The organism is Intrasporangium zincisolvens (genome assembly GCF_034724055.1).
Classification (GTDB): domain Bacteria; phylum Actinomycetota; class Actinomycetes; order Actinomycetales; family Dermatophilaceae; genus Monashia; species Monashia zincisolvens.
This window is the reverse complement of sequence record NZ_JAWIIL010000005.1, coordinates 228,375-342,792: the sequence shown is the minus strand read 5'-3', so window position 1 is coordinate 342,792 and position 114,418 is coordinate 228,375. Positions and strand designations below refer to the sequence as shown.

Genomic DNA, 114,418 nt, shown 5'->3' with positions numbered 1-114,418 from the left:
GAGCCCGGTCGTCACGACGCAGGTAGGCGACTCCATCACGGACGCTGGCCAGCCACGGCATCCCCACCGACCGCGGCAGGGCAAACCTCGGGCGCACGACGAGGCCGAGCGTCGCCGCGATCCCGAGGAAGGTCACCGCGTCGATGACCATGGCGCCGGCGGGGCCGGACCACGCGACGACCGCACCACCGGCCGGCGCACCGAGCAGCCGTGCCGTCCGGTTGCCGATCTGGTTCCAGCCGCTGACGGTGGCCAGGTCCTCGCTCTCCACGAGCTGGCGGGCCATCGTCGCGCCGGAGGGCATCGTCAGGCCGGTGACGACGCCGAGCGTGACCCCCAGCGCCGCGAGGAACCCGGCGCCCTGGATGCCGGACGCCCACGCGACGGCCGCGGCCAGCAGCACGACGCCTTGGGTGGCCCGCCCGACGACCAGCACCCGACGCGTGTCGTACCGGTCCGCGAGCACGCCGCCCACGACGACGAAGGCGGCCTGCGGCAACATCTCCGCGCCCAGCACGACCCCCGCCATCGCGGGTGACAGCGTGTGCGCGGCCGTCCACGCCAGGGCGACGGTCCACAGCGCGTCCCCGAACCAGGACAGGAACATCGCGGCGACCCAGGTGCGCACCATCCGGTCGCGCCGCAGCGGCGGCGGCGGAGCCCCGACGAGGGCCGGCGCCGTCATCGTGCTCACGGCTTCACCGGCGCGCTGGGGAAGACGCGGGTGCCGACGCGCACGGGATACCTCTCGGCCTCCGGACGGGCTCGGGCGTCCTCCCGACACTCCGCGCTCCAGGTGAGCACCACCTCGGTGAGCTGCGCACCGAGGTCGCGCATCTGCTCGAGCGTCGCCTGCTCGAGGGTGTCGGTGGCGGTAGCAGCGCGTCGCAGCTCCTCCGGCGCGGCAGCGGACATCGCGAGCCACTGCTGGACGGCGCGCACGTGGTGACGGAAGTTCTCTGCCTCCGCGGTCGCGGCGATGCGGCGCGCCACCGTGCCCGAGACGAAGTCGGAGGCGTCCCACGACAACCGGCGGGGTCGGCTGCGCCACCAGCTCTCCCGCGTGTCACGGGCCAGCTCGGGTGCCGGCTCGACGAACCCGTGCCGGTGCAGCACACCGAGGTGGTGGCTCACCGAGCCCACGGCGAGACCGGTGCGGCCGGCAAGCTGCCCGACGGTCGAGGGCCCCTCGACGGAGAGCAGCTCGCAGATCCACCGACGCGTCGGGTGGTGGAACGCGGACAGCACCTCGAGGAGGGCGTCTCCGGTCTCGGCGCCGAGGGCGTCGGCGTCGGTCGGCGTCGTGGTGGCGTGGCGCTCGGCCGCGGTGCGTCGGGGCATGGGCCCACGATGCTGGGCACCGACCAGACATACAAGATCCCTTGTATAACTCGCCCGGGATGCTCCGGAGACCAGCGGTCAGGGCGACACGCACACCCTCGACGTGCGTGACGGCCGGGACTTGTCGCAAGATCAAGGCGTGACAAAGCGGACACTCGACGAGGCGACCCCGGCCCTGCTCCCCTCGGACGAGCCGGCGCACCTGCGTGATGCCCTCCTCGGGCGCTACGGGGTGCTTGAGAGCGGGCCCAGCCGCGATCTGCAGGCCCTCGTCGACATGGCGGCGCAGATCTGTGCGGTGCCCAACGCGGCGATCAACCTCATCACCTCCACCCAGCAGCACCAGGTGGCCACCTTCGGCTTCGAAGCCTCGATCTGCATGCGCGAGGACTCGATGTGCGCCGTCGTGCTCGACCGGCCGGAGCCGGTCGTCGTGCGCAACGCCGCGATGGACGAGCGGTTCCGCGACAACCCGTTCGTGACCGGCCTCCTCGGCGACGTCCGCTTCTACGCGTCCGCTCCCCTGACGACGCCCGGGGACGTCATCATCGGCCGGCTGTGTGTCTTCGACGGCGAGCCGCGGACGCTGACACCCGAACAGGAGCACGCGCTCACCGTCCTCGCCGACCGGATCGTCGACGTGCTCGAGCTGCGGCTGCGCAGTCGCGAGCTCGAGGAGTCGCTGTCCGACCTGACCGCTGCCCGCGACGAGCTCCGCCGCTCGAACGACCTGCTGTCGGTCTTCGCCGGTCAGGTCAGCCACGACCTGCGCAGCCCGCTGTCGGCCATCATGGCCAGCGCGGAGATGCTCGGGCAGCGCGAGTCCGTCGTCGAGGACCCGCTGGCCACACGCCTGGTCGGCACGACTTTCCGGGCCTCGACGCGGATGGCGGGGCTCATCGAGGAGATCCTGACGCACGCCCGGGTCGGGGCCCGCCTCGAGCGCACCGAGACCGACCTCGACGCCGTGCTCTCCGACGTCCTGACCGACCTCGGGCCGAGCATCGAGCACGCAAACGCGACCGTCATGGCCGAGCCGCTGCCGACTCTGTGGGCCGACGGCGCCCAGCTCTACTCGGTGCTGCTCAACCTCGTGTCGAACGCCCTCAAGTACACCCGTCCGGACGTCGACCCCCTCGTCACGGTCACGGCGGTCGAGCACGCGGACCGATGGCGGATCACCGTTCAGGACAACGGGGCCGGCATCGACGAGGCCAGCCGCGAAAGCGTCTTCCAGCTTTTCACCCGGGCGTCCACCGCTGTCGAGGGCAGCGGGATCGGGCTTGCCACGTGCAAGCGCATCGTCGAGGTGCACGGGGGATCCATCGGTGTCGACCCGGCTCCCGAGGGTGGGTCCCGGTTCTGGTTCGAGCTGCCCACGACCCCTCCCGCCGTCGGCGGAGCCTGACGCGGCCTTCCGGCCCGTTCAACGCGACGCGAGGGCACCCGCCACCGACGTCGCCAGCCTGATCGCCACCTCCGCAGGCGGTGGCGGCATCGTCGGCATCGTGATGCACGACCGTTCGACCGGTGTCTGCTGGACCACGAGGTCGCGCCGGCCGACCGCCACCGCCACGAGGTTGTCTGTGCTCACGGTGCCCGCCCGCAGGTACTGGGTGTGGCCCGCTGACGTCCGTGACGGGTCGTCGGCGCCCGAGCCGATTCCGCGCCAGAGGTTGCAGGGCGCGGTCGGGTCCTTCAGCGCGGTGGTCGACAGCGAGACGGCTCCGCTGACGGTGTCGGGGTGGCGTCCGAACAGCGGCCACCCGGGGTGGGCGACGACGTCGTGGCCTCCCTCGAGGACGTTGAACGACCCGGCCTTCAGGCCGGTGCGCTCGATCCGGTCGAAGGGGACTCCCGGCGATCCGAACACGGCGACGTCGTCGATCGGGCTGTCCAGCAGCAGAGCGTTGCCCGCCAGGACCGACCCGTACGAGTGCGCCCACACGGTCTGGTGCACGGGCTCGTCGCGCGCTGCTCCCAGACCGGTGACGAAGGCGGCGAGCTCATCGGCGTTGTCGCGGGCGATCTTCGGGTTGAGGACGCTGCGGTCGCGGGACGTCACGATCTCGTAGGGCTGCGGAGCCTCGTACCCCATCCACGTCACGATGGCGGTGTCCGCGCCCTCTCCCTCGCGCAGAGCCTGCTGACGCAACGGCGTGAACCAGTCGTCGTACCGTTCGAGGTCGTCGCGGGCCTTCGTCGACAGCCCGCCGACGAACGTCACCACGTGCTCGGCCGTGTCGACGTCGCCCTGCGCGACGACGACCTTGACCTGGCTGCCCCTGGCGTCGAGGAAGAGGAGGCGGCGCAGGACGCCGTCCCGTCGCCCGAGGACTGCGCGCACGGCCCGCAGGTCCTCGACCCGGCGCCGCGCCGGTGCCAGCACGTCGACCCCGAGCACGTTCGCGGGCTGGTCCCGCTCGGCGGCCAGGGCAGCCGCTGCCGCTCGCTCGGCCTCGGCGAGGAGAGCGAGGTTGGCCTCGTGACGCGCCGTCGCCGGGATGCCGTCCCGCGGCCCCAGCCACTGGGGGTGGTCGCGGACCACGGACCTGCGCTCCGCGTCGGTGAGGCAGCGCCACCAGGCCGCCGACGCGTAGGCGCCACTGGCGTCGTGGAGCACCACCGGCGGCGCGGGGACGGGAAGAACGCCCCCGGCCGCGAGCACCGGCGCCGCAGCCGGACCACCACGCGCCGCAGCCAGCAGGTCGGCGGCCAGGCGGGCATCGACATCGGCGGCGAGACGGACGGCCTGTCGCAGGTAGGTGTGCACCTCCTCCCGCAGCAGCACGTCTCGGCGGGCCTGGTACGCCTCGAGCACCGGGTCGAGGCCGGCGGCACGGACCGGCAGGAAGAGGGTGCCCTCGTGGTCGACCCACGCGCCGTCGGCGGCCGCGCGCTCGTCGGCCCGGCTGAGCAGGTCCTGCGCGGTGCGGACGCGGTCGGCCGCCTGCCCCAGGCAGATCGACGACGCGGCGAGGCAGGCGCCGAGCCGGCCGAGACCGGCGACGAGCGCCGCTGCCTGGGCGGCCGCTGCTGCCGCGGCCGGACCGGACCAGCCACGAGCGCGACCACGCAGGAGCCTGATGACGACCGCCTCGACGTCGAGCCGGCACCTCTCGAGTCCCTGCGCCGCGGCCAGGAGAACCTCCGGCCTGCTCGACCGGATCCGACCGACGTCGAGCGTCGTCACGGGGCACCGCCGGCGGACCCATCGGAGAGGGACGCCGCCGCCGTCCGTTCGACGGCCTCGTACAGGCTGGAAGCCGCCCCCAGCGCGGAGCCGAGACCGAGCAGCTCGAGTCGAGCGTCCCGGAACCTGTCGCGCCACGCTTCGACGAGACGCGGTGTCGACGCCGCGGCCTCCCCGCTCGGAAGCCCTGACGACACCGCCGCCACCACGAGATCGGCACGGATCGACGCGAGCCGCGCCAGCGCAGCCTCGATCTCGGCCGCTGCGTCGCCGACGGTCGTGGGGTCCACCTCGTAGCGCATGCCTACTCCTTCCTGAGATCCCCACGGTAGGAAGGACTTTCGGATCGCAGACTTGGCTATCCACAGAGGTCGCGATCGGCCGGCCGTAGGCGTCAGGTCGTCCACAGGCGAGCCGAGCAGGCCGGTGACAGCAGGACGCCGCACCCGGAGAGGGGTGCGGCGTCCGGGCGGACCGGCGGGGTCGAAGCGCCGGGCACGCCAGCCGCTGGAGGTGGAGCCAACGCGGCTGTCGGAGATCCGCGCGACACGAACGCGCGCGGAGGTGACGTCAGGGAACCGGGATGACGAGGCGCTGGCCCGCGTGGATCATCGACGTGGAGAGTGAGTTGGCCAGCTGGATCTCGGCGACCCCATCCGAGACCGGAAGGCCGGGCAGCTCGCGGGCGGCGATGCCCGACAGCGTCTGGCCCGGCTCGACCGTGACGGAGCGTGGCGCATCGGCGGCCGAGGCGAGCTGACCGGCGAGGCCCAGGCCCAGCGCGACGAGCACCGCCGTGACGAGCAGCGTCACGACGAGGCGCCCGAACCGCGTCAGGCGCAGGGGCGGCTGCTCGGCGCGTGCAGCGCGCACGGCCTCACGGCCGGTGGGAACGAGAACGAGCTGCGGCCTCGGACGAGGAACGGAGTCCCCCGACTCCAGCTCACGCTGCTGACGAACGGCCTCAAGTGCGACGACGCTCATGCTGACCTCCCCTTCCTGCTGGCTTGCGAACATGTGTTCGATCGAACGTCTGTACGATTTGTAGCACGTATGTTCGAGGAAGTCGAGACACGCATCGAACACGTGTTTGGCAACTGTGTTCGAACCCCGTAGGCTTTCCTCACACCACCAACCACACCAGTCACCACTGACACTGGGTCCGCAGCGACCCGGATCACGGGCTCTGGGCCGGCGACGAAGGGGACACCATGGGCGTGACCGAGCTTCCCGACCGCGACAAGGGCGACGGCCTGACGATGCGGCAGCGACGCGTGCTCGAGGTGATCCGCAACTCCGTCGACCGGCGCGGCTACCCGCCGAGCATGCGCGAGATCGGCGAGGCCGTTGGCCTGGCGAGCCCGTCCAGCGTCAGCCACCAGCTCGCCGCGCTCGAGCGCAAGGGCTACCTGCGCCGCGACCCCAACCGCCCGCGTGCCCTCGAGGTCGTCTCCCCCGACGCCGCCGACGAGCCCACGCGTCGCGGCCGGTCCGCCGGCTCCGGGCGGCACGACGTCGAGACCGACGCCGGCGACACGCGTCCGGAGGCCTCGTACGTGCCCGTCCTCGGCAAGATCGCCGCGGGCGTCCCGATCACCGCGGAGCAGGTCGTCGAGGACGTCTTCCCGCTCCCCCGCCAGGTCGTCGGCGAGGGGCAGCTGTTCCTGCTCAAGGTCCAGGGCGACTCGATGGTCGACGCCGCCATCTGCGACGGTGACTGGGTCGTCGTGCGCCAGCAGCCGAACGCCGAGAACGGCGACATCGTGGCCGCGATGCTCGACAACGAGGCCACCGTCAAGACCTTCAAGCGCAAGGACGGCCACGTCTGGCTGCTGCCGCACAACGCCGCCTACGACCCCATCGACGGCGACGACGCGACGATCCTCGGCAAGGTCACCGCGGTGCTGCGCCGCATCTGACGCCCATTCCTCGCTCTGACGCCTCCCCTCTCGACGCGCCGCGGACGTTCCGCGGCGCGTCGCGGCGTATCCGGCGGCTGGGTTCGCCACTCTGAGAGACACACTCGCCTCAGGAGGACGCCATGTCAGACCGTCCGGACCGCGACGTCGTCTTCACCTACCGCTACCTGCGCGGCGGCATGGTCGCGATGCTGCTCATGCTGCTGCTGTCGGTCGTCCTGCAGTGGTGGTGGGGCACGAACGGGACGTGCTGGCTCGGCTCGATCAGCGCGTACTACTTCACGCCGTCCCGCACGGTCTTCGTCGGCAGCCTCTTCGCGCTCGGCGCCGCGCTCGTCGTCTACAAGGGTCACTCGCCGGCCGAGGACGTGCTGCTCAACTTCTCCGGGTTCATGGCCTTCGTGGTCGCCATGGTGCCGACGGTGCCTGACGAACGATGCAGCACGGCCGGGTCGACGAACCCGTTCGCGTTGTCGACGGCGGCGATCTCCGACGCGGTCAACAACAACGTGTGGGCGCTCATCGCCGTCGGGTTCGTCGCGCTCGTCGTGACGGTGTCGCTGCGACGCGACGAGCTGGCCGACCCCGCCCGGCGCCCACCTCTCCGGACGACGCTACTGACGGCCGCCTGCAGCGCCGTCATCATCTTCGAGCTCGTGCTCTTCCTCGCCCTGCCCGACCGGTTCATCGCGCTGAGCCACGGCCTGGCGGCCGCGACGATGGTGGCCGGGGTCATCGCGGTCATGGTGCTGAGCGCCTTCCGCGTCGAGGACCGGCACACCTCGACCGACGAAGCGCTGACCTACAAGCGCTGGTACCTCGCCATCGCCGGCACGCTCGCCGTGCTGCTGACCGTCACGGTCGTGGCGCACCTGACCCTGCACGGGTTCGACCACGTGATCCTCATCGGAGAGGTCATCATCATCGTGCTGTTCTGCACCTACTGGATCGCGCAGACCAAGGAGCTCTGGGACCTGCGTGACACCGCCGAGGTCGAGGCCCGCAAGGTCGACGCCGTCGCCGAGTGACCGGCCGCGGACGCGTCAGTTGCGCACGAGGACGCCTCGGGCCTCCTTGACGGTGATCGGCGTGCCGGGCTGCGGGACGGTCACGGTGTCGGGGATGGCGATCCACGCCCCGCCGTTGATCCGGAAGTCGGCGCCGAAGGTGACGTCGACGCGCGAGGTGTAGGTACCCGGCTCGCGGTAGGTATGGATGACGTCGCCGTCGGGATAGACACCGCCCGGTGAGGTGGTCGGGCCCTCCCTCGTGCCGTCGCCGAACCGGTAGACGTAGCTGACGAGCTTGGGCCGGATCTCGACGCGGTAGCCGAACATCGTCGCGGGGTCGACGAGGTCGATCTCGCCCGGCTCGAAACCGGCGCTCGCCCAGTCGACCTTGTAGAACGTCTTGAGGTTGACGAGGGTCGTGTTCCCCTTTGGCTGCGTCGAGATCGCACCCTTCGCCCACGGCGTCCGATGAAACGCCTCGGCAATCATGTCGATGGTGGGTATCGGGTCAGCATCCGGAACCAAGTTGGGCAGACAGGTGGAGCCGACGTAGGCCCAGATGTTCTTGCCCGGCGTGTAGGGGGCCGGCCACTTCGCGGCTGGGAGCGCCTTGCCCTTCTCGTCCACCCACATCCGATACACATCCGTCAGGGGCCCGCCCCCAATTTCCGGATTTGCACTGCTGCAAGCTGTGCGCGCCTGTTCATAGCACGCGCTACTCGAGTCTCGGCCGCCCGTGTCGCAGCCAGGCCGGGCTGAACGGTACTTCCAATGTGGTCCCGGTTTGGACATCAGCTGCTGATATTCGCGATTGAGGGCCATGAGCTTATGGCGGAGCAGGTTGACCTCACCGCCTTCCTGGGACACTCCCCCGCCCACGCCGCCGATGCCGAAGGCGACGTCAACGCTGATCAAAACCAGCATGAGGGCGAGCAGCACCGAGCGGCGTGCCCGGCGAGGCATCACAACCCCTTGACAGCGGAGACGGACCAGCCTGCGCTGCCCCAAGCCAAGTGGATCATCGTCTTCAGTGTCTTCGGCTCTTCGCGATAGACGACATTGTTCTTGGCATCTACGACCTTGGTGCCGAGCACGCCCAGCCATGTCTCTACGCGCTGGTCCTCGGGGTTGCTGCCGAGCGCGCTGACTTTGGCAGGTTGGATGGCTGGGCCGACGTAGTGCTGATTCTTGGTCCGCATTTCCTGCGCATCCGCAACGAATGAAGCGCACGCCTTCGAGGATTTCGAACAGAGCGCTTCGATGCGCTCGGGGTCGGGCCGAACCCAAGCGACGTTGACAGTGGCGACGAAATGCTTGACGAAGGCTTCGGCGCCGGCTTTGTCCTTGGTCTTGGCGGCGTCGGGGAGGCCGGCCGGGAAGGCGGGGCCGGCGCTTGTGGTGCTCGTGGTGCTCGGCGTCGACGTCGTCGTGCTCGCCGTCGTGGACGGCACCGTGGCACTCGCGGCGCTCGTCTGCGGCGGTGCCGGGTCTCCCCCGGAGCACGCCGCGAGCGCGGTCACGGCCAGCGCCAGCCCGGCGGCGGCCCACGTCATCCTCTGGTGTCTCAGCACGACTCTGGTCCCCTGTTCGGCGAATCTGTGCCCTGCCCACCGGGCGCAAACGGGCGAAAACGTCATCGAACGCTCCCACAGATCCTGCCCCAATTGCACCTCGGACGACCCTGGCCGTCCACAGCCTGCGTCAGGACAGCGGCGTCGCGTCCCCGACCGCCGCGAGCCACCAGGCCGCAGCGTCGCCGTGCTCGGCCAGCTCGGCCGGCGTCATGGTTGCCGTCACGCGCAGCCACGACTCGACGCGTCCGAGCCGTCCCAGCCGTTGGGCCGCCGGCAGCGCGGCCCGCATCGCCGCGGCCGGTGCGACGTCGCTCCACACCTCGAGCCCGGCATCGGCGACGCGGCGCAGGCGCGGGTCGTCGGCCGACGCCTCGAGCCGGTGCGCGAGCACGTTGAGCGGCACGAACACGGCCGTGAGCGGGTGGGCGAGGACGGCGTCGCCGAGGTCGAAGAACCGCATGCCCGACGCCGTCGCGAAGACGTTGTGGGCGTGCAGGTCGTTGTGCACGAGCGCCAGCGGCAGACCGAGCGCGTCGAGGCCCTCACCCCACTCGGCCACGCGCGGGGCCAGCGACAGCACGCGAAGGGACGCCTCGGCATCGAGTCGTCGCGGGTCTGCCTCGGGCAGCGTGGAGAGCTGCGACGCACGCGCGACGACGTAGTCGGCGGCGTCGAGCGGGAGCAGCGGCGTCAGGCCGGCGGCGACCAGCTCCGGTTCACACCCGGCGAGCTCGCGCTGCAGGTGCATCGCCTCGGCGACGACCTGGCACCACGTGTCGATGTCGTGGGGGTCGACCGACGCGCCGAGCACCTCGCCCTGGTCGGGCACGAGGTGCAGCCCGCGAGCCGTGTCCACCGCCGCCACGGGCACGACCCGGTCGGGAGCCCGTCGCGAGAGCACCTCGAGGAGGGCCGCCTCGAAGGCCTGGTGCGGACAGTTCTCCTTGACCCAGAAGATGTTGGCGTCGGTCGTCGTGGCCCGCCACACCGTTGACCACGGCCGCTGGTGCACCGGTTCGAGGTCGGCGAGCCCACCGGCCTCAAGCCCATCCAGGGCGTCGGTGACCCACGCGCCCAGCTGGGCAGCGAACGCGTCCGACGTCCACCGGACCGACGGTCCGTCCCCTGCGGCCGGCAGTGCCGCCCACCAGCGCTCGCCCGACGCTTCAGCAGCGCCCGACGTGTCGGGCAAGCCTTCCGTGGACGCCACCTCAGTGGCCCAGGGCCGAGCGCAGACGCGGCAGCGCCTCGCTGAGCGGGACGTGCAGCCGGATCGTCGCCTCGGCGTCGCCCCGGGTCGCCGACCGGGTCACGATCGCGACGGGCACCCCGCGCTGGTGCGCGCGCCGGACGAACCGGTACCCGCTCATGACGGCGAGCGACGAGCCCAGCACGAGCACCGCCCCGGCGGCCTCGACCAGCTCGAAGCACTTCTCCACCAACGGTTTCGGCACCGACTCGCCGAAGAAGACGACGTCGGGCTTGACGGTGTCGTGGTCGCAGACGAGGCAGCGCGGGGCGTGGAAGGACGCGACCAGCTCGTCGGCGAGGACGATGTCGCCGTCGGGCCGCACCTGCTCGCCCCACTGGGACCCCACGGCAGCGGCGGCTGCCGAGAAGCGGTCCATGAAGCCAGGGTTCGCCTCGGTCATCCGCTCGTGCAGACCGAGGCGCGAGGTCACCTCGCCGCACGTCAGGCACACGGCGCGGTCGAGCGAGCCGTGCAGCTCGACGACGTCGCGCGCCCCGGCGGCCTGGTGCAGGCCATCGACGTTCTGGGTGATGACGGGTCCGACGTAGCCGGCGTGCTGCAGCTCGGCGACGACGCGGTGGCCCTCGTTCGGCGACGCGGCGTTGAACCGCTGCCAGCCGATGTAGCTGCGCGCCCAGTACCGGCGCCGCGCGTCGCTCGAGCCGGCGAACTCCCCGTAGGTCATCGGCTCGACGCGGCGCGTGCCGTCGGGACCGCGGTAGTCCGGGATACCGCTGTCGGTCGACAGGCCTGCCCCGCTGAGCACGACGACGTCGCCGGCGCTGACGAGGTCGACGAGGTCGTCGAACGTGCCGAGGTCGCTCACTTCGAGCGGCAGACGCCGCGAGGTGGCCAGACGCGTCAGCACCCCACCGTCGCGAGAGGGCCCCGGCTCCTGGGGCGACTCCGGGGACGAATCGGGGGGCACGTGCACCGGGCCAGCGTACGCGGGGGCCGCCGACGTCCCATGCCCACCGTGCTGCCGATCGCCGCTTTCCATAATCGTCGGTTATGATACGCCCCATGATCGATGCTGCGGGACTGCGGGTCATGAAGGCCATCGCCGACGAGGGAAGCTTCACCAGCGCCGCCAACGCGCTCGGCTTCACCCAGCCGGCCATCTCGCAGATGGTCCGCCGCCTCGAGCAGCGCACCGGCACCGTCCTCGTCGAGCGCTACGGCCGTCAGGTCCGCCTCACCGAGGCCGGCCAGGTGCTGGCCCGCCACGCCGTCGGCGTCCTCGCCGCCCTCGACGCCGCCGAGGAGGAGATCACCGCCATCGCCGGGCTGCGCGCCGGACGCGTCCGCCTCCAGGCCTTCCCCAGCTCGTCGGCCACCCTCGTGCCCAAGACGCTCGCCATCCTCAAGGCCAAGCACCCCGACATCACCGTGACCTTCAGCGAGGCCGAGCCGCCCGAGTCGCTCGCCGCCCTGCGCAACGGCGACTGCGACGTCGCCGTGGCCTTCGCCTACGAGGGTGCCGACCTCGGCGAGCTCGAGGAGGACCTCTCCCTCCTCGTGACCCGCCGCCTCATGGACGACGAGGTGCGTCTCGTCGTCCCCGGCGGCCACGCCCACGCGGGCGACGCGTCGGCCACCCTCACCGACTTCTCCGGCGACGACTGGATCGCCGGCTGCCCCCGCTGCCGCGGTCACCTGCTCTCCCTCGCCGACCATGCCGGGTTCCGCCCCAACGTCGCCTTCGAGACCGAGGACTACGTGGCCCAGCTCGGCCTCGTCACCGCCGGGCTCGGCGTCGCCCTCGTGCCCGACCTCATCCTCAACGCCGCCAAGCACGACGAGGTCGCGACGCTGCCGCTCTCCCCCGCCTCGCGCCGCCAGATCCTCGCCGTCACGACGCCCGACCTCCAGCGGGTGCCCGCCGTCGCGGCCGCCCTCGACGCCCTGTGCGAGGCCGCCGGCGCCGACCCCCACCTCTCGACCGCCGAGCTCGTGGGCACCGCGCGCAGCTGACGCATCGCCCCGGGCGGCGTCGTCGCCCCGCGCGCGGGCCGGATCGTCGGCACAATAGCGTCATGACCCGGGTCGCGCTGGCCGCCACCGGACCGGCTGCGCTCCGCGCCGGCCTCGAGGTCGCTGCCGACGGCGGCACGGCGGTCGACGCGGCCCTGGCCGCCGCGCTCGCGGCGATGAGCACCGAGCCCGGCATCGTCAGCCTCATGGGCGGCGCGTACGTCAACGTGTGGCCGGCCGGCCAGGACCCGGTCGTCGTCGACGGCAACGTCGAGATGCCCGGACGCGGCCTCGACCCGTCCGCCTTCGGCCGCGGCATACGCACCATCCGCACCGACTACGGCGGTGGCGTGTCGATGGGGGCAGGCCACGGCTCGGTGGCCAGCTCCGGCGCGGTGCCGGCGATCGAGATGGCGAGCGAGCGCTGGGGCGCCCTGCCGTGGCGTCACCTCATCGAGCCCTCGATCCGGTCGTGCCGCGAGGGGTACCCCATCGGGGCGTCGGCCGCCCTCTACCTCGGCCTCGTCCGCGACACCCTCTTCGGGGAGGACGCCGAGGCCTACGCCCTCGTCACCGGCGCCGACGGCCGTGCGCTCCAGCCCGGCGAGACCTCCACCAACCCCGACCTCGCCGACATCCTGGAGCTGCTTGCCGCACAGGGAGGCTCGCTGCTCTCGACCGGTGCGGTCGGGCGCGTCCTCGTCGAGGAGATGGCAGCCCACGGCGGACTCATCACCGAGGCCGACCTCATCGCCTACAGGGCCGTCCCGCGCCGCCCGACGATGCGACGCGTCGGCGACTGGAGCGTGGCCCTCAACCCACCTCCGTCGGTGGGCGGCCCGATGCTCGCCGTCATGCTCGGCGAGCTGGCCCACCACGAGGCATGGACGTGGACCGAGGTCATCGAGATCCAGCGCCGCGTGCTCGCCTATCGGATCAGCGTCCACGACCACTCCGCGGACCTCGACGCCGACGGCCATGCGCTCCTCGCCGCCGTCGAGCGGCACGGGCTCGCGGGCCTGCCGACGTCCGCCTCGACCGCACACGTCTCGGCCGTCGACGAGTACGGCAACGCCTGTGCCGTCACGATGTCCGCGGGCTACGGCGCCGGGATGGTCGTGCCCGGCACCGGCATCCTGCTCAACAACGCCCTCGGCGAACCCGAGCTCAACCGGCTGGGCCTGCACGCCGTGGCGCCGGGCACCAGGCTCGCCTCGAACATGGCGCCGACGACGGCGCGTGGGGCGACCGGCGGGGCCCTCGCCGTCGGCTCCCCCGGCGCGGACCGCATCACCACGGCCCTGATGCAGGTGCTCGGCCAGACGCTGCTGCACCACGAGCCGATCCAGTCGGCCATCGACGAGCCACGCCTGCACGTCCGCTTCACCGACGACGGCACCCCACGCGTCGAGCACGAGCCGTCGGCGGCCATCGCGGCGGCGGTCCGTGAGTCCGGCCTGCCCTCGCACGCCTACCCGGGTGTGCACATGTACTTCGGCGGCGTGGGCGCGGCCCTGCTCGGGCCCGACGGGCTCGTCGCCGCGGGCGATGCGCGACGGGAGGCCGCCGTCGGGGTATCCCCTTGAGGCGGCTCCCATCCGGACGGGCCCCGGCACCGAACCGCACCCGACACCCGCGAACCGTGACCGGACGACCGCCGACGGCGGCGCACCGGACCGCCCCTGACGAGAGGCCGACCCGATGACGACGACCGACGACCGCCCCGCCGCGAGCCAGTCGACCCCCGAGGCGACGCCCGAGGCGACGTCCGGCCCGGTGGCCGGCCTCGGAGGTGTCGCCGCACGCCTGGCCGAGGTCGTGGCTCCGCTCTTCGGCGGCACCCTGCCCGTGCGGCTGCGCGCCTGGGACGGCAGCCTCGCCGGCCCCACCGACGCGCCCACCGTCGTGCTGCGCGACCCGGCCGCCCTGCGTCGGCTCGTGCGCCACCCCGGTGAGCTCGGGCTCGCCCAGGCGTACGTCACCGGCGAGCTCGACGTCGAGGGCGACCTGCTCGAGGGGTTCCGACGCGTCTGGGCCCGCGCCCGCGAGCTCGGCGCCGGCGCCCTCAGCCCGGCGACCCTCGCGACCGTGGCACCGCGCGCCATCCGCACGGCGCTCGACCTAGGCGTCGTGGGCCTGCCCCCGGAGCCGCCGGCGTCGCAGGCGCGGCTGCGCGGCCGGCTGCACACCAAGACGCGCGACCGCAGCGCCATCGAGCACCACTACAACCTGAGCAACGAGTTCTACTCGCTCATCCTCGACCCGCACATGGCCTACTCCTGCGGCTACTGGACCAGCACGGACGCGGGGTACACCGTCGAGGACGCGCAGCGCGACAAGCTCGACCTCGTGTGCCGCAAGCTCGGCATCGAGCCCGGCGGGCGCCACCTCGACATCGGCTGCGGATGGGGATCGCTGTCGCTGCACGCCGCCGAGCACTACGGCGCCCGGGTCGTCGGCGTGACGATCTCCAGCGAGCAGAAGGCGTTCATCGACGCGCGAATCCGCGAGCGCGGCCTCGGCGACCGCGTCGAGATCCGCCTGCAGGACTACCGCGAGGTGCCCGACGGGCCGTTCGACACCGTGTCCTCGATCGAGATGGGCGAGCACGTCGGCAAGGAGAACTACCCGACGTTCACGGCGCAGATCCACCGGCTGCTCCGGCCCGGCGGCCGCGCCCTCATCCAGCAGATGTCGCGCACCACCCGACCGGGCGGTGGCCCCTTCATCGAGGCCTTCATAGCCCCCGACATGCACATGCGCCCGGTCGGCGAGACCGTCGACCTCATCGAGCAGGCCGGTCTCGAGGTCCGCGACGTCCACGCCCTGCGCGAGCACTACGTGTGGACCGTCAACGCCTGGTACGACACGTTCGAGGCCAACTGGGACCGCGTGGTCGAGATGGTCGGCGAGGAGGTCGGACGCGTGTGGCGGCTCTACCTCGTCGGCGGGGCCCTCGCCTTCGAGGAGGGCCGCATGGGCGTCGACCAGATCCTCGCGGTCAGGCCGACGGCCGACGGCCGCAGCAGCCTCCCGCCGGTGCGGGCATGGTGACGATGCTCGGGCTCACGGCCCTGACGGTCGTCGTCGTCCTCGGCATCACCTTCGCCGTGGCGGTGCGCGTCGGCAAGCAGGCCGTCATCGACGTGACGTGGGGCCTCGGGTTCGTGGCCATCGCCCTGACGGCCTTCCTCGCGACCGGCGGCCACGGCGACGCGCTGCGCCGGTGGCTCGCCCTCGTGCTCACGGCGGCGTGGGGCGTGCGCCTCGCCGCCCACATCTACAGCCGGTCGCGGGGCAAGGGTGAGGACCCGCGCTACGAGGCGATGATGAAGCGCGCCGACGGCAACCCGAACACGTACGCGCTCCTGCACATCTACCTCCCGCAGGGCGTCATCATGTGGTTCGTCTCCCTGCCCGTGCAGGTCGCCATGGTCGTCGAGGGCGGGCTCGGCTGGGTGATGTGGCTCGGGGTCCTCGTCTGGGCCGTCGGGTTCTTCTTCGAGTCGGTGGGCGACCTGCAGCTGACGCGTTTCCGGTCCGACCCCGCGAACCGTGGCACGATCCTCGACACGGGCCTGTGGCGCTACACCCGACACCCCAACTACTTCGGCGACGCGTGTGTGTGGACGGGCCTCTTCCTCGTCGCGGCGAGCGCCTGGCCCGGAGCGCTGACGGTGCTCTCCCCCGCCGCCATGGTGTGGAACCTCTACGCCGGGACGGGAAAGAAGCTGCTGGAGAAGGACATCGGCGAGCGCCGCCCTCAGTACGCCGAGTACGTCCGGCGCACGAGCGGGTTCTTCCCGTGGCCGCCGAAGAAGAAGGAGAAGGCTGCGGGGTGACGGCACCCGGCAGGATGGAGCCATGCGCCCCGACCTCGCCACCGCCCTCGACCTGAGCCCCCACCCCGAGGGCGGCTGGTACCGGCAGACATGGGCCTCGCCGGAGGTGGTGACGCTCGGCGACGGCCGGGTGCGCCCGACGGCGACGCTCATCCACTTCCTGCTGCCGGCGGGTGAGTCGTCGGCGTGGCACCGGGTGGCCTCGGACGAGGTCTGGCTCGCGCACACCGGTCGCGTCGTCCTCGAGCTCGGCGGTACCGGGCCGGCGCCGGCGACCGAGGGCTCCGTCGTCGTCGGCACCGACGTGGTCGCGGGCGAGCTGGCGCAGGTCGTCGTGCCGGCCGGCGCCTGGCAGCGGACGCGGCCGGGCCCCGAGGACGCGCTCGTCAGCTGCCTCGTGTCGCCCGGCTTCGACTTCGCCGACTTCGAGCTCGCCGACGCGGGAGTCGACGCGGGAGTCGACGCGGGAGTCGACGCGGGGGTCTGCGTGGACTGACCGTTCACCGGTGGACCGCCCGGACGTCCCCGGCGCCGTCGGTGACGACGGCGACGTCGCCCTCGAGGTCGGTGCGGTGCACCTCGAAGCCGCGGGCGTCGAGGGCCCGTAGCGTTGCCGGCGCCGGGTGGCCGTAGTCGTTCCCGGCACCGACGCTGATGAGCGCGATCCGCCCGGTCACGGCGTCGACGAGCCGGTCGTCGCGGTTCGAGGACCCGTGGTGAGCCACCTTGAGGACGTCGACCCGGCCCCACCGGCCGGGGTCGAGCGCGATCTCGTGGACGACGGCGGCCGCCGCCTCGCGCTCGACGTCGCCAGCGAAGAGCACCGTCACGCCGCGCACGTGCAGGGTGAGCACCACCGACGCGTTGTTCGGCACCGAACCGGCGTCGATGCGGCGAGCCGGCCACCACACCTCCGCCGACACCGGACCGACGGCCAGACGGTCGCCCGCGCGGAGCGTGCCGAGCCGCGCCCCCGCGCCCCGGGCGAGCCGGCCGACCCGATCGGCCTCGCCGGCGGGATCGGCGACCCACGACGTGCGCACCTCGGCGACCGGGCGGTCCAGCACGCCGGCGAGCCCATCGACGTGGTCGGCATGGAAGTGCGTCAGCACGACGAGGTCGACGGCGCGCACGCCGAGACGGTCGAGGCAGCCGCGCATGAGGTCGGGATCGGGTCCGGTGTCCACGACGACCGCGTGCCCGTCCCCGGCGTCGACGACCAGCCCGTCGCCCTGGCCGACGTCGCACGCGACGACGACCCAGCCCGGGGGCGGCCACGACAGCACGCTCGTCGGGGTGGCGCCGCCGGCCACCACCACGACGACGGCCGCCGCCGCGAGCGGTCGGTGCCGGCCGCGGTGCCAGGCCCACGGCCCGACGACGAGCAGTGCCACCGACAGGACGGCGAGCAGCACGGCCGCCGGCCCGGAGTCGCTCCACGGCACCGACCCGCCGGGCAGCCCGTCGCACCACCGGGCCACGGCCGCGATGCCCTGCGCCGGCACGGCGGCGACCCATGCGAGTGCTGTCGCGGCCGGGACCCACGCGGTGGCGAGGACGGCGACGACGACCCCGACGATCGTCGTGGGAGCGACGAGTGGCGCGGCGAGGAGGTTGGCGAGCACGCCGACGACGGAGACGCTACCCTGCAGGGGCGCCACGAGCGGTGCGCACACGACCTGGGCGGCGACCGGCACGGCGACGACAGGTCCGAGTGGTGCCAGGCGTCGGGGCAGCACGGCCGCGATGCGTTCACCCCACGGGCGCGCGAGCACGAGCAGCCCGAGGGTGGCCGCGGCCGACAGGGCGAAGCCGAACGACCGCGAGAGCCAGGGGTCCCACACGAGGAGGGCGGCCACGGCACCGCCGAGCGCCGGGACGCCGGCCCGGCGCCGGGACGTGGACAGCGCGAGCAGACCGACGCAGCCCATGACGGCGGCACGCACGACACTCGGCTCCGGACGGGCGAGCGCCACGAAGCCGACGAGCAGCGCGAGCGCGACGAGCGGGCGCCCGCGTCGGGGCACACGCACCGCGCCGCAGAGCGCCAGGCCTGCCGCCAGCACCAGCGTGACGTTGGTGCCCGACACCGCGGACAGGTGGCTCAGGCCGGTGGCCTGCATGGCGTCGGTGAGCTCGGCCGGCGTGCGCGACGTGTCGCCGACGACGAGGGCCGGCACGAGGCCCCGCGCGTCGGGCCACACGCCCGCCGTGGCGTCACGGAAGCGTTCCCGCACGTGGTCGGTGGTCTCGACGAGAGCACCGGGGCCGTCCCGGACCCGCGGGTCTCCGTTGACGGACACGACCGCCACCACGTCGTCGCCGGGTTGGGCCGGGGACAGTCGGCCGACGACGACGAGCTCGTCACGCCAGCCGACGCCGGCCCACGCGGAGCCACCGCAGATGAGCAGGACGGGGGTCGACACCGCGGTGGTGCGACCCCGACCGGTGACCTGCTCGGCGTCGAGCCGCACGACCCAGAGGGGCGGGCCGGCGCGCTCGGGCGCGGAGAGGTCAGGACCGATGCGCCGGGGGTCGGCGGACGCCCGACCGACGAGGGTCACGACCGCCTGCTCGTCGGCCAGTCCTCCCACCGGACCTGCCGACCGGACCGCGCGGTGCCCGGCGGCGGCGCACAGCAGGAGCGCGAGGACGGCGAGGGTCGCCGCGGCCAAGCGCGCGACGGGCCCGGCCCGCCCACGCCGCTCACGCGTCGACCCGCGGGCGGCGACGACGAGCCCGACTGCGGCGACGAGGGCCGAGAGCGCCACGACGACGACCACGGCCTCCGGAGCGGTCAGCCCCCAGAAGGCGACGACCGGCCAGGCGACGACGACGGGCACGAGCAGTCGGACGTCGAGCAGCCCGGCTGTGCGAGGACCGCGATGGCGGGCCGCCGTACCGCGGGAGCCGCCCCGGGTCACAAGGTCACCTTGGGGCGCAGCTGCGACATGAGCTTGTCGCCGATCCCGCTCACCTCGCCGAGCTCGTCGACGGAGGTGAAACGGCCGTGCTCGGTGCGCCATTCGAGGATGCGCTGCGCGAGCACCGGGCCGACGCCGGGCAGCGTGTCGAGCCCCGCGACGTCGGCGGTGTTGAGGCTCACGAGAGCACCCGCGGCACCGGCTCCCCCACCGCCGGCCGCGCCGGACGGGCCGGCCGCGCCGGCCGCGCCGGCGCCAGCGGCTGGCACCACTTCACCGGGCTTGGGCACGTGCACCTGCTCGCCGTCGAGGACGAGCCGAGCGAGGTTGAGGGCCGACAGGTCGGCGCCGCGGCGGGCGCCTCCCGCGGCCTCGATCGCGTCGGCCACGCGGGACCCGGCGGGCAGCCGTACCAGCCCCGGACGGTTGACCTGACCGACGACGTGCACGACGAGCGCGGCCACGGACGACGCCGTCGACGCGGGCGACGCCGTCGGCGCGGTACCCGCAGCGGTGGGCAGCGAGGTGCCCGTGGCTGCAACGACGGACACCCCGCGCGCGGGAGCGTCCACCGGTCCGGCGGCGGACCGCTCCGCCCACAACACCCGCACGACGAAGGCGCACCCGACGGCGACGACGAGCGCCAGCAGCGACACGACAGCGGTCGTCGACACGCTCCGCCGGCCCGACCGCACGTCGTCGGGAACCGTGAGCAGCCCCGGCCGGCGCGCCCGGCGCAGGTCGGCGTCGAGGCGACGCGTCTGCTCGTCGGCCTCCGAGCCCTCCGACCCGTCCGGCCCCTCGGCGACACCGAGCAGGTCGCCGATGCCGCCCAGCCCCACCCGCTCGAGCCCGTCACGGACCCGGTTCCGGGCGTCGTCGTCGAGGTCCTCGGCCGGGTCGTCCGGCTCCCCGGGCGGCTGGGGCACCCAGCCGGCCGTGGCGCGTCCGTCGGCGAGGATCGCGGCCACGCGGCGCAGGTCGGTGGGACGGCGCGGTCGTCGAGGCATGCCGGCACGCTAGGAAGCGTGAGCCGTCGGCGTCCTGCCCCCGAGCGCGGGCTGGGGACGACGCGCCACCCTCACGAGGGGATGTGGACGACGCGCGCGAAGCGATCCACCACCCACGTGCCGAGACACCGGGCGCGCCGATTCCCGCGGCGGCGGCGGCGTGGTCCAGACTGCTCCAATGGCCCGGCACATCATGACCCTGACCTGTGAGGACCGGCCCGGCATCGTCGCGGCCGTCTCCGCGGCGCTGCTCGCCGTCGACGCGAACATCGTCGAGAACCAGCAGTTCTCCGACGAGGACACCAACCTCTTCTTCATGCGCACCGTCTTCGACGCCGACGCCTCCGACGTCGAGCGCGTCCTCGACACCATCCGCGAGAGCCCGGCCGTCGTGTCCCAGCACCTCGCGGTCCGCCCCGAGGACGAGCACTGCCGCACCGTCATCCTCGTCAGCAAGTTCGACCACTGCCTCCTCGACCTGCTGCACCGGTGGAAGTCCGGCGACCTGCCCATCGACATCGTCGGCGTCGTGTCAAACCACGAGGACTGCCGCGGGCTCGTCGAGTACTTCGGGCTGCCGTTCACCGTCATCCCGGTGACCCCCGACACCAAGGCCGACGCCGAGGCCGAGCTGCTGCGCCTCGTCGACACGAACGACGTCGGCCTCGTCGTCCTGGCCCGTTACATGCAGATCCTCAGCGACGGCCTGTGCCGCGCGCTCGAGGGCCGCGCCATCAACATCCACCACTCGTTCCTGCCCGGCTTCAAGGGCGCCAAGCCCTACCACCAGGCCCACGACCGCGGCGTCAAGCTCATCGGCGCCTCGGCGCACTACGTCACGGCCGACCTCGACGAGGGTCCGATCATCGAGCAGGACGTCGTCCGCGTGACGCACGCGGAGTCGCCCCAGCGGCTCGTCGCGATCGGTCGCGACGTCGAGCGACGCGTCCTGTCACGGGCCGTCCGCGACCACGCGGAGTCGCGCGTCTTCCTCTCCGGACGCCGCACCATCGTCTTCTGACGCGCCGCCGGACGCGTCCGCGTCCACCCACAGCGTCCTGACAGCCAGTCCATGCCGACCTTTGAGTCGGCGCTCCTACCGTCACGCCGAAAACACCTCTCAGACGGATGGATCGGACGGTGTGCGGTGGCCAGGTCTCGCCATGACGGCAGTCCTCGAACGTGGTACCGGAGCAGGGCCGTCGTGCTGCTCGCCGCGGTCCTCCTCCTCGCCGGCGGCGGCGGGGCCTGGGCGCTGACGCACCGCGCGAGCGACCCGACGGCGACGCGCACCCGCACCGTCACGGCGTCCCTGACGACGCTGCAGCAGACCGTCACGGCCTCCGGCACCATCGAGCCGGCGCAGCAGGCCGACCTCGCCTTCGGCAGCGCCGGCACCGTGACGACGCTGTCGGCCACGGTCGGGCAGAAAGTGACCACCGGCGAGCGGCTCGCGACGATCGACGACACGACGCTCCGCAGCCAGGTCGACCTCGCGTCGGCACAGGTGACGCAGGCCCAGACGCAGGTCGACGCCAGCTCCACCGGGACGGCCGCGCAGCTGGCCTCGGCCCGCGCCCAGCTCGCCTCGGCGCAGGCCCGGCTGACCCAGGCGCAGGACGCGCTGTCCGGGGCGACGCTGACCGCACCGTTCGACGGCGTCGTGGCCGCGGTGGACGTGCAGGTGGGTGCACGGGTCGGCGGATCCGGCTCCGGCAGTGGCAGTTCGGGCGGTTCGGGTGGGTCAGGGGGCTCGGGTGGCTCGGGTGCGGCGGGTGGCTCGGGGGCATCCGCCTCGTCCGGCGGCACCGGCACGACCGTCCTGACCGTCATCTCCACCTCGTCGTGGCTCGTGACGACCTCGGTGACCAACGCCGACCTGCCCAACGTCAAGGCCGGGCTGCAGGCCCAGGTGACGCCGACCGGCGCCACCCAGCCGCTCTTCGGCACCGTGAAGACGGTCGGCATCATCGCCTCGTCGGGCTCGAGCGGCGCGGCGGAGTTCCCCGTGACCATCGCGCTCACCGGGCACCCGACCGGCCTCTACGCCGGCACGACGGCCTCGGTGTCGATCGTCGTGCGCCAGCTGCAGGACGTCCTCGTGGTCCCGACGCTCGCCGTGCGCACCGAGAACGGGTCGACGGTCGTGTCCCTCGTCCGCGGCGGCACCACCGTGACGACCCCGGTGACGGTCGGGCAGGTGTTCGGTGCCCAGACCCAGGTGACCAAGGGTCTGGCCGACGGCGACCAGGTCGTCATCGACCTCAGCACCCTCCAGCGCGGCACGACCGGCGGCGGCACGTCGCAGACCGGCACCGGCGGCACCGGCGGCCTGGGTGGGCGTGGCGGTCTCGGCGGCTTCGGCGGCGGTGGGGGCGGGTTCGGCGGCGGTGGAGGCGGTTTCGGCGGCCAGGGTCGTGGGACCGGGCAGGGCGGGTGACGACATGACGTCCCCCATCCTCGACCTCGCCGATGTCCGCAAGACCTACGCCACCGGCAGTGTCGCCGTGGACGCGCTGCGCGGGGTGACGCTGTCGGTCGACGCCGGCGAGTACGTCGCCGTCATGGGCCCGTCCGGGTCCGGCAAGTCGACGCTCATGCACATCCTCGGCTGCCTCGACGTACCGACCTCCGGCACGTACCACCTCGCCGGGGAGGACGTCAGCGCCATGGGCGAGCGCCAGCTGGCCGACGTGCGCAACCGGCGGATCGGCTTCGTGTTCCAGCAGTTCAACCTCCTGCCCACGCTGAGCGCCTGGCGCAACGTCGAGCTGCCCCTCACCTACGCCGGGGTCGCGCGTGAGGAGCGTCGCCGCCGCGCGGTCGAGGCCCTGACGCGTGTCGGGCTCGGTGACCGCGTCGACCACCGACCCGGCGAGCTGAGCGGCGGCCAGCAGCAACGCGTCTCGGTGGCGCGCGCCCTCGTCACCGACCCCGACCTCGTCCTCGCCGACGAGCCCACGGGCAACCTCGACTCGACCTCGACGAACGAGGTGCTCGCCCTCTTCGAACGGCTGCACGCCCAAGGGCGCACCATCGTGCTCATCACCCACGAGTCGGACGTCGCGGCCCGCTCGGCGCGCGTCGTGCACGTCCTCGACGGCCGCCTCGTCGGCGACGGACCCACCCCCGACGCGGCCAGCGCCGTACCGGTCGGAGGCGCGCGATGACGTGGCTCGAGACGGTCCGCACCGCCGTCGACGCCATCCGCACCCGCCGGATGCGCTCGGCGCTCACCGTCCTGGGCATGCTCATCGGCATCGCCGCGGTCATCCTCACGGTCGGGCTCGGCCAGGGGGCGCAGGCCCAGGTGGCCAGCCAGATCGACGCGCTCGGCTCCAACCTGCTCATCGTCACCCCCGGCAGCGCCACCCAGACCGGTGGACTCCGCGGCGGGCGGGGCTCCGCGACGACGCTGACCGCCGCTGACGCAGCCGTGCTGGCCGACCGCTCCGTGGCTCCCGACGTCGCCGCCGTCTCACCGGTGTCGACCTCGACCCAGAGCGTCCTCGCCGACGGCACGAACTGGACGACGAGCATCGTCGGCACCACCCCGTCGTGGCTCGGGGTCAGGGCCCGGTCGGTGCAGATGGGCCGGTTCTTCACCCAGCCCGAGCTGGACGCCGCAGGTCGGGTGGCCGTCGTCGGCGCGACGACTGCCGAACAGCTATGGGGCGCAAGGTCGCCCGTCGGGCAGACGATGAGCGTCGGCGGCCTGCAGCTGACGGTCATCGGCGTCCTAAACACGGCCGGGTCGACCGTCGGTGGGGACCAGGACGACCAGGTGGTCATCCCGTCCACGACGTACGCGCAGGCGTTCGGCGGCCCGGCCGTGTCGACGATCTACGTCGAGGCCGCCGGACAGGACGCACTGTCCGCTGCCTACCAGGAGACGCAGAACGCCCTGCTCACCTCGCACGGCGTCACCGCCGACACCGCCGACGTCACAGTGAGCAGCCAGGCCTCGCTCGTGCAGACCGCGACGACGACCGCTCACGTGCTCACCGTCCTGCTCGGCGGCATCGCCGCGATCTCGCTGCTCGTCGGCGGTATCGGCGTCATGAACATCATGCTCGTGTCGGTCACCGAGCGGATCCGCGAGATCGGCCTGCGCAAGGCGCTCGGTGCCACTCCGCGCGCCATCCTGCGCCAGTTCCTCGTCGAGGCGAGCCTGCTCGGCCTCGTCGGCGGCGTCCTCGGGCTCGGCCTCGGACTCGTCGGCGCCGCGGTGCTGCCGCACGCGATCGGCCAGCCGGTCGCGGTGTCCGTCGAGGCGGCGGCCGCCGCGCTGCTCGTCTCCCTCGTCATCGGCGTCGCCGCCGGGGTGTACCCGGCCAACCGCGCGGCCCGCCTCGCCCCCATCGACGCGCTCCGCAGCGAGTGACGTCCCGTCCGAATCGAGTGATCCCGTGACCGACACCCAGCCTCTCCCCCGTCGACGCGTCGCCGTGCCGGCGCTCGTCCTGGCGGCAGCCCTCGGACTCGGGGCGTGCGGCCCCGGCGCCACGGCCGCCCCGCAGTCCGGGGGCGGTACGACGGCACCGGCAACCGGACGCGGAGGCGGCTTCGGTGGAGGCAGTGGCGGCGGATCCGGTTCGGGCCGTGGGTTCCCCGGCGTCGCGGGCCTCGTCGCCGACGTCACCGGCAGCACGGCCCAGGTGCAGAGCGCCACGGCGCAGACCGCGGTGAGCTGGACCCGCACGACGCGGTTCACGAGCCTGACGCCGACGACGGCGTCCGCCGTGCACGTCGGCGACTGCGTCACGGCCCGGCCCGCGTTCACCGGCCGGCCCACGGGCACGGCGACCGGAACACCGACGCCCACGGCGACCCCTGGCACGGCGCCGACCGTCGCCGCCGCCACGGTCGAGCTCTTCCCGGCGACCTCGGGGCAGTGCGTACCCACCGGCCTCGGGGGTGCCGGTGGCGGCGCTGGTGGCTTCGGAGGCGCAGGAGGCGGACGGGGCGGGGCGTCGGGGACCGGAACCCCGACCGGTGGACCCGGGGGCCAGAACGGCTTCCGAGGCGCCGGCAGGGGAACTGTCGGGACCGTCGCGAGCGTCGCGTCCGGCTCGTTCGTCGTGCGGCCCGTCGTGCTCCGTGGTCCGAACGGACCGGGCGGCACGTCCCTCGCGCCGGTGACGGTCACGTACGACGCGTCGACGACGTTCACGACGCTGCACGCGGCAGCCGCGACCGCCGTCAAGGTGGGCCTCTGCGTCACGGCCCTCGGCAAGGCTGACACGACCGGTGCGGTGACGGCGACGTCGCTGCAGGTCAGCCGGCCCGTCGGTGGATCGTGCACGACCGGACGCGGCTTCGGAGGTCGGGGCGGCTTCGGGGGCGGCAGCGGCACGGGCGCGCCTGCCGGAGATGGGGCGACCACCAGTGGCTGAGCGCGGAACCACCCGGCGCTGGACGGTCGTCGTCGTCGCGGCCGCCGTCGTGCTCGTGCTCGCGGGGGGATACGCGGTCGCCGTGACGCGCAGTACCGACCCGACCGGCACCTACCGCACCGCGACCGTCGGACGCGGCGCCGTGCAGCAGGTGCTGACGCTGACCGGAACCGTGAGCCGGCTCGACGAGGTCACGGCGACCTTCCCCACCTCGGGCACGGTGCACACGGTGCCCGTCCACGTCGGCCAGCGCGTCACCGAGGGCCAGACCCTCGCGACGATGGACCCGACCGACCTCCGGGCCGCCCTCCTCGCCGCCGGCGCCCAGCTCGCGCAGGCGCAGGCCTCCCTCGACGCGGACGAGACCGCCACGTCGAGCGCAGCGTCGACCTCGGCCAGCTCGAGCAGCACCGGAAGCACCGGTGGTTCCGGTGGTTCCGGTGGTTCCAGCGGCGCGTCCACGGGCGCCGGCACGTCCGCGGCGGGCACCGGTTCGGGCTCTGGTTCACGAACCGCGTCGTCCGCCTCGGGCGCCGGGACCGGGTCATCGTCCGGGTCATCGTCCGGCTCGACGAGGGCCACGGGGGCCGGCGGCGCCGGCGGCACTGGTGGAACCGGTGGGACCGGCGCGTCCGGCCGGTCGGGTGGCGGACAGGGCTCGACGTCACACGGATCGTCCTCCGGCTCCTCGGGCGTCTCGCCCCTCGACACGAAGGCCTTCGTGCACGCCGTGCAGCAGGCCCAGGCAGCCCTCGCCGCGCAGCAGACTGCCTGCGCCCCTGTTCTCGGCACCACGGGCTCCGGCGCCCCGACCGGACGTCCCGGTGGCCGCCCGAGCCGGTCGTCGACGCGGACGGCGCGCCTGGCCTCCGTCACCTCCACCGGCACCCCGACCCCGGGGGCCACGACCCAGCCTCCTGCGCCGGACCCGACCGCCACCGCCACGGACACGTCCACCGCTCCCGCGACGACCACGCCCACGCCGACCACGTCCACCCCGACGACCACGCCGACGACGCCCACCGGCCCGACGACGACCCCGTCGGGTCCCGCCTCGGGCCAGCTGGCCACGTGTGCCGCTGCCCTGCAGGCCACGGCGGCGGCCCAGGGATCTGCTGCCTCGCAGCTCACCACCCTCGCGAACCAGGTGTCGCGGGTCGTGCAGCAGATCGCTCAGGCCGCCGCGGCAGCCGGCAGCGCTTCGACCGGCGCCACGGGCGCGGGCGGCGCGTCCGGCTCGAGCAGCTCGAGCAGCTCTAGCGCGCAAGGCGGTTCGTCCACGAGCGGCTCGCGGTCCTCCGGCGGCAGCGGTTCGACGGGCACGTCGACACGCACCGGCGGCTCCGGGGCCTCCGGGGCGAGCAGCGGCTCGGGCGCCGGGACGCAGAGCACCGCGAGCCGCATCGCGTCGGACCGGGTCGCGGTGCTCCAGGCGCAGGCGTCGGTCGAGCAGGCGCAGGTCGACCTCGCCGACGCGACGCTCCAGGCTCCCGTGGCCGGCGTCGTCGCGCAGGTCGACCTCACGGCGGGGTCCCCGGCGTCGACGTCGACGGGCATCGTCGTCGTCGGCGACGGCGCCGCGCAGGTCTCGGTGGCCGTCCCGCTCGCCAGCGTCCACCTCGTCACCGCCGGCCTTCCGGCCACGGTCACGCCCGCCGGAGGCACCACCGGGGTCGCCGGCAGCGTCACGTCGGTCGGGCTCCTGCCGACGAGCGCCTCGAGTTCCGGCGGCGCCGGCACGACGGGTGGCGGCGCCGGCGGCGGCTCGTCGAGCGCGGCCGCCTCCAGCAGCGCGTCGCCGAGCTACCCGGCCCAGGTCCTCGTCGCCCATCCGCCGGCCGCCCTCGCCGCCGGCTCCACGGCGACCGTCTCGCTCGTCGTGGCCGCGACCCCCGACGCGGTGCGTGTGCCGGTGTCGGCCCTCGCCGGCCGCGACGGCGGCAGCGCGACGGTGCAGGTGCTCGCAGCGGGCGTGCCGACCGCCCAGCGCGTCGTGCTCGGCGCGGTCGGTGGCGGCTGGGCCCAGGTGCTGACGGGCCTGCGCGGCGGCGAGCAGGTCGTCGTCGCCGACCTGTCCGCAGCCCTTCCCACGACGACGACCGGGCTCCGCGGCCTCGGGGGCGGCGGTTTCGGAGGCGGTGGTTTCGGCGGTGCGGGCACCGGTCGTGGAGCAGGGGGCACGGGCGGCACCGGGGGCACCGGGGGCGCCGCGACGACCGGCCGCACCACGGGCCGGACCGGCTGAGCCGGCGACGAGCCGGACCGGTCAGCCCTGCTCCCGCTCCCGGTCCGGCTCGCCGCCCTGCTCCTCCTGCTCCGACTGCTCCTCGGTGTCCTCGGTGTCCTCGGTGTCGTCCAGGTGCTCGATCCGGCGTTGGCGCCACCAGCCGATGACGTTGTTCTGGTGGCGCCACAGCACGAGCAGCCCGATCGCCGTGAGCCACCAGCCCGTCCACGCGTCGCCGGGTGCGTGCCCGGTCCACACGAGCACGGCGACGACGAGCATCGACAGGGCCCCGAAGATCGAGCCGGCTGCCACCCATCGGGTCAGCGCCACGGCGACGACGAAGACGACCACGACGACGAGCGCCACCCACGGGTGCACGCCCAGAATCGCCCCGAGCGTCGTCGCGACGCCCTTGCCTCCGCGTCCGCGCAGGAACGGCGACCAGATGTGCCCGAGTACGGCGGCGATGCCGACCGCGTACGCGGCGTGGGCGCCCAAGAGGTGGCCGGCGACGAGCGTCGGCACGAGGCCCTTGAGCACGTCGAGGATCCCGACGAGCACGCCCCACTTGCGTCCCAGCACCCGTCCGGCGTTCGTGGCGCCGGGGTTGCCCGACCCCGATGTCGAGAGGTCCTTGCCGAGCAGCCTTGCGACGCCGGTCGCGGGGTTGAGCGAGCCGATGAGGAACGCCGCGAGGACCAGACCGGCCCAGGCGAGCACGGAGCCCACGGTCACGGCCGGGTGCCCTCCCCTGCCTCGGCGAGCGGCTCCCCCGGTCGTGGTGCGACGGCGATGGCGACGGTCCCGGGCCCGACGTGGGCCCCGACGACCGCCCCGAGCTCGACGACGAGCACCTTCGGCGAGCCCGGCACCTGCGAGCGCAGGTGCTCGGCGATCTGGTCGGCGCGTTCGGCGGCGTCGAGGTGGTGCACGGCGAGGTCGACGGCGAGGCCGCCTGCGCGGACGTGCTCGAGCACCATCGCCTCGATCCGGGCGACGGCGCGCGCCGACGTGCGCACCTTCTCGACGGGCACGATGCGCCCACCCCGCACCGCGAGGATCGGCTTGATCGCGAGCGCCGAGCCGAGCAGCGCCGACGCGGCGCCGATGCGTCCACCGCGGCGCAGGTGCTCGAGCGTGTCGACGTAGAAGAGGACGCCGGAAGGCTTCAGGCGGTCCCGGACCGCGGCCGCCACCTCGGACGCGTCGGCGCCGGCGCGCGCCCGCTCGGCCCCGGTGACGACGGCGAAGCCCAAGGCCATGCCGATGGTCTCGCTGTCGACGACCTCGACCGGCACGGGCGCTTCGGCCGCGGCGATCCGGGCGGCCTCGAGGGTGCCGGACATCTGCGAGGACAGGTGCACCGACACGATGGCGTCGGCGCCCTCGGCGGCCAGGCGCTCGTAGGTGTCGGCGAAGACCTGCGGCGTCGGGCGCGACGTCGTGACGATCGTGTACTCGCGCAGCGCGGCGGCGACCTCCTGGGAGGTGATGTCCTGGCCCTCGACGTGGTCGCGCCCGCCGACGACGACGTGCAGGGGCACGACCTCGATGCCGTGCCGCTCGACGTCGGCGGCCGGCAGGTACGCCGTCGAGTCGGTGACGATGCGGGTGGTCACAGCTCGCTCCTTCTGCCGGGTCGAGCGGCCTCGAGGTGGTCCCAACGTACCGGCACCGGACGCGTCCGTCGGGGACGCGTCCGGTGCCGTGGGTCGGGCGCTGCGCCCGGACGCGTCAGGCCGGGACGACGTTGACGAGCTTGGGCGCACGCACGATGACGGTGCGCACCCCGTTCTCGGTGGCCGCCTGGACCTTCGGGCGGGCCAGGACGAGCTCGCGCAGCGCGTCCTCGGTGATGTCGGGGCTCACCTCGACGCGGTCGCGCACCTTGCCCTTGATCTGCACCACGCAGGTGACCTGCTCCTGCACGATCTTGTTCGGGTCGCTCTCGGGGAACGCCGCGAAGGCGACGCCACCGGAGTGACCGAGGCGGGCCCACATCTCCTCGGCGATGTGCGGCGCGATCGGCGACACCATGAGCACGAGCGCCTCGACGACCTCGCGCGGCGCCACGTCGAGCTTGGTCACGGCGTTGTTGAGCTCGATGAGCTTGGCGATCGCGGTGTTGAAGCGCAGGCCCTCGAAGTCCTCGCGGACGCCGGCGATGGTCTGGTGCAGCTGGGTCGTCAGCGCCTGGTCGGGCTCGACGTCGCCGACGCGCACCTCACCGGTGGCCTCGTCGACGACGTTGCGCCACAGCCGCTGCAGGAAGCGCTGGCTGCCGACGACCGCGCGGATCTCCCACGGCTTGGACAGCTCGAGCGGGCCCATCGACATCTCGTAGACGCGGAAGGTGTCGGCGCCGTACGCGTCGTACATCTCGTCGGGGCTCACCGAGTTCTTCAGCGACTTGCCGATCTTGCCGTACTCGCGGTTGACCGGCTGGCCCTCCCACGTGAACGTCGGGTCCTCGCCGTGTCCGCCCGGGTGCTCCTCCACCTCGGAGGCGGTGACGTACTGGCCGCGGGCGTCGGTGTAGGCGTAGGCCTGGATGTAGCCCTGCGAGAAGTACTTCCGGAACGGCTCCTCGCTGCGCACGTGGCCGAGGTCGAAGAGCACCTTGTGCCAGAACCGCGCGTAGAGCAGGTGGAGCACCGCGTGCTCGACGCCGCCGACGTAGAGGTCGACGCCGCCCGGGTCGCGGGTGCCGGCAGGCGCGCCGTCGACGGTCTCGTCGTGGCGGGCCAGCCAGTAGGCCTCGTTCTCGGGGTCGACGAACGCGTCGTGGTTGGCCGGGTCGAGGTAGCGCAGGTAGTACCAGCACGAGCCGGCCCAGTTCGGCATCGTGTTCGTCTCGCGCCGGAACGGGCGGGTGCCGCGACCGTCACCGAGGTCGACCTCGACCTCGACCCACTCGGGCACGCGCGACAGCGGCGGCTCGGGGCTGCTCGTCGCGTCGTCGGGGTCGAACGTCTTCGGCGAGTAGTCGGGTACGTCGGGCAGCGTCAGCGGCAGCTCGGCGTCGGGCACCGGGTGGGCGACGCCGTCGGCGTCGTACATGATCGGGAACGGCTCGCCCCAGTAGCGCTGGCGGCTGAAGAGCCAGTCGCGCAGGCGGTAGTTGACGGTGCCGTGGCCGATGCCCTCCTGCTCGAGGAAGGCGATGATGCGCTCCTTGGCCTCGGCGACGTGCAGGCCGTCGAGGGAGATGCGCCCGGTGCTCGAGTTGATCGCGACGCCGTCGCCGAGGAACGGCTCGTCGTCGGGGTGGCCCTCGGTCGGCTGCACGGTCCGCACGATCGAGATGCCGAACTTCGCGGCGAACTCCCAGTCACGGGTGTCCTGCCCGGGCACGGCCATGATGGCGCCGGTGCCGTAGCCCATCAGCACGTAGTCGGCGACGAACACCGGGATCGCCTGTCCCGTCAGCGGGTTCGTGGCCCACGAGCCGGTGAACACACCGGTCTTGTCGCGGCCCTCGGTCTGCCGCTCGACGTCGCCCTTGCGCGACGCGGCGAGGCGGTAGGCGGCCACCGCGGCGGCCGGGGTGCCGGACGCGTCGGCGTCGTCACCGCGCCAGCCGTCCTGGGTGCCTTCCGGCCAGCTGCCCTGCGGCACCAGCGAGTCCACCAGCGGGTGCTCGGGCGCGACGACCATGAAGGTCGCGCCGAAGATCGTGTCGGGACGCGTCGTGAAGACCTCGATGCCGGCCTCATCGCCCGCCGTCGTGACGACCGGGAAGGTGACGCGGGCGCCCTGCGAGCGGCCGATCCAGTTGCGCTGCAGGCGCTTGACGTTCTCGGGCCAGTCGACGCCGTCGAGGTCGTCGGCCAGGCGGTCGGCGTAGGAGGTGATGCGCATCATCCACTGCGAGAGGTTGCGCTTGAACACCGGGAAGTTGCCGCGCTCGGAGCGCCCCTCGTTCGTGACCTCCTCGTTCGACAGCACCGTGCCGAGGCCCGGGCACCAGTTGACCGGCGCCTCGGACTGGTAGGCCAGACGGTGGCCCTCCAGGACCTTCGCCTTCTCGGTGGCGGTCAGCTCGGCCCAGGCGCGTCCGTCCGGGGTCGGGACGGTGCGCTCACCGGACTCGAGCTGCTCGACGAGCTCGCTGATCGGGCGCGCCCGGCCCATGCCGCCGTCCTCGCGCACCGCGTCGCGGTCGTACCAGGCGTCCCAGATCTGCAGGAAGATCCACTGGGTCCACTTGTAGTAGTCCTCGTCGATCGTCGCGAAGGTGCGCCGGTTGTCGAAGCCCAGCCCGAGACGGCGCAGCTGGCGCTTCATGTTCGTCATGTTCTCCTCGGTGGTCTTCCGAGGGTGCTGGCCGGTCTGCACCGCGTACTGCTCCGCGGGCAGGCCGAAGGCGTCGTAGCCGAGCGCGTGCAGGACGTTGCGGCCCTGCATGCGGTGGTAGCGGCTGTAGACGTCCGTCGCGATGTAGCCGAGGGGGTGGCCGACATGCAGGCCCACGCCGCTCGGGTAGGGGAACATGTCGAGGACGATGAGCTTGCGCCCGAGGGCGGCCACCTTCTCAGGCTCGGCCCACGGGCCGGCAGGGTTCGGGGCCGCGAAGGTGCCCGCCTCCTCCCAGCGGTCCTGCCACGCGACCTCGATGTCACGGGCCATGGCCGCGGTGTAGCGATGCGGCGTGTCGTCGGTCTGCGGGCGCTCGGACGTCTGGTTCTCGCTGGCCTGGCTCATGTCTTCTCTCTCGTCGCTGGTCGCCGGGGCAAAAGAAAACCCCTCGCACAGGAGGGGGAGCCGCGCTGATGTCGGGTGATCCCGACGTTGCTCAACGCGGCTGCGGAAGGAGGAGCAGACCAGCCATGCTCGCAAGGTTAGCGCAGCACGCCCCACTCCCGCCGACCCGCCGGAGCCGGGTTGCCGCGCGCCCACCCCGCCCGAGTCCCCCTCTCTCATCGAGTGAGCACTCAGCCCCACGAGCCCCATACCGACCCACTCCCCTTCCCATCGAGTGAGCACTCAGCCTCACCAGCCCCACTCCCGCGGCCTCCCCTTCCGTCGAGTGAGCACTCAGCCTCACCAGCCCCAACGGCGGTCCCACGCATCCCGTTCGGCATGTCTCTCCTCGGCGGCCATGGAGCGCTGGATCGCCTCCTCGATCACGTGGCTCGCGAAGAACCGAGGCCCGACGGCCGACAGTGTGAGGGCGCTTCGCGGAAGGCCGAGACGGGAGGCGAACCGCAGGACCGTCTGGACCCTCGCCGCTTCGGTGGCCAGGTCCGCCTTCCACATCTCCTCGACCGGCCATCCCTCGTCGGCGAAACCACGCGCTCGTACGTCGTCCCGGCCGCGTTGGTCTGCCAAGGAGTGAAAGGCCTCGCCCTGGTACTCGCCCACCAGCCGCTGGACGGTGCCGTCGGGGGCCCGGACTCTCCAGAGCAGGTCGGCGAACCCGAGGATGCGGTCGGGATCATCGGCCGAGCGGACCGGCTCGTTCAGCTTCGGTTCCGGCAGCCCCGCCCTGACGAACATGAGTCTGGCGATCGTCTCCCGCGGGGAGGCCGCACCCACCCTGACGAGCTGCAGTGCTTCGACAAGTGTTCGCTTGCCCCGTGGCCGGACCCGCGCGTCGATGGCCCGCCGCAGCGGGACGACACTCTCCAGCATCGTGGCGCACGCATCCCCGGCCACGACCGCATCATCGAGGCCCAGGGGCTTCCCGCGACCGATCAGCTCACCCAGGTCGGCGAACGTGTCGGCAAGGCCGGTGACCGGGAGGCCCCGGATCGTCGTCACCTCCCGGGGGTGCAGCGCCCGGTGGCCACGCACCCCCGGCACCCGCGCCTGCGTCGCGGGCAGTGGACGCACCACGTGCGTCCGCGAGTCCAACAGTGCCGAGGCGGGCAGCGGTATCCCGTGCAGCTGCGCCGCGGTGACGTGCGACAGCACCGAGCCCGGCGGGACGCAATCGAGGACGAGGCGCGCGTGTTCCACAACCGCCGAGTACTCCTCGTCCGGCAGCAGCTTCATGTACGGGACGTGGGCGACGCCGATGGCGGCGAACGATGAGGGCACCGGCCAACGCTGCGGCGTGCCGCGATGCGCGCGAAAGGCGTCGGTTTGCGGGTGTGGACAGCGACGGACGTCGGTTCAGGGGTGTGGACGGACGGTCACTTGTGATGCTGGTGGGACTCGGTGCTCACTCGATGAGAAAGGGCGCCGCGAGAAGGGGGCTCGCCGCAGTGGGGCCGGTGGGACGGGCGGGGTTTCGTGCTCACTCGATGAGGGGGGTGGGGCCTGCGCTGCTGCGGTGCGTCAGCGGAAGAGGCCGACGACGATCAGGGTCTGGGCCACGTGGTAGGTGACGATGACGACGATCGGGGCCCACCGACGCTCGTGGACGAACCGGTCGTGGCCGAGCACCGTGTCGCTGACGACGAAGGTGAAGCAGCCGAGGATCACGAGCCAGTCGCCCTTCCACGCGGCCACGAGCAGCAGGGTGATGAGGGCGAGCTGGTAGACGAAGACCGGTCCGCGCTGCTCCCCCGCGCCCCGGACGATGTCGCGGCCGAAGAACAGGAAGAGCAGCACGGCCACCGGGACGGCACCGAGGAGCCACCACGGAAAGCCCGGCTGCGTCGGCGTCTCGAGGACGGCCCAGATGTAGGCGACGTGCGCGGCGAAGAAGGCGCCGACCCCGATGAGGAACCGCGTCTCGGTCGCCGTGAGCAGGGCGACGTCGCCGACGAGGCTGAACCCGAGCGCGACGAGCACCGGCAGCAGCGTCGGTGAGCCGGGGGCCGCGCCCTCCCAGCTCAGCGACCACGCGAGCCCCCCGAGGAGCAGCACGAAGAGGGGCTTGGTCAGCCGCTCGAGCACGTACTCACCCCGCAGCACGGCACCCCAGTTGATGAGCGCCGTGACGCCGAGGGCCACCGAGAGGACCCAGAGGTGGGTGGTCACGCTGCCAAGACTCCCAGCCGCACCGCGCGAGGGGGCTCCGACACGCAGGATCGCCACGGACGCCCGCCCACCGGGCACGTGTCGAGGGCCCCACGGTTCTCTGTCAGACTCGTCCAATGCCCATGCGCAAGTTCCAGCACACGGTCACCCCGGACGACACGGCCGCCACGGTCGGCAGCGGTGACCTCGAGGTCCTCGCGACCCCGCGTCTCGCCACGTGGTGCGAGAACGCCGCCTTCCAGGTCTGCCAGCAGAGCATCGACGCCGACCACACCACCGTGGGCACGAAGATCGTCATCGAGCACGTCAAGGGCAGCGCCGTCGGCACCGACATCACCATCCTCTGCGCCGAGCCGATCAACGACGGCCGCCGGCTCGTGTGCCACGTCAGCGCCAAGGACGCCGACGGCGAGGAGATCGCCTTCGGCGAGGTGCACCGGGCGGTCGTCGACCCGGACCGCTTCATGGCCAAGTGCCAGCGCATCCTCTGACGCCCATCGGCTGACGCGCAGCCGCCTCCCAGTTGCGGTTGCCACGATCGACGCGTGACGCCCGGCCTCCTCGGTGCGCTCCTCGCAGCGCTCGCCTACGGCACCGCCACGGTGCTCCAGGCCCTCGGCGTGCGCCGACTCGCGGCGACGCCATCGGGCACCCCGCTGCCCCGACGCGTCCGGGCCGCGTGGCCCTACGGGCTCGGGCTCGCCCTCGACGGGCTCGGCTTCCTCGCCTCGGTGGCCGCGCTGCGCACCCTGCCGCTCTTCCTCGTGGAGTCGGCCGTGGCGTCGTCGGTCGCGGTGACGGCCGTGCTGTCGGTGGCCGTCCTGGGCCTTCGGCTCGGCGGCGGTGAGGTGGTCGCCCTCGTCGCGGTGTGCCTCGGCCTCACCGGCCTCGCCGTCGCCGCCGCTCCGGGGCCGGCGGTCCAGCCCGGGCCGGGCGCGACGTGGTGGCTGCTCGCCGCGGCTGCCCTCGTGGCGGGTCTCGCCGTCGTGGGCGCCATCGACCACGACCGCCGACGCGGCGCGGTGCTGCTCAGCGTCGCCGCCGGCCTCGGCTTCGGCGGGGTCGGCGTGGCGGCACGGCTGCTCGAGGTCCCGGATCCGGTCTGGGGACTGCTCACCGACGGGCTGGCCTGGATCCTCGCCGCGCACGCCGCCCTGGCGACCGTCGCCTACGCGCTGGCCCTGGCGCGCGGCCGCGTCACGACGGTGGCGGCCCTGACGTTCGCGACCGAGACCGTCGTCCCCGCCGCCGTGGGGCTGCTCGCCCTGGGCGACCAGGTGGTCCCCGGGCGCGACCCGCTGGCGGCCGCCGCCTTCGTCGCGACGCTCGCCGGATGCATCGCCCTGGCGGGCCGGGCCGACCCGGAGGTCCCCGCCAACACCGGACCGGACGTGGAGGACGGCGTGGACGAACCCACGGACAGCCCTCCAGGCGAGGACCTCGTGGTCAGCGGCGACGCAGCCGCTCCACCTCGGCGTCCACCTGGGCCTCCGTCGGCTCTTCCTTGACGTACACCTCGTAGGCGTTGGCCACGAGCCCGACGCCCCATCCGGCGATCGGGAAGATCGGCCAGAAGAAGCCGCTCGACGTCATCGCCCAGATGATGACGAACATGCCGTTGACGAGGCAGAAGATGAGCAGGTGGACGCGGAAGTCCGCCTTCTTGCGCAACCGCTGGAGCGCTCTGGTGCGCAGGTCGGGTTCCTCACGCGTCGGGTCGTCCGGCACGACGCGGTCCCTCGTGGGGTCGACGTCGGGTCGCGGATCGATCGGGGTGCCGTGCACGGTCATCGTTCTCACCGTTTCCTCCGCGGGCCGCCGGGCGGACCTCGCACCGGCTCCCACAGTTCCACCGTAGGTCGCCGTGTCGACGCCGGAGGCGCCTCGTGGCGGGCCTCACCCGGCCTGATGCGTCACAGCACGTAGGCGTCGCCGTCGCGCGTGAGACCGAGCGAGGCGTAGTACGGCTCGACCATGCCGGGCGGAGGCAGGAACCGCCGGTACCCGCGCCGGCGCAGCGGCCCGTCCGAGCCGAGGATGAACTCCCCCGGCGAGAGGTCGCGGTGCCGCGGCGTCACCCAGTCGAGGAGCAGCTGGGCCGTGCGGTCGCCCGCGTCGTGGCCGATGACGACGCCGACGGTCTCGTCGCCCTTGAGGACGAGGAAGCTGGGGTCGCCGGAGAACGGGTCGTAGACGAAGTCGGGGTTGAACCGTCGGATGTCGGCCTCGTACACGCGCAGCACGTGGCGCAGGTACGTGTCGTCGCCGGCGACCTCGAGCACCTCGTACGCGGCGGCGTCGTGCCGCTCCCGCGCCATCCGCGCCAGCTGCCAGATGTTGATCGCGGCGAGCACGACGTTGAGGCCCACCATCGGCCACACGTGGTTGGCGGTGTTGTAGCCGATGAGGATGACGCAGCCGACGAGGTTGATGATCCGGAGCCGTCGCAGCTGGGTCTGCAGGAGCGACCAGACGAGCACGGCCGAGCCGATCCAGCCGATCGCCTCGAGCCACCAGGAACCCATGGGCCGACCCTAGTGCCGTGGGAGCCGTCCGGGGCCCCGCCGACCGGAATCGGCGGGGCCCCGGATCGTGTCCGCGGCGGACGCGTCAGGCGTCGGGGGCGACGAACTCGGGGAGCTTGGCCTCGAACTGGGCGTCGAGGCTCAGCGAGGGCAGCACGTGACCCTGCTTCTGGGCGCCGTCGGCGACCGAGAAGCCCCACGTCGAGGCGCGCAGGCGCTGGTTCGGCGTGCCGTGGTGGCCCGCGCTGGTGAAGCTGCAGTCACCGACCTGGTAGAAGGACTGCTCGGCCTGCAGCACGCGTGCCGCGTTGAGGGCCAGACCCCGCTTGTGCGTGACGAAGTACGTGCCGAACGCGTCGGCCATCAGCTCGGTGCGGCGGGTGGCCTCGGGACCGGTGAGGGGCGAGGCGAACAGGCCCTTGTCGTACTGCACGTGGTGGGCGTACTCGTGGCCGAGGACCGCGCTCGGGCCGACGTCGCCGACGCCGATGGCCTGCAGGGCCGCGAGGATGCCGTCGCCGAAGACGAGCTTGTCGGGGATCGCCGCGATGACCGGGTCGGTCTCGCCCTCGGCGCTGAACGCGAAGGCGTTGAGGGTGAACAGCGGGTTGTCGCCGTCCTGCAGGCCCGGGTCGCCGGCGACGACCTGGCGGATCATGGCGGCCAGGCCCGACACGGCGGACTCCGGAGCGCCGTAGAGGAAGGCGAGCGTGCGGGTCATCCGGGCCTCGTCGCGCATGACGTCGCCGTGCATCGCCATGAGCTGGATGCCGGATCCGTCGGTGTCCCAGAAGGACTGGGCCGCGCGGAAGGAGCGGGTCAGCTCGTTGCGGTAGTCGCGCTGCAGGGCGTACCGCGCGTCGCCCGAGGACCCGAAGAGGATCGCGTCGTAGGTCGGCAGGTCGAGGGCGCCGGTCGTGGCGAGGAAGAAGAGGTTGGAGTAGTCGATGTTCGCGAGGAGCCCGTCGACGTAGGCGTCGAGACGCGTCGGGGCGCACTGGTACTGCGTCGGGTCGATGGCGCGCTCGAGCGCCTCGCGCGGCGCCGAGGCCTCGACGCCCAGTCGGGCCACGGCGGCCTGCCGGCGGGCCTGCCAGTCGGCCGGCAGGAACGCCTTGGCGCGGGCGAGGAGTGCCGCGGCACGCGGGTCGTCCGTGGCACCGGTGGCGAGGTCGTAGGTGTGGCCGTTCGGCGCGACGAACGCCGTCGGCGACGACGACACGGCGGCGCTCGCGGCCGACGCGGCTGACGTCGGCGCGGCCGACGCGGCACCGGCGCCGGCCGCGAGCCCGGCGCCACCGAGGGAGAGCGAGAGCGTCGCGACGAGCGCGACCGACCAGGGTGAGGGCTTGGTCAAGGTGAGGGCTCCTTGGTCAGCGTCCGCGGCCCGCTGCCGGGGACGTCGAGCCCATCATCGGCTCCGGACGCGTCGCTCCCCCGCCGGACGCGCCGGTGTGCCGACGACCTTGAGGCCGATGACGGCCGCCACGACCCCGCCCAGCAGCACGACCTTGGCCACCGAGAAGGCCTCGCCGCCGAAGAGCATCGCCCACGTCACGGTGAGGGCCGCGCCGACCCCGGTCCACACGGCGTAGGCCGTCCCGATGGGGATCGAGCGGGCCGCGCGCGCCAGGCCAACCATGCTCAGCGCGCCGGCGACGAGGAACAGGGCGGCCGGGAGCGGGCGCGAGAGCCCCTCGGACGCGGCGAGCGCCGAGGCCCAGACGGCCTCGAGGACGGCGCTGAGCAGCAGCACGACCCACGGCATCACGCCACCGCCTTGAGCCCGGCGATGCAGCCGACGAGCACGACGAGCAGCACCGCGCGTGCGGCGCCGAGCCGCTCGGTGCCACGGGCGACCGCGAACGCGATCGTGCCGACGGCGCCGATGCCGACCCACACGGCGTAGGCGGTGCCCGCGGGCAGGCCGGTCATGGCCCACGCGAGACCGACCATGCTCAGCACGAGCGACACGGCGAACAGCGTTGTGGCGCGGGGGCGCCGGAAGCCGTCGGACGCGGCGAGCGCGGTGGCCCAGACGGCCTCGAGGGCTCCGGAGACGACGAGGACGAGCCAGTACATGGCAGTTCCGATCCGGCCGTCTTGTCGCTGTGCGGGTACGGCTCCCTCGTCCGCAGCGCGCTCTCGCGCGCTCGCCCTCATGGTAGGTGACCGATGCACCCGGCCCAAGTCGGGCACAGAGACACCCAGCGAACCGTGGAAGAACCATGTATCAGGAGGGTGCCGCCGCACTACCGTGAGATGTCGGTTCGGTTCGACCACCCGGGACCAGCCATGAGCGGTGACTACCTCGACTTCGACATCGCCCTGACCCGCGAGGGCCAGGGATACGCAGCGCACGTGCTCGACTCCCCTGCGGGGCAGGCGTCCACACCCTTCACGCTGCCGTTCGGCGCCGCCGACCTGGCCCGGTTCATGGTGGCGGTGGGCCCACCCCGCGTCACCTCCCGCCGGCTCGTGCCGGCGGAGTCCCGTGTCGTCGACGTGCGCGAGTACGGACGCCGCCTGGCCGACGCGCTGCTCGCCGGAGACGTCGGACGCGCCTTCCGCGCCAGCCTCGCCACCGCGACGGCACAGGGCCGTGACCTGCGGCTGCGGCTCCGCCTCGAAGCCGTGCCCGACCTCGACCCCGTCCCGTGGGAGTACCTGTACGACAAGGGGCTCGAGCGTTTCGTCGCGCTGTCCCAGGAGACGCCCGTGGTGCGCCTGCTCGACGCCCTCGACCGACCACCGGTCGTCACCGTCGAACCGCCGCTGCGGGTGCTCGTCATGGTGAGCAGCCCCTCAGACCTCGAGCCGCTGGCCGTCGACCGCGAGAAGCAGCTGCTGCGGGCCACGACCGGGGACCTCGTCGCGGCAGGCCTGCTCGAGGTCGTCGTCGTCGAGGACGCGACGCTCATCTCCCTCCAGCGGGCCCTGCTCGACGACTACCACGTCTTCCACTTCATCGGCCACGGCGGCTTCGACGAGCAGGCGCAGGAGGGGGTGCTCGCCCTCGAGCATCCCGACGGCACGGCGCACCTGGTCAGCGGCGCCCGGCTCGGCACGCTGCTGCACGACGCGCGGAGCCTCCAGCTCGCCGTCCTCAACGCGTGCGAGGGCGCCCGGACGTCAGGGCGCGACGCGTTCTCCGGGGTGGGGCAGGCGCTCGTGCGCCAGGGGCTGCCGGCGGTCGTCGCGATGCAGACCGAGATCTCCGACCGGGCCGCCCTCGTCTTCAGCCACGAGTTCTACTGGTTCCTCACCCGCGGCCTCGGCATCGACGCCGCGATGTGCGAGGTGCGCAAGGCGATGGCGGTGTCGGACGAGGCCGCCGAGTGGGGCACGGCGGTGCTGCTCCGCTCGGGGTCGGAGCAGCCGTTCGCCTTCATCGGGCCCACCTCTGCCGCAGGACGGCCGGCCGGCTCGGACGCGTCGGGCGCCGACCCTCAGGCCCGCGAGGCCCGTCTCGCCTCGCTCTACACCGCCGCCCAGGGCGCCATCGCCGCCGCCGACACGACGACGGCGCTGCCGATGCTCGAGCAGATCGCGGCCGAGCGGCCCGACTACGCCGACGTCACCGCGCTCATCGAACGAGTCCGACCCGACGCCGGGCCCACGGGCGCGGACGCCCTGCGGCACCCGGTGCCGGTGGTCGGCGTCAACCCGCGCCCGCAGACGTTCCCGCATGAGCACGAGCAGCAGCCGGAGCCCGTGCAGCCCGAGCCCGTGCGCCCCGAACCGGTGCAGCCCGAGGCGCCCGAGCAGCCAGTGCCCGTCCGGCCGGAACCCCAACGGCCGGAACCCCAACGGCAGCAAGGGAACCGGGGCAGAGGAATCGGCCGATGGGTCCGCCTCGCCGTCCTGGGCGTCCTCGTCGCCCTCGGCCTCGTGGCCTGGCGTACGCTGCCCTCGCTGCTGCAGAAGGCCGACCCGCTCGTCGCGGCGGCGTGCGGCACCAGCACCGTCGACCCCGGCGCCACCGACTTCACGATCGGCTGCGCGCCGGTCGCACCGGTCGTCGACGGCTCGTTCGACGACTGGCGCTCGGTGACGACCCGCGTCATCGACACGCCAGTGCCGGACTTCGCACGTGTCCCGGTCAACGGGCTGTCGGCAACGTGGCAGGCCCTGTGGGACAAGGACGCCCTGTTCCTCCACGCCGTCGTCACCGACCCGACACACACCACCGTCGTGGCCGGGCAGCCGAGCCAGTGGTGGCGCGGTGACGCCGTGTCGTTCGAGGTCGGGCCCGACCCGCGCGCCCTGCCCCCGTCCGCCCCGCTCCGCAAGGGCAAGGACTTCCACGTCGTGCTCGGGCTCCTCGACGACGGCGACCGCGGGGCCGCGGCCGCGGTCAACGTCGTCGGCACCAGCTCGAAGGGGCAGGTCGTGTTCCCCACCGGGTCACGGCGTCCGAAGATCGCGGTCGTAGCGCGCCCGACCGACACCGGCTACGAGCTCGAGGCGCGGGTGCCGTGGTCGGAGATCGGGCGGTCGGTGCCTCCGGCGCGCGGCGAGGTCCTCGGGTTCAACGTCAACGTCAGCGACGCGCGCGGCTCGGGCGCCGACTGGGTGCTGCGCACCATGCTGAGCAGCAACCCGAGCCGCTCGGGCGCCAACCAGAACCACCCCGGCACCTGGCAGACCCTCGCCCTCGGCGACTCGGGGTGAGCGTGTCCGGCCGCCTGCACGCCCTGCTCGTCGGGGTCGACGCGTACCCGCCGCCGGTCCCGGCGCTGCAGGGCTGCGTCAACGACGTCACGGTCTTCGCCGAGGTCCTGCGACGCCGTGTCGGCGACGACGCCCTCGACCTCCTCGTCGTGACCGACGCCGCGGCGACCCGCGAGCGCGTCACGGCCGCCTTCACCGAGCACCTGGGCCGGGCCGGCCCCGAAGACACCGCCCTGTTCTACTTCAGCGGCCACGGGTCGCAGCAGGACACACCCCCGGAGCTGTGGTCGATCGAGCCGGACCACCGGAACGAGACGATCGTCTGCGTCGACAGCCGCTCGGACGGCGGGTGGGACCTCGCCGACAAGGAGGTGGCCACCCTCGCCGCGGACGTCGCCGCGTCCGGGTGCCACCTGCTCGTCGTCCTCGACTGCTGCCACTCCGGCGGCGGCACGCGCGACGTGGACGAGGTGGTGCGCCTGGCCCCGGAGGACCGTCGGGTGCGCCCGGCGAGCTCGTTCCTGCCGGGCGTGGTCGCGGCCTCGGACGCTGGGCCCCCGATGCGTGGGGTCCCTCGGTGGGCGACGCCGGCCGCTCGGCACGTGCTCCTGGCCGCCTGCCGGTCCTCGGAGAAGGCCCGCGAGGTCACGGTCCTCGGGCGCCAGCGTGGGGTGATGTCAGCGGCCCTCGAGGCGACGCTGCTCGCCTCGGACGGCCGCCCCTCCTACCGCGACGTGCTGCGCGCCGTCACCGCCGAGGTGCTCGGACGCGTCGAGGAGCAGCACCCGCAGCTCGAGAGCACCGACGCCTCCGACCTCGACCGTCCCTTCCTCGGCGGCGCCCTGCCGGCGACCCCACGGCCGCTGACACTGAGTCGCCTGCCGGACGGGTGGTCGATCGACTCCGGGGCGGTCCACGGCGTGCCCGAGCCGATCGGCGACGACACGACCGAGCTCGCGGTCTACCCGCTGACCGGCGAGACGTCGGGGGCACCACTCGCCGTGGCGACGGTGACGCGCGTGCTCCCCGACCGCAGCCTCGTCACGCTCGACCCGGAGCTCGACGCCTCCTTCGTCTACCGTGCCGTTGTCACATCGATCCCCTTGCGTCCGTTGACCGTTCGCGTCACCGGTGACGACGTGGGAACCGCCGCCCTGAGGCGCGCCGCCGAGGAGGCCGACCACACGCTCGTCGACCTCGTCGACGCGGGCGAGCCCGGCGCGGACTCCCCCGGGCTCGTCGTGGAGTCGACACCCGGCGGGTTCGTCATCACCCGGCCCGGCGTGCCGCGTCCGCTCGTTCCCGTCGTGGCGGGCGCGGGGGGCGAGGAGCGCACCGTCGCGGCACTCGAGCACGTCGCACGCTGGCTGCGCCTGTCCACCCTGACCAACCCGGCCACCCACCTGCCCGCCGACGCCGTCCGCCTCGAGGTGAGCACCCCCGACGCCGGGGCCACCGCCCCCACGGGCGCCGGCGGCACGCTCGGCGTCACCTACACGGCCCAGGGGGCGCCCCGGTTCACGGTGACGGTGACGAACACGACCGACGCCCCGCTCTGGGCGGCGCTGCTCGACCTCACCGAGACCTACGGCATCTTCACCGACGCGTTCCCGGCAGGATCGGTGGCCCTCGGTCCCGGCGAGTCGACGGCGGTCGACCTCGTGGGCCAGGTGTCGGACGCGCTGTGGGAAGCCGGGACGGTGTCGGTGACCGATGTGCTCATGCTCGTCACGAGCACCCTCGAGTTCGACCCGCGCACCCTCGAGCAGGACGAGCTCGACGTCACGGCGCCGCCCGCCCCCGCGGGACCCGTGCGTGGTGTCGACGCGTCGGTCGCGCTCGGCACGAGCGACCCCGCGACGTCGCTCGACGGAGTGCTGCGCAGCGTCCGGACGCGCCGGGCCACCCCGGTCGCCCGGGCCTGGTCGGTGGCCGACTGGCGCACCGACACCGTCCGCGTCGTCACGACGCGGCCGCGCGCCTGAGCGACGCGGCCCGGCGCGCGGGCCTCAGTCCTCGGGCTCCCACTCGACGAGCCCGTCGAGGGGCCGGCGGTCGCCGTCGATGTCGAGCACGTCGACGGGCAGGCGCCCGTACATGAGCAGGACGAGGTCGCTCGCCGTGGCCGAGCCCGTGACGTCCGGCTGCCCGGCTCTCACGGCCCCGGCGAGGCGCTCGGCCCGGGCTCCCTCGGCCGACAGCTGCAGGCGCCACGCCGCGCCCTCGGTGGCCCGGTAGACGACCGTCGCCGACTCGTACGGCCACGGGCTCGTCGTCGCGACGCACGTCGACAGGAACTCCTCGACGCCGTCCAGCGCCACCTCGCGCGGCAGCGGCACCGGCTCGCCGACAGCGGCCTGCGCGTCCCACGTGTGGACCGCGACCTCCTGCAGCTGGTGCCGGGCGACCGCCCCGCTCGACTGCGGCGACTGCGACCTGGTCCACCACGTCCAGCACGGCCGGTCCGGACCCGCCTCGCGGAGCGCGTCGAGCAGCTGCTGCGTCGACGTCGCGAGCCAGGCGTCCAGGGCCGCGCGCTCGCGGGGCGCGGTGGCCTCCTCGGGATCGGGCTGGACGCGTCCGGTCGCGGCGGCGCCGAGGGCGACCGTGGCGGCCCACGACCGGCGCCCCGCGCCGATGTGCTGGGCGAGGTCGGCGAGCGTCCACCCCGGGCAGGAGGGCACCGGGGCGTCGAGGTCGGGCGCGGACGCGATGACGGCGCGGAAGGCGGTCGCCCGCTCGTCGATGAGACGCAGCAGGTCGGGGAGTTCGAGGGTGGGGTGCACGAGGGATGTCTAGCAGTCCGGGCCGTACCGGCCCAGTGGTTTTCGCCTCTGCGCCGCAAGGCCGCACCTGCAGGACAGGCGCTGAGGGGAGCCGTCGGCTCCGCTGCGCTCCGCCGCCTCCCGAGTCCCCCCATACACATCCGGAAATGAGAGAAAGACCGGACGAAAAGCGTGTCCGGTCTTTCTCTCATTTGTGGAGCTGAGGGGACTCGAACCCCTGACCCCCTGCATGCCATGCAGGTGCGCTACCAGCTGCGCCACAGCCCCTTTCGGGTGTCGTCTCCGTGAGGCGACTGCGTAACCATAGCGGGTTCCGCGCCCCGATCCCAAATCCGGTGGTGGAGCGACCGATCCGGGCAGACCGGGTCACGCAGGACACTCCGCGGAGCCGCCCTCAGACGGTCCAGGGACCCAGGTTCCAGCCGCTGATGCGCCACCGGGTGAGCGCCGAGAAGCTCTTGGAGACCTCGACGAGCTCGATCCAGTGGCAGTTGTCGAGGCCCCGGAACACGGTGTCGGAGACGTCCTGGTCCAGGCCCACGAGGTCACTCGCGGCGACGCGGGCCGACACCCCGTGCGCGACGACGACGGCCGTCTGGCCGGGCTCTAGCGCGTCGGCCACCTCGCGCAGCGCCGCACCCGCGCGCACGGCGACGTCGGCGCGGGTCTCCCCCGTGACACCGCGCGGGGCGTCCTCACCGCGGTCGAGGGCCGCGACGACATCGGGGTACTGCTCACGCACGTCGTCGGCGTGCATGCCCTGCCACTGCCCGACGTGCACCTCCCGCAGCCGCTCGTCGAGGCGCACCGTCCGACCGGTCAGCTCCGCGATGGCCTCTGCCGTCGACGCGGCCCGCTGGAGGTCGCTGGAGATGACGAGAGCCGGCTCATACGCCGCCAGGTGCGGCGCCGCGGCCTGCACCTGGGCGCGTCCCCGGTCCGACAGGGGGGTGTCCTTGTGCCCCTGCCAGACGCGGGCCGCGTTGTCGACGGTCTCGGCGTGGCGGACCAGGACGATGCGCCGTGGCGCAGGACGGTCGGCGCTCACGCCTCGTCCGACGCGGGCCGGGCCGGCGCGTCGACGTGCGTGAGGTCGATCTCGGGGCAGTCCTTCCAGAGGCGCTCGAGGGCGTAGTACTCGCGCTCCTCCTCGTGCTGGACGTGCACGATGATGTCGCCGAAGTCGATGAGGACCCAGCGGCCCTCACGCTCGCCCTCGCGACGGATCGGCTTGCTGCCGAGCTCGCGGAGGCGGTCCTCCACCTCGTCGACGATGGCGCCCACCTGGCGCTCGGAAGCGGCCGAGGCGATGACGAAGACGTCGGTCAGCGGCATCTGCTCGCTGACGTCGATCGCGACGACCTTCTCGGCGATCTTCTCCTCTGCCGCGGCGGCGGCCGCCTTGGCGAGCTGGAGCGAACGGTCTGCTGCGGTCACTGGTCTCCTTGTGGTGCGCCGGCGAGCTCGGGCTGCGCGGGCAGTCCCGAGTAGAGCCGGTACTTGTTGATGTACTGGACGACGCCGTCCGGGACGAGGTACCAGACCGGCTCGCCCCCCGCCACGCGCGCGCGGCAGTCGGTGGAGCTGATGGCCATGGCCGGCACCTCCTGGAGCGTCACGCGGTGCTCGGGCAGGCCCTTGTCGGACAGCTCGTGCCCGGGGCGCGTGACGCCGATGAAGTGGGCGAGGTCGAAGAGGAGCTCGGAGTCCTTCCACGACAGGATCTCGGCGAGCGCGTCGGCGCCGGTGATGAAGAACAGCTCGGCGCCCGGGCGCTCGGCCCGGATGTCACGCAGGGTGTCGATCGTGTACGTCGGTCCGGGGCGGTCGATGTCGACGCGGCTCACGGTGAAGCGGGGGTTGCTGGCCGTCGCGATGACGGTCATGAGGTAGCGGTCCTCGGCGGGCGAGACGTCCTGGGCGGCCTTCTGCCAGGGCTGCCCGGTGGGGACGAAGACGACCTCGTCGAGGCCGAACAGCGACTGGACCTCGCTCGCGGCGACGAGGTGGCCGTGGTGGATCGGGTCGAACGTCCCACCCATGACGCCGAGGCGCATGCTCAGTGGTGCGGTCCGTTCGGGTCGACGCCGGCACCCGGGGCGCCGTGCTGCCGGCGGCGGTTCTGGGCCACCTTGTAGGCGGTGTTGCGGAAGCTCCACGTGATCCCGAGGAGGACGAGGAACACCGAGAAGGCGATGAGGAAGTAGGCGATCACCGGCATGGGAAGCTCGCGGGTGGCCTCCTGGGTCTCGGCGGCCAGGGCGAGGACACGATCAGACATGGGGTCAGCCTATCGTCCGCGCCCGGTGCAGCCACGCGTGCCCGACCGAGCCGAACGGCTCGTCCCCCCGGGCGACGGCCGCGAGGACGGTGTCGCGGGTGGCCTCGGCGAGCGCCACGACCTCGGGCGGGTAGCCGAGGCTGACCCGGTGCTCGTCGAACTCGTCCTCGTCGTCGACGTAGAGGTGCCCCTCGCGGGTGAGGACGACGTCGAGGTCGAGGTCGACCATCGTCACCTCCCACTCGGGCCCCTCGGTACCCCAGTGGTCCAGGGCCGGGTCGCGGCGCTGCCAGCGCGGCACGGTCGTCATGTCGACGTAGACGGAGATCTCCTTGTCGTCCGGGTAGAACCCGGCTGCCCAGCCGCCGTCGTGCGGGGCGAGCGACACCCAGTCGTGCTCCCCGAAGAAGTCCGCGCCCGGGCGGACGCAGCGGGTGCCGGGCGGTGCGTACCACCAGTGGCCGTGCTCGTCGGACCCTACGTACACGCCGGTCCACTGCCAGTGGGGACGCTCTCCCCACTTCGTGAAACGACCGGCGACGGGGGTGCCGGGGGCCAGGCCGCCCGGTGGCGGCTCGTCGGTGGGATGTCTCACCCGGGCACGCTAGCGCCGCCCGCGCGTGCGCGCGACAGCGCGGGCACAGCGAGCTGACAGGGGGCACCCATCGGCGGCCGTACCCTTGTTCGCATGGTTCCCGAGCTGTCCGTGGTCATCCCGATGTACAACGAGGAGGAGGTGCTCCCCCTCCTCGTGCAGCGGCTACGCCCGATCCTCGACGGGCTCGGCTCGCCGTACGAGGTCGTCGCGGTCGACGACGGCAGCAAGGACCTCACGGCGGCGCTCCTGCAGCGCTACCACCGCGAGTGGCCGCAGCTGCGGGTCCTGCGCCTGCGCGCGAACGCCGGGCACCAGGCCGCGATCTCGGCGGGGCTCGTCAGCGCCCTCGGCGACTACGTCGTGACGATCGACGCCGACCTTCAGGACCCGCCAGAGATCATCCCCCAGATGCTCGCGGCGGCGAAGGACGACGGCGTCGACGTCGTCTACGGCGTGCGCAACGACCGCTCCACCGACACGTGGTTCAAGCGGGTCTCGGCCCAGTCGTTCTACCGGCTCATCCAGCTCATGTCCCCGACGAGCGCGCACGCCGACGCGGGCGACTACCGCCTCATGTCGCGGGCCACGGTCGACGCGATCAACAGCCTCCCGGAGCACAACCGCGTGCTGCGCTTCATCGTGCCGGCGCTGAACTTCCCGTCCGACACCGTCGAGTACAAGCGCGAGGAACGCGCGGCGGGCGACTCGAAGTACCCCCTGATCAAGATGATCAAGCTCTCGCTCGACTCGCTCACCGGCTTCTCGACGGCGCCGCTGCGGGTGGCGACCTTCGCCGGGTTCGCCGGTGCGGTCCTCGCGGTGCTGCTCTTCCTCTACACGCTCGTCGCGCGCGCCCAGGGCCACACCGTGGCCGGCTGGACCTCCACCGTCGCGATCGTCTCGGGCGTCGGCGCGGTGCAGCTGGTCTGCGTCGGCATCCTCGGCGAGTACATCGGGCGGATGTACGCGCACATGCAGGGCCGGCCGACCTACTTCATCGCCTACGACTCGATGACGGCGGCCACCGCCGGGCACGGCCCGACCGACACGCCCCTGCCGGCGCAGCCCTCAGACGCCCACCTCGTGGCGCACCCGGCCGACGCGTCGGTGCACGTCTCGGCGGTCTCGGCGGACGCGGCTGATGCGTCGGTGCCGGTCACGCCCGACACTGCGGGCCACGTGGCGCCCGCCGGCGACGGGCACCCCTCGGCGCAGGCGGGTCAGCTGCGCGGCTGAGCCCGCACAAGGAGGCTGACGCCGGGCAGCCCGCCGACCGGCAGGTACCGCTCGGCGGTGATGATGGCGCGCAGTCCGAGGTTGACCACGGGGTTGAGGTCCTCGAGGTCCGAGCCCGAGCTCGTCCGGCGCCGCATCGCGACGACGGGGCGCAGCAGCACGTTCCACGACCGCACGTCGGCGACCTCGAAGCCGCCCCGGTCGAGCAGGTCGACCAGGCCCTCCCGGGTGTAGCGCCGCACGTGGTCGACGGCGACGTCGTGGCTCGACCACAGGCGCGGGTCGGCCGGGACCGCCACGAGGTAGGTGCCACCCGGGCGCAGGATGCGACGCACCTCGGCCACCGCCGCGTCGTCGTCCTGGAGGTGCTCGAGGACGTCGAAGGCGACGACGAGGTCGAGCGAGTCGGAGGCCAGCGGCAGGTTCGTCGCGTCGCCGCGCAGCGTGGCCAGCCCCCGCTCGTGGGCGACCGCCGCGCCGTCCGCGCCGTACTCGAGCGCCACTGCGTCCCAGCCGTGCTCACGCAGAACTCGGGTGTTGCCCCCTCCCGCGGCGCCGATGTCGATGGCGCGTCCGGGAGCGAGACCGGTGATGGCACGGGCGAGCAGGTGACGCCGCTCCCGGTACCACCAGTGCTCGTCCTCGAGCTGGGCGAGCTTGCGGACCTCGGTGCCTTCCATGACGGCACATCATGCCATCCGGGTCGCCGCGCGAGACCCCGGTGGTCGGGCGGTTGCGCTGATCCCACGAAGTCGGCAGCGGGCTCCCACCGCCGGCGCAGGAACCGCTCAGCGGACGTGCCCGTCGCCCTCCACGACCCACTTGGTCGTCGTCAGCTCGGGCAGGGCCATGGGGCCGCGGGCGTGCAGCTTCTGGGTCGAGATGCCGATCTCGGCGCCGAAGCCGAACTCCCCGCCGTCGGTGAACCGGGTGCTGGCGTTGACCATGACGGCGGCGGCGTCGACCTCGGCGGTGAACCGCCGTGCGGCGCCCCGGTCCTCGGTGACGATCGCCTCGGTGTGCCCGGTGCCGTACCGGCGGATCCGGTCCATCGCCTCGTCGAGGTCGTCGACGACGGCTACGCTCATCTCCAGGCCGTGCCACTCCGTGCCGAAGTCGGTCTCGGACGCGAGATCGTAGGCCGCGCCGGCGGCCTCGGCGTACTCGGACACCTCGGGCGCGACGTGCAGGCGCACGCCGGCGCCGGCGAGGTCGGTCAGCGTCTTGGGCAGGAAGTCGGCGGCGACGGCGCGGTGCACGAGGAGTGACTCGGCGGCGTTGCAGACGCTCGGGCGGTGCGTCTTGGCGTTGAGGGTGATGGCGCGCGCCTTGTCGAGGTCGGCCGCGCGGTCGACGTACACGTGGCAGACGCCGACGCCGGTCTCGATGACGGGCACGGTGGACTCGGTGACGACGGTCTGGATGAGGTCGGCGCCCCCACGCGGGATGACGAGGTCGACGCGCCCGCGAGCGGTCATGAGGGCCCGCGCGGCATCGCGGCCGCCCTCCTCGAGGAGGTTGACGGCGTCGGCCGGGAGCCCTTGCGCCGCGAGGGAGCCGCGGAGCGCCTCGACGAGCGCGTGGTTGGTGCTCGCGGCGGCCGACCCGCCGCGGAGGATGACCGCGTTGCCGGACTTCAGGGCGAGCCCGGCGGCGTCGACGGTGACGTTGGGGCGGGCCTCGTAGATCATCCCGATGACGCCCATCGGCACCCGTACCTGGCGGATCTGCAGGCCGTTGGCAAGCGTCGAGCCGCGGACGACCTCGCCGACCGGGTCGGGCAGCGCCGCCACGTCGCGCAGGGCCTGGGCCACTGCGGCGACGCGCTGCCCGTCGAGGCGCAGGCGGTCCTGCAGGCTCTCGGACATCCCGGCCTCGCGGCCGCGGGCGAGGTCCTCGGCGTTGGCCGCGACGATGGCCGTGGTGGCGGCGTCGACGGCGTCGGCGAGGGCGAGCAGGGCGGCGTCCTTCTCGGCCCGTGACATGAGGGCGAGCCGGCGGGAGGCGACGCGTGCGCCGTCGGCCACGTGTGCCACGTGCTCGACGACGGCGGGGTCGATCGTCCGTTCCATGGTCCAAGGGTAGGTCGGCGCCACGTCGGCCCTCGCCCCGTTTCCGCGGGCTGGACGACGGCCCGGCCCCGGGTGCTCAGTCGAAGACGCTGCTGTAGGCGTTGAGGGCCGGCTGGCCGCCGAGGTGGGCGTAGAGCACGGTGGAGTCCTTCGGGATCTCCCCCGACGTGACGAGGTCGACGAGCCCTGCCATCGACTTCCCCTCGTAGACGGGGTCGATGATCATCCCCTCGAGCCGGCCGGACAGCCGGATCGCCTCCACGGTCGAGGCGACCGGGACGCCGTAGAGGTCGCCGGCCCAGCCCGCAAGGACGGTCACCTCGTCGTCGCGCAGGTCGCGCTCGAGGCCGATGAGCGCAGCCGTGTGTGCGGCGATGCGCCCGACCTGGTCGCGGGTCTTCTCGAGGGTGGCCGACGCGTCGATGCCGATGACCCGCCGCGGGCGTCCACCGGCGTCCTCGAGGGCGGCGAAGCCGGCGATCATGCCGGCGTGGGTCGAGCCGGTGACGGTGCACACGACGATCGTGTCGAAGAAGACGCCGAGGTCCCGCTCCTGCCCGGCCACCTCGTACGCCCAGCTCGCGAAGCCGAGTCCACCGAGGCGGTGCTCCGACGCGCCGGCCGGGATCGCGTACGGGTGACCGCCTGCCTCCTCGACCTCGGCGATGGCCTCCTCCCACGAGGGGCGGATGCCGATGTCGAAGCCGTGCGGGTCGAGCCGGACGTCGGCGCCCATGATGCGCGAGAGCAGGATGTTGCCGACGCGGTCGTTGACCGGGTCGTCCCAGTCGACCCACCGCTCCTGCACGAGCCGGCAGCCGAGGCCGAGCTTCGCCGCGACGGCGGCGACCTGCCGCGTGTGGTTGCTCTGGTAGCCGCCGATCGAGACCAGGGTGTCGGCACCACTCGCGAGCACGTCGGGCACGATGTACTCGAGCTTGCGGGTCTTGTTGCCGCCGAAGGCCAGGCCGCTGTTGACGTCCTCCCGCTTGGCCCAGACGTCGGCGCCGCCAAGGTGGGCCGTGAGGCGGTCGAGCCGGTGCACCGGGCTGGGGCCGAAGGTCAGCGGGTAGCGCTCGAAGTCATGGATCGACACGATGGATCTCCTTGCAGGTCAGGCGTTCTCGGACTCGAGGGTCTCGATGAGGGGGCGGAGGGTCTCCCAGGTCTCGTGGGCCACGTCGGCGGCGGCCGCGGCGTCGCCGGCCGCACACCGGTCGATGATCCGCTCGTGGAGGGCGACGGACGCGCGGCCCGGGAGCGAGCCGAACCGGAGCCGCTCGAGGCGGCGCAGCACGGGCGTGAACTGGTCGAGGACGCTCTCGACGGCGGCGTTCGCCGCGGCCCGCACGGCGACGGTGTGGAAGGCGTCGTCGGCGGTCACGGCAGCCTCGGCGTCGCCCCGGCGCAGCGCATCGGCGAAGCGGTCGTTGGCCTCCCGCATGGCCTCGAGGTCGGCGGGCCCGAGCTGCGGCACCGCCTGTTCGACGGCGAGCCGGTGCATCGAGGCGACGACGGCCTGCGCGTCGCGGATGGCGCGTGCGTCGAGGGTGGCGACCGTCGTCGACCGGCCCGGGGCCGCGTGGACCAGCCCCGCCTGGCCGAGGCGCAGCAGCGCCTCGCGCACGGGCGTGCGGCTCACCCCGAGCCACGCGGCGAGGTCCTGGTCGCGCAGGCGCTCCCCCGGCGTCAGGGTGCCGTCGACGATGGCGTCGCGCAGGCGCTGGTGCACGTCGTCGCGCAGGAGCGGTCGCGGCGCGAGGGACTCGCTCGGGATCGGCATGCAATATATTGCACATCGCTCGGCTCGCGGTGTCAACGACGACCTGCCGGACGTGGACACCGCACCCGGGCGGGCACACGCGTCACTACAGTCGAGCCGTGTCTCCCCGATCCGTCATCGCCACCGCCCGGCGCCTCGTCGTCAAGGTCGGGTCGAGCTCGCTGACGGGTCCGGACGGCGGCATCGACCACGACCGGCTCGTCGCCCTGTCCGACGCCCTCGCCCGACGCCACGGCGACGGCACGCAGGTCGTGCTCGTCAGCTCCGGCGCCATCGCCGCCGGCATCCACCCGCTGCGCCTCGGCACGCGTCCGCGCGACCTCGCAACCCAGCAGGCCGCGGCGTCGGTCGGCCAGGGCGCCCTCCTCGCCGGCTACACGGCGGCCTTCGGCCGGCACGACATCACCGTCGGGCAGGTGCTGCTCACCGCCGACGACGTGACGCGTCGGACCCACTACGCCAACGCCCGCCGCACCCTGGAGCGCCTCCTCGACCTCGGCGTCCTGCCCATCGTCAACGAGAACGACACCGTGGCCACCTCGGAGATCCGCTTCGGCGACAACGACCGGCTCGCGGCCCTCGTGGCCCACCTCATCGACGCCGACGCCCTCGTGCTGCTCTCCGACGTCGACGCGCTCTACGACGGCCCGCCCACGCGCCCCGGCACCACCCGCATCCCGCTCGTCCGCGGCCCCGAGGACCTCGTCGGCGTCGAGATCGGCGGGAGCGGGTCGAAGGTCGGCACCGGCGGCATGACGACGAAGATCGAGGCGGCACGCATCGCCACCGCCGCGGGCGTCGTCACGACCGTCACCGCGGCCGACCGCGTCGTGCAGGTGCTCTCCGGCGACGACGTCGGCACCGTCTTCCTGCCCATCGGCGTGCGCGGTCGCTCGCGCCGCCTCTGGCTCGAGCACGCGACGACGGCACGCGGGCGGCTCGTCGTCGACGACGGCGCCGTCGCGGCCCTCGTGCACCGCAAGAAGTCGCTGCTGCCCGCCGGCATCGTCGCCGTGGAGGGCACCTTCCACGAGGGCGACCCCGTCGACGTCTGCGGGCCCGACGGCACGGCCGTGGCCCGCGGCCTCGTCAACTACGACTCCGCCGAGCTGCCCGCGCTCCTCGGCCGCTCGACGCGCGAGCTGGCCCGCGACCTCGGCCCCGAGTACGAGCGCGAGGTCATCCACCGCGACGACCTCGTCGTGCTCTAGGCGAACTCAAGAGGACACGACAGAAGCGGCCACGCGTCCGGGTGGGCGCGTGACCGCTTCTGCGACAGAGCTGCTCGAGCTGCTCGCCGTGCTCAGTGCTGCGTCGCGGTCTCCGCGCCGACACCGGTGAGCGAGCGGACCTCCATCTCCGCGTACTTCGCGGCGTTGAACTCCCGGCTCGTCACCGTCCCGATGTACCCGAGCAGGAAGCCGAGCGGGATCGAGATGATCCCCGGGTTGTCGAGCGGGAACCAGTGGAAGTCGACGCCCTGGAGCATCGAGGGGCTCTTGCCCGTCGCGGGGTCGATGGGCTTGCCCGACACCACCGGCGAGAACACGATGAGCGTGATCGCGCTGACGAGACCGCCGTAGATCGACCACAGCGCGCCCCGGGTGTTGAACCGCTTCCAGAACAGCGAGTAGAGGATCGTCGGCAGGTTCGCGCTCGCCGCGATGGCGAAGGCGAGGGCGACGAGGAACGCGATGTTCTGGCCCAGGGCGAAGATGCCGCCGACGATCGCGATGGCGCCGAGGACGAGCGCCGACATCCGCGCGACCTTGACCTCCTCCTCCGGCGTCGCCTTCCCGTGCTTGACGACGGTGTTGTAGATGTCGTGCGACAGCGACGCGCTCGCGGTGATGGTCAGGCCGGCGACGACCGCGAGGATCGTCGCGAAGGCCACCGCCGAGATGATCCCGAGGAGGATCTCGCCACCGAGGTGGAACGCGAGCAGCGGTGCTGCCGAGTTGACGGCCCCGGGCGCGGCCTTGATCTCCTTGGCCCCGACGAGCTCGGCGGCACCGAAGCCGAGGACGAGGGTGAACAGGTAGAAGATGCCGATGAGCCAGATCGCCCAGACCACCGAGCGGCGGGCCTCGCGCGAGGTCGGCACCGTGTAGAACCGCATGAGCACGTGCGGCAGGCCGGCCGTGCCGAGCACGAGGGCCATGGCCAGGGAGATGAAGTCGATCGGGTTCTTGTACTGCAGGCCCGGCGCGAGCAGGTCGCGCGTGCTGCCGTCGGCGGCCTTGGGGGCCGAGGCGGCGGCGTCACCGAGCAGCTGGCTGAGGTTGAAGCCGAACTGGCCGAGGACCCAGAGCGTCATGATGCCGGCGCCGATGATGAGCAGTACGGCCTTGATGATCTGCACCCACGTCGTGCCCTTCATGCCGCCGTAGATGACGTAGAAGATCATGATGAGGCCGACGACGGCGATGACGACACGCTGGCCGACCGCCCCCTCGACACCGAGCAGCAGTGCGACGAGGCCACCGGCGCCTGCCATCTGGGCGAGCAGGTAGAAGAACGACACGACGAGCGTCGAGATCGCCGCCGCGATGCGGACCGGGCGCTGGCGCAGCCGGAAGCTGAGCACGTCGGCCATCGTGTACTTGCCGACGTTGCGCAGCAGCTCGGCGACGAGCAGCAGCGCGACGAGCCAGGCGACGAGGAAGCCGATCGAGTAGAGGAAGCCGTCATAGCCGTTGAGGGCGATGGCTCCCGCGATGCCGAGGAAGCTCGCCGCCGACAGGTAGTCGCCCGCGATGGCGATGCCGTTCTGGCGGCCGGTGAAGGCGCGGCCGCCGGCGTAGTACTCCGCGGCGCTGCGGTTGTTGCGCGAGGCGCGGATGACGATGGCGAGGGTGACGACGACGAACAGGGCGAAGATGCCGATGTTGATCGCCGGGTTGCCGACCGTGGTGGCGGCGGGGGCGAAGGTCGCGACGGCGCTCACTGGTGGTGCCCTCCCATCTTCTGGGCGAGGGCCTCCGCGGCCGGGTCGAACTCCCGGTCGGCCCAGCGCGCGTAGTACATCGTGATGACGAAGGTGGAGACGAACTGGAGGAGGCCGAGGATGAGGCCCCACGTGATGTTGCCGAAGACGCGCGTGGCCATGAAGTCCTTGGCGAACACGGCGAGGAGGACGTAGAGGAAGTACCACGCGAGGAACAGCGCGGTCAGGGGGAACACGAAGCGGCGGAACTTGGTTCGCAGCTCGGCGAACTCGGCCGACTCCTGCATGGCGACGTTCGGGTCGACGTTCGGGTCGTCGGCCACGCGCTCTGGAGCTTCTTTGCTCACTGGCCACCTCCTGTGGTGGGTGATCGGGCGAGTGCCACCGTAGGAGCGTGGGCACCTGCCCGGAGGCCTCAGCGCGGCAGGCGTCGCCGAGCGGCCGAGGTCGTCGCCGTGCGCGGACTCAGCCGCGACGAGCGGTCGCGTTCGCGCGATGAGCGGTCGAGCCGACGGGGTGGAACGGCCCGCGGTCGAGGTGCAGGTGCTCGGGCGCGTGCAGCCGGACCATCGTGCGGGCGACGTGCTCGGGTCGGCGCGAGCGCGTCGCGAGCGAGGCGAGCACCATCGTCGCGAACGCCACCGGCACGGTGACGGCGGCCGGCTGGCTCATGAGGACGCCGAGCCGGCCGTCGGTCGCGATGCCGAAGGTCGTCGCGACGACCGACGCCATCGACAGCCCTCCCCCGACGACGAGCCCGCAGATCGCCCCCGGCGCGGTGAGCCCGCGCCACCAGATGCCGAGCACGAGCATCGGGCAGAACGTCGAGGCCGCGACGGCGAACGCCAGCTCGACCGCGTGCGCCACGGGCACACCTGCGGAGGCGACGGTGAGCAGGACTGCGAGGACGACGGCGAGCACGGTGGAGACGCGGAAGGAGGCGATGCCCTGGCGGTGACCGGAGCCCCACCGGACGAGGTCCTGGCTCAGCACGCCGGCCACCGACACCACGAGGCCCGTCGACGTCGACAGGAAGGCCGCGAAGGCGCCCGCGGCGAGCAGGGCCGTCAGCCCCTGGGCCGCGGCCCCGTCGAGCAGCCGGCTCGGCAGCTCGAGCACGACCGAGTCGGTGCGCCCGCTCGCGACGAGGTCTCCCGCGACGTGGCGGCCGAGCACGCCGTAGAGCACCGGCAGCAGGTAGAACCCGGACAGCAGCGTCAGGACGACGAGCGTCGTGCGGCGCGCGGCGCGCCCGTCACGGTTGGTGTAGAACCGCACGACGACGTGCGGCAGCCCCATGGTGCCGAGGAACGTCGCGAGCACGAGCGAGTACGTCAGGTAGAGGGCGTTCGGTCCACGCAGCGGCTCGACCCAGTCGGCGACGTCGACGGCCGCGACGACGGTCGCGGGGTCGCGCCGGGCGAACGCCCCGACGAGGAAGAAGAGCGGCGTCAGCAGCGCGACGAGCTTGAGCCAGTAGTGGAACGCCTGCACGAGCGTCACGCTGCGCATCCCGCCGGGCAGGACGCTGAGGCACACGACGAACGCGACGGCGAACTGCCCGACCCACGACGGCGCACCGGTCAGGGTGCGCAGCGTCAGGCCGGCCCCCTGGAACTGCGGGATGAGGTAGAGCATGCCGATGCCGACGACGAGCAGGCTCGACAGGCGCCGGGCCGGCAGCGACTCGAGGCGCAGCTGGGCGAAGTCGGGCAGCGTGTAGGCGCCCGACCGCCGCAGGGGCGCGGCGACGAAGACGAGCAGCAGCAGGTAGCCGGCGGTCCACCCGACCGGCAGCCAGAGCATGTCGACGCCGCGCGCGAGGATGAGCCCGGCGACACCGAGAAAGCTTGCGGCTGAGAGGTACTCACCGCTGATCGCCGACGCGTTGAGGATCGGGCTCACCCCGCGCGAGGCGACGTAGAAGTCGCTCATGGTGCGCGACAGGCGCAGCCCGAACGCCCCGACGGCCAGCGACGCGACCGACACGACGACCACGGCGACGACACCCACGACGCTGTTCACGGCCGGCCCTCAGCGCCCGTCGAGCAGGTCGCTGAAGCTCTCCTCGTTGCGCTCGGCCAGGCGCACGTAGACCCTGCCGAGCCCGATGATCTCGGCGAAGGCGACGAGCGTGAGCAGGACCCACGGCAGGGGGACGTCGAGCACGTCGGCGCGGCCGATCGCGGGCCACGCGTGCAGGACGAGCGGCAGCGCTCCGAGGGTCGCGGCGAGCACCGCGGCCACACCGAGCGCGAGCCGCAGCTGGCTGCGCATGAGCGAGGTGATGTACACCTCGCCGAGCGTGGTCTGTTCGTCGATCTCCGAGGCGATCGACGTCGTGCGCGTCCGGGCGGCCGCGGTGCGTGGGCTCGTGACGCGCACCCGCGCCGGTGGCGCCGACGCGGGTGCCGACGCGGGTGCCGACGCCGGTGCCGACGCCGGTGATGACGCCGGTGCCGACGCCGCGCCGGGGCCGTCCTGCGGTGCGTCGGGGGTCACGTCCGCCCCCGCGGCTGGGCCCGGCCGGCGAGCAGGTCGCGCAGCGCGCGGGTGTGCCGCCGGCTCACGACGAGCTCGTGCCCGCCGACGACGACGGTCGTGCGCCCGCCCTCGGTGCGCCACTCGCTGATGTGGGCGAGCGACACGAGCGAAGACCGGTGGATCCGCACGAACCCGGCGTCGCGCCACTGGTCGGCGAGCGTCGTCAGCGGCACACGCACGAGGTGGCTTCCCGATGCCGTGTGCAGCCGTGCGTAGTCGCCCTGCGCCTCGACGTAGAGCACCTCCGAGCGCGCGACGAGGCGGCTCACCCCGGCCAGCTCTACGACGATGCTCTCGTCCGGGGCCGGCGGCGCCGCCGCCTCGCCCTCCACGCGACGCACCACCTTGCGGACGGCCTGGTCGAGGCGGTCGTCGCGCACCGGCTTGAGCACGTAGTCGACGACGTTGAGCTCGAAGGCGTCGACGGCGTGCTGCTCGTGGGCCGTGACGAAGACGACCGGCGGCTGGGCCGTGAACCGGGACAGGACGCGCGCGAGGTCGAGGCCGCTGAGCCCCGGCATCTGCACGTCCATGAAGATCGCGTCGACGGTCTGCTCGTGCAGCACCCGCAGCGCCGCCTCCCCCGACTGCGCCGGCAGCACCTCGCCGACGCACTCGTGCCGGCCGAGCATCCAGACCAGCTCGTCGAGGGCCGGCGCTTCGTCGTCGACGGCCAGCACCCGCAGCGTCGTGGGGGTCATACGTGCACTCCGGGGCGGAACTTCGGCAGCCGGACGACGACCTTCGTGCCGGCGCCCTGGGCGGTCTCGACGACGAGACCGTACTCGTCGCCGTACGCGGCGCGCAGCCGCTCGTCGACGTTGGCCAGGCCCACCGAGTCGCTCGCCGGGTCGCCGGCGAGCACGCGGGCCACCCGCGCGGGGTCCTCCCCGACGCCGTTGTCCTCGATCGTCACGACGCACTCCTGGTCGACGTCCTGGGCCAGGATGCTGATCTCCCCCGGCCCGGCGCGGCCCTCGATGCCGTGGCGCACGGCGTTCTCCACGAGCGGCTGCAGGCACAGGAAGGGCACGACGACCGGCAGCACCTCGGGCGCGACGCGCAGCGTCACCGTGAGGCGGTCGCCGAAGCGGGCCTTCTCGATGACGAGGTAGGCCTCGATCGAGCGCAGCTCCTCGGCGAGCGTCGTGAACTCGCCGTGGCGACGGAAGGAGTACCGGGTGAACTCGGCGAGGTCGAGGAGCAGCTCGCGCGCTCGCTCAGGGTCGGTGCGCGTGAACGAGGCGATCGCGGTGAGCGAGTTGTACACGAAGTGTGGGCTGATCTGGGCCCGCAGCGCCCGCACCTCGGCCTCCATGAGGCGCGTCCGCGACGCGTCGAGCTCGGCGAGCTCGAGCTGGCCCGACACCCACCGGGCCACCTCGTTCGTCGCGCGGACCAGACCCGCCGAGGCCTGGTCGGTGAAGACCTGCAGCGTGCCGACGACCTTCTCCTCGACGTCGAGCGGGGCGACGACCGCCTGCCGCACGATGCACGACGGCTCGCCGCAGGCGACGTCGGGACCTCCGACCACGGCGGCCCGCCCGTGCTGCAGGGTTCCGGCAGCGATGACGACCGGCTGCTGGGCGTGGTGGGCCCGGCCGCCCTCCCACGCGAGCAGACGCGTCGTGTCGGTCATCGCGACGGCCGGCGCGCCGAGCAGCGAGCGCAGGTGCTTGAGCGAGCGCTCCGCCGCCTGCGGTGTCAGCCCGGCGCGCAGCGGCGGCGACGCGAGCAGGGCGGTGTGCAGCGTCCGGTACGCGGCCCGGTCGGCCTGCGTGCCGAGGTGACCGCGACGCAGCAGCGCGCCCCAGGTGCTCATGCGCACACCCTAGAGGCCGCGCGACCCCCGTGAGCGGGGCTCAGGCGTCGTCGGTGTCCTCGTCGCGCAGGTGCCACAGGCCCGAGCGGCGCTCGGCGTCGAGCTCCTCCTGCGTCGCGGCGCGCGCGGCGTAGCGGTCGCGCATCGCCTCGCGCTTCTCGTCGCGGGTCGGGCGGGAGGCGTCGTCGAGGCGAAGGTCGGTGCCGCGCACGCCGAGCAGCTCGGCGCCGGACTGCAGGGTCGGCTCCCAGTCGAAGACGACGGCGTCGTCGGTGGCGCCGATGACGACGGTGTCGCCCGCGACGGCGCCGACCTTGTACAGCCGGTCCTCGACGCCGAGGCGCGCGAGCCGGTCGGCGAGGTAGCCGACGGCCTCGTCGTTGCTGAAGTCGGTCTGGCGCACCCAGCGCACCGGGCGCTCACCGGTGACCCGGTAGAACGGGCCGTCGGGTCCGTTCTCCTTGGCCACGGTGAAGCCCTGGTCGTCGACCGAGCGCGGGCGCAGCACGACCCGCTTCGGGACGGCGGCCTCGGCCTCGATCTCCTTGCGGGCCTGCTCGACGTGGCGCGCCATGGCGAAGCCCAGCTCGTTCAGCCCCTGGTGGGCCACGGCCGAGACGATGAACACCTCGAGGCCGCGGGCCTCGAGGTCGGGCTTGACCATCTCGGCGAGCTCGCGCGCCTCGGGCACGTCGGCCTTGTTGAGCACGACGATGCGGGTGCGCTCGGCGATCGGGCGGCCGCCGAGGTCGGCGTCGGGCACGTAGAGCGACAGCTCGTTCTCGATGACGTCGAGGTCGGTCATCGGGTCGCGGCCGGGCTCGAGCGTCGCACAGTCGATGACGTGGACCAGCACGGAGCAGCGCTCGACGTGGCGCAGGAACTCCAGGCCCAGGCCCTTGCCCTCGTGGGCGCCTGGGATGAGGCCCGGGACGTCGGCGACGGTGAACCGGCTCGAGCCGGCTGTGACGACACCGAGGTTGGGCACGAGCGTCGTGAACGGGTAGTCGGCGATCTTCGGCCGCGCGGCGGACAGCACCGACACGAGCGAGGACTTGCCCGCGCTCGGGAAGCCGATCAGGGCGACATCGGCGAGCGTCTTCAACTCGAGGACGACGTCGATCTCCTCCCCCGGCTCACCCAGCAGCGCGAAGCCCGGCGCCTTGCGCCGCACCGACGACAGCGCCTTGTTGCCGAGGCCGCCGCGCCCGCCCCGCGCGATGACGTGCTCGGTACCCATCCCGACGAGGTCGGCGACGATCGCGCCCGACGCGTCCTTGACGACCGTGCCCTCCGGCACCGGCAGCACGAGGTCGGCGCCGTCGGCGCCGTTCTTCTCGTCGCCGGCGCCCGGGGCGCCGTTGCCGGCCTTGCGGTGCGGGTGGCGGTGGTAGTCGAGCAGCGTCGTGGACTGCGGGTCGACGCGCAGCACGACCGACCCGCCGTGACCACCGTTGCCGCCGTCCGGGCCGCCGAGCGGCTTGAACTTCTCACGGTGGACCGACGCGACGCCGTGCCCGCCGTTGCCGGCGGCCAGGTGCAGCACGACACGGTCGACGAAGGTCACTGCCATGGGAGGTCACTCTTCCAGTTCAGGGTGGGCCGGCGGCCTCCGCACGATCGGAGTGCCGGGTGGCCCGGGAAAGGCGGAAGGACGGGCCGCGCGGGCCCGCCCTTCCGGTACATCAGTGGTGATCGAGGCGATCACTCAGCGGCAGCGGTCTCCGGCTGCTCGATGTTGACGGTCTTGCGGCCGCGCTTGCTGCCGAACTTCACGGCGCCGGCGACGAGGGCGAACAGCGTGTCGTCGCCACCGCGACCGACGCCCTCACCCGGGTGGAAGTGCGTGCCGCGCTGACGGACGAGGATCTCGCCCGCGTTGACCTGCTGGCCGCCGAAGCGCTTGACGCCGAGTCGCTGTGCGTTCGAGTCGCGACCGTTGCGGGTCGAGGACGCACCCTTCTTGTGTGCCATGTCGTTGCTCCTTGTGAGGTCTGTGTGTCGGCCGGGTCAGGCGTCGATCGCGGTGATCTTGACCTGGGTCAGCGGCTGGCGGTGGCCCTGACGCTTCCGGTAGCCCGTCTTGTTCTTGTACTTCATGATCGTGATCTTCGGGCCCTTGGCGGCCTTCACGACCTCGGCCTTGACCGACGCCTTCGACAGCTTGGCGGCATCCGACGTGACGGTCGTGCCGTCGACGAGGAGCAGCGGCGCGAGCTCGACGGCGTCGCCGGGCTGACCCGTCACCTTGTCGATGAGCAGGACATCGCCCACCGAGACCTTCTCCTGGCGACCGCCAGCGCGAACAATCGCGTACACAGTGAAACTCACTCTCTTCGTTCAGGGGTGATCGCCGCTTTCGGAACCGGCCCGTCAACACGGGCCCGGTGGGCGCACCAAGGATCAAGGGTACCGGCAGGAGCGTGCTGCTCCAAACCGAGGTCAGGCGCCCTCGGCACCGCCGTCAGCGGTCGCCTTGGGCGGGCCGGCAGGAGCCACGACGCGGCCGCGGCGACGGCGTCCGCGCGCGGCGGGCGCCGGCTCCGGCGTCCGCTCGACAGCGGGCTCGGGCGTCGGCTCGGCAGCGGGCTCGGGCTGCTCGTCGACGGCACCGGGCACGTCGGACTCGAGCTCGACCGGGGTGCCCGCCTCGGCAGCCGCCGACGCGTCGGCGTCCTTCTCGGCGATCGGGGCGTCGTCGCCGCCCCACGGGCCGGAGTCCTCCGGGAAGGCATGCGGGTGGCCATCGGCGGACCGGCCCGACGTCGCCGCCCCGGCCGCCTGCCCGAGCTGCTCGAGCTGCTCGATCTGCTCGGCCGCGGTCGTCGCGCCCTTGATCGCGGCCGCGTGCGCGGCCGCGGCGATCTGGGCCGCGGTCGGCCCGGACGGCTTGTGGTCGGCGGCAGCGTCGTGGGCGGCCGGCGCCTGGGCGTTCGCGCCCTGGGATCCCTGGCCGGAGCCGCCCTGGTGGGCCGAGCCACCCTGACCACCCTGGTTGCCCTGGGTGCCCTGGGTGCCCTGACCGCCGGAGCCGCGCCCGCCACGCCGGCGGCTGTCGCCTGCCGGCTCGTGCTGGTGGGCACCCTTGTCGACGGGGTCGGTGGAGATGACGTAGCCGCGGCCGTTGCAGTGCTCGCACGTGTGCGAGAAGACCTCGATGAGGCCGGACCCGACGCGCTTGCGGGTCATCTGCACGAGCCCGAGCGAGGTGACCTCGGCGACCTGGTGCTTGGTCCGGTCGCGGCCCAGGCACTCGAGGAGGCGTCGCACGACGAGGTCGCGGTTGCTCTCCAGGACCATGTCGATGAAGTCGATGACGATGATGCCGCCGATGTCGCGCAGCCGCAGCTGACGAACGATCTCCTCGGCCGCCTCGAGGTTGTTCTTGGTGACGGTCTCCTCGAGGTTGCCGCCCGAACCGACGAACTTGCCGGTGTTGACGTCGACGACGGTCATCGCCTCGGTGCGGTCGATGACGAGCGAACCGCCTGAGGGCAGCCACACCTTGCGGTCCATGGCCTTGGACAGCTGCTCGTCGACGCGGTGGTGGGTGAAGAGGTCCTCCTCCGAGGTCCACTTCGTGACGCGGTCGGCGAGGTCGGGGGCCACAGCCGTGATGTACGGGTGGATCTCCTGCCAGGCCTGCTCGCCGGAGACGACCAGCTGCTTGAAGTCCTCGTTGAAGACGTCGCGGATGACGCGGACGGTGAGGTCGGGCTCGCCGTGCAGGAGCATCGGGGCCGATCCGCCGGTCGCGGAGCCGCTGCCGCCGTTCTTCTTCTTGCCCTTGCTCTTGCCGGCGCGCGGGGTGGAGCCGGCCTCGGCCTTGGCCTGGATGTCCTCCCACGTCGCGGTGAGGCGCTCGACGTCGGCGCGCAGCTCCTCCTCGCTCGCGCCCTCGGCGGCCGTGCGCACGATGACGCCCGCGGAGTCCGGCACGACCTCGCGCAGGATCTTCTTGAGGCGGGCGCGCTCGGTGTCGGGCAGCTTGCGGCTGATGCCGGTCATCGAGCTGTTCGGCACGTAGACGAGGTAGCGGCCGGGCAGGCTGATCTGCGAGGTGAGGCGCGCGCCCTTGTGGCCGATCGGGTCCTTGGTCACCTGGACGAGGACGGTCTGGCCCGAGCCGAGCGCGTTCTCGATGCGCTTGGGCTGGCCGGACTCGAGGCCAGCGGCGTCCCAGTTGACCTCGCCGGCGTAGAGCACGGCGTTGCGGCCCTTGCCGATGTCGACGAACGCCGCCTCCATCGAGGGCAGCACGTTCTGCACGCGGCCGAGGTAGATGTTGCCGGCCATCGACACGTTGGTGGCCTGGTCGATGTAGTGCTCGACGAGGACGTCGTCCTCGAGGACGCCCATCTGGGTGCGGCCGTCCTTGTTGCGCACGACCATGACGCGGTCGACGGCCTCGCGGCGGGCGAGGAACTCGGCCTCCGTGATGATGGTGCGGCGGCGACCGGCCTCGCGGCCCTCGCGGCGGCGCTGCTTCTTGGCCTCGAGGCGCGTCGAGCCCTTGACCGCGACCGGCTCGTCGCTGCGCGGCTGGCGCACGCGCGTCGAGACGCCGGGGCTGTCCTCAGCGGCGTCGCTGCCTGATCCGGCACGGCGACGCCGGCGACGGCGACGGCTCGAGCCGGTCTCCTCGTCACCCTCGGTGCCCTCGCCGGGCTCCTCAGCCGACGCGTCGGGCTCTCGGGCGTCCTGCGTGTCGCGGGCCGCACGGCTGCGGGTGCGCCGGCCCCGGCCGCTCTCCGGCTCGTTCGACGCGTCCTCGTCGGACTCGTCCTCGGCGTCCTGGTCGGACTCGGCGTCCGAGCCCCGACCCCGGCGGCCCTTGCCGCCACGGCGCCGGCGCGAGCGGCGCTGCGTCGTGTCGTCTCCGGTCTCCCGGTCCTCCTGCTCCTCGGCGGAGCCATCGGCGTCCTCCGCGGCAGCGGTGTCGGCGTCGGACTGTTCGAGGTCGGCCTGCTCGCCGGCGGCGTCATGGTCCTCGGGCTGCGGGCGGCGGCTGCGCGACCGGCGCGTCGGGACGCTGCTCGTGTCGGGGGCCTGGAAGAGGACGCTGAAGCTCGGGACGGCCGCGAGGGGGTCGACCTCCTCGGACTCCTCGTCGGCGTCCTCGGCGTCCTCGTCGTCCTCGAGCTCGTCGGCCTGCTCGTCGACGCTGGCGACGAGCTCCTCGAGCGCGGCGGCGGCACGGTCGCGCTTGGAGCTGCGGCGGCGTCGGCCGGGCGTCTCCTCGGCGGGGGCCTCGGCAGGCGTCTCGTCGGGTGCCTGCGTGGTGTCGGTCGCCTCCACGGACTCCGCGACCTCGGTGGGCTCGGTGGGCTCGGTGGGCTCGGTGGGCTCGGGGGGCTCGGGGGGCTGGGTGGGCTCGGTGGGCTCGGTGGGCTCGGTGGGCTCGGTGGGCTCGGTGGGCTCGGCCTTCTTGCGGCGCGTCCGCGTCGCCTTGGGCGCCTCGCCGGACGCCGCGGCCTTGGTCGTGCGGCTCGCACGCTTGCGCGGGGTGCGGGCCGGTGCGGCGTCGGTGGCCTCCGCGGCCTCGGGAGCCTCGCTAGCCTCTGCGGCGCTCTCCGAGGCGGGCCCGGTGGGCTCGGTGGGCTCGGGGGCCGGCGCGGGGGCGGCCGCCTTCTTGGTGACGCGCCGCGAGGCCCGCTTGCGCGGGGCCGGCGCGCTGGGCGCGTCGGCGGTGTGATCGCCGTCGAAGAGGTTCGGGGCCCCGGTCGCGGTGGTGGCCTCGGTGCCTTCGGTCGATCCGGTGGTGTCGTTGGGTGCCATTTGGCAGCCTCCCGTCAGGAGCGGTGTGACCCACACCGCGGCCTGGGCCGTCGCCACCGCTCGAAACGCGGTTTGAGTCGTCCCGGTGTGACCCGTGACGGAAGTCGATGCGTTACACCCGGTCCCGGTTCGCGCTGGGCGCGGCCCCGGTCCCTCGTGCCGTCGGCGCTCTCGTCGGCAGCCGGTTCGCCGTCATGGCCGGTTGGTCATGTCAGTGGGTCGGTCACCCTCGCGGTTGCGGTGTCGAGCGGTCCCTGCGCCAGACGCGTCACCAGTGGCGGACGCGGAGGCTGCAGGTCGGCGATCTCACGCAGCGCGGTCAGAATGTCGTCGGGGCGTACGGCAGGTGTGGTGTGTCGTACGACCATGCGCAGTATCGCACAGTCGGCCGGGATCGCGAGCGAGGCGGCCACGTCGCCGTTCACGACCGCCGTGTCGGCCGGGCGCCCGGTGCGGGCGGAGACGATCGCCCCGCGCACGTCGAAGGTCCGGGGGCCCGACTTCGTCACACGCGTCACCTCGGCGACCTCCCGTGCGAGGAGGGCCTCCACCGCGTCCGTGAGCACGTCGACGGGCAGCCCGTCGTAGACGAGGAGCCAGTCGCTGGCCTCGAGCCGGTCCGCGAGCGCGCCGGGGGCCGCCTCGACGACCTCGACGATGTCGATGCCGTCGGGCAGCGCCTCGTCGAGGGCGACCCGCACCGACTCCGGGTCGACGCGGGAGGTGACGGCGATCTCGACGTACTCCGCCTCGGACGCCGTTCCCGTCGCCGCGGCGTTCGCATAACTGATCTTCGGGTGCGGGTGGAAGCCGGCCGAGAAGGCCATCGGCACGTCGGCGCGACGCAGCGCCCGCTCCAGGGCGCGCTGGAAGTCGCGGCTCGAGGTGAAGCGGAGGCGTCCGCGCTTGGTGTAGCGGATGCGGAGCTTCTGGACGGCGGGGGCCGGGGGCGGACCCTCGGGGACGCGCTGACGAGCCTGACGAGCCATGCGCGGAAGGCTACCGGCGCAGCCGCCGTGGCCCCGAACCCGCGTCGCTGACGGGCGTCAGTCCTCCGTCGCGAAGCCGCGCCGCTCGTCGGCCAGGCGGCGACGCTCCTGCGCCTCCTGAGCATCGAGGCGGTCGGCCTCCTCGAGCGTCGGGGCGGTGCCGCCGAGGCTCGCCGGCAGGTAGCGCAGGTCGGCGCCACGCAGCGGCTCGTACGCGGCGCGGGCGACGTCGAGCAGCTCCTGCATGACGGCCTTGTAGCGGGCCGTCACCTCGTCGGGGTCGGCGTCGGGCGCCACCGGGATCGGCTCGCCGACGTTGATGAGGATCGGGACGTTGGTGCGGCCGAGGCGGCGCGGCAGGCCCTTGGACCACACCCGCTGCGACCCCCAGATGACGGTCGGCAGGATCGGCACCCCGGCCTCGGCGGCCATCCGCGCCGCGCCGTTCTTGAAGGCCTTGAGCTCGAAGGAGCGCGAGATCGTCGCCTCCGGGAAGACACCGACGATCTCGCCGTCGCGGAGGGCCTCGACGGCGGCCTCGTAGGAGGCGGCGCCGGCGGTGCGGTCGACGGGGATGTGGTGCATGCCCCGCATGAGCGGACCGCTGACCGGGTGGCTGAAGACGCCGTCCTTGGCCATGAACCGCACGAGCCGGTCCGAGCGCCGCGCCGCGAGGCCCGCGTAGGCGAAGTCGAAGTAGCCGGTGTGGTTCACCGTCATGACGGCACCACCCACGCGGGGCACGTTCTCGTCGCCGAGGATCGTGAAGTGCAGGCCCTGCAGGGCGAAGACGCCTCGGGCGAACCCGATGACCGACGAGTAGACCGGCTCCATGGGGGACATGCTGCCCTGTCGCCGCCGACCTCGGCACGTCCCACACCGGCGGATGGGCCCGACGCGCGCCGCGGTGAGCGTGCCCAACGGTGACCACGTGAGCGGTGTCACGGGCCGCGACCGGCCCCGCGGTAACGCGGTCGAGGGCATCCCGGGCCGCATGGAAGGATTGGGCGCATGACTGACGCACCTGCACCCACGACCTCGCGGATCCCCGAGCGCCCGACGCTCGACGGCCTCGAGGAGAAGTGGATGCAGGTATGGAAGGACGAGCAGACCTACGCCTTCGACCGGACACGGGCCCTGGAGCTGCCGCGCGAGCAGGTCTTCGCCATCGACACGCCCCCGCCCACCGCGTCTGGGAGCCTGCACGTCGGGCACGTGTTCTCCTACACCCACACCGACTGCATGGCGCGCTACAAGCGGATGCAGGGCCTCGAGGTGTTCTACCCGATCGGCTGGGACGACAACGGCCTGCCCACCGAGCGTCGCGTGCAGAACTACTACGGCGTGCGCGGTGACGCGACCCTCCCCTACGTCGAGGGCTACGAGCCGCCGTTCAGCGAGGGCGTCGACGCCAAGGGCAAGGCGATCAAGGCGGCCGACCAGCAGCCGATCAGCCGCAAGAACTTCATCGAGCTGTGCGACGTCCTCACCGTCAAGGACGAGGTGACCTTCGAGTCGCTGTTCCGCCGTCTCGGCTTCTCGCTGGACTGGGACATCTCCTACCGGACCATCGACGAGCGCTCGCGCGCCGTGGCCCAGCAGGCGTTCCTGCGCAACCTCGAGCGCGGCGAGGCCTACCAGAGCGAGGCGCCCGGCCTCTGGGACGTGACGTTCCAGACCGCCGTGGCCCAGGCAGAGCTCGAGGCCCGCGACTACCCGGGCGCCTACCACCGGGTCGCCTTCCACCGTGACGGCGGCGAGCCGGTCTTCATCGAGACGACGCGTCCCGAGCTCATCCCGTCGGTCGTGGCCCTCATCGCCCACCCCGACGACGAGCGATACCAGCCGCTCTTCGGCACGACGGTCACCTCGCCGCTCTTCGGCGTCGAGGTGCCGGTGGTCGCGCACCACGCAGCCGAGATGGACAAGGGCGCCGGCATCGCCATGTGCTGCACCTTCGGTGACCTCACCGACGTCATCTGGTGGCGCGAGCTGCGGCTGCCGATCCGCTCGCTCGTCACCCGCAACGGACGCCTCCAGGCCGACACGCCCGAGTGGCTCGCCGGCGGCCCCGGCGAGGCGCTCTACGCCGAGCACCTCGCGACGAAGACGACGTTCAGCGCGCGCGAGGCCGTCGTGGCCGCGCTGCGCGAGTCGGGCGACCTCGACGGCGAGCCGCAGAAGACCCAGCGCAAGGCGAACTTCTACGAGAAGGGCGACAAGCCGCTCGAGATCGTCACCTCGCGCCAGTGGTACATCCGCAACGGCGGCCGCGAGGCCGACCTGCGTGCGGCCCTCGTGGCCCGCGGCGACGAGGTCGACTTCCACCCGGCCTTCATGCGCTCGCGCTACAAGAACTGGGTCGAGGGCCTCAACGGCGACTGGCTCATCAGCCGTCAGCGGTTCTTCGGCGTGCCGTTCCCGGTCTGGTACCCGGTCACCGCCGAGGGCGAGACCGACCACGACCACCCGATCGTGGCCCCCGAGTCGGCGCTGCCCGTCGACCCGCAGATCGACGTGCCCGAGGGCTACGACGAGAGCCAGCGTGGTGTGCCGGGCGGCTTCGTCGCCGACCCCGACATCATGGACACGTGGGCCACGTCCTCGCTCTCCCCGCAGATCGCGGCCGGCTGGCCCGTGCGCGGCGGCGAGGGCCCGGGCTCGGACGCCGAGCTGTTCGAGGCGATCTTCCCGATGGACATGCGCCCGCAGGCCCATGACATCATCCGCACCTGGCTCTTCGCCACGGTGACACGCGCCCACTTCGAGCACGGCACCGTGCCGTGGCGCAACGCGGCCATCAGCGGCTGGATCCTCGACCCCGACCGCAAGAAGATGAGCAAGTCCAAGGGCAACGCCGAGACGCCCGAGGACGTCGTCGTGGCCCACGGCGCCGACGCCGTGCGCTACTGGGCGGCGTCGGGACGCCTCGGCACCGACGCGGCCTACGACACCGGCCAGATGAAGGTCGGTCGTCGCCTCGCGATCAAGGTGCTCAACGCGAGCAAGTTCGCCCTCGGCTTCGGTGACGTCTCCGGCGACCTGCGCGCCGCCGTGACCAACCCGCTCGACCTGTCGATGCTCGCGGCGCTCGGCGACGTCGTCGACAAGGCGACGCACGGGTTCGAGGCCTGGGACTACACCCGCTCCCTCGAGGTCACCGAGACGTTCTTCTGGACGTTCTGCGACGACTACCTCGAGCTCGTCAAGGACCGCGCCTACGGCGGCCAGGGCGACGCCGAGGCGGCCTCGGCCCGGGCGGCGCTGCGGCTCGCGCTCGACACCCTGCTGCGCCTGCTCGCTCCGTTCATCCCGTACGCCACCGAGGAGGTGTGGTCGTGGTTCGGTGAGGGCTCGCTGCACCGCCAGACCTGGCCCACCCGTGACGCGCTTCCCGCCGGTGGCGACGCCGCCGTGCTCGTGACCGTCGGACAGGCCCTGGCGTCGGTCCGCAAGGTCAAGTCCGAGGCCAAGCTCGGCATGCGCGCCGAGATCCGCACCATGACCCTGGTCGGCCTGCCCGAGGAGCTCGAGCGGGTCCGCGCCGCCGAGGCGGACCTGCGCGCCAGCGGGCGCATCACCGACCTCGCCTACGCCGAGGGCGACGGCATCGAGGTCCGCGACGCCGACCTCGTGCCCGTCGAGAAGGACCGCGCCCGGGCCTGACCACCCTGACCTGCTGCGTGGGCGGTCCCCGGCCGGGGGCCGCCCACGGTCGTCCCCGGCACCCGGTTGGACGGGCGACGTGTCAGGACGACAACGATCGGCGGGGTCGCACGGTCGAGTCGTCCCCCGCGGCATATCGTGACCCGCATGTCGAGACGGGGGACGGTCGCCGCTGCCGTGGCCGGGGTCGTCGTCGCCGTGGCGCTCGTCGTGGCCGCCACGGGCCCCTCGGTCCCGGTCCTCTCGCGGCCCGCCACGACCGTGTCGTTCTCGGAGGTGCCGACGACGACCATCCGGCCGTCGACACCGCCGCCCTCGCCCGTCACGTCGTGGAAGGACATCACCCCGAGCACCCCGTCACCCCTCTGGGGCCTGCTCGTCCAGGTCGTCATCGCGCTCGTCGCCATCGGCGTGCTCGCCGTGCTCGCCCAGGTCGTCATCGCCGTGCTGCGGCGCCCGAGGGTGCTCCGGCATGACGAGCCGGGGTTCGAGGCGCCCGCCGTGCCGGAGGAGCTGCTCGCCGGGGCCAGGGCCGGCATCGACCTGCTGCTGACCGGCGAGCCCCGCAACGCCATCGTCGCGGCCTGGCTGAGCCTCGAGACGGCCGCGGCGGCCACGGGCCTGCCGCGCGACCCGGCCGAGACGTCCACCGAGTACACCGCCCGCGTCATCGGCACGTGGGCCGTCGACCGCGACCGCCTCGCCGACCTCGCGGCGCTCTACCGCGAGGCCCGCTTCTCGGTCCACGACCTCGGCGAGGGCCACCGCGACCGCGCCGTGTCCGACCTCCAGGTGCTGCACGCCGACCTCGAGCGCGTCGCGGGCGCCGGGACCGGCCCCGCGCCAGAGGGGGCCGACGGTGGCCGCTGACCGAGGGCGTCGCGGACGCCACGCGCCCCCGCCGACCGGGCCGACGCGTCACGTGGCCGGGCTGCGGGAGCTGCTCGCCCCGTGGCGGCGACGCATCGTCGCGGTGCTGCTGACGTGGCTCGGGTTCGTCGCGGCCACCGCCCTGCTCGGCCTGACGCCCGACGCGCCACGGCTGCTGACGCTCCTCGTGGCCGGCTTCGTCATCGCGTGGCACGTCATCGACCACGTCGGCTCGCTCGGGCGCACCGTGTGGCCGCTCGTCGACGGCGACCTCGGCTCCGGTGGCCGCGGCAACGACTTCCGGGTCACCAACCTCGCCGCGCGCCTCCAGGCGGCCGACGTCGACGGCGAGGGGCGAGAGGCGCTCGTGCACGACCTGCACGTGCAGCTGCAGGAGCTCATCCGCGAACGCCTGTTCGTCCGCCACGGGCTCGTCGTCGAGGACGAGCCGCGCTGGTCCGAGGGCGTCACGCCGCCCGAGCTGTGGCAGCTGCTCGTCGCGCTGCCCCCGACCGACCTCTACCGTCCGGCCCGGCTGGACCCGATCCTCCGACGAATCGAGCAGTGGTAACCCATGACCGAGAGGGAGCCCGAGATGGACTCACAGCTGACGCCGACGACGTCCGGAGCGACGACCGGGGCGTCCGGGACGAGCGCGGGGACGACCCCGATGGGGCTGACCCGCGTCAGCGAGCTCAGCGGCGCCATCCTCGACGAGGTCGACCGCGCCGTCGTCGGCAAGCGCGAGGCGCTGACACTCGTGCTCGCGGGCATCCTCGCCGGTGGCCACGTGCTCATGGAGGACTTCCCCGGCCTCGGCAAGACGCTCGCGGCCCGCAGCTTCGCCCAGACGCTCGGCCTGGAGTTCAAGCGGGCCCAGTTCACCCCCGACCTGCTCCCGGGAGACATCACCGGCTCGTTCGTCTTCGACCAGCGCGAGCGCGAGTTCGTCTTCCGCCCGGGCCCCCTCTTCACCGGCCTGCTGCTCGCCGACGAGATCAACCGCACCCCGCCCAAGACCCAGGCCGCACTGCTCGAGGCGATGCAGGAGAAGCAGGTGACGGTCGAGGGCCGCACCTTCGGCCTCCCCCGGCCCTTCCACGTGCTCGCGACGGCCAACCCCGTCGAGTACGAGGGCACCTACCCGCTGCCCGAGGCCCAGCTGGACCGCTTCCTCATGCGCGTCTCGTTCGGCTACCCGAGCCTCGAGGAGGAGTGGCAGGTGCTCGCGAGCCGGATGGCGCGCCAGCAGGAGGAGCAGCAGCTGCCCGCCGTGGTCGGTGCCGACGAGCTGCTCGCGATGCAGGCCGCGGTCGAGGCGACGGTCGTCGACGAGTCGGTCGGCCGGTACTGCGTCGCGCTCGCGGCAGCGACGCGCACGCACGGTGACGTCCTCATGGGCGCCTCGCCCCGTGGCTCGCTCGGCCTGCTGCTGTGCTCGCGCGCCTACGCGGTCATCAACGGGCGCGACTACGTGACGCCGGAGGACGTCAAGGCGGTCGCCGTGCCGGTGCTCGCCCACCGCGTCACCGTCAAGCCGGAGCTGTGGATGAGCAACGTCAGCGGGGCGGCCGTCGTCAGCGGGTTGCTGCGCACCGTCCCGACGCCCTCGGCCCGTGAGGGCGTCCTCCCCCACGACGCGCACCGACGGCCATGACCGGCGAGACAGGGGCCGTGTCGGGCGATGTGGCGGGCGAGCTGGCCGTCGACGTGGCCCACGGGCGCCCCCTCGGGTCGTGGGCCCCGACGGCCGCGCACCAGCGCGCCATCGTCCTCGCGTCGGCGTTCGCCGTGGTCGGCGTCCTGAGCCGGCACGCCGACCTGCTCGTCCTCGCGACGCCGTTCGCGGTCGCCGCGGTGTGGGGCCACCTGGCGCGCCCGCGTGGGGAGGTCCGTGCCTCGGCCCACCTCCAGGCGTCGACGCTGCGCGAGGGCGAGGCGACCAACGTCCTCGTCAGCACAGAGCCGGCGCTGCACGACGCGCACGGCGTGGCGATGCTGGCCAGCGTGCCGTGGGTCGAGCGCAAGCCGTCGTCTGGCATCGTGCCGCTCGACGACGGCCGGGCCGTCGTCGCGATCCGGTCGACGCGGTGGGGGCGCCGACGCGTCGGCACCGTCAGCGTCGTGCTGTCGAGCTCGTGGGCCGCCTTCCGGATCGGCCCGACCGACCTGCCCGACCTCGAGATCGGCACCCTGCCGCTGCCCGCCCTCTTCGACGCGAGCGCCCCGACCCCGCACCCGCGCGGCGTCGTCGGGCTCAACCGCTCCAACCGGCCCGGCTCGGGCAGCGAGTTCAACACGATCCGCCGGTTCCACCCCGGCGACCGGCTGCGACGCATCCACTGGCCGGTGTCGATGCGCACCGGCACGCTCCACGTCACCTCGACCTACACCGACGAGGACGCGCACGTGTTCCTCCTCGTCGACGCCTTCAGCGACCTCGGTCCGCGCGAGGGCGTCGACGGGCGTCCGACGAGCCTCGACGTCACGGTCCGGGCCGCCGGCGCCATGAGCGAGCACTTCCTGTCCGGCAACGACCGCCTGACCCTGCGGACCGTCGGGGCGGCCAAGGTACCGACGCTGGGCGTGGGCTCGGGCATCAACCACCTGCGCCGCGTCCTCGAGACGCTCGCCTCGATCTCGCCGGCCACGGAGCGGCGCGACACCGGCGAGGCGGCCATCCGCGGCGTCGACGCGAACGCCCTGTGCCTCGTGCTGTCACCGCTCGTCGACCCGACGATGGTGATGCTCGCGCACACCCTGGCCTCGAGGGGGATGACGGTCGTCGTCGTCGACACCTTCCCGGAGCACCTGACCGACCCCTCGACCAACCCCTACGTATCGCTCGCCTGGCGGATCCGACTGCTGCAGAGGGAGGCCCAGGTTCAGGGTCTGCGGGGCCGCGGCGTGCCGGTCGTGGCCTGGCGCGGGCCGGGGTCCCTCGACCAGGTGCTGCGCGACATCGCCCGTCGCGCCCGTGCGCCGCGGCTGGCGAGGCGGTGACCGGGTGACCACCAGGACACGGCACTCGCGGTGGACGCTGCTGCTCGGCGGCCCGGAGTGGTCGACGAGCCAGCTCGGCCTCGCCGTCGCCCACGTCCTCGGCGCGCTCGTCTACCTCGTCTGCCTGTACCGCGCGTCGGGTGGCTTCGAGGGCCTCTACTGGGTGCTCGCCGTGGTCCCCCTGTTCACCCTGTCGTGGGCCGGGTCGGCGCTGCCGCTCGCCTACTGGGGGCTCATGCTCTTCGGCTGGTTCACGCTGACACCGGAGGGCTCGTTCTCGTGGTGGAGCCTGCCGGCCGCGGCCGGGGTCGCCGTCGGCCACGCCGCGGCGGCGCTCGGGGCCTCGGTGCCGCCGGCGACGCAGCTGGGCGGGCGTGAGCTGCTCCGCTGGGCGCGCTCGACCGGGCTCGCGGCTGCGGCAGCGCTGCCGGTGGGGGTGCTGGCCGGCCTGCTCGTCGGCCACGGGAGCGTCGTCGGCCCGGCCGCCCTCGTCATCGGGCTGGCCGGCCTCGCCGCGGCCGTCCTGATCCTGCGCACCGAGCCGCCGGCCGAGCGCGACTGACCCGTCGGGAAGGCGCCGGTCGGCGCGAGTTCAACACGCGTCGGTCAGGACGCGTCGGTCAGGACGCGTCGTGGACGGCGGCCCAGGGCACGTCCCAGCCGGCGAGGCGCAGCCGACGCGTCACGAACGCCTCGCGCGACAGCCCGACGACGCGTCCGACGGACGGCTCGTACACGTCGAGGCCGTCGCCGCCGGTGGGCGGCAGCGCCAGCACGACGTGCCGCGGCAGGGTGGGACTGCCGATGTAGAGGACGCCCGGGCGTCCGGGCCGCACCGACGCCACGAGGTCGTCGTAGGCCCGGCCGAGCCGCTCGCGAGAGCCGAGCCGGAACCACGCCACGTGCCACCGTGCCCCGGGGGCGCCGGCACCGAAGCGCAGCTCGTTGCGGGCTCCCCACGGCGAGGTGCCGAACGCGCGGGGCCAGGGCAGCTGCGGTCGCCCTCCCCCGCCGAACCAGCCGCCGGTGCGCCGGGCGACGACCTGCTCGTAGGCCGCGAACCGCGCGGTCTCCGAACCGGTGTCCATCGGGGCGGCCGGGTCGCGCGGGACACCGAGGCGGATCCACTGCGCGAAGGCCGGGTCGACGAGCATCCGGGCGACCGTGAGCGAGGCCGACCCGCACGTCGTCGAGGTCTGCTGCACCGGCACGGGATCGCCGGAGTGCAGGCGGAACGGTGCGACCACGGCTCAGCCTCCCGTCAGGACGGGTCGGATCCGGTGGAGGTGGGCACCGGCGTCAGGCGGACTCCTTGCGCGGACGCTTGGCCCGCGGCTCGGCCTCCCGCCGGACGATCGTCGGGTTGACGTTGTCGAGGACGACCTCGCGGCTCACGACGACGCGGGCGATGCCGTCGTCGCTCGGCACGTCGAACATCACGGGGAGGAGGACCTCCTCCATGATCGCGCGCAGGCCGCGGGCGCCGGTGCCGCGCAGCAGCGCCTGGTCCGCGACGGCCTCGAGGGCGTCGTCGCTGAACTCGAGCTCGACGCCGTCGATCTCGAACATCTTCTGGTACTGCTTGACGAGCGCGTTGCGCGGCGTCGTGAGGATGTTGACGAGGGCCTGCTGGTCGAGCGGCGCGAGCGTCGTCAGGACGGGCAGGCGGCCGATGAACTCGGGGATGAGGCCGAACTTGAGCAGGTCCTCGGGCATGACGTCCTGGAAGCTGTCGCCGAGGTCCTTCGGGTTGTGCAGCGGCTGGCCGAAGCCGAGGCCCTTGCGACCTGAGCGCGACTCGATGATCTTCTCGAGACCGGCGAACGCACCGCCGACGATGAACAGGACGTTCGTCGTGTCGATCTGGATGAACTCCTGGTGCGGGTGCTTGCGCCCGCCCTGCGGGGGCACCGACGCCGTCGTGCCCTCGAGGATCTTCAGGAGCGCCTGCTGCACGCCCTCGCCGGAGACGTCGCGCGTGATCGACGGGTTCTCGCTCTTGCGGGCGATCTTGTCGACCTCGTCGATGTAGATGATGCCCGTCTCGGCCTTCTTGACGTCGTAGTCGGCGGCCTGGATGAGCTTGAGGAGGATGTTCTCGACGTCCTCGCCGACGTAGCCGGCCTCGGTCAGCGCCGTGGCGTCGGCGATGGCGAAGGGCACGTTGAGCATCTTCGCGAGCGTCTGGGCCAGGTAGGTCTTGCCGGAGCCGGTCGGACCGATGAGCAGGATGTTGCTCTTGGCGATGTCGATGTGCTCGTCGTCGCGCTTGGGGCCCTCACCGGCCTGGATGCGCTTGTAGTGGTTGTAGACGGCGACGGCGAGGGCCTTCTTGGCGGTGTCCTGGCCGACGACGTAGTTCTGCAGGAAGTCGAAGATCTCACGCGGCTTGGGCAGGTGGTCGAGGCCCAGCTCGCTGTTCTCGGCGAGCTCCTCCTCGATGATCTCGTTGCAGAGGTCGATGCACTCGTCGCAGATGTACACCCCGGGCCCGGCGATGAGCTTCTTGACCTGCTTCTGGCTCTTTCCGCAGAACGAGCACTTGAGCAGGTCCCCGCCTTCTCCGATGCGTGCCACCGATTCGCTCCTGGTCGCTCGACCCCGGGTGCCGGATGCGCCCGAGCGTCCCCACTCCCCGCGGGTTCGCCTCTATTAGACGACGGAGGGGGGCGCCCTCGCTCGCGCAACGCCGTTTGTCCGCTGATGGCTGACAAACGACGCCCGTGTCAGTTGAACGGCGTTCGAGCCGAATCGACGCAGGTCAGCGGGCTGAGCGGCTCATCGCGACGCCTCGCGCGCGGGCCTCGACGCGCGCCCGACGCAACCCGCCGACGGCCGCGACCAGCAGCGCGAGGGCCAGCGCCGCGCCCATCAGGGCGAACACGACACCGGCCGGGCTCCACCCCGAGCCGAGGTCGACCGGCGCGTAGCCGGGCAGGGCGGTGGCCGCGTCGCCGTCTGCGGGGGCGTGCCCCGGCCCGGCCGCGGCCAGGATCCCCCGGGCGAGGTCGGAGTCGAGGCCCGGACCCGTGCCGCTCAGCGCGCACCCGTCGCCGACGAGCCTCCCCTCCTGGACGACCAGGGGCAGCACGTACACGCCCGTGCTCGGCATGGCGTCGCTGTCGGAGGCGACGTGGAGCACGCGAGGCGCCTGCCCCCGGTGGACGGTGGCCACCTCGACGGTCCACGACACCGGGTGCGGGCTGTAGGAGGCGCCGGGGTCGTCGACCTCGGTGATCCGCCCCACGACGATGACGTCGGCCCATGCGACCACCTCGGCCGCCACGGGCATGCCGCAGGACGCCGAGGCGTCGGCGACCGGTCCGCCGACACTCGCGCCGAGCAGCATCGCGGCCGCGAGCGCGACAGCGGCCAGGCGGCGGAGCCCGGCCGTGCGGCGTCGCTGCCCCACTGACACCCCTGTCATGTCCCGAGCCTGGCAGGTCCGCTGCTGTCCCACGCCCACCAGACCCCCGCCGTCGCCCGATCGTTGCGCCCGAACACCCCCGCGCCCGTGACACCGCAACAAGCGACCAACTGGCGCGATGTCGTGCCGGACGCGAAAGATCAGCCGCAACAAGCCACCACATGGCGGCGTGCTGAGGCTCGCGACATCTGAGAGGTGTGGATGAGCGGCTCGACTGGCCCCTCGCCTGCGCGAGCATCAGGCCATGTCCGGCACGCCTGCGCCACCTCGAGGCCCGTTCCGGGTCGCGACGACTACCGACGCCGTGACCGGGCGACGCCAGGTCGTCCCGCCACCGGGCGTCAGCGCCTGGGACCTGCGCTCCGGTCGCTACCGCCGGCTGCTCCGGGGCGTCTACGTGTCGGCGACGGTGCCGGTCACGCCGGTCGTCGCGGCCCGGGCGGGGCTCCTCGCCGCCGGCCCGGACGCCGTGGCCTCGCACCACACAGCCGCGCGGGTCTGGGGCGCCGTGGTCCCCGACGACGGGCTGGTCCACGTCACCGGACGCCCCCGTCTGCGTGGCGCCGGTCTCATGACGCACCGGCCCAAGCCCGGTCAGCGCGGCACGACGCGACGCGGCGTCCGAGTGACGACGCCCGCGTCGACATTCCTCGACCTCAGCGACGGGCTGGGACTCGTCGACCTCGTCGTCGCCGGTGACTCACTCGTCAAGGCCGGTGTCGCGACCCCGGCCCAGCTGGTCGAGGCGGCGACTGCCTACCGGGGCAAGTCCCGGCGGCTGGCACGTCGCGCAGCGTCGCTCGTACGGTCCGACGTCGACTCACCGATGGAGAGCCGCGTGCGGATGCTCATGGTGCTGGCCGGCCTTCCGGAGCCGGTGGTCGACCACCGCATCCGGTGGCCGGGCGGCCGGGTCCGTTTCCGCTTCGACCTGTCGTTCCCCGACGCACGGCTCGTCATCGAGTACGACGGCCGGCAGCACGCCGACTCCGACGAGCAGTGGGACAGCGACGTCGACCGCCGCGAGCGGATGGACGGCGACAAGTGGCGTCTCGTCATCGTCCGGTCCAAGGACGTCTACCGGACGCCGGCGCGCACCCTGAGCCGGATCACCGCGGCGATGCGCGACCAGGGCATGCGCGTGCCGCGACTGTCCGACGCGTGGCGGCTGCACTTCCCCAGCCTGCCGGAGGACGTCGCCGTCCCCGCCTGAACGACGCCACGTGGTTGCTTGTTGCGTTCCGCCGCGCCGACCGACCGCAACACGGCACCACGTGGTCGCTCGTTGCGGTGGGACGGCTGGACGGGGCAGGCGCGTCAGGCGGAGGTGAGGTCGCGGACGATCGCGACGTACTGCTCCTCGGCGGCCTCCGGGGCGGTGCCGGACAGCTTGGCCCACGCGTCGTACTTGGCCCGGCCGACCGGGTTCATCATCCCGGGACGGGACCCGCTCACGTCGCCCTCCGTGACCTGCTTGAACAGGCCGTAGAGCGTCAGCTTCACGTTGTTGCCCGGGTCGGTCGTCAGGCCCTTGACCGCCTCGACCGCCTGCTCGAACTCCGCACTCGCCATGTCTGCTCCTCCGATCGGCGCACCACCCGGACGCCACCCATCCAAGCAGGTACGAGAAGGGCCGGGTCCAGCCGGACCCGGCCCTTCTCGTCGACACACGTCGACACACACGTCGACACGCGTCGACGACGCGAAGCTCAGACCTCGAGCGAGGCCTTGCGCGAGGCGAGCACCTCGTCGATGAGGCCGTACTCCTTGGCGTCGGCCGCCCCGAGGATCTTGTCGCGCTCGATGTCGGTGCGAACCTGCTCGGAGGTGCGGCCGGTGTGGTGGGCCATGGTGTCCTCGAGCCAGGTGCGCATGCGCAGCACCTCGTTGGCCTGGATCTCGATGTCCGAGGCCTGGCCGTAGTCGCCGCCCGAGAGCGCCGGCTGGTGGATGAGGATGCGGGAGTTCGGCAGGGCGAACCGCTTGCCCGGCGCGCCGGCGCCGAGGAGCACGGCCGCGGCCGAGGCCGCCTGCCCGATGCAGAACGTCTGGATGTCGGGGCGGACGAACTGCATCGTGTCGTAGATCGCGGTCATCGCCGTGAACGAGCCACCGGGGCTGTTGATGTACATGAGGATGTCGCGGTCGGGGTCCAGCGACTCGAGCACGAGCAGCTGGGCGATGATGTCGTCGGCCGACGCGTCGTCGACCTGCACGCCGAGGAAGATGATGCGGTCCTCGAAGAGCTTGTTGTAGGGGTCGGAACGCTTCATCCCGTAGGAGGTGCGCTCCTCGAACTGCGGCAGGATGTAGCGGCTCGAGGGCTGCGCCACGGCGAGACGGTTCGTGGGTTCGATCATCATGGTCTTCTCCAAAGTCCTTGCAGCCGTGGTCAGTTGGCGTCCGGCTTGGCGTCGGCAGACCCGACGCCGCGCCCCTCGACGGCCTGGTCGGAGCGGCTGAAGACGTGGTCGACGAAGCCGTACTCCTTGGCCTCCTCCGCGCTGAACCAGCGGTCGCGGTCGGAGTCCTTCTCGATCTGGTCGACGGTCTGCCCCGTGTGCTCGGCGATGAGCTGGGCCATCTGCTTCTTGACGTAGAGCATCTGCTCGGCCTGGATCTTGATGTCCGTGGCCGTGCCGCCGATGCCGCCCGAGGGCTGGTGCATCATGACGCGGGCGTGCGGCGTGGCGTAGCGCTTGCCCTTCGTGCCGGCCGACAGGAGGAACTGGCCCATCGAGGCGGCCATGCCCATGGCGACGGTCGCGACGTCGTTGGGGATCCAGTTCATCGTGTCGAAGATGGCCATGCCGGCCGAGATCGAACCACCGGGGCTGTTGATGTAGAGCCAGATGTCCTTCTCGGGGTCCTCGGCCGACAGCAGCAGCAGCTGCGCGGCGATGGCGTTCGCGTTGTCGTCGCGCACGTCGGACCCGAGGAAGATGATCCGCTCCTTGAGCAGACGGTTGTAGATGTGGTCGTCGAGACCACCCGGCTGGCCGTTGCCGTTGGCGGAGATGTCCGAGTTCACCATGTCTCCATCGTCGAAGTTGTCCGGTCGCGGCGCCGCCCGTGGCCCCTCTGTCCGGGGTCCCGGTCCGGTCACCGGCCGGCTCGTCACTGACCCTAACGCGCGGCCCCCGGACCAGATTTCCCGATTCGGGTCCTGTTCGCCGTGAGCGCACAAACCTGAGCGCCCCCGGCGCAAGCCGGAGGCGCTCGGGTTCCTCGACGCGTGTCGGCGCGCCCCGACGCGTCACTCGTTCAGGCCGTTGTCCTGCCCGGACTCACCCGCGCCACTCGCCTGGTCGGCCCACTGCTCGGCCTGCTGGTCCGTCGCGTCCTGGGCGGCGTCGAGCGCCCCCTCGCGCGGCTCGGCGCTCGGGGTGCTGCCGTCGGCGTTGCCGCGCTCCACGTCCTCGTGGGTCGCCGCACCGGATGCGTCGGCCGGGCTGCCGTCCGAGGAGCCGCTCGTCGTCGCGGACGTCGTCGCCGACGTGCCCTCGCCGCCCGAGCCGTCGGGGCGCTCGCTGTTGATGTCGGTGTCGGTCAGGCCGGGTGCGAACTCGTCATGGGTGCTCATGACCGTCCCGTACCCAGACTGCCCGGGCGTGGGCGGCCCGGGGTATCACGAACGGCCGGCCCCGTGCGGGACCGGCCGTTCGTCACGAGGAAGCGGACGCGTCAGGCGTCTGCCTTCTCCTCGGTGGCCTCGGTGGCCTCGGTGGCCTCGGCGACGGGCGCCTCGTCCTCGTCACCCTCGGAGCCCGGGACGGCCTCGTTGAGGTCGACGGTGTTGCCGGCGGTGTCCTTGACGGAGACCTTCTCGAGGACCGTGGCGAGCGCCTTGCGGCGCGCGACCTCGGAGACCATCGCAGGGATCTGGCCGTCCTTGTCGATCTGCTGGGCGAAGGAGTTGGGGTCCATGCCGTACTGCTGCGAGCTCATGACGAGGAACTCGATGAGCTCCTGCTGCTGGACCTGGACCTCCTCCTTCTCGGCGATCGCGTCGAGGAGCAGCTGGGTGCGCAGGCCCTTGCGGGTGCTCTCGTCGACCTCGGCGCGGTGCTCGTCGTCCTCGAGACGCCCCTCGCCCTCGAGGTGGTTGTGGACCTCGGCCTCGACGACACCCTCGGGCACCGGGACCTCGACCTTCTCGAGCAGCGCGTCGAGGAGCTGGTCGCGGGCGGCGACGCCCTGGGCGAACTTCGCGTCGATCTCGGCCTTCTGGGCGAGGTCGGCCTTGAGGTCGTCGAGCGTGTCGAACTCCGAGGCCAGCTGGGCGAACTCGTCGTCGAGCTCGGGCAGCTCGCGCTCCTTCACGGCCGTGACCGTGACGGTGCACTCGGCGTCCTGGCCCTCCTGGTCGCCACCGGCGAGCGGGGCGGTGAAGGTCTTGGTCTCGTCGGCGCTCATGCCGACGAGGGCCTCGTCGAGGCCGTCGAGCATGTTCTTGCTGCCGACCTCGTAGGAGACGCCCTTGACCGCGTCGATCTCGTCGCCGTCGATCTCGGCGGACAGGTCGATGGAGACGAAGTCGCCGTCCTGGACGGCGCGCTCGACGCCCTTGAGGGTGCCGAAGCGGGCGCGGAGGTCGTCGAGGCGCTTGGTGACCTCGTCGTCGGAGACGGTGGCCTCGTCGACGGTCAGCTCGATGTCGGAGAAGTCGGGCAGCTCGATCTCGGGGCGCTTGTCGACCTCGGCGGTGAAGCTGAAGTCCTCGCCGTCCTTGGCCGGCACCTTGAGGTCGGTGATCTCGGGCTGGCCGAGCGGGCGGACCTCGTTCTCCTCGAGGGCCTGGCCGTAGAAGGTCGGGAGGGCGTTGTTGACGGCCTCCTCGAGGACGGCCGCACGGCCGACGCGCTGCTCGATGATGCGCGCGGGGACCTTGCCCTTGCGGAAGCCGGGGACCTGGATGTGCTCGCCGATGTGCTGGATGGCCGCATCGAGGCTCGGCTTGAGCTCCTCGAACGGGACCTCGACGGTCATCTTGACCCGGGTCGGGCTGAGGGTCTCGAGGGCACTCTTCACTGCGGGGTACTCCATCTTGGGCGGTTGGGGGGTCGGCGCGTGTTTCGACGGTGGCGCCGACGCTGGACAGGGAACCGACGCACCATGCTATAGGCCGCACGACGGATGGCTAAATGCGCCGACGGCAGCCCTCCTGCGCTCGCCTATGCTCGGGGCCCATGAGCGAGTCGCCGGCCCCGTCGCCCAGCCCGTCGGACCCGACGGGTCCGGTCCCTGCCAACACCCTCGGGACGCTGCGGACGGTCCAGATGGTCTCGGGCATGGTCGGCATCGGAGCGCTGATGCTCTCGGCGGTGCGCATCGCCGTCGACCCGGCCGCGCCGATGCCGTCGTGGCCTGCCGTGCTCGTCGTGCTCGTCGTGCTCGTCGGGTCGGCCGTGCTGGTGCGCCGGTTCGGCTACACCGTGCCGGCGCTGCCCCTCGGGCTGCCGCGCGAGAACGCCGAGACGACGAGCCTGCGGTACTTCACCTCGACGACGATCCTGCGGACCGCGTTCGCCGAGGCGCCGGTGCTCGTGGCCTTTGCCGTGTCGTTCGTCTTCACACCGCACACGTGGCTGACGCTGCTCATCGCCCTACCCGGCGGGCTGGCTCTCTTCTGGCTGCACGCGTGGCCCTCGCCGCGCACGGCCGCGGCCGTCGAGGCGGGTCTCGAGGCCGGCGGCGCGGAGTCCTACCTGTCCGAGGCGCTCGGCTTCCGCGCCGGCTGAGCCCGCCTGACGCGTCGTCCCCGAAGCGTCACTCCCGACGCGTCACTCGACGGTGCCCCCGCTGCGCCAGTAGTAGCCGTCGGCCCGGTCGAGGAAGCCCTCCTCGACGAGGTAGCGGCGCAGCGCCGCGACGTCGGGGTGGTAGGCCCGGAGCGTGTTGTTGACCTCGGTCTCCTCGTAGCGGCGACCGGGCTCGAACTGCTGGGCGAGAAGGTCGAGGACCACAAGCCGCTTGCGGATCTTCGTCGGGATCGCGGTGAGCGAGCCGTCGGGAGCGAGGAAGGCGCGAAGGACGGCGTCGCGGTCGCGGAGGGCGTCCTGGAGGTCGGGGCGGAACACGCGCCAACCGTAGGAGTCGCGCCCGGGGTGGTGCCACTGGCTTTCTGGAGCGGGCGACGAGAATCGAACTCGCGTAATCAGTTTGGAAGACTGAGGCTCTACCATTGAGCTACGCCCGCAGGAGCGCTGGTCGATGCCCGCGATCCGAGGCGCTAGCCTACTGGTTCGCGCCCCGTCCGCCGAATTCGACCCGCTGCCAGCGGGTTCGTCGCGTCCGCGGGCGCGAACGGGGCATGGCGCAGCTTGGTAGCGCGTCCGCTTTGGGAGCGGAAGGTCGCAGGTTCAAATCCTGTTGCCCCGACGTCACGAAAGGCCCGGCTGAAGCGACTCCGTCGCGTTCAGCCGGGCCTTTCGCTCGTCGGGGCACGAGGATGCCGGGAGGCCGAACCGCCGCGGCGAGGAACGAGCCGCGGCGGAGAGGCCGGCGTCCTGTTGCACCCGTCCTCATCGAGACTCGTGCTGGCAGGACCGAAGCCACCCGAGCCGGCCCTGAGCCCACAGCGGGCCTCGAGCAGGTGCGCAAGCACCGACCCGGCTCAGGCGGAAGCCAGCGGGAGCAGGTCGAGGCGCAGCTCGTTGATCGTGCGGCCGGCGCGCAGGCCCTTGGCCTCGAACCCGTCGCCGGGACGCCACGCGGGGCGCTCGACGCGTCGGGCGGTGAAGCGCGGGTGGGCGGCGACCTCGCCGAGGACGTGCTCGGCGTAGAAGTCCTGGTCGGTGGCGACGAGGACGTGGCCACCGGGCTTGAGGACGCGCGCGAGCAGGTCGAGGTTGGTCGGGCTGACGAAGCGTCGCTTGGTGTGCTTGAGCTTGCGCCACGGGTCGGGGAAGAACAGGTGGACGGCGTCGAGGACGGCGTCACCGACGCGCTCCTCGAGGAAGACGACCGCGTCGCCGACCTCGACCCGGAGGTTCGGCACGCCGGCCTTCTCGGCGTCGGCGAGCATGCGGGCGATGCCGGGGGTGTGCACGTCCATCGCGACCAGGTCGTGCTCGGGGTGCGTGGCGGCGTAGGCGATGGCGGCGTGGCCGTGGCCGCAGCCGATCTCGAGGACGACGGGGGCGCGGCGTCCGAACGCGACGGCGGCGTCGAACGGTCCGGGCGGCAAGGCCCGCGCGGGCGCCAGCTGCTCCATCCGCGAGAGGGTCAGCGTCGACAGACGCCCGCGGCGCACGAAGCTGCGCACGCGGGCCGCGCTGACGCCCTCGGGCAGGTCGGGCACGTCGTGCGTGTTGCGCCGCGCCGCGGGCACGGACGTGTCAGCCGCGTCGGACGCACCGGCCGCGTCGGGCCCGTCGGCGGAGGTCTGGTCGTCGGGCTGCTCGTCCACGCGGGCATCGTAGTGAGGCCCCGCCCCAATGCCCGAACTCGCCGACCCGGGTGGAGGGCGGGCACCGCCCCGCCGGACGCGTCAGGTGCGCCAGATGGTGACGACGGCGCGGTCGTCGCCCAGGCCGGCAGCAGCCTGGTCGCAGAGGCGCTGCGCCAGGCCCTCGAACCCGGTGCGGATGAACGACTCGGCCCGGCCGAGCATCCGGTCGATGCCGTCGACGAGCGCCTTGTCGCGAGCCTCGATGACGCCGTCGCTGTAGAGGACGAGGGCGTCGCCGCGGCGGATCGTGCCGCTCTCGCGCGGGTACCGGGCCTCCTCGATGACGCCGAGGAGCGGGCCGCGCCCACCGGTCAGCATCCGCCACCGGCCCGAACCGGCCGCGAACTGCGCGGCGGCGGGGTGACCGGCGTAGCCGATGGTGAAGTTGCCGCTCTCGAGGTCGACGGCGACGTGGACCGCCGTGGCGAACCCTTCGGCCCAGCGCAGCCGGAGCAGGTGGTTGTTGGCCGAGTGGAGGAACCCGTCCTCCTCCGTCTCGCCGAGCAGGCCGCCGAGCGCCCCGGACAGCAGCAGCGAGCGCGTGCCGGCCTCGCGTCCCTTGCCGGACACGTCGACGAGGGCGACCTCGAGCGTGCGTCCGTCGGTGGACCGGCTCGCGACGACGAAGTCGCCGGCGAAGCCGTCACCGTAGGCGGACTCGAGCGCGACCTCGGCCTGCCACGTCGGCGGCAGCTCGGGAAGCTCGCCCTGGGCGCGCAGCCGGTCGCGCATGTCGACGAGCATCGACTCGCCGCTGACCCCGACGACGCCGACCTGGGCGCGGGCGTGCGAGAGCCAGAGCATGAGCAGCATCGTCGCTACGGTGACGATCTGAGACCCGGTCGTCGAGCCCTTGATGTCGCTGAGGTACACCCCGAGGATCGACATGGCCAGGAAGAGCCAGATGAAGACGACGAGGAGGAACCGCGGCTCGAGGAAGAGGCCGGCGGCGACGACGAGGAGGCAGTAGACGCTCCACGGCACGGCCAGCGGCCACTGGTAGATGGCCGCGGTGCCGATGATGCCCAGCGTCAGGAAGATGCCGACGATGACCCAGGGAGCGCGCGACAGCCACGGGCCGAGGAGGCTCAGGCGTCGGAGGGGTCCGGCAGCGTAGCCCGAACGGCGAGAGACGATGCTCTCGTTGGTCGCCACGTGCCTCCCTTGCTGGGCTGGAGGGGAGCCGGCCCGGGGCGTCCCGTCAGGACGCGTCCGAGTCCGGCAGCGCCGGCAAGTCCCCCGTGTTCTCGTACGCGGAAACCATACCGAGACGACGGGCGTGGCGCTCCCCATCTGAGAAGTTCGTCCCGATGAAGGTGTCGACGATAGCGATGGCGTCCGGCACCGGCGTGAACCGCGCACCGATGGACACGACCTGCGCGTCGTTGTGCTCGCGGGCGAGGCTCGCGATCTCGGTGGAGTACGCGAGGGCCGCCCGGATCCCGCTCACCTTGTTGGCCGCCATCTGCTCGCCGTTGCCCGAGCCGCCGAGGACGACGCCGAGCGAACCCGCCTCGGCCGCAACGGCCTCCGCAGCGCGCAGGACGAAGACCGGGTAGTCGTCCAGGGCGTCGAAGGTGAACGGGCCGTGGTCGACGACGTCGTGGCCGGCCCCGCGCAGGTGGGTCAGGAGGGCCTGGTGCAGGTCGAAGGCCGCGTGGTCGCCGCCGATGTGGATGCGCATGTCCGTCCTTGGGTGCGGGGTGGGTGCGGGGTGGGTGCGGGGTGGAGAGGTCAGTCGAGGATCGGGCCGAGCGTACGGGTGCGCTTCAGCTCGAAGAAGCCGGGCGTCGAGGCGACGAGCACGCAGCCGTCCCAGAGGCGCAGGGCGTCCTCGCCCTTGGGTGCCGGCGTGACGACGGGCCCGAAGAAGGCGACGCCGGCGACCGAGATGATCGGGGTGCCGACCTCGGTGCCGACGAGGCTGATGCCGCGCTTGTGGCTGCGGTGCAGCGCGGCGTCGAACTTCTTGTGGTGGGCCTCCTTGGCGAGCGCCGCGGGCAGGCCGACCTCGTCGAGGGACTCGCGGATGACGGCGTCGAAGTCGCTCATCTTCCGCAGGTGGATGCGCGTGCCCATCGCGTCGTAGAGCGGCTTGATGACCCGGTCGCCGTGCGCTTCCGCTGCGGCGATGATGACGCGGACCGGACCCCACGCCTCGTCCATGCGCGCCCGGTAGGCGGCGTCGAGGTCGTGGCGGTGCTCGTTGAGGACGGCGAGGCTCATGACCGACCACGTCACGCGGAGGTCGCGCAGGCGCTCGACCTCCATGAGCCAGCGCGAGGTCATCCACGCCCACGGGCAGATCGGGTCGAACCACATCTCGACGGCCTGGCCCCCGCCGCCGTCGGGCCGAGTCGCCGTCGAGGTGGTCGTGGTCGGGGGTGAGGGGGTCGCCGCCGTCATGGTGGACATCCTCGCACCCGCCCGAGAACGCCCACACCGGCCCTCGACGAGCCGTATCGCGGTGGCGGTGCAGGGGTGGTCCCGTGCGAGGATGTCCGGGCGACGAGGCCGTCCGACCGGTCCCGCCTGTGTCGCACGTCACGCACTTTCCGTCCCCAGGAGGTCCCTTCGTGCCCGGCAAGAACCTGACCCGCGAGGAGGCGGCCGCCCGGGCCGCGGTCCTGCGGGTCGACAGCTACGACGTCCGTCTCGACCTCACCACGGGTCCCGAGACGTTCCGCACGGTCACGACGGCGCGGTTCGCCTGCTCCGAGCCCGGCACCGAGACGTTCATCGACCTCATCGCGGACTCGGTCGAGCGCGTCACCCTCAACGGCGCCGACCTCGACGCGGCGGCCCTCTTCGCCGACTCACGTGTCGCCCTGCCCGGCCTCGCCGCCGACAACGAGCTGACCATCGAGGCCACCGGCCGGTACACGAACACCGGTGAGGGCCTGCACCGGTTCGTCGACCCGGTCGACAACGAGGTGTACCTCTACACCCAGTTCGAGGTGCCCGACTCCCGCCGCATGTACGCGGTCTTCGAGCAGCCCGACCTCAAGGCCGCCTTCACGTTCACCGTCACAGCGCCCGCGCACTGGAAGATCATCTCCAGCTCCCCGACGCCGCAGCCCGAGCCCGCCGGTGTCGCCGACGGCGTCGAGAAGGCCACGTGGTACTTCGCGCCGACCCCGCGCATCTCCTCCTACATCACCGCGCTCATCGCCGGCCCATACGACGAGGTCCGCGACGAGGTCCAGACCCGACGCGGCACCGTGCCCCTCGGCGTCTTCTGCCGCAAGTCGCTGACGCAGCACCTCGACGCCGACAACATCTTCGACTGCACGAAGAAGGGCTTCGCGTTCTTCGAGTCGGAGTTCGACCAGGCCTACCCGTTCGAGAAGTACGACCAGGTCTTCACGCCCGAGTACAACATGGGCGCGATGGAGAACGCCGGGGCCGTGACGTTCACCGAGATGTACGTCTTCCGCTCCAAGGTGAGCGAGGCGAAGATCGAGCGCCGCGCCCTGACGATCCTGCACGAGCTGGCCCACATGTGGTTCGGCANCTCCAAGGTGAGCGAGGCGAAGATCGAGCGCCGCGCCCTGACGATCCTGCACGAGCTGGCCCACATGTGGTTCGGCAACCTCGTGACGATGAAGTGGTGGGACGACCTCTGGCTCAACGAGTCCTTCGCCGAGTGGGCCTCGACGACGTGCCAGGCCGAGGCCACCCAGTGGAGCAGCGCCTGGACGACGTTCGGCACGGCCGAGAAGGCGTGGGCCTACACCCAGGACCAGCTCTCCTCCACGCACCCGATCGCCGCCGACATGCGCCACCTCGAGGACGTCGAGGTCAACTTCGACGGCATCACCTACGCCAAGGGCGCCTCGGTGCTCAAGCAGCTCGTCGCCTACGTCGGCCGTGAGCCGTTCGTCGCGGCGCTGCGCGAGTACTTCCGCAAGCACGCCTGGGGCAACACGACCCTCTCGGACCTGCTCGGCGAGCTCGAGACCGCATCGGGCCGCGAGCTGACCGAGTGGAGCAAGCTGTGGCTCGAGACGGCCGGCGTCAACACGCTGCGCCCGTCGTTCGAGGTCGACGCCGACGGCCGCTACACGCGCTTCGCCGTCGAGCAGACCGCCGCCGAGGAGTACCCGACGCTGCGGCCTCACCGCCTCGGCATCGGGCTGTACTCCGTGGAGGGCGACGACCTCGTCCGGACGGCGTACCACGAGGTCGACGTCGCCGGTGAGCGCACCGACATCGCCGAGCTCGTCGGTGTCTCGCAGCCGGATCTGCTGCTGCTCAACGACGACGACCTCGCCTACGCCAAGATCCGCCTCGACGAGCGCTCGCTCGCCACAGCACTGGCGCACCCGCGCGGCTTCCAGGACTCCCTCCCCCGCTCGCTCGTGCTCGGCGCGACGTGGGACATGACGCGCGACGCCGAGATGTCGGCGCGCGACTTCGTGCGCTTCGTGCTCGAGACCCTCCCCGGCGAGAGCGACTCGACGCTGCTGCGCGTCCTGCTCGGCCAGATCGTCCAGTCGACGCGCCTCTACGTCGCGCCGGAGCACCGGGCCGACACCTCGGCGCTGCTCAGCAGCTCGCTGCGGGCCCTGGCCGAGTCGGCAGAGCCGGGCAGCGACGCCCAGTTCCAGCTCGTCGAGGGGTGGGCCAACACGACGGCCGACGCCTCGGACGCCGACCGCTTCCGGGCGCTGCTCACCGGCGAGGCGTCGCTGCCCGGCCTGACGGTCGACACCGAGCTGCGCTGGACGTTCACCCGCGCGCTGGCCGCCCTCGGCGTCCTCACCGACGCCGAGCTCGAGGCCGAGCTCGACCGCGACCCGACGGCCACCGGCAAGGAGCGGCACGCCGAGGCCCTGGCCTCGCGCCCGACCGCCGAGGCCAAGGCCGACGCGTGGGCCAAGGCCGTCGAGCAGAACGTCCTGTCCAACCAGATGGTCGACTCGGTCTCGGCGGGCTTCCGCCGCAGCACCGACCTGTCGCTGCTCGAGCCGTACGTCGCGAAGTACCACGCGATGCTCGTCGACGCGTGGGCCGCGCGCAGCGTCGCCATCGGCGAGCGCGTCGTGGGCGGGTTCTACCCGTTCGCGCTCGCCAACACCGAGCTGCTCGAGGCCTCGGACGCCTGGCTGACGGCCAACCCCGACGCCCAGGCCGGGCTCGTGCGCACCGTCGCCGAGAACCGCGACACGATCGCCCGCGCCCTGCGCGCGCAGGAGGCGGACCGCCGGGCCTGACGCGCCCGGCGCCCGAGCGCCCGTCCGGCCCCTCACCGGGGTCGGGCGGGCGCTCTCCCGCTTCACCCGTTTGGTCGTCCCGCCATGACGTCTGCGACCATCGTGACGACGCCCCGGCGTCCCCGCAGCATCCCTCCACCTGCCCCCGAGAGCACCGACCGAGACTCTGTGACTGACCTACTCACGACCCTGACCCAGCCCTTCACGCACGTCGCCGGCACGCTCACGCGGCCGGCAGCTGCCCTCGCGACACCAGCGACGACACCAGCGGCGTCGCCGTCCGCGACGACACCACCCCTGCCCGGAACGGAGGGAGCGTTGGAGCTCTCGATGCCCCAGCTCAGCTGGTCGGAGGTCGGCGACTGGCTCGTCGGCACGCCCCTGCTCATCATCCTGACGATCGTCCTCGGGATCGTCGTGCGCTGGCTCGTGCACCGGCTCATCAACCGGGTCGTCGCGACGGCCGCCTCCAAGCGGGCCGAGCGGCTCGCCAGCATCCTCGGCACCCGCCGCGCCCCCAGCTCCGTGGGTGCCGCGAACGTCCGACACGTGCAGCGCACCCAGACGATGGGGGCCCTGCTCAAGAGCATCACGACGTTCGTCGTCTTCGGCCTGACCGGCCTGACGGTGCTCTCACTCGTCGGCATCCCGCTGGCGCCCCTGCTCACCTCGGCGGGCGTCGGCGGTGTCGCGCTCGCCTTCGGCGCCCAGAGCCTCGTCAAGGACTTCCTGTCCGGCGTCTTCATGATCATCGAGGACCAGTACGGCGTCGGTGACGTCGTCGACACGGGCGAGGCCGTCGGCACCGTGGAGAACGTGTCGTTGCGCATCACCCAGCTGCGCGACGCCCAGGGCATGACCTGGTACGTCCGCAACGGCGAGATCATCCGCATCGGCAACAAGACTCAGGGCTGGTCGACGGCGATGGTCGACATCCCCATCGCCTACGACCAGGACGTCGAGAAGGCGATGACGGTGATCCGGGAGGTCGTCTCGGTCATGGACGACGACGACCGGTGGCGCGACATCCTCCTCGAGGAGCCGAACGTCGTCGGCGTCGAGTCGATGTCGGCCGGCGTCATCACGATCCGGGTCCTGGCCAAGACCGTGGCCAACGAGCAGTTCGCCATCCAGCGCGAGATCCGCGAGCAGGTCAAGGGAGCCCTCGACCGCGCCGGCATCAAGAGCCCGTCACCGGCCCTGCCGCCCTACGGCGGTGGCAAGCCGCTCTGATCGCGCCGCAGCCCACCTGAGAGACTTGCGCCCGTGACCTACTACGAGGACTTCGGCGGCCACGAGACCTTCGCCAAGCTCGTCCACGAGTTCTACCGCGGCGTGGCTCAGGACGAGGAGCTGCGCGCCCTCTACCCCGAGGACGACCTCGGCCCCGCCGAGGAGCGCCTGCGGATGTTCTTCGAGCAGTACTGGGGCGGGCCGACGACGTACTCCGAGCAGCGCGGCCACCCGCGCCTGCGGATGCGGCACATGCCGTTCACCGTGACGCCCGACATGCGCGACCGTTGGCTGCTGCACATGATGAACGCCGTCGACACCCTCGCCCTCGCCCCCGAGCACGACGACCTGCTGCGCGACTACCTGACGCGTGCCGCGTACTCCCTCGTCAACGCCCCGGGCCCCGACGGCACGTTCTGAGGTCGCGCTCCCGGGCCCGGGCAGCCGCACGACTCACAGCAACTCACAGGTCGGACCGCTCACGCGGGGGCGCCGGCCGTGCTGTGCTGGTCGTGGACCCACAGGGCGGTCCGAGGCTGCCCGGCAAGGAGGCTGGAATGGTCGAGCTGAACCGCACCGTCGTCGGGTTCGCCACCGCCGGGGCGGCAGCGCTCGCCATCGGCTTCGGTGTCTCCGCCGTGGCGCGTGCCGACACCGGATCCCCGCCCGCAGCGAGCAGCGGCTCGTCCACGACTCCGGCACCGGGCGCGACCGGCGGTCCCGGGTACGGCAACGGCCACGGGAACGGCAAGGGCCACGGCTGGGGACCGGGTGGACGTTTCGGTGGCGGACCGGGTCACGGCGCCCTCGGGCACGACCTCTCCGCCCTCGCGACGCAGCTCGGCGTCAGCGAGTCGACGCTGCGCGACGCGATGAAGGGCGCCCGCGACGACCTGCGCGCCGCCCAGCCGAAGCCGACGACGCCTCCCACCGCGCCGCCGTCGGCCGCTCAGCGACAGGCGGCCCTGGACGCGTACACGGCGGCGCTCGCCAAGCGGCTCGGCATGGACGTCGCGAAGGTGCGCTCGGCGATCGACGCCGTCCGTGCCGCCGAGCAGGCCGACCGGCAGAAGGCCCTCGACGACCGGCTCGCCCAGGCGGTCAAGGACGGAAAGCTGACGCAGGCCGAGGCCGACGCCGTCAAGAAGGCGGCTGCCGCGGGCGTCATCGGCATGGGCGACGGCCCGCACTGACGCGTCCGGCCGGCCTAGAGGGCGCGCAGGGCCGGGACGACGTGGTTGTGCAGCAGCGGTGCGAGGTCCTCGGGCAGGTCGCCGGCGAGGTCGAGCCAGCGCTGCTCGGCGATCTCCGCGCGCGGCTCGGGCCGGTCGGCCGGGTCGAGGGGCGCGACGTACACCGTCGCGTCGACCCACGAGTCGGGCTCGTTGGCGGCGACGTCGTGGAACCGCCCGAGCGGCGTGCCGGTGCCGTGCGGCAGGACGAGCCCGACCTCCTCGCTCACCTCGCGCAGGGCGGCCTCGTACGGCGACTCGCCCGGGTCGATCTTGCCGCCCGGCAGCATGAACCGGCTCGAGCCGGCCTTGCGCACCGTGAGCAGGTGCCCGTCGCGCAGGAGGCAGAAGGCGGCCGTGACATAGGTCGTCATGGCCTCGACGCTAGCGGTGGGGTGCCCGCCGGCCCCCACGGCACCCGGTAGCCGGTCATCCAGGCGCCGGCGCGCTCGGTGGCGAGGTACCGGAACACGACGCGCAGGCCGGCGTCGCGCAGGCCGCGGCCGACGCGTCCGGGCACCTTCGCGCTGCTGCTGCGGGCTCCCGCGGCGACGATCCGCTCGACGCGTCGGCGCCGGGCCTGCTCGTACGCGGCGAGGGCGTCGTCCGGGTCCGCGTGGTCGCGCAGGCTCGTGGCGAGGACGACGGCGTCCTCGAGCGCCATCGAGGCGCCCTGCCCCGAGCTCGGGGCCGGGGCGTGGACGGCGTCGCCGACGAGGACGGCGCGTCCGCGGCGCCAGCCCGCGACGTGGCGCAGGTCGTGGGTGTTGTCGGCCCACAGCTCGAGCCGGCCCGCGCGCACGAGCGCGGCGGCGGGCCCGGCATCGGCGTCGAGGAGGTCGGCCAGGTGCTCGCGCCACTGGTCGGGCGTCGTCGCTGCGCGCTCCTCGGGGGTGATGGGCGGGCGGGGCTCGTTGACGAACCAGACGACGTGACCGGCCGGGGTGCGGTGGGCGCCGAAGAAGCACCGGGCCCCGAAGACGAAGTGCCAGGCGCGCTCGGGCAGCCTCTCGGCCAGGGGCGAGGCGGGCGTGATGCCGCCGAAGTTCGTCAGGCCGACGTAGCGCGCGGGTGCGGCGTCGGGGTCGATGGCCCGGCGCACGACGGAGTGGACGCCGTCGGCGCCGACGAGCAGGTCGGCGGTCAGCGTCGTGCCGTCGGCGAGACGGGCCTGCACCGCGTCGGCCGTGTCGACCACCTCGAGCACCCGGGCGTCGTGGCGCACCTCGACCCCTCGGGCGGCTGCCTCGTCGGCGAGGGCGAGCGCCAGGCGGGACCTCTTGAGGGTCAGGCCGACCCGGCCGTCGTCGAGCGGCACGCCGAGCGAGAGGGAGCCGAGGTGGCGGCCGGTGCTGCCGACGATCTCGTGGCCGTCCGTGGCGAAGCCGAGCGGCTCGAGGGCGCCGCGCAGGCCGAGCACGTCCAGCGCATGCAGGCCGTTCGGCGCGAGGGTGAGGTAGGAGCCCTTCTCGCCGTCACCGCGCGGCCAGGCCTCGAGGACGACGGGTTCGATGCCGACCCGGTGCAGGGCCAGGGCGGTGGCGGGGCCGGCGATGCCGCCTCCGACGACGAGTGCACGCATCTTGCTAGCCTTTCTTACGAGAACCAAATGATTTGATTTTCGAAAGATAGGTGCGATGAGCCCGTCCCGTCAACCCGCTCGCGAGGACCTCGTCGAGGCCCTCGGTTCGGCCATGCAGCAGTACCAGCGTTCGGTCCAGGCCTTCGACGACGCCGTCGGCCGGCTTCTCGACCTCGGTCCGAGCGACCTGCGCTGCCTCGACTGGCTCGTCGACGGGCCGAAGACGGCGGGGCAGCTGAGCGCTGGCATCGGTCTGCGGCCCGCCGCGACGACGGCCCTCGTCGACCGGCTCGCCAAGCGTGGGCTCGTGCGGCGACGCCGCTCCGAGACCGACCGCCGGGCCGTCCTCGTCGAGATGACCGAGCAGGGCAACGCCCTGACGTGGCAGGCCTACGGGCCGCTCGTCGCCGCGGGCCGCCCGATGCTCGACGAGCTCTCCCCCGAGCAGCTCGCCTTCATGACCGGCTACCTGCGGCGGATCACGGCCCTGACCGACGACCAGCGCGAGAGGCTCGGCCGGCGCGACTGACGCGGCTCGCCGCGGACCGGTGCCGGGCGCCGGTCAGCGGTGCGGCGGCCCGGCGTCGACGCGTCGGCGCAGCTCGGCCACACCGTCGGGCCCGGCCGGCACGTCCCACCAGCTCTCGACCCACCAGGTGGCGCCGGCGTCGGCCCACGCCGCGGGCTCGGCCGGCTCGAGCGAGGCGAAGTCGCCCCACGAGTCCGCCTCGACGACGACGTCGTAGCCCTCCCACGGCAGCCCGAGCTCGGCCCGCAGCCGTCGGACCGGGTCGACGACGGCGGCGAAGGCCTCGACGGTCCTTGCCTCGCCGTCGGGCGGGTGCACCGCGGGGATCAGCCCCTGCCAGCGCGCCGCCCGCTCGAGCGAGCGCTGCCGCCCGCCACCCGGCGTCGGGGCGCCGACGACCCACACCGGCGGGTGCGGCCGCTGCGGCGTCAGCGCCGGCTTCGGGAAGTCGTAGGGCACGGTGCGGTAGAACTCCCCCTCGTACGTGAGGTCGTCGCCCCGCGACAGTCCGGCATACACCTCGAGGCACTCGTCGAGCTTGCGGGCCCGCACGCCGCGGCCCTCGTCGGCCTCGAACGCCGTCCACCCCGGGTGCAGCGCACCGAGCCCGACCGACAGGAACGCGCGGCCGCCGCTCAGCCGGTCGACGGTGCCGACGTCGGTGGCGAGGTCCCACGGCCGGTAGCGCGAGGCGGGCGTCAGCAGGGTGCCGAGCCGGATGCGCTCGGTGGCCACGGCGGTGGCACCGAGCAGGACCCACGCGTCGGTGCCGAAGAGCGCCTCCCACGTGAGGACGGCGTCCCAGCCACGCTCCTCCCCGAGCCGCGCGAGCTCGACGAACTCGTGCTCGGTGGTGAACGGGACGACGAAGCCGTAGCGCATGGACCCTGCCTACCACCGGGTCCGGACACCGGCCGACGGGCCGCGATGCAAGATCTTGCAATTCTTTCTTTGAGTTTCGGTCCTGATGCGGAACGATGGTGGCCCGTGACGCGATCAGCAACCCAGACCCTCACGACCGACACCGCGGCGGACGTCCGCGAGGCGCCCAGCCCGATCCACGCCGCCGACCGCCCCGACGCGGCGTGGTGGCGCCAGGCCGTGATCTACCAGATCTACCCGCGCTCGTGGAGCGACGCGAACGGTGACGGCATCGGCGACCTGCCGGGCATCACCGCCCGCCTCGACCACCTGAGCGCCCTCGGCGTCGACGCGATCTGGCTCTCGCCCTTCTACACCTCGCCGCAGGCCGACGCCGGCTACGACGTCGCCGACTACCGCGACGTCGACCCGATCTTCGGCACGCTCGCCGACGCCGACGCCATGATCGCGCGCGCCCACGAGCTCGGCCTCAAGGTCATCGTCGACATGGTCCCGAACCACAGCTCCGACGAGCACGTCTGGTTCCAGGCCGCCCTCGCGGCCGGCCCCGGCTCGGCCGAGCGCGAGCGCTACATGTTCCGCGAGGGCCGCGGCGAGCACGGCGAGCTGCCCCCGAACAACTGGGAGTCCGTCTTCGGCGGCGCCGCGTGGACGCGCGTCACCGAGGCCGACGGCCGCCCGGGCCAGTGGTACCTGCACCTCTTCGACCCCAAGCAGCCCGACTTCAACTGGGAGCACCCCGAGGTGCGCGCCGAGTTCGAGTCGATCCTGCGCTTCTGGCTCGACCGGGGCGTCGACGGCTTCCGCGTCGACGTCGCGCACGGCCTCATCAAGGAGCAGGGCCTGCCCGACACCGAGGAGGAGCGCACCGTCATGCTCGGCCACGCCGAGCACGACGACGACGCCACGCCCGCCGTCGCCCAGTCCGAGGACGCCCCGCGCATCGACCACACCAAGCGCAGCCCGATGTGGGACCAGGACGGCGTCCACGAGGTCTACCGCGCGTGGCGCACGATCCTCGAGTCCTACGGCACGCCCGACCGCATCCTCTGCGCCGAGGCGTGGGTCGAGCCGCAGGAGCGCGCCGTCAAGTACGTGCGCTCCGACGAGATGCACCAGGCCTTCAACTTCGACTTCCTCACCTCCTCGTGGGTGGCCGAGGACCTGCGTGCCGTCATCACGTCGTCGCTGCACGCCGCTGACTCGGTGGGTGCACCCTCGACGTGGGTGCTGTCGAACCACGACGTCGTGCGGCACGCGTCGCGCCTCGGCTTCGCGCCGGGCACGCCGCGGATGAACGGCATCTCGGCGACCGACCCGCAGCCCGACCGCGCGCTCGGGCTGCGCCGGGCCCGCGCTGCCACGGCGCTCATGCTCGCCCTCCCGGGGGGCGCGTACGTCTACCAGGGCGAGGAGCTCGGCCTGCCGGACTCGACCGACATGCCCGCCGAGTTCCGCCAGGACCCGACCTTCTCCCGGACCGAGGGCGCCGAGACCGGCCGCGACGGCTGCCGCGTGCCGATCCCGTGGGTCGCGGGCGCCCCGAGCCTCGGCTTCGGCCCGTCCGACGCGACGTGGCTGCCCCAGCCGGCCGTCTACGACGAGTACGCCGTCGACCGCCAGATCGGCGTGCCCGGCTCGACGCTCGAGCTCTACCGGTCGCTGCTCGCCGCGCGTCGCCGCCTGTCGCTCGGCACCGGCTCGCTGACGTGGGTCGAGGGCTACGGCCAGGACGTCGTCGCGCTGACCAACGGCGCCGAGGGCCGCGAGCGCGTCCTCGTCGTGGCGAACCTCGGCACCGAGCCCGTCGAGCTGCCCGAGGGCGTCGACGTGCTCGTCACCTCGGGCCCGCTCGAGGACGGCCTCGTGCCGACCGACACGACCGTCTGGGCCCTCTGGGCCTGAGCCTCACCCGTCGCACGAGGGCGCTCCCGGTCACCGGGGGCGCCCTCGTCGCGTGACGGGCAGTCGGTGACGGGGGCCGCGGCGAGCGCCTAGTCTCGCGGCATGACCGTGCCGGCCCCGCGCCCCCGCCCCTACCTCGCCCGGACGCCGGTGGCCCTGGCCCACCGGGGCGGCGCGCTCTACCGGCCGAACGTCGGTCTCGAGAACACGATGACGGCGTTCGGCAACGCCGTCGACCTCGGCTACACCCACCTCGAGACCGACGTGCACCTGACCAGTGACGGCCGCCTCGTCGCCTTCCACGACACCCGCCTAGACCGGGTCACCGACCGCGCCGGGCTCATCCACGACCTCACGTGGGAGCAGGTGCGCGGGGCCACCCTCGGCGAGGGCGAGCACGTGCCGCTGCTCACCGAGGTGCTCGACGCGTGGCCCGAGGTCAACCTCAACATCGACCTCAAGGCGGCCGGCACCGCTCCGGTCCTGTGGCAGCTCGTCGAGGAGCGCGGCCTGCACGACCGGGTGTGCGTGGGCTCGTTCTCGCAGCGCAACATCGCGCAGTTCCGACGCCTGGCGCGCGGCCGTGTCACGACGGCCGCTGCGCCGGTGGGGGCGGCCGTCACCCGCTACGGGCCGCGGTGGCTCGCGCGGTGGCTGCACTCCCCCGCCGAGGTGTTCCAGGTGCCGGCCTCGTTCCCGGTCCGCGGCCGCGTCGTCGAGGTGGTGACGCCCGGCTTCGTCGCCGCCGCCCACGCCGCCGGCAAGCAGGTGCACGTGTGGACCATCGACGACCCCGAGCAGATGCACCGCCTGCTCGACCTCGGCGTCGACGGCCTCGTCAGCGACCGCATCGACGTGCTCAAGCAGGTGCTCGTCCAGCGGGGCGCCTGGACCGGGCGCTGACGCGTCGGACGTGGTGGACGCGTCGGACGTGGCGACGCGTCAGCGCACGAGGACGTGCCCGCGGACCGTGGACAGACGCGTCCACCGTCCGTTCGTCGACGCCGACGCCTCCGCCCCCGGCGCGGTGAAGCCGAGGACGTGCGCGCCGAAGGCGAGCCCGGCCGCGATGGGCGGCACCGTGTCGGTCATGGCGCCCCACACCCGACGCCGCAGCGCCGTGACCGCGTGACCACCGGCGCCGTCGGGCGTGCCCTGCGCGATCTGCGAGATCCCTTCGCGCGCAACGGCGTCGACGGCCTCTGACGCGAGCCGCCCGACCGGCTCCCACCCGTCGCGAGGCGGGGTGAGGCCGCTCCACGACGCGCGGACCGTCGTCGGCGGGACGGCGAGGACGCTCGAGCCGTCCGAGGGGTCGCGACGGGCCAGCCGGTCGCCGAGCGAGGCGAACGACACCGTGGCGTCGACGCCGCCGTCGGTGCCCTCGGGGCGCACCGGCGCGACGCGCAGGCCGAGCACCGTCCCCTCGCCGAGCAGGCCGGTGCCCTCGAGGACGGCGACCGTGACGAGGACGAACCCACCGACGACCTGGAGGCGCACGGCCCCGTCGGGGTTGGCCCGGCGCGCGCGGCCGAGGAAGGTCTCGAGGTCGGCGAGCGCGCGGGGGTCGCCGAGGTCGACGTGCTGGGTGGAGGTGCTCATGGCCGCCCCCTCACCGACGACGCCGGAACGGGGCCGGCCCGCCGCGGTGGCCCTGCAGGGCGGCGCGCTCCTCGGGCCGCATCCGGCGGGGCGAGGCGGACCCGAAGTCGTAGAGCGCCAGCTCGGTCTCGGCCACGGCGTAGACGACCTCGGCGCCCGGGGTCAGGTGGGTCTCGGTGCCCTCGGGGTCGATGCCCTCCGGGTCGGTGACGATGTAGGCCACGTCGAAGCCGGCGCCGCCCACGCGCGAGACCCACAACCGGATCTCGACCGGCGCGTGCCGGAACCCGAGCGGCCGGCGGTACTCGATCTCGTGTCGCGCGACGAGGGCGCCCTCGTCGAGGAGCGACTTGTCGCCGGCGCCACTCGCGTCGAACCAGTCGCGGAAGGCGATGACGCGGGCGTCCTCGAGCAGGCGCAGGAACTGGACGTTGTTGATGTGGGCGTAGGCGTCCATGTCGGACCAGCGCAGAGCCACGTGCGCGGCGTAGGGGGTGTGCGCGTCGGTCGTCCCATCGGTCATGCTGCCCATCCTCGCAGCCCGTCCACATCCCCGACCCGGATGCCCACGCGCGTCCACAGCGGGACACGGGGATGGTGGCCGCGTCGGCGGTGGCACGTAGGTTGGGGCCCATGTCTGGCATGCCCGTGACCCCCGCCGCCGAGCCCGCGACCCACCCGACCGGCACCCCCGACGCGTCGGTGGACGACCGGATGCGGGCGCGGGCCACCGACGCGCTGCGTCGGCTCGTGGGCCGGCCCGACGCCGACTTCCGCGACGGTCAGCTCGAGGCCATCGCCGAGCTCGTCGAGGGGCGTCGCCGGGTGCTCGTGGTCCAGCGCACGGGATGGGGCAAGTCGGCGGTCTACTTCGTCGCCACGGCACTGCGACGCGCCGAGAGAGCCGGGCCCACCGTCATCGTCAGCCCGCTGCTGGCGCTGATGCGCGACCAGATCGGCGCCGCGCAGCGAGCAGGCATCCGGGCCGTCACGCTCAACTCGACGAACGCCGACGAGTGGGGCGAGGTGTCAGGGGCGCTGGCGCGCGGCGAGGTCGACGTGCTGCTCGTCAGCCCAGAACGGCTCAACAACCCGCGCTTCCGCGACGAGCAGCTGCCGCACCTCGCGCGCACGTGCGGTCTCCTCGTGGTCGACGAGGCGCACTGCGTCAGCGACTGGGGCCACGACTTCCGGCCCGACTACCGCCGCATCCGCGACCTGCTCACGACGCTGCCCGAACGCACCCCCGTGCTCGCCACCACGGCCACGGCCAACGCCCGCGTCGTCACCGACGTCGTCGAGCAGCTCGGCGCCGGCGGTCGCGACGTGCTGACGTTGCGCGGCCCGCTCGCCCGTGCGTCACTGCGCCTCGGCGTCCTGCCGCTCGCCGCACCCGAGCAGCGGCTGGCCTGGCTCATCGCCCACCTCGGCGAGCTGCCCGGCTCCGGCATCGTCTACGCGCTCACCGTCGCCGCGGCCGAGGACGTCGCCGCCGCGCTGCGCGAGGCGGGCCACGAGGTCGCCGCCTACACCGGGCGCACCGAGCCCGCCGAGCGCATCCGGCTCGAGGAGGCGCTGCGCGACAACTCCGTCAAGGCGCTCGTGGCCACCTCGGCGCTCGGGATGGGCTTCGACAAGCCCGACCTCGGCTTCGTGCTGCACCTCGGGGCGCCGTCCTCACCCGTCGCCTACTACCAGCAGGTCGGCCGTGCGGGTCGTGCCACCGAGCGCGCCGACGTCCTGCTCATGCCCGGCCCCGAGGACAAGGACATCTGGCGCTACTTCGCCTCGGCGTCGATGCCGCGTCAGGACCAGGCCGACGCCGTGCTGCGCGCCCTGTCCGAGTCGGCCAAGCCGCTGTCCACCGTGGCCCTCGAGGCCATCGTCGACGTCCGACGCACCCGGCTCGAGCTGCTCCTCAAGGTGCTCGACGTCGACGGCGCCGTGCAGCGCGTCCCCGGCGGCTGGACCGCCACCGGCGAGCCCTGGGCCTACGACGAGGAGCGCTACGGCCGCGTCACCGAGGCCCGCGAACGCGAGCAGCAGCTCATGGTCGACTACGAGCGCACCGACGGCTGCCGCATGGCGTTCCTGCAGACCTGCCTCGACGACGCCACCGCGGAGCCGTGCGGGCGGTGCGACGGCTGCGTGGGGCCGTGGTTCGACGCCACGATCCCCGACGCCGCGGTCAACACCGCACGGTCCCGGCTCGACCGCCCCGGCGTCGCCCTCGAGCCGCGGGCCCAGTGGCCCTCCGGGATGGACCGCCTCGGCGTGCCGCTGCGCGGCCGGATCGCCGCCGACGCCGCGATGACCGAGGGCCGCGCCGTCGCGAGGCTCAGCGACCTCGGCTGGGGCCAGCGCCTGCGCGAGCTGCTCCGAGGTGAGGACCGCGAGCTGCCGCCGGAGGTCCTGCGCGCCTGCGTCGACGTGCTCGCCAGCTGGGGCTGGAGCGAGCGCCCCGTCGCCGTCGTGTCGGTGCCCTCGCGCCGCCGGCCGCGCCTCGTCGAGTCGCTCGCCACCGGCATCAGCGAGCTCGGCCGCCTGCCCTACCTCGGCTCGCTCGACCTCGCCGAGGGCGGCCCGGTCGGTGACCCGGGCGGCAACAGCGCCTTCCGCCTCGCCAACCTGTGGGGCCGGCTCGTCGTCGGTCCCGACCTCGCGGGTCGCCTCGCCGGCGCGCCGGGCCCGGTGCTGCTCGTCGACGACGTCGCCGACTCCCGGTGGACCCTCACGGTGTGCGCCGGCCTGCTCCGTGAAGCCGGTGCCCCGGGGGTCCTGCCCCTCGCGCTCGCCCTCGAGGCGTGAGCTCATGCGTGACCTCGATGCGTGACCTCGATGCGTGACCTCGGCCCCAGGGCGGCGACGGCGCCGCCCGGGGCTGGGTAGGGTCGGCTCGTGACCGACGAGATCACCGTGCTGCCGCCCATCGAGGACCTCATCGACGTCCTGACCCTCAAGGACGTCGGGACCGCCCACATCGCCGTCACCGACGTCGCCGGGCGCGATGCCGCCGAGTCCATCGGCGCGACGTCGGCGCGCGTCTTCGAGGGCCGCAGCCAGAAGATGCCGCACGGGCGCGTGTTCGGCGGGCAGGTGCTGGCCCAGTGCGTCATGGCCGCCGGCACGACGGTCCGCGAGGTCGACGAAGACGGCCCGAGGCCGATCCACTCGCTGCACGGCTACTTCATGCGACCGGGCGACGACACGCTGCCGATCCGCTTCGCCGTCGAGGAGATGCGCGACGGCCGCTCGTTCTCGACGCGGCGGGTGCACGCGGTCCAGAAGGGCGCCCCGATCATGTCGATGACGTGCTCCTTCCAGGAGCGCGCGGGCGGCCTCGACCACCAGGACCCGATGCCGCAGGTGGCCGGCCCGGACGGGCTCACCTCGCTCGCCGAGGCGTTCCGCGGCATCGACCACCCGGGGGCCCGACACCTCGCCGAGGCGCGGCCCATCGAGCTGCGCCCCGTCGAGAGCAACATGTTCCTCGACGCCGGCAACGAGCAGGTCGCGACGAACCACGTGTGGATGCGCGCGATCGGCCTGCTTCCCGACGACCCGCTGCTGCACGCGGCCGTCCTCGCGTACTCGAGCGACTACTCGCTGCTCGAGCCCGTGCTGCGGCGCCACGGCCTGGTGTGGACCGACCGCCGGCTGCGCGTCGCGAGCCTCGACCACTCGATGTGGTTCCACCGCGACGCCCGCGCCGACGACTGGCTGCTCTACGCCCAGGCCTCGCCCTCGGCGATCAGCGGCCGCGGCCTGGCGATCGGCCAGATCTACGCCCAGGACGGTGCCCTCGTCGCGACGACGGCCCAGGAGGGCATGGTCCGCGTCAAGGAGGACTGACGCCCAGCAGCAGCTCAGCGCGGAGGTCGGTCCGGCGGTTCAGTCCTCGAGCCGGAACCCGAGCTTGACCGTGACCTGCCAGTGCGCGACGCCGCCGTCGCCGAGCTGGCCGCGGATGTCGGTCACCTCGAACCAGTCGAGGTTGCGCACCGTCGTACTGGCCTTGGCGACGGCGTTGCCGACGGCGGCCTCGATGCCCTCGGGGGACGACCCGACGACCTCGGAGATCGAGTACACGTGGTTGGCCATGGCTTCTCGATTCGCTCAGGGCACCCCGGGCTCTCCGAGCCGCCTCGAACCAACGTAGACCTGACGACGCGGTCGGGGCCCGGCAACCGCTCGCCCGCTCAGACGGCTCGGACGACGGCGACGTCGTGCCCCTCGAGCCGCAGGCCGCCGCTGACCTTCTCCGGGTGCCGACCCCACGAGGCGAGCACCTCGTCGAGGTCGTCGGTGAGCGGCACGACCTGGGGCTGCTCGGCCAGGTTCGCCACGATGCGCAGGCCGCCGCGCGAGAGGACGAACCACGCGGCGTCCTCGTCGAACCGCGCGCTCGTGGCGCGCAGGTCGCCCGAGGCGATGTCGGGCTCGGTGCGGCGCACCTCGACGAGCCGCCGGTAGAAGGCGAGGGTCTCGACGTGCCCGGGCGCGTCGACCTCCGACCACCTCAGCACGCTCGCCTCGCGGGTGGCGGGGTCCTGCGGGTCGGGCACGTCGGCCTCGTCCCAGCCGTGCGCGGCGAACTCGCCGCGGCGACCGGTGCGCACGGCGTCGGCGAGCCACTCCTCCTCGAAGGAGGTGAAGAACGCGAACGGCGTGCCGGCGCGCCACTCCTCCCCCATGAAGAGCATGACCGTGAAGGGTGAGAGCAGGTAGAGGGCTGCGCCGATGGCCTGCTGTCCCGGCGTCACCGTGGCGCCGATGCGGTCGCCGACCGCGCGGTTGCCCACCTGGTCGTGGGTCTGCAGATAGGCCACGAAGCGGTGGCCCGAGGTGGTGGCGGGGTCGACGGGGCGTCCCCACCGGGCACCCCGGAAGGTCGACACGCGCCCGTCGTGCAGGAAAGCCTGCGTCAGCACCTTGGCGAGGACGGAGAGCCGCCCACCGTCCGGCCACGCCTCGGTGCCACCAGCGAAGTCGGCGTAGTACCCCTGCGTCTCGCCGGTCAGCGTGACGTGGAGGGCATGGTGCACGTCGTCGTCCCACTGGGCCGTCATGCCTCGCCCACCGTCGGAGGTGGGCGTGACCATGACGGGGTCGTTGAGGTCACTCTCGGCCACGAGGTCGAGACTGCGACCGAGCTGCCCTGCGAGAGAAGCGGTCTCGTCGGACAGCTGCGCCAGCACGTGGCGGTCCGAGGAGTCGCGCAGCTCGTGCACGGCGTCGAGGCGCAGCGCGTCGACGTGGAAGTCGCGGAACCAGCGCAGCGCGTTGTCGAGCACCCAGCGCCGCACCTCGGGCGACCCCTCGCCGTCGAGGTTGACGGCCGGGCCCCACGGCGTGGTGTGGGCGGCGGTGAAGTAGGGGCCGAACTCGGCGAGGTAGTTGCCCGTCGGACCGAGGTGGTTGTAGACGACGTCGAGGCAGACCCCGAGCCCACGGGCGTGGCAGGCGTCGACGAACCGCTGGAAGGCGGCGGGGCCGCCGTAGGCGTCCTGGACGGCGTAGGGCTGGACGCCGTCGTAGCCCCAGCCGTGGGTGCCGCCGAAGGCGGCCACGGGCATGACCTCGACGACGTCGACGCCGAGCTCGACGAGGTGCTCGAGGTGCTCGGTGGCCGCGTCGAACGTCCCCTCCGGCGTGAAGGTGCCGATGTGCAGCTCGTACACGACGCCGCCGGCCACGCCCTGCCCGCCGCGGGGGCCGCGCCAGCCGGCGTCACCCCACGCGTGCGCTGACGCGTCGAAGGTGCGGCTCGGCCCGTGGACGCCGTGCGGCTGCCAGGCGCTGCGCGGGTCCGGTCGCGGGTCTCCCCCGTCGGGGCTGACGGCGTAGTCGAGCGAGGGCGCGTCGGAGAGCGGTCCGGTCGGCGACCAGGACCACCACCCGCCGACCTCGTGTGTCATCGGCACGCGTGCGACGGCCGCCGAGCCGTCGTCGGTGGAGGGTGCGACGACGAGCTCGACGCTCGAGGCGTCGGGCGCCCAGACGCGGATCTCCGGGTGCGTCACGTCACGCCTCCCGCACGAGCAGGGCGACGGGCAGGCCCCCAGCGGGAAGCACGTGCGCCACGGGGACTCGGCCGCCGTCGGTCGATCGCCGGGACAGCGTGTCCCGCCAGCGCCCCTGGGGGAGGTCGACGGTCTCCTCGCCCCAACCACCCCCGTCACCGAGCCGTCCGGCCAGCCGGGTTACGAGCGTCACCACCTGCGGGCCGGCGGCGGTGCCCCGGGCGAAGCCGACGACGTGCTCGGTCGACGCAGTGAGCGGCAGGTAGGTCGCCGCCGGGCCGACGAAGGCCTCGGCCCGGTCGCGTCGCACGCGCAGGGCGGCGGACGTGACGAGGAGCTTCTCGTCGGACAGGTCGCCCGGCGCCCCTCCCCCGTCGAGGCGCGCCAGGCGCTCGGCTCGCTCGGTGTAGTCGACGAGGCGCCGGTTGTCGGGGTCGACGAGCGAGAGGTCGACGAGGTCGGTGCCCTGGTAGACGTCGGGCACACCGGGCATCGTCAGCTGGACGAGCTTCTGCCCCAGCGTGTTCGCCTGCGTCTCCGCGGCCGTGGCGGCGAGCCAGCCCCCGACGTGGGGGCGCACGGCGTCCGAGGCGACGACACCCGACACGAACCGCTCGACAGCCGCCTCGTACGCCTCGTTCGGAGCGGTCCACCGGGTGTTCAGCTTCGACTCGCGGATCGCCTTGAGCGCGTAGGCGTTCAGGCGTTCATCGGCGATCGGCCACGCCCCGACGAGGGTCTGCCACAGGAAGTACTCGGTCAGCGCGTCGAGCTCGTCGGCGCGGACGTCGTCGGCCAGGCTCCGGGCCGTACGCACCCACGTCGCCCACGCGTCCGGACGCTCGGCGAGCACCGCCAGCCGGGCCCGGACGTCCTCGGCACGCTTGGTGTCGTGGGTCGACAGGGTCGTCATCGCTGCGGGCCAGTGTTCGGCGAGTCCCGCTGCGAACCGGTGGAACTCGGCGGCGGCGATCCCGAACCGCTCGGGGTCTCCCCCGACCTCGTTGAGCCCGACGAGCCGCACGAACCGGTAGTACGCGGTGTCCTCGATCGCCTTGGCCATGACCGGACCGCACGTCTGCTGGAAACGGACGAGGAACTCGTCGGCGGCCTCCGCGTCGGCCCGCTCACCCTGCCCGAGCGCGAGGTCGAGGAGCCCCTCGACGGTCGCCGCGTCGAGGTCGGGACCGTCGAGCGACTCGCGACCGCGCGCCAACGCCGCCTCGAGCTCGACGGCGTCCCGCCCCTCGGGCTCGGTGCCGGGACGGCGGTAGACGCGGTAGCGGTCCATCCCGACGAGCATCGTCTCGAGGACGCGTCGGGCCTCGGCGGCGTCGAGGTCGGGTCGGGCGCGACCGACCAGGCGCATCAGCCGCGAGACCTCCGCGACGAGCATGACCTCGACGACCCAGCGCTTGGACTCCGTGACGATCGCGTCGAGGTCCTGGGCCTCGCCGAGCAGCTCGGCCGACAGGGCGGTGAGCGGTTCCTCGCCGGCAGGGTCGACGAAGAGGCCGCCGACCCGCAGCAGTGCGTCGTAGCCGGTGGTGCCCGCGGTGCGCCACGACTCCGGCAGCTGCTCGTCGCCCTCGAGGATCTTCTCGACGACGACCCACGCGTCGTCGGTGGCGTCGGCGAGCCGGTCGAGGTAGCCCTCGGGGTCGGCCAGGCCGTCCGGGTGGTCGATGCGCAGGCCGTCGACGGCACCCGAACGCAGGGCCGCGAGGAGCCGCTCGTGCGTCGCGTCGAAGACGTCGGGGTCCTCGACCCGCACGGCGATGAGCGAGGTGACGTCGAAGAAGCGCCGGTAGTTCAGCTCGGCGTCGCCGACCTGCCAGAAGGCGAGCCGGTAGTGCTGGGCGTCGAGGAGCTCGGCGATCGGGGCCGATGCCTCGGTGCCCGGCGCGAGCGGGAAGACGTGGTCGTAGTAGCGCACGACCGGCTCACCCTCGTGCTCACCGACGGCGAGCTCGCCCGCGGCGACGACGTCCTCGAGCGGGGACCCGAGCACCGGCAGGAGGATCCGCCCTCCCTGGGCGTCCCAGTCGACGTCGAACCAGCCGGCGTACCCGGACGAGCGCCCCTCCCGGAGCACTGACCACAGCGGCCGGTTGAGCGAGAGCGGGGTCGGTGTCGTCATGTGGTTGGGCACGACGTCGACGACGACACCGATGCCAGCCGAATGCGCTGCGGCACAGAGACGCTCGAACGCCTCGTCGCCGCCGAGCCCGTCCGCCACGCGGGCGTGGTCGACGACGTCGTAGCCGTGCATCGAGCCCGACGTCGCCTGCAGCACGGGCGACAGGTAGAGGTGGCTGACCCCGAGCGTCGCGAGGTGCCCGACCTGCGCCGCCGCGTCGTCGAGGGTGAAGCCCGGCTCGAGCTGGAACCGGTGCGTCGAGACCGGGACCGCGCGTGAGCGCTCGGCGGCGCTCACGCGGTGGCCCCCTCCGTCACGCCCGCGACGGGCGGCGACGCCGGCACCCGCGGGCACCGGAGCACGACGATGCTGTGGGCCTCGACCTGCACCTGCCACGTCGGGTCGAGCGGCGACTCCTCGACCGTCTGGCGCGCCGTGTCGATGACCGGGAGCCACTCGGCGCCGTACTCGGCGTCGGGCAGCGTGAACGAGAGCCCCTCGTAGTGGGCGTTGAAGAGCACGAGGAACGAGTCGTCGAGGATCTGCTGCCCACGTGGGTCGGGCTCGGGGATGGCCGAGCCGTTGAGGAAGACCATGAGCGACTTGGCCAGGCCGTTGCTCCATGCCTGGTCGTCCATGTGCTCGGCGTTCGGCATGAGCCAGGCGATGTCGCCGAGGTCGCTCTCGCCGCCGTGGTCGGCGCTGCCGGCGAAGAACCGGCGCCGGCGGAACACCGGGTGGTCCCGCCGCAGCTTGACGAGCGACTGGGTGAAGGCGAGCAGCTGCTGGTCGTCCTCGTCGAGGGACCAGTGGATCCACGAGATGTCGTTGTCCTGGCAGTACCCGTTGTTGTTGCCCCCCTGGCTGCGGCCGAGCTCGTCGCCGTGCAGGAGCATCGGGACGCCCTGGCTCAGCATGAGCGTGGCGAGGAAGTTGCGCTGCTGGCGCAGCCGCAGGTCGCGGACCGCAGGGTCGTCGGACGGGCCCTCGACGCCGCAGTTCCACGAGCGGTTGTGGCTCTCGCCGTCGTTGTTGCCCTCGCCGTTGGCCTCGTTGTGCTTGTCGTTGTACGACACGAGGTCGCGCAGCGTGAAGCCGTCGTGGGCCGTGACGAAGTTGATCGACGCGATCGGCTTGCGGCCCGAGTGCTCGTAGAGGTCACTGGATCCCGTGAAACGAGAGGCGAACTCGCCGAGCGCGCCACCCTCGCCGCGCCAGAAGTCGCGGACGGTGTCGCGGTACTGGCCGTTCCATTCCGTCCACAGCGGCGGGAACCCGCCCACCTGGTAGCCACCCTCGCCGACGTCCCACGGCTCGGCGATGAGCTTGACCTGGCTGACGACCGGGTCCTGCTGGATGAGGTCGAAGAACGCCGACAGCTTGTCGACCTCGTGGAACTGGCGGGCCAGCGTCGCGGCGAGGTCGAAGCGGAAGCCGTCGACGTGCATCTCGGTGACCCAGTAGCGCAGCGAGTCCATGATGAGCTGCAGCACGTGGGGGCTGCGCATGAGCAGGCTGTTGCCGGTGCCGGTCGTGTCGTAGTAGTGCGACAGGTCGTCGCTGACGAGCCGGTAGTAGCTGTTGTTGTCCAGGCCCCGGAAGGCGAGCGTCGGGCCCATGTGGTTGCCCTCGGCGGTGTGGTTGTAGACGACGTCGAGGATGACCTCGATGTCGGCCTCGTGCAGCGCCTTGACCATCGCCTTGAACTCGAGCACCTGCTGCCCGCGCTGGCCGCCGGCCGCGTACGCGTTGTGCGGGGCGAGGAACCCGATGGTGTTGTAGCCCCAGTAGTTCGACAGGCCGCGGTCGACGAGCGGGGCGTCCTGGACGAACTGGTGCACCGGCATCAGCTCGACGGCCGTGACGCCGAGCTCGGTGAGGTGCTTGATCGTGGCCGGGTGGGCGATGGCCGCGTACGTGCCGCGGATCTCCTCGGGCACGTCGGGGTGCAGCATCGTCAGGCCCTTGACGTGCGCCTCGTAGATGACGGTCTCGTGGTACTCGTGCCGCGGCGGGCGGTCGTCGCCCCAGTCGAAGAACGGGTTGACGACGACGGAGTGCATCGTGTGGGCGACGCTGTCGTCCGTGTTGACCTTCGTCGTCGTCGCGGCGTCGGGGTCACCGAAGGTGTAGGAGTAGAGCGACTGGTCGTTCTCGGCCTGGCCCTCGATCGCCTTGGCGTACGGGTCGAGCAGCAGCTTGCTCGGGTTGCAGCGGTGGCCGTGCTCGGGCTCGTACGGGCCATGGACCCGGAAGCCGTAGCGCTGGCCGGGCTGCAGGTAGGGCACGTAGCCGTGCCACACGAACCCGTCGACCTCCGGCAGGTCGAGGCGGGTCTCGGTGAGGTCGTCGGCGATGAGGCACAGCTCGACGCGCTCGGCGACCTCGGAGAACACCGCGAAGTTGACGCCCGCCCCGTCGTAGGTGCCCCCGAGGGGGTAGGGCTTGCCGGGCCAGATCTCCATGGGTCTTCTTCCGTCGTCGTGGACGCGGCCGTCGGCCACGCCGCCACCGCTGTGGCTCGGGCGGACGACGCCGGCCACCCCGGGCCCATCGTGGTGCCCGGCGGGGTGCCGCGCAACCACCGCTCCCCTGACGGTCGGGGCCGACGCGCCGGGGCAGCGACGGCTACTGCGCGCGTCCCTGCTTCCAGTACCCCATGAAGGCCACCTGGTGACGCGGCAGGCCTCCTTCGCCGACGAGGAGGCGCCGGCAGGCCTTGACGGTGCCGGAGTCGCCGGCCACCCACGCGTACGTGTCGCCCGGTCCGAGGCGCGACGCGTCGTCGAGCGAGCCCGCCACGTCGTCGCCCGACGAGCTGTACGCCGCGGTCTCCCACACGTCCTCGTCGGGGTCGGCGGTGCGGCCCGGCGTCGGTCGTGAGCCGGCGAGCGGGCCATCGGCGTCGAGCTGCAGGCAGGCTCGAAGCGTCGCGACGGTCCGGGTGCCGCGAGGCCGGTCGCCGCGGGCGACCCAGTGCGCCTCGATCCCGGGCGGGAAGCGGACGTCGAGGAAGTCCCCGGGGCCCGGCACCTCGACGACCGCGACACCGACCGCGTCGGGCGGCAGGTCCTCGGCGATCGAGGCCAGGGCGGGCAGCGCCGTCTCGTCGGCGACGAGCGCGAGCCGGCGCGCGTCGGCGGGCGCGAACTCGATGCCGCCGAAGCCCTGCTCGTGCCCCCGTCTGGGTGCGACCAGGCCGATCTCGTCGCCGACCGACGCCTCCGCGGCCCACGTGCCGGCCGGGCCGGGGGCGCCTCCGCCGTGGGCCTCGGCTCCGTGGAGCACGAAGTCGACGACGAGACGGCGCTGCTCCCCCTCACCCTCGATGGCCCGGGCCGTGTAGGTGCGCACGAATCCGCGCTCCGCCTCGGGCAGGGCGAGCCACGCGGCGTACCACCCGGTGGGGTCGAGCCGCGGCACCTGGCGCCCGCGCACCGGGATGAGCAGCTTGATGCGCTGGTCGAGCGTCGGTCCCTCGGGCCCGATGACCTCGAAGCCCTCCCCGCCGAAGCGGATCCGCACGAAGGAGGGGCTGAGACGCTCGACGTGGCGGACCACGGCGGTGAGCAGCAGGGCGGGGCTGACGGCGGTCGCGGTCACGGGGTGGCTCCGGTCCGGTGGCGGGTGGAGGTGGGCACGACGAGCGGCGAGCCCGTCACGGGGTCGGCGATGACGCGGCTGCCGAGGCCGAAGACCCGGGAGACGAACTCCTCGTCGACGACGTCGGCGGGCGGCCCGCTGCCGACGAGGCGGCCGTCGCGCAGGGCGACGACGTGGTCGGCGTAGCGCGCCGCGAGGTTGAGGTCGTGCAGGACCATGACGACGGTGGTTCCCCGCTCGCGGTTGAGGTCGCGGAGCAGGTCGAGCACGTCGACCTGGTGGGCGACGTCGAGGTACGTGGTCGGCTCGTCGAGCAGGATGATGCCGGTCTCCTGCGCGAGCGTCAGGGCGATCCACACGCGCTGGCGCTGACCGCCCGAGAGCTCCTCGACGTGGCGCTCGGCGAGCCCGAGGGTGCCCGTGGCCTCCAGGGCCCGGGCGACGGCCTCGTCGTCGGTCGCCGACCACCGGCGCGCCAGAGTGCGGTGCGGGTGCCGGCCACGACCGACGAGGTCGACGACGGTGATGCCCTCGGGCACCGGCGGGCTCTGAGGCAGCAGGGCGACGCGTCGGGCGAACTCCTTGGGGCGCAGCGACCACACGTCGTCGTCCGACGCGTCGGCGACGAGGTGCACGCTGCCCGCGGCGGGCCGGAGCAGCCGGGACAGGCCGCGCAGCACGGTCGACTTGCCGCAGCCGTTGGGGCCGACGACGGCGGTGACCCGACCGGCGGGCACGTCGAGGTCGAGCCCGTCGACGACGCGGCGTCCGTCGTAGGAGAGCGTGAGCCCGCGGGCGCGGATGGCGGGGGCCCGCACGGCGGCTCCTTCGGCCGGTGCGGTGCTCAGGGTCGTGGTGGTCATGTCACGCCTTTCCGGCTCGGCCCGCGGCGATGACGACCGCGAGCATGAGAGGGGCGCCCAGGGCGCCGGTGACGACGCCGACGGGCAGGTTGACGTCGGGGATCAGGTAGTCGCCGGCGAAGTCGGAGAGCACGACGACGACGGCGCCGACGAGGGCCGCGGCCCACAGCGAGGGTCGCCCGCCACACAGGCGTCGGGCGATCGGGCCGGCGAGGAACGCGACGAACGTGATGGGGCCGGTCGCGCTCGTCGCCACGGCGGCAAGGGCGACGGCCACGACGAGCCCGAGCCGCGCCCGGCCGGCGGGAGCGCCGAGCGTCGTCGAGAGGTCGTCGCCGAGCTCGGCGACCCGCATCCACCGCGCGCAGACCGCGAGCATCGGGCCGAGCACGAGCAGGGAGAGCGCGAGCAGCCCGATGACGGGCCACGTCGCTCGCGCGAGCGACCCGGTGAGCAAGACGAGCGCCGCCTGCGCGTCCTGGATCGACGTGCGGGTCATGACGAGCTGGATGACGCTGCCGAGCAGGGCGGCGACGCCGATGCCGACGAGCACCATGCGTTGGCCGGCGAGCGTCGTGCCGTGCCCGACGGCGAGCATGAGCAGGCTGACGGCGAGCGCGCCGGCCAGGGCCGCCACCGGCAACCAGAGGCCCTGCGCGTCGAGGAAGGTCAGGGCGATGACAGCGGCCGCGGACGCGCCGAGGCTGATGCCGATGATGTCGGGGCTCGCGAGCGGGTTGCGCAGCGTGGTCTGGAACGTCGCGCCCGCGGCGCCGAACGCCGACCCGGCGAGCGCACCGACGAGGGCACGCGGCAGCTTCGCCTCCCTGACGATGAAGGAGGCACCCGGCGCGTGCGGCAGGGTCTCACCGCGCAGGATCGGCACGAGGTCGGCCAGGGCCACGACGTAGTCGCCGAGGAGGACCCGCACGAGGACGGCGGCGAGGGCGGCCAGTGCGAGGGCGGCGACGACGAGGCGCACCCTGACCAGGGGGCGGCGGCGCGCGCGACGGACCCGGGCGAGGTCCACGCTCGCGGGGCGGGTGGCGACGGCGGTCACGGGCTGGCCATCCGTCCGCGGCGCACCAGCAGGACGAAGAAGGGCACCCCGACGAGGGCCGTCATGATGCCGGCCTGGACCTCGCTCGGTCTCGCCACGAACCGCCCGACGGTGTCGGCGAGCAGCAGCAGGGTGGGGCCGCCGACGAGGCACACCGGGATGATCCGGCGGTGGTGCGGCCCGACGACGAAGCGCGCGGCGTGCGGCACGAGGAGCCCGAGGAAGCCCACCGGGCCGGCGAGCGCCGTGGCCGCGCCGCACAGGACGGCGACGCCGACGGCGACGGTCGCCCGCGCCAGCACGACGTTCTCACCGAGGCCCCGGGCGAGGTCGTCGCCGAGGGCCAGCGCGTCGAGCCGGCGCACCGCCAGCAGGACGACGCCCAGGCCGACGGCGAAGAAGGGCAGCACCGTGGCGACGAGGTCGAGGCCGCGCCCACCGATGGTGCCGACCTGCCAGAAGCGGAAGGAGTCGAACGACTGCTTGCTCGAGACGAGCAGCCCCGAGGACCAGCTCGCCAGGCCGGCGCTGACGGCGGCCCCCGCGAGGGTCAGGCGCAGCGGTGTCACCCCACCGCCGGCGAGCCCGGCGAGGGCGTGGACGAGCACCGCGGCCAGGCCGGCGCCGGCCATGGCCCACCACACGTAGCCGGTGAGCGAGCCGACGCCGAAGACGGCGATCGCGACGACGACGGCCAGGGCAGCGCCGGCGTTGACGCCGAGCAGCCCCGGGTCGGCCAGCGGGTTGCGCGTGAGGCCCTGCATCGCGGCACCCGCGACGGCGAGGGCGGCCCCCACGAGGCAGCCGACGGCCGTGCGCGCCACCCGGGCCTCGATGATGCCGCGGTCGCCGACGGCGTCGCCGTGTCCGGTGACCACCTGCGCGACGTCGCCGATCCCGATCGCCTTGGAGCCCAGCGCGATCGAGGCGAGCACGGCAACGGTGAAGAGGACGAGGAGCAGGAGGAGCACGGTGGCGAGGGCGGGGGTGCGCGGGCGCGCGCCCCCGCGGGGCACGACGCGGGCCATCAGGACGCGTCGGCCTTCTCGGCCTTCTCGGCCTTGTCAGCGGCGGCCGCGACGAGCGGCACGAACAGCCGGGTCATGAACGGGATCGACAGGGGCGTCGGCGAGCTCATCGTCAGGCCGACCTTCTGGTCCTTGGTCGCGACGAGCGCGCCCGCCTTGATGGCCGGCACCTGTCCGACGAGCGGGTCCTTCGTCATCGCCGGCACCTCGGAGTCCTCGGTGACGTAGGTGAGGAAGACGTCGGCCTCGAGCGATGCGGCCTGCTCGGAGCTGACCGTGAGGTAGAACTCCGTGGAGCCCTTGGCACGATCCTGGACGAACGGGGAGTTCCTCATGCCGAGCTCGGTGAGCATCTGGGGGCGCAGGTCGCTCGGGGTGTAGAAGCCGATCTGCGACAGGTCGGTCGGCGCGATGTAGCCGTAGATGAAGGTCTTGCCGGCGAGCTGGGGGTACGTCGCCCTGGCGGCGTCGAGG

At 73.0% G+C, this 114,418-nt stretch carries 107 protein-coding genes, 3 tRNA genes and 1 riboswitch (2 of these 111 only partly in view); of the genes, 38 read left to right on the top strand and 72 right to left on the bottom strand.

Going from position 1 to position 114,418, the window contains the following annotated elements:
* Both RY076_RS15935 and RY076_RS15930 read right to left on the bottom strand, forming a co-directional pair.
* Positions 1–685: the 5' portion of an MFS transporter gene (locus RY076_RS15935; RefSeq protein ID WP_323099846.1), read on the bottom strand. The gene continues 536 nt to the left of window position 1, outside the view; the window shows 685 of its 1,221 coding nt (coding positions 1–685); it begins with the start codon at positions 683–685; the stop codon falls past the left edge of the window.
* A 5-nt stretch (positions 686–690) separates the two neighbouring features.
* Entirely contained in the window at positions 691–1,341 is a 651-nt protein-coding gene (locus RY076_RS15930) for an ArsR/SmtB family transcription factor (protein ID WP_323099812.1), read from the bottom strand.
* 139 nt (positions 1,342–1,480) lie between these two features.
* Here RY076_RS15930 and RY076_RS15925 point away from each other — a divergent pair, with 139 nt between their 5' ends.
* On the top strand, positions 1,481–2,749 hold the full coding sequence (locus RY076_RS15925) for a sensor histidine kinase (protein ID WP_323099811.1): 1,269 nt from the start codon (positions 1,481–1,483) through the stop codon (positions 2,747–2,749).
* Positions 2,750–2,767: 18 nt separating this feature from the next.
* Here the strand turns inward: RY076_RS15925 and RY076_RS15920 are convergent, their stop codons facing one another.
* The 3 genes from RY076_RS15920 to RY076_RS15910 all read right to left on the bottom strand — a co-directional run bounded on the left by RY076_RS15920 (position 2,768) and on the right by RY076_RS15910 (position 5,518).
* Entirely contained in the window at positions 2,768–4,534 is a 1,767-nt protein-coding gene (locus RY076_RS15920; protein WP_323099810.1) for an alpha/beta hydrolase, read from the bottom strand.
* Positions 4,531–4,836 (bottom strand): hypothetical protein, encoded by a 306-nt coding sequence (locus RY076_RS15915; RefSeq protein WP_323099809.1) that lies wholly within the window; start codon positions 4,834–4,836, stop codon positions 4,531–4,533. The genes RY076_RS15920 and RY076_RS15915 overlap by 4 nt, the downstream gene beginning before the upstream one ends.
* Before the next feature lie 268 nt (positions 4,837–5,104).
* Positions 5,105–5,518 carry a LysM peptidoglycan-binding domain-containing protein gene (locus tag RY076_RS15910; protein ID WP_323099808.1) on the bottom strand — a complete coding sequence of 138 codons (414 nt, stop codon included), beginning with the start codon at positions 5,516–5,518 and terminating at the stop codon, positions 5,105–5,107.
* Between the two features lie 227 nt (positions 5,519–5,745).
* Between RY076_RS15910 and lexA the strand changes: the two genes are divergently transcribed.
* Together lexA and RY076_RS15900 are read left to right on the top strand one after the other, a co-directional pair.
* Positions 5,746–6,453, top strand: coding sequence for a transcriptional repressor LexA (gene lexA / locus RY076_RS15905; protein ID WP_323099807.1), 708 nt, complete (start codon positions 5,746–5,748; stop codon positions 6,451–6,453).
* 122 nt (positions 6,454–6,575) lie between these two features.
* A complete protein-coding gene (locus tag RY076_RS15900; protein WP_323099806.1) occupies positions 6,576–7,481 on the top strand; it encodes a hypothetical protein in 906 nt (301 codons plus the stop codon).
* Between the two features lie 15 nt (positions 7,482–7,496).
* Here RY076_RS15900 and RY076_RS15895 read toward each other — a convergent pair whose 3' ends face one another.
* From RY076_RS15895 to RY076_RS15880, 4 genes are all read right to left on the bottom strand, one after another.
* Complete coding sequence (locus tag RY076_RS15895; RefSeq protein ID WP_323099805.1) at positions 7,497–8,426, bottom strand: hypothetical protein; 930 nt, start codon at positions 8,424–8,426, stop codon at positions 7,497–7,499.
* Positions 8,426–9,016 (bottom strand): DUF6318 family protein, encoded by a 591-nt coding sequence (locus tag RY076_RS15890; protein WP_323099804.1) that lies wholly within the window; start codon positions 9,014–9,016, stop codon positions 8,426–8,428. Before RY076_RS15890 ends, RY076_RS15895 begins: the two co-directional genes overlap by 1 nt.
* A 148-nt stretch (positions 9,017–9,164) precedes the next feature.
* On the bottom strand, positions 9,165–10,229 hold the full coding sequence (locus tag RY076_RS15885; protein ID WP_323099803.1) for a phosphotransferase: 1,065 nt from the start codon (positions 10,227–10,229) through the stop codon (positions 9,165–9,167).
* A 19-nt stretch (positions 10,230–10,248) separates the two neighbouring features.
* Complete coding sequence (locus RY076_RS15880) at positions 10,249–11,157, bottom strand: Sir2 family NAD-dependent protein deacetylase (RefSeq protein ID WP_413785789.1); 909 nt, start codon at positions 11,155–11,157, stop codon at positions 10,249–10,251.
* Positions 11,158–11,312: 155 nt separating this feature from the next.
* Here RY076_RS15880 and RY076_RS15875 point away from each other — a divergent pair, with 155 nt between their 5' ends.
* The 5 genes from RY076_RS15875 to RY076_RS15855 all read left to right on the top strand — a co-directional run bounded on the left by RY076_RS15875 (position 11,313) and on the right by RY076_RS15855 (position 16,601).
* Positions 11,313–12,263 (top strand): LysR family transcriptional regulator, encoded by a 951-nt coding sequence (locus RY076_RS15875; protein WP_323099801.1) that lies wholly within the window; start codon positions 11,313–11,315, stop codon positions 12,261–12,263.
* Between the two features lie 62 nt (positions 12,264–12,325).
* Entirely contained in the window at positions 12,326–13,849 is a 1,524-nt protein-coding gene (locus tag RY076_RS15870) for a gamma-glutamyltransferase (protein WP_323099800.1), read from the top strand.
* A 115-nt stretch (positions 13,850–13,964) separates the two neighbouring features.
* Positions 13,965–15,317 carry a cyclopropane-fatty-acyl-phospholipid synthase family protein gene (locus tag RY076_RS15865; protein WP_323099799.1) on the top strand — a complete coding sequence of 451 codons (1,353 nt, stop codon included), beginning with the start codon at positions 13,965–13,967 and terminating at the stop codon, positions 15,315–15,317.
* Complete coding sequence (locus RY076_RS15860) at positions 15,311–16,105, top strand: DUF1295 domain-containing protein (RefSeq protein WP_323099798.1); 795 nt, start codon at positions 15,311–15,313, stop codon at positions 16,103–16,105. Before RY076_RS15865 ends, RY076_RS15860 begins: the two co-directional genes overlap by 7 nt.
* A 22-nt stretch (positions 16,106–16,127) precedes the next feature.
* The gene (locus RY076_RS15855) at positions 16,128–16,601 is read left to right on the top strand and encodes a cupin domain-containing protein (RefSeq protein WP_323099796.1); all 474 of its coding nucleotides are present in this window, start codon (positions 16,128–16,130) and stop codon (positions 16,599–16,601) included.
* 4 nt (positions 16,602–16,605) lie between these two features.
* Here RY076_RS15855 and RY076_RS15850 read toward each other — a convergent pair whose 3' ends face one another.
* Together RY076_RS15850 and RY076_RS15845 are read right to left on the bottom strand one after the other, a co-directional pair.
* Positions 16,606–19,029, bottom strand: a complete 2,424-nt coding sequence (locus tag RY076_RS15850) for a ComEC/Rec2 family competence protein (RefSeq protein ID WP_323099795.1) — start codon at positions 19,027–19,029, stop codon at positions 16,606–16,608.
* Entirely contained in the window at positions 19,026–20,039 is a 1,014-nt protein-coding gene (locus tag RY076_RS15845) for a helix-hairpin-helix domain-containing protein (RefSeq protein WP_323099793.1), read from the bottom strand. Before RY076_RS15845 ends, RY076_RS15850 begins: the two co-directional genes overlap by 4 nt.
* A gap of 178 nt (positions 20,040–20,217) precedes the next feature.
* Here RY076_RS15845 and purU point away from each other — a divergent pair, with 178 nt between their 5' ends.
* The 6 genes from purU to RY076_RS15815 all read left to right on the top strand — a co-directional run bounded on the left by purU (position 20,218) and on the right by RY076_RS15815 (position 27,680).
* A complete protein-coding gene (gene purU, locus RY076_RS15840; protein WP_323099792.1) occupies positions 20,218–21,060 on the top strand; it encodes a formyltetrahydrofolate deformylase in 843 nt (280 codons plus the stop codon).
* Positions 21,061–21,243: 183 nt separating this feature from the next.
* Positions 21,244–22,479 carry an efflux RND transporter periplasmic adaptor subunit gene (locus RY076_RS15835; RefSeq protein ID WP_323099790.1) on the top strand — a complete coding sequence of 412 codons (1,236 nt, stop codon included), beginning with the start codon at positions 21,244–21,246 and terminating at the stop codon, positions 22,477–22,479.
* Positions 22,480–22,483: 4 nt separating this feature from the next.
* On the top strand, positions 22,484–23,209 hold the full coding sequence (locus tag RY076_RS15830; protein WP_323099789.1) for an ABC transporter ATP-binding protein: 726 nt from the start codon (positions 22,484–22,486) through the stop codon (positions 23,207–23,209).
* Positions 23,206–24,423 carry an ABC transporter permease gene (locus RY076_RS15825; RefSeq protein WP_323099786.1) on the top strand — a complete coding sequence of 406 codons (1,218 nt, stop codon included), beginning with the start codon at positions 23,206–23,208 and terminating at the stop codon, positions 24,421–24,423. The genes RY076_RS15830 and RY076_RS15825 overlap by 4 nt, the downstream gene beginning before the upstream one ends.
* Before the next feature lie 25 nt (positions 24,424–24,448).
* A complete protein-coding gene (locus tag RY076_RS15820) occupies positions 24,449–25,435 on the top strand; it encodes a hypothetical protein (protein WP_323099783.1) in 987 nt (328 codons plus the stop codon).
* On the top strand, positions 25,428–27,680 hold the full coding sequence (locus tag RY076_RS15815; RefSeq protein WP_323099780.1) for an efflux RND transporter periplasmic adaptor subunit: 2,253 nt from the start codon (positions 25,428–25,430) through the stop codon (positions 27,678–27,680). Before RY076_RS15820 ends, RY076_RS15815 begins: the two co-directional genes overlap by 8 nt.
* A gap of 21 nt (positions 27,681–27,701) precedes the next feature.
* On the opposite strand, the gene plsY is transcribed toward RY076_RS15815, so the two are convergent.
* From plsY to RY076_RS15790, 5 genes are all read right to left on the bottom strand, one after another.
* Positions 27,702–28,397 (bottom strand): glycerol-3-phosphate 1-O-acyltransferase PlsY, encoded by a 696-nt coding sequence (gene plsY, locus RY076_RS15810; protein ID WP_323099777.1) that lies wholly within the window; start codon positions 28,395–28,397, stop codon positions 27,702–27,704.
* The gene (locus tag RY076_RS15805) at positions 28,394–29,281 is read right to left on the bottom strand and encodes a DegV family protein (RefSeq protein WP_323099774.1); all 888 of its coding nucleotides are present in this window, start codon (positions 29,279–29,281) and stop codon (positions 28,394–28,396) included. Before RY076_RS15805 ends, plsY begins: the two co-directional genes overlap by 4 nt.
* 115 nt (positions 29,282–29,396) lie before the next feature.
* Positions 29,397–32,366, bottom strand: coding sequence for a leucine--tRNA ligase (locus RY076_RS15800; protein WP_323099773.1), 2,970 nt, complete (start codon positions 32,364–32,366; stop codon positions 29,397–29,399).
* Positions 32,367–32,705: 339 nt separating this feature from the next.
* On the bottom strand, positions 32,706–33,704 hold the full coding sequence (locus RY076_RS15795) for a hypothetical protein (protein ID WP_323099770.1): 999 nt from the start codon (positions 33,702–33,704) through the stop codon (positions 32,706–32,708).
* A gap of 240 nt (positions 33,705–33,944) precedes the next feature.
* Positions 33,945–34,592, bottom strand: coding sequence for a lysoplasmalogenase (locus tag RY076_RS15790; protein WP_323099768.1), 648 nt, complete (start codon positions 34,590–34,592; stop codon positions 33,945–33,947).
* 116 nt (positions 34,593–34,708) lie between these two features.
* On the opposite strand from RY076_RS15790, the gene RY076_RS15785 reads away from it, so the two are divergent.
* The gene (locus tag RY076_RS15785; protein ID WP_323099766.1) at positions 34,709–35,083 is read left to right on the top strand and encodes a thioesterase family protein; all 375 of its coding nucleotides are present in this window, start codon (positions 34,709–34,711) and stop codon (positions 35,081–35,083) included.
* Positions 35,084–35,137: 54 nt separating this feature from the next.
* Positions 35,138–36,100 carry a hypothetical protein gene (locus tag RY076_RS15780; RefSeq protein ID WP_323099764.1) on the top strand — a complete coding sequence of 321 codons (963 nt, stop codon included), beginning with the start codon at positions 35,138–35,140 and terminating at the stop codon, positions 36,098–36,100.
* Here the strand turns inward: RY076_RS15780 and RY076_RS15775 are convergent.
* From RY076_RS15775 to RY076_RS15755, 5 genes are all read right to left on the bottom strand, one after another.
* Positions 36,039–36,383, bottom strand: coding sequence for a 2TM domain-containing protein (locus tag RY076_RS15775; protein WP_323099842.1), 345 nt, complete (start codon positions 36,381–36,383; stop codon positions 36,039–36,041). The genes RY076_RS15780 and RY076_RS15775 overlap by 62 nt on opposite strands.
* A gap of 122 nt (positions 36,384–36,505) precedes the next feature.
* The gene (locus tag RY076_RS15770) at positions 36,506–37,117 is read right to left on the bottom strand and encodes a hypothetical protein (RefSeq protein ID WP_323099761.1); all 612 of its coding nucleotides are present in this window, start codon (positions 37,115–37,117) and stop codon (positions 36,506–36,508) included.
* Positions 37,118–37,202: 85 nt separating this feature from the next.
* On the bottom strand, positions 37,203–38,474 hold the full coding sequence (locus RY076_RS15765) for a neutral zinc metallopeptidase (RefSeq protein WP_323099759.1): 1,272 nt from the start codon (positions 38,472–38,474) through the stop codon (positions 37,203–37,205).
* Between the two features lie 54 nt (positions 38,475–38,528).
* A complete protein-coding gene (locus RY076_RS15760; protein ID WP_323099758.1) occupies positions 38,529–38,885 on the bottom strand; it encodes a DMT family transporter in 357 nt (118 codons plus the stop codon).
* A complete protein-coding gene (locus RY076_RS15755) occupies positions 38,885–39,199 on the bottom strand; it encodes a DMT family transporter (RefSeq protein ID WP_323099755.1) in 315 nt (104 codons plus the stop codon). The genes RY076_RS15760 and RY076_RS15755 overlap by 1 nt, the downstream gene beginning before the upstream one ends.
* A 10-nt stretch (positions 39,200–39,209) precedes the next feature.
* Positions 39,210–39,274: riboswitch (guanidine-III (ykkC-III) riboswitch) on the bottom strand.
* A gap of 138 nt (positions 39,275–39,412) precedes the next feature.
* On the opposite strand from RY076_RS15755, the gene RY076_RS15750 reads away from it, so the two are divergent.
* Positions 39,413–41,791, top strand: a complete 2,379-nt coding sequence (locus tag RY076_RS15750) for a CHAT domain-containing protein (protein WP_323099752.1) — start codon at positions 39,413–39,415, stop codon at positions 41,789–41,791.
* Positions 41,792–41,793: 2 nt separating this feature from the next.
* A complete protein-coding gene (locus RY076_RS15745; protein WP_323099749.1) occupies positions 41,794–43,776 on the top strand; it encodes a caspase family protein in 1,983 nt (660 codons plus the stop codon).
* Positions 43,777–43,800: 24 nt separating this feature from the next.
* Here RY076_RS15745 and RY076_RS15740 read toward each other — a convergent pair whose 3' ends face one another.
* The 7 genes from RY076_RS15740 to RY076_RS15710 form a co-directional block, all read right to left on the bottom strand.
* Positions 43,801–44,577, bottom strand: a complete 777-nt coding sequence (locus tag RY076_RS15740) for a maleylpyruvate isomerase family mycothiol-dependent enzyme (RefSeq protein ID WP_323099747.1) — start codon at positions 44,575–44,577, stop codon at positions 43,801–43,803.
* A 194-nt stretch (positions 44,578–44,771) separates the two neighbouring features.
* A tRNA-Ala gene (locus tag RY076_RS15735) sits at positions 44,772–44,844 on the bottom strand.
* A 127-nt stretch (positions 44,845–44,971) separates the two neighbouring features.
* Positions 44,972–45,625: a histidine phosphatase family protein gene (locus RY076_RS15730; RefSeq protein ID WP_323099745.1), complete on the bottom strand. Its 654-nt coding sequence runs from the start codon at positions 45,623–45,625 to the stop codon at positions 44,972–44,974.
* A complete protein-coding gene (rsfS, locus tag RY076_RS15725; protein WP_323099743.1) occupies positions 45,622–46,014 on the bottom strand; it encodes a ribosome silencing factor in 393 nt (130 codons plus the stop codon). Before rsfS ends, RY076_RS15730 begins: the two co-directional genes overlap by 4 nt.
* Entirely contained in the window at positions 46,011–46,634 is a 624-nt protein-coding gene (gene nadD / locus RY076_RS15720; RefSeq protein WP_323099741.1) for a nicotinate-nucleotide adenylyltransferase, read from the bottom strand. The genes rsfS and nadD overlap by 4 nt, the downstream gene beginning before the upstream one ends.
* A 2-nt stretch (positions 46,635–46,636) precedes the next feature.
* Positions 46,637–46,858: a hypothetical protein gene (locus RY076_RS15715; RefSeq protein WP_323099738.1), complete on the bottom strand. Its 222-nt coding sequence runs from the start codon at positions 46,856–46,858 to the stop codon at positions 46,637–46,639.
* A 4-nt stretch (positions 46,859–46,862) separates the two neighbouring features.
* Positions 46,863–47,453, bottom strand: coding sequence for a DUF402 domain-containing protein (locus RY076_RS15710; protein WP_323099735.1), 591 nt, complete (start codon positions 47,451–47,453; stop codon positions 46,863–46,865).
* Between the two features lie 93 nt (positions 47,454–47,546).
* Between RY076_RS15710 and RY076_RS15705 the strand changes: the two genes are divergently transcribed.
* Positions 47,547–48,692 (top strand): glycosyltransferase family 2 protein, encoded by a 1,146-nt coding sequence (locus RY076_RS15705; protein ID WP_323099733.1) that lies wholly within the window; start codon positions 47,547–47,549, stop codon positions 48,690–48,692.
* Here RY076_RS15705 and RY076_RS15700 read toward each other — a convergent pair.
* The 4 genes from RY076_RS15700 to RY076_RS15685 form a co-directional block, all read right to left on the bottom strand.
* Positions 48,677–49,372, bottom strand: coding sequence for a class I SAM-dependent methyltransferase (locus tag RY076_RS15700; protein ID WP_323099731.1), 696 nt, complete (start codon positions 49,370–49,372; stop codon positions 48,677–48,679). The genes RY076_RS15705 and RY076_RS15700 overlap by 16 nt on opposite strands.
* A gap of 108 nt (positions 49,373–49,480) precedes the next feature.
* Positions 49,481–50,764, bottom strand: a complete 1,284-nt coding sequence (locus tag RY076_RS15695; protein WP_323099728.1) for a glutamate-5-semialdehyde dehydrogenase — start codon at positions 50,762–50,764, stop codon at positions 49,481–49,483.
* A 76-nt stretch (positions 50,765–50,840) separates the two neighbouring features.
* Positions 50,841–51,860 (bottom strand): 1-aminocyclopropane-1-carboxylate deaminase, encoded by a 1,020-nt coding sequence (locus tag RY076_RS15690; RefSeq protein WP_323099726.1) that lies wholly within the window; start codon positions 51,858–51,860, stop codon positions 50,841–50,843.
* A gap of 18 nt (positions 51,861–51,878) precedes the next feature.
* Positions 51,879–52,547: a GntR family transcriptional regulator gene (locus tag RY076_RS15685; protein ID WP_323099723.1), complete on the bottom strand. Its 669-nt coding sequence runs from the start codon at positions 52,545–52,547 to the stop codon at positions 51,879–51,881.
* A 98-nt stretch (positions 52,548–52,645) separates the two neighbouring features.
* On the opposite strand from RY076_RS15685, the gene proB reads away from it, so the two are divergent.
* Positions 52,646–53,758 (top strand): glutamate 5-kinase, encoded by a 1,113-nt coding sequence (gene proB / locus RY076_RS15680; RefSeq protein ID WP_323099720.1) that lies wholly within the window; start codon positions 52,646–52,648, stop codon positions 53,756–53,758.
* Positions 53,759–53,850: 92 nt separating this feature from the next.
* Here the strand turns inward: proB and RY076_RS15675 are convergent, their stop codons facing one another.
* From RY076_RS15675 to RY076_RS15620, 12 genes are all read right to left on the bottom strand, one after another.
* Positions 53,851–55,494: a solute symporter family protein gene (locus RY076_RS15675; protein WP_323099717.1), complete on the bottom strand. Its 1,644-nt coding sequence runs from the start codon at positions 55,492–55,494 to the stop codon at positions 53,851–53,853.
* Complete coding sequence (locus RY076_RS15670; protein WP_323099840.1) at positions 55,491–55,781, bottom strand: DUF485 domain-containing protein; 291 nt, start codon at positions 55,779–55,781, stop codon at positions 55,491–55,493. Before RY076_RS15670 ends, RY076_RS15675 begins: the two co-directional genes overlap by 4 nt.
* A gap of 178 nt (positions 55,782–55,959) precedes the next feature.
* Positions 55,960–57,519, bottom strand: a complete 1,560-nt coding sequence (locus RY076_RS15665; RefSeq protein WP_323099714.1) for a sodium/solute symporter — start codon at positions 57,517–57,519, stop codon at positions 55,960–55,962.
* Between the two features lie 9 nt (positions 57,520–57,528).
* A complete protein-coding gene (locus RY076_RS15660; RefSeq protein ID WP_323099712.1) occupies positions 57,529–57,996 on the bottom strand; it encodes a hypothetical protein in 468 nt (155 codons plus the stop codon).
* The gene (locus RY076_RS15655) at positions 57,993–58,739 is read right to left on the bottom strand and encodes a LytR/AlgR family response regulator transcription factor (RefSeq protein ID WP_323099709.1); all 747 of its coding nucleotides are present in this window, start codon (positions 58,737–58,739) and stop codon (positions 57,993–57,995) included. The genes RY076_RS15660 and RY076_RS15655 overlap by 4 nt, the downstream gene beginning before the upstream one ends.
* Positions 58,736–59,860, bottom strand: coding sequence for a sensor histidine kinase (locus RY076_RS15650; RefSeq protein WP_323099706.1), 1,125 nt, complete (start codon positions 59,858–59,860; stop codon positions 58,736–58,738). Before RY076_RS15650 ends, RY076_RS15655 begins: the two co-directional genes overlap by 4 nt.
* Positions 59,861–59,900: 40 nt before the next feature.
* Positions 59,901–61,433 carry a GTPase ObgE gene (obgE, locus tag RY076_RS15645; protein ID WP_323099705.1) on the bottom strand — a complete coding sequence of 511 codons (1,533 nt, stop codon included), beginning with the start codon at positions 61,431–61,433 and terminating at the stop codon, positions 59,901–59,903.
* 131 nt (positions 61,434–61,564) lie between these two features.
* Complete coding sequence (rpmA, locus tag RY076_RS15640) at positions 61,565–61,834, bottom strand: 50S ribosomal protein L27 (protein ID WP_323099703.1); 270 nt, start codon at positions 61,832–61,834, stop codon at positions 61,565–61,567.
* Positions 61,835–61,870: 36 nt separating this feature from the next.
* Positions 61,871–62,179, bottom strand: a complete 309-nt coding sequence (gene rplU, locus RY076_RS15635; protein WP_323099701.1) for a 50S ribosomal protein L21 — start codon at positions 62,177–62,179, stop codon at positions 61,871–61,873.
* Between the two features lie 123 nt (positions 62,180–62,302).
* Positions 62,303–65,638, bottom strand: coding sequence for an Rne/Rng family ribonuclease (locus tag RY076_RS15630; protein ID WP_323099699.1), 3,336 nt, complete (start codon positions 65,636–65,638; stop codon positions 62,303–62,305).
* Between the two features lie 206 nt (positions 65,639–65,844).
* The gene (locus tag RY076_RS15625) at positions 65,845–66,627 is read right to left on the bottom strand and encodes a TIGR03936 family radical SAM-associated protein (protein WP_323099696.1); all 783 of its coding nucleotides are present in this window, start codon (positions 66,625–66,627) and stop codon (positions 65,845–65,847) included.
* Positions 66,628–66,684: 57 nt separating this feature from the next.
* Complete coding sequence (locus RY076_RS15620; protein ID WP_323099693.1) at positions 66,685–67,461, bottom strand: lysophospholipid acyltransferase family protein; 777 nt, start codon at positions 67,459–67,461, stop codon at positions 66,685–66,687.
* 177 nt (positions 67,462–67,638) lie between these two features.
* On the opposite strand from RY076_RS15620, the gene valS reads away from it, so the two are divergent.
* The 6 genes from valS to RY076_RS15590 all read left to right on the top strand — a co-directional run bounded on the left by valS (position 67,639) and on the right by RY076_RS15590 (position 74,728).
* Positions 67,639–70,293 carry a valine--tRNA ligase gene (gene valS / locus RY076_RS15615; protein WP_323099690.1) on the top strand — a complete coding sequence of 885 codons (2,655 nt, stop codon included), beginning with the start codon at positions 67,639–67,641 and terminating at the stop codon, positions 70,291–70,293.
* Positions 70,294–70,440: 147 nt separating this feature from the next.
* Positions 70,441–71,163 (top strand): DUF4129 domain-containing protein, encoded by a 723-nt coding sequence (locus RY076_RS15610; protein WP_323099688.1) that lies wholly within the window; start codon positions 70,441–70,443, stop codon positions 71,161–71,163.
* Complete coding sequence (locus tag RY076_RS15605) at positions 71,153–71,734, top strand: hypothetical protein (protein ID WP_323099685.1); 582 nt, start codon at positions 71,153–71,155, stop codon at positions 71,732–71,734. The genes RY076_RS15610 and RY076_RS15605 overlap by 11 nt, the downstream gene beginning before the upstream one ends.
* A gap of 99 nt (positions 71,735–71,833) precedes the next feature.
* Positions 71,834–72,820, top strand: coding sequence for an AAA family ATPase (locus RY076_RS15600; RefSeq protein WP_323099839.1), 987 nt, complete (start codon positions 71,834–71,836; stop codon positions 72,818–72,820).
* A 17-nt stretch (positions 72,821–72,837) separates the two neighbouring features.
* A complete protein-coding gene (locus RY076_RS15595; RefSeq protein WP_323099683.1) occupies positions 72,838–74,166 on the top strand; it encodes a DUF58 domain-containing protein in 1,329 nt (442 codons plus the stop codon).
* Between the two features lie 4 nt (positions 74,167–74,170).
* The gene (locus RY076_RS15590) at positions 74,171–74,728 is read left to right on the top strand and encodes a hypothetical protein (protein ID WP_323099681.1); all 558 of its coding nucleotides are present in this window, start codon (positions 74,171–74,173) and stop codon (positions 74,726–74,728) included.
* 58 nt (positions 74,729–74,786) lie between these two features.
* Here RY076_RS15590 and RY076_RS15585 read toward each other — a convergent pair whose 3' ends face one another.
* The 3 genes from RY076_RS15585 to RY076_RS15575 form a co-directional block, all read right to left on the bottom strand.
* Entirely contained in the window at positions 74,787–75,413 is a 627-nt protein-coding gene (locus RY076_RS15585; RefSeq protein WP_323099678.1) for a hypothetical protein, read from the bottom strand.
* Positions 75,414–75,465: 52 nt separating this feature from the next.
* Positions 75,466–76,743, bottom strand: coding sequence for an ATP-dependent Clp protease ATP-binding subunit ClpX (gene clpX, locus RY076_RS15580; RefSeq protein ID WP_323099676.1), 1,278 nt, complete (start codon positions 76,741–76,743; stop codon positions 75,466–75,468).
* 184 nt (positions 76,744–76,927) lie between these two features.
* Entirely contained in the window at positions 76,928–77,593 is a 666-nt protein-coding gene (locus tag RY076_RS15575) for a hypothetical protein (RefSeq protein WP_323099673.1), read from the bottom strand.
* 244 nt (positions 77,594–77,837) lie between these two features.
* Between RY076_RS15575 and RY076_RS15570 the strand changes: the two genes are divergently transcribed.
* The gene (locus RY076_RS15570; RefSeq protein ID WP_323099671.1) at positions 77,838–78,806 is read left to right on the top strand and encodes a hypothetical protein; all 969 of its coding nucleotides are present in this window, start codon (positions 77,838–77,840) and stop codon (positions 78,804–78,806) included.
* Between the two features lie 104 nt (positions 78,807–78,910).
* On the opposite strand, the gene RY076_RS15565 is transcribed toward RY076_RS15570, so the two are convergent.
* From RY076_RS15565 to tig, 5 genes are all read right to left on the bottom strand, one after another.
* Positions 78,911–79,165 (bottom strand): acyl-CoA-binding protein, encoded by a 255-nt coding sequence (locus tag RY076_RS15565; protein WP_323099668.1) that lies wholly within the window; start codon positions 79,163–79,165, stop codon positions 78,911–78,913.
* Positions 79,166–79,302: 137 nt separating this feature from the next.
* Positions 79,303–79,956: an ATP-dependent Clp protease proteolytic subunit gene (locus RY076_RS15560; protein WP_323099666.1), complete on the bottom strand. Its 654-nt coding sequence runs from the start codon at positions 79,954–79,956 to the stop codon at positions 79,303–79,305.
* 29 nt (positions 79,957–79,985) lie between these two features.
* Positions 79,986–80,627 (bottom strand): ATP-dependent Clp protease proteolytic subunit, encoded by a 642-nt coding sequence (locus RY076_RS15555; protein WP_076259080.1) that lies wholly within the window; start codon positions 80,625–80,627, stop codon positions 79,986–79,988.
* A 222-nt stretch (positions 80,628–80,849) separates the two neighbouring features.
* Complete coding sequence (locus RY076_RS15550; RefSeq protein WP_323099663.1) at positions 80,850–81,176, bottom strand: hypothetical protein; 327 nt, start codon at positions 81,174–81,176, stop codon at positions 80,850–80,852.
* A 101-nt stretch (positions 81,177–81,277) separates the two neighbouring features.
* Complete coding sequence (gene tig, locus RY076_RS15545) at positions 81,278–82,624, bottom strand: trigger factor (RefSeq protein ID WP_323099837.1); 1,347 nt, start codon at positions 82,622–82,624, stop codon at positions 81,278–81,280.
* 158 nt (positions 82,625–82,782) lie between these two features.
* Between tig and RY076_RS15540 the strand changes: the two genes are divergently transcribed.
* Positions 82,783–83,334: a hypothetical protein gene (locus RY076_RS15540; RefSeq protein ID WP_323099660.1), complete on the top strand. Its 552-nt coding sequence runs from the start codon at positions 82,783–82,785 to the stop codon at positions 83,332–83,334.
* 42 nt (positions 83,335–83,376) lie between these two features.
* Here the strand turns inward: RY076_RS15540 and RY076_RS15535 are convergent, their stop codons facing one another.
* Together RY076_RS15535 and RY076_RS15530 are read right to left on the bottom strand one after the other, a co-directional pair.
* Positions 83,377–83,673, bottom strand: a complete 297-nt coding sequence (locus tag RY076_RS15535) for a DUF2087 domain-containing protein (RefSeq protein ID WP_323099656.1) — start codon at positions 83,671–83,673, stop codon at positions 83,377–83,379.
* Positions 83,674–83,718: 45 nt separating this feature from the next.
* A tRNA-Gly gene (locus RY076_RS15530) sits at positions 83,719–83,792 on the bottom strand.
* A gap of 108 nt (positions 83,793–83,900) precedes the next feature.
* Here RY076_RS15530 and RY076_RS15525 point away from each other — a divergent pair.
* Positions 83,901–83,974, top strand: a tRNA-Pro gene (locus tag RY076_RS15525).
* Between the two features lie 235 nt (positions 83,975–84,209).
* Here the strand turns inward: RY076_RS15525 and trmB are convergent.
* The 4 genes from trmB to RY076_RS15505 form a co-directional block, all read right to left on the bottom strand.
* Positions 84,210–85,004, bottom strand: coding sequence for a tRNA (guanosine(46)-N7)-methyltransferase TrmB (trmB, locus tag RY076_RS15520; protein ID WP_323099652.1), 795 nt, complete (start codon positions 85,002–85,004; stop codon positions 84,210–84,212).
* Between the two features lie 81 nt (positions 85,005–85,085).
* Complete coding sequence (locus tag RY076_RS15515; protein WP_323099649.1) at positions 85,086–86,201, bottom strand: PP2C family protein-serine/threonine phosphatase; 1,116 nt, start codon at positions 86,199–86,201, stop codon at positions 85,086–85,088.
* Between the two features lie 46 nt (positions 86,202–86,247).
* Complete coding sequence (locus RY076_RS15510) at positions 86,248–86,730, bottom strand: ribose-5-phosphate isomerase (RefSeq protein ID WP_323099645.1); 483 nt, start codon at positions 86,728–86,730, stop codon at positions 86,248–86,250.
* A gap of 50 nt (positions 86,731–86,780) precedes the next feature.
* A complete protein-coding gene (locus tag RY076_RS15505; protein WP_323099835.1) occupies positions 86,781–87,368 on the bottom strand; it encodes a mycothiol-dependent nitroreductase Rv2466c family protein in 588 nt (195 codons plus the stop codon).
* 254 nt (positions 87,369–87,622) lie between these two features.
* On the opposite strand from RY076_RS15505, the gene pepN reads away from it, so the two are divergent.
* From pepN to RY076_RS15485, 4 genes are all read left to right on the top strand, one after another.
* A complete protein-coding gene (gene pepN, locus RY076_RS15500) occupies positions 87,623–90,262 on the top strand; it encodes an aminopeptidase N (protein ID WP_323099643.1) in 2,640 nt (879 codons plus the stop codon).
* Between the two features lie 330 nt (positions 90,263–90,592).
* Positions 90,593–91,495, top strand: coding sequence for a mechanosensitive ion channel family protein (locus RY076_RS15495; protein WP_323099641.1), 903 nt, complete (start codon positions 90,593–90,595; stop codon positions 91,493–91,495).
* Between the two features lie 33 nt (positions 91,496–91,528).
* Positions 91,529–91,915 (top strand): globin, encoded by a 387-nt coding sequence (locus tag RY076_RS15490; RefSeq protein ID WP_323099638.1) that lies wholly within the window; start codon positions 91,529–91,531, stop codon positions 91,913–91,915.
* Between the two features lie 137 nt (positions 91,916–92,052).
* Positions 92,053–92,688, top strand: a complete 636-nt coding sequence (locus RY076_RS15485) for a hypothetical protein (protein WP_323099636.1) — start codon at positions 92,053–92,055, stop codon at positions 92,686–92,688.
* Positions 92,689–92,702: 14 nt separating this feature from the next.
* Here the strand turns inward: RY076_RS15485 and RY076_RS15480 are convergent, their stop codons facing one another.
* Both RY076_RS15480 and RY076_RS15475 read right to left on the bottom strand, forming a co-directional pair.
* Positions 92,703–93,101, bottom strand: a complete 399-nt coding sequence (locus RY076_RS15480) for an NUDIX hydrolase (RefSeq protein WP_323099634.1) — start codon at positions 93,099–93,101, stop codon at positions 92,703–92,705.
* Positions 93,098–94,309: an FAD-dependent monooxygenase gene (locus tag RY076_RS15475; protein ID WP_323099632.1), complete on the bottom strand. Its 1,212-nt coding sequence runs from the start codon at positions 94,307–94,309 to the stop codon at positions 93,098–93,100. The genes RY076_RS15480 and RY076_RS15475 overlap by 4 nt, the downstream gene beginning before the upstream one ends.
* 55 nt (positions 94,310–94,364) lie before the next feature.
* Between RY076_RS15475 and RY076_RS15470 the strand changes: the two genes are divergently transcribed.
* Entirely contained in the window at positions 94,365–94,838 is a 474-nt protein-coding gene (locus tag RY076_RS15470; RefSeq protein ID WP_323099630.1) for a MarR family winged helix-turn-helix transcriptional regulator, read from the top strand.
* 33 nt (positions 94,839–94,871) lie between these two features.
* On the opposite strand, the gene RY076_RS15465 is transcribed toward RY076_RS15470, so the two are convergent.
* Positions 94,872–95,720, bottom strand: a complete 849-nt coding sequence (locus RY076_RS15465) for an LLM class flavin-dependent oxidoreductase (protein WP_323099629.1) — start codon at positions 95,718–95,720, stop codon at positions 94,872–94,874.
* 105 nt (positions 95,721–95,825) lie between these two features.
* Here RY076_RS15465 and RY076_RS15460 point away from each other — a divergent pair, with 105 nt between their 5' ends.
* Both RY076_RS15460 and RY076_RS15455 read left to right on the top strand, forming a co-directional pair.
* Positions 95,826–97,625 (top strand): glycoside hydrolase family 13 protein, encoded by a 1,800-nt coding sequence (locus RY076_RS15460; RefSeq protein ID WP_323099626.1) that lies wholly within the window; start codon positions 95,826–95,828, stop codon positions 97,623–97,625.
* A 102-nt stretch (positions 97,626–97,727) separates the two neighbouring features.
* Positions 97,728–98,528, top strand: coding sequence for a glycerophosphodiester phosphodiesterase (locus tag RY076_RS15455; protein WP_323099622.1), 801 nt, complete (start codon positions 97,728–97,730; stop codon positions 98,526–98,528).
* Between the two features lie 39 nt (positions 98,529–98,567).
* Here RY076_RS15455 and RY076_RS15450 read toward each other — a convergent pair whose 3' ends face one another.
* Together RY076_RS15450 and RY076_RS15445 are read right to left on the bottom strand one after the other, a co-directional pair.
* Complete coding sequence (locus RY076_RS15450; RefSeq protein ID WP_323099616.1) at positions 98,568–99,227, bottom strand: hypothetical protein; 660 nt, start codon at positions 99,225–99,227, stop codon at positions 98,568–98,570.
* A gap of 10 nt (positions 99,228–99,237) precedes the next feature.
* Positions 99,238–99,750, bottom strand: a complete 513-nt coding sequence (locus RY076_RS15445; RefSeq protein WP_323099613.1) for an acyl-CoA thioesterase — start codon at positions 99,748–99,750, stop codon at positions 99,238–99,240.
* A 110-nt stretch (positions 99,751–99,860) separates the two neighbouring features.
* Here RY076_RS15445 and RY076_RS15440 point away from each other — a divergent pair, with 110 nt between their 5' ends.
* Complete coding sequence (locus RY076_RS15440; RefSeq protein ID WP_413785785.1) at positions 99,861–102,035, top strand: RecQ family ATP-dependent DNA helicase; 2,175 nt, start codon at positions 99,861–99,863, stop codon at positions 102,033–102,035.
* Positions 102,036–102,125: 90 nt separating this feature from the next.
* Positions 102,126–103,079 (top strand): acyl-CoA thioesterase, encoded by a 954-nt coding sequence (locus RY076_RS15435; protein ID WP_323099610.1) that lies wholly within the window; start codon positions 102,126–102,128, stop codon positions 103,077–103,079.
* Positions 103,080–103,118: 39 nt separating this feature from the next.
* Here RY076_RS15435 and RY076_RS15430 read toward each other — a convergent pair whose 3' ends face one another.
* The 9 genes from RY076_RS15430 to RY076_RS15390 all read right to left on the bottom strand — a co-directional run.
* Positions 103,119–103,328, bottom strand: a complete 210-nt coding sequence (locus tag RY076_RS15430) for a dodecin (RefSeq protein ID WP_323099608.1) — start codon at positions 103,326–103,328, stop codon at positions 103,119–103,121.
* A gap of 98 nt (positions 103,329–103,426) precedes the next feature.
* Positions 103,427–105,250: a malto-oligosyltrehalose trehalohydrolase gene (gene treZ / locus RY076_RS15425; RefSeq protein WP_323099605.1), complete on the bottom strand. Its 1,824-nt coding sequence runs from the start codon at positions 105,248–105,250 to the stop codon at positions 103,427–103,429.
* Between the two features lies 1 nt (position 105,251).
* A complete protein-coding gene (gene treY / locus RY076_RS15420; RefSeq protein WP_323099602.1) occupies positions 105,252–107,687 on the bottom strand; it encodes a malto-oligosyltrehalose synthase in 2,436 nt (811 codons plus the stop codon).
* On the bottom strand, positions 107,684–109,855 hold the full coding sequence (glgX, locus tag RY076_RS15415) for a glycogen debranching protein GlgX (RefSeq protein ID WP_323099594.1): 2,172 nt from the start codon (positions 109,853–109,855) through the stop codon (positions 107,684–107,686). The genes treY and glgX overlap by 4 nt, the downstream gene beginning before the upstream one ends.
* A gap of 163 nt (positions 109,856–110,018) precedes the next feature.
* Positions 110,019–110,993, bottom strand: a complete 975-nt coding sequence (locus RY076_RS15410) for a siderophore-interacting protein (RefSeq protein ID WP_323099592.1) — start codon at positions 110,991–110,993, stop codon at positions 110,019–110,021.
* Complete coding sequence (locus RY076_RS15405) at positions 110,990–111,856, bottom strand: ABC transporter ATP-binding protein (RefSeq protein WP_323099590.1); 867 nt, start codon at positions 111,854–111,856, stop codon at positions 110,990–110,992. The genes RY076_RS15410 and RY076_RS15405 overlap by 4 nt, the downstream gene beginning before the upstream one ends.
* Position 111,857: 1 nt before the next feature.
* Positions 111,858–112,916, bottom strand: a complete 1,059-nt coding sequence (locus RY076_RS15400) for a FecCD family ABC transporter permease (protein WP_323099589.1) — start codon at positions 112,914–112,916, stop codon at positions 111,858–111,860.
* Positions 112,913–113,944, bottom strand: a complete 1,032-nt coding sequence (locus RY076_RS15395; protein WP_323099587.1) for a FecCD family ABC transporter permease — start codon at positions 113,942–113,944, stop codon at positions 112,913–112,915. Before RY076_RS15395 ends, RY076_RS15400 begins: the two co-directional genes overlap by 4 nt.
* A protein-coding gene (locus RY076_RS15390; protein ID WP_323099585.1) for an iron-siderophore ABC transporter substrate-binding protein crosses the window boundary here: on the bottom strand, positions 113,944–114,418 show its 3' portion. 599 nt of this gene lie beyond the right edge of the window; the window shows 475 of its 1,074 coding nt (coding positions 600–1,074); its start codon lies off the right edge, out of view — the gene reads right to left on this strand; its stop codon occupies positions 113,944–113,946. The genes RY076_RS15395 and RY076_RS15390 overlap by 1 nt, the downstream gene beginning before the upstream one ends.

Bases quoted from the DNA above. Each gene is read 5' to 3' on its own strand.
- RY076_RS15930 (WP_323099812.1), bottom strand. From the start codon at position 1,341: ATGCCCCGACGCACCGCGGCCGAGCGCCACGCCACCACGACGCCGACC.
- RY076_RS15915 (WP_323099809.1), bottom strand. From the start codon at position 4,836: ATGCGCTACGAGGTGGACCCCACGACCGTCGGCGACGCAGCGGCCGAG.
- RY076_RS15910 (WP_323099808.1), bottom strand. From the start codon at position 5,518: ATGAGCGTCGTCGCACTTGAGGCCGTTCGTCAGCAGCGTGAGCTGGAG.
- lexA (WP_323099807.1), top strand. From the start codon at position 5,746: ATGGGCGTGACCGAGCTTCCCGACCGCGACAAGGGCGACGGCCTGACG.
- RY076_RS15900 (WP_323099806.1), top strand. From the start codon at position 6,576: ATGTCAGACCGTCCGGACCGCGACGTCGTCTTCACCTACCGCTACCTG.
- RY076_RS15895 (WP_323099805.1), bottom strand. From the start codon at position 8,426: ATGCCTCGCCGGGCACGCCGCTCGGTGCTGCTCGCCCTCATGCTGGTT.
- RY076_RS15890 (WP_323099804.1), bottom strand. From the start codon at position 9,016: ATGACGTGGGCCGCCGCCGGGCTGGCGCTGGCCGTGACCGCGCTCGCG.
- RY076_RS15875 (WP_323099801.1), top strand. From the start codon at position 11,313: ATGATCGATGCTGCGGGACTGCGGGTCATGAAGGCCATCGCCGACGAG.
- RY076_RS15870 (WP_323099800.1), top strand. From the start codon at position 12,326: ATGACCCGGGTCGCGCTGGCCGCCACCGGACCGGCTGCGCTCCGCGCC.
- RY076_RS15865 (WP_323099799.1), top strand. From the start codon at position 13,965: ATGACGACGACCGACGACCGCCCCGCCGCGAGCCAGTCGACCCCCGAG.
- RY076_RS15860 (WP_323099798.1), top strand. From the start codon at position 15,311: ATGGTGACGATGCTCGGGCTCACGGCCCTGACGGTCGTCGTCGTCCTC.
- RY076_RS15855 (WP_323099796.1), top strand. From the start codon at position 16,128: ATGCGCCCCGACCTCGCCACCGCCCTCGACCTGAGCCCCCACCCCGAG.
- RY076_RS15845 (WP_323099793.1), bottom strand. From the start codon at position 20,039: ATGCCTCGACGACCGCGCCGTCCCACCGACCTGCGCCGCGTGGCCGCG.
- purU (WP_323099792.1), top strand. From the start codon at position 20,218: ATGGCCCGGCACATCATGACCCTGACCTGTGAGGACCGGCCCGGCATC.
- RY076_RS15830 (WP_323099789.1), top strand. From the start codon at position 22,484: ATGACGTCCCCCATCCTCGACCTCGCCGATGTCCGCAAGACCTACGCC.
- RY076_RS15825 (WP_323099786.1), top strand. From the start codon at position 23,206: ATGACGTGGCTCGAGACGGTCCGCACCGCCGTCGACGCCATCCGCACC.
- RY076_RS15800 (WP_323099773.1), bottom strand. From the start codon at position 32,366: ATGAGCCAGGCCAGCGAGAACCAGACGTCCGAGCGCCCGCAGACCGAC.
- RY076_RS15785 (WP_323099766.1), top strand. From the start codon at position 34,709: ATGCCCATGCGCAAGTTCCAGCACACGGTCACCCCGGACGACACGGCC.
- RY076_RS15775 (WP_323099842.1), bottom strand. From the start codon at position 36,383: ATGACCGTGCACGGCACCCCGATCGATCCGCGACCCGACGTCGACCCC.
- RY076_RS15770 (WP_323099761.1), bottom strand. From the start codon at position 37,117: ATGGGTTCCTGGTGGCTCGAGGCGATCGGCTGGATCGGCTCGGCCGTG.
- RY076_RS15760 (WP_323099758.1), bottom strand. From the start codon at position 38,885: ATGCCGTGGGTCGTGCTGCTGCTCAGCGCCGTCCTCGAGGCCGTCTGG.
- RY076_RS15755 (WP_323099755.1), bottom strand. From the start codon at position 39,199: ATGTACTGGCTCGTCCTCGTCGTCTCCGGAGCCCTCGAGGCCGTCTGG.
- RY076_RS15750 (WP_323099752.1), top strand. From the start codon at position 39,413: ATGAGCGGTGACTACCTCGACTTCGACATCGCCCTGACCCGCGAGGGC.
- nadD (WP_323099741.1), bottom strand. From the start codon at position 46,634: ATGCGCCTCGGCGTCATGGGTGGGACGTTCGACCCGATCCACCACGGC.
- RY076_RS15715 (WP_323099738.1), bottom strand. From the start codon at position 46,858: ATGTCTGATCGTGTCCTCGCCCTGGCCGCCGAGACCCAGGAGGCCACC.
- RY076_RS15705 (WP_323099733.1), top strand. From the start codon at position 47,547: ATGGTTCCCGAGCTGTCCGTGGTCATCCCGATGTACAACGAGGAGGAG.
- RY076_RS15700 (WP_323099731.1), bottom strand. From the start codon at position 49,372: ATGGAAGGCACCGAGGTCCGCAAGCTCGCCCAGCTCGAGGACGAGCAC.
- RY076_RS15695 (WP_323099728.1), bottom strand. From the start codon at position 50,764: ATGGAACGGACGATCGACCCCGCCGTCGTCGAGCACGTGGCACACGTG.
- RY076_RS15685 (WP_323099723.1), bottom strand. From the start codon at position 52,547: ATGCCGATCCCGAGCGAGTCCCTCGCGCCGCGACCGCTCCTGCGCGAC.
- RY076_RS15670 (WP_323099840.1), bottom strand. From the start codon at position 55,781: ATGCAGGAGTCGGCCGAGTTCGCCGAGCTGCGAACCAAGTTCCGCCGC.
- RY076_RS15655 (WP_323099709.1), bottom strand. From the start codon at position 58,739: ATGACCCCCACGACGCTGCGGGTGCTGGCCGTCGACGACGAAGCGCCG.
- RY076_RS15650 (WP_323099706.1), bottom strand. From the start codon at position 59,860: ATGAGCACCTGGGGCGCGCTGCTGCGTCGCGGTCACCTCGGCACGCAG.
- obgE (WP_323099705.1), bottom strand. From the start codon at position 61,433: ATGGCAGTGACCTTCGTCGACCGTGTCGTGCTGCACCTGGCCGCCGGC.
- rpmA (WP_323099703.1), bottom strand. From the start codon at position 61,834: ATGGCACACAAGAAGGGTGCGTCCTCGACCCGCAACGGTCGCGACTCG.
- RY076_RS15630 (WP_323099699.1), bottom strand. From the start codon at position 65,638: ATGGCACCCAACGACACCACCGGATCGACCGAAGGCACCGAGGCCACC.
- RY076_RS15625 (WP_323099696.1), bottom strand. From the start codon at position 66,627: ATGGCTCGTCAGGCTCGTCAGCGCGTCCCCGAGGGTCCGCCCCCGGCC.
- RY076_RS15620 (WP_323099693.1), bottom strand. From the start codon at position 67,461: ATGGAGCCGGTCTACTCGTCGGTCATCGGGTTCGCCCGAGGCGTCTTC.
- valS (WP_323099690.1), top strand. From the start codon at position 67,639: ATGACTGACGCACCTGCACCCACGACCTCGCGGATCCCCGAGCGCCCG.
- RY076_RS15610 (WP_323099688.1), top strand. From the start codon at position 70,441: ATGTCGAGACGGGGGACGGTCGCCGCTGCCGTGGCCGGGGTCGTCGTC.
- RY076_RS15600 (WP_323099839.1), top strand. From the start codon at position 71,834: ATGGGGCTGACCCGCGTCAGCGAGCTCAGCGGCGCCATCCTCGACGAG.
- RY076_RS15575 (WP_323099673.1), bottom strand. From the start codon at position 77,593: ATGACAGGGGTGTCAGTGGGGCAGCGACGCCGCACGGCCGGGCTCCGC.
- RY076_RS15570 (WP_323099671.1), top strand. From the start codon at position 77,838: ATGTCCGGCACGCCTGCGCCACCTCGAGGCCCGTTCCGGGTCGCGACG.
- RY076_RS15565 (WP_323099668.1), bottom strand. From the start codon at position 79,165: ATGGCGAGTGCGGAGTTCGAGCAGGCGGTCGAGGCGGTCAAGGGCCTG.
- RY076_RS15560 (WP_323099666.1), bottom strand. From the start codon at position 79,956: ATGATGATCGAACCCACGAACCGTCTCGCCGTGGCGCAGCCCTCGAGC.
- RY076_RS15555 (WP_076259080.1), bottom strand. From the start codon at position 80,627: ATGGTGAACTCGGACATCTCCGCCAACGGCAACGGCCAGCCGGGTGGT.
- RY076_RS15550 (WP_323099663.1), bottom strand. From the start codon at position 81,176: ATGAGCACCCATGACGAGTTCGCACCCGGCCTGACCGACACCGACATC.
- RY076_RS15540 (WP_323099660.1), top strand. From the start codon at position 82,783: ATGAGCGAGTCGCCGGCCCCGTCGCCCAGCCCGTCGGACCCGACGGGT.
- RY076_RS15510 (WP_323099645.1), bottom strand. From the start codon at position 86,730: ATGCGCATCCACATCGGCGGCGACCACGCGGCCTTCGACCTGCACCAG.
- RY076_RS15505 (WP_323099835.1), bottom strand. From the start codon at position 87,368: ATGTGGTTCGACCCGATCTGCCCGTGGGCGTGGATGACCTCGCGCTGG.
- RY076_RS15495 (WP_323099641.1), top strand. From the start codon at position 90,593: ATGCCCCAGCTCAGCTGGTCGGAGGTCGGCGACTGGCTCGTCGGCACG.
- RY076_RS15485 (WP_323099636.1), top strand. From the start codon at position 92,053: ATGGTCGAGCTGAACCGCACCGTCGTCGGGTTCGCCACCGCCGGGGCG.
- RY076_RS15480 (WP_323099634.1), bottom strand. From the start codon at position 93,101: ATGACGACCTATGTCACGGCCGCCTTCTGCCTCCTGCGCGACGGGCAC.
- RY076_RS15475 (WP_323099632.1), bottom strand. From the start codon at position 94,309: ATGCGTGCACTCGTCGTCGGAGGCGGCATCGCCGGCCCCGCCACCGCC.
- RY076_RS15470 (WP_323099630.1), top strand. From the start codon at position 94,365: ATGAGCCCGTCCCGTCAACCCGCTCGCGAGGACCTCGTCGAGGCCCTC.
- RY076_RS15465 (WP_323099629.1), bottom strand. From the start codon at position 95,720: ATGCGCTACGGCTTCGTCGTCCCGTTCACCACCGAGCACGAGTTCGTC.
- RY076_RS15455 (WP_323099622.1), top strand. From the start codon at position 97,728: ATGACCGTGCCGGCCCCGCGCCCCCGCCCCTACCTCGCCCGGACGCCG.
- RY076_RS15450 (WP_323099616.1), bottom strand. From the start codon at position 99,227: ATGAGCACCTCCACCCAGCACGTCGACCTCGGCGACCCCCGCGCGCTC.
- RY076_RS15445 (WP_323099613.1), bottom strand. From the start codon at position 99,750: ATGACCGATGGGACGACCGACGCGCACACCCCCTACGCCGCGCACGTG.
- RY076_RS15440 (WP_413785785.1), top strand. From the start codon at position 99,861: ATGTCTGGCATGCCCGTGACCCCCGCCGCCGAGCCCGCGACCCACCCG.
- RY076_RS15430 (WP_323099608.1), bottom strand. From the start codon at position 103,328: ATGGCCAACCACGTGTACTCGATCTCCGAGGTCGTCGGGTCGTCCCCC.
- glgX (WP_323099594.1), bottom strand. From the start codon at position 109,855: ATGGAGATCTGGCCCGGCAAGCCCTACCCCCTCGGGGGCACCTACGAC.
- RY076_RS15405 (WP_323099590.1), bottom strand. From the start codon at position 111,856: ATGACCACCACGACCCTGAGCACCGCACCGGCCGAAGGAGCCGCCGTG.
- RY076_RS15395 (WP_323099587.1), bottom strand. From the start codon at position 113,944: ATGGCCCGCGTCGTGCCCCGCGGGGGCGCGCGCCCGCGCACCCCCGCC.